Annotated in this window: 106 protein-coding genes and 12 pseudogenes (1 of these 118 running past the window's edge); 113 read left to right on the top strand and 5 right to left on the bottom strand. The window is 42.5% G+C overall.

The annotated features are described in order from the left end of the window. The 12 genes and pseudogenes from priA to LC048_RS13115 all read left to right on the top strand — a co-directional run. A protein-coding gene (gene priA, locus LC048_RS13170) for a primosomal protein N' (RefSeq protein ID WP_226600564.1) crosses the window boundary here: on the top strand, positions 1–770 show its 3' portion. 1,645 nt of this gene lie to the left of the window's left edge; only the last 770 of its 2,415 coding nucleotides appear in the window; its start codon lies off the left edge, out of view; it ends in the stop codon at positions 768–770. Positions 771–910: 140 nt separating this feature from the next. Beyond that, positions 911–1,396, top strand: coding sequence for a peptide deformylase (gene def, locus LC048_RS13165; RefSeq protein WP_226600565.1), 486 nt, complete (start codon positions 911–913; stop codon positions 1,394–1,396). Then, positions 1,393–2,346, top strand: coding sequence for a methionyl-tRNA formyltransferase (gene fmt / locus LC048_RS13160; RefSeq protein WP_226600566.1), 954 nt, complete (start codon positions 1,393–1,395; stop codon positions 2,344–2,346). Before def ends, fmt begins: the two co-directional genes overlap by 4 nt. Beyond that, positions 2,339–3,689: pseudogene (gene rsmB / locus LC048_RS13155) on the top strand (16S rRNA (cytosine(967)-C(5))-methyltransferase RsmB). The gene fmt and the pseudogene rsmB overlap by 8 nt, the downstream one beginning before the upstream one ends. A gap of 1 nt (position 3,690) precedes the next feature. Beyond that, on the top strand, positions 3,691–4,782 hold the full coding sequence (rlmN, locus tag LC048_RS13150; protein ID WP_226600568.1) for a dual-specificity RNA methyltransferase RlmN: 1,092 nt from the start codon (positions 3,691–3,693) through the stop codon (positions 4,780–4,782). Between the two features lie 4 nt (positions 4,783–4,786). Further along, positions 4,787–5,539, top strand: coding sequence for a Stp1/IreP family PP2C-type Ser/Thr phosphatase (locus LC048_RS13145; RefSeq protein WP_226600569.1), 753 nt, complete (start codon positions 4,787–4,789; stop codon positions 5,537–5,539). Positions 5,540–5,544: 5 nt separating this feature from the next. Then, entirely contained in the window at positions 5,545–7,491 is a 1,947-nt protein-coding gene (gene pknB / locus LC048_RS13140) for a Stk1 family PASTA domain-containing Ser/Thr kinase (protein ID WP_226600570.1), read from the top strand. Positions 7,492–7,509: 18 nt separating this feature from the next. Further along, positions 7,510–8,392 (top strand): annotated as a pseudogene (gene rsgA, locus LC048_RS13135) (ribosome small subunit-dependent GTPase A). Positions 8,393–8,395: 3 nt separating this feature from the next. Beyond that, positions 8,396–9,041, top strand: a pseudogene (rpe, locus tag LC048_RS13130) (ribulose-phosphate 3-epimerase). An 80-nt stretch (positions 9,042–9,121) separates the two neighbouring features. Further along, positions 9,122–9,769: a thiamine diphosphokinase gene (locus LC048_RS13125; RefSeq protein WP_226600573.1), complete on the top strand. Its 648-nt coding sequence runs from the start codon at positions 9,122–9,124 to the stop codon at positions 9,767–9,769. A gap of 137 nt (positions 9,770–9,906) precedes the next feature. Continuing rightward, the gene (gene spoVM, locus LC048_RS13120; RefSeq protein WP_023614935.1) at positions 9,907–9,987 is read left to right on the top strand and encodes a stage V sporulation protein SpoVM; all 81 of its coding nucleotides are present in this window, start codon (positions 9,907–9,909) and stop codon (positions 9,985–9,987) included. A 77-nt stretch (positions 9,988–10,064) separates the two neighbouring features. Continuing rightward, the gene (locus tag LC048_RS13115; RefSeq protein WP_264188162.1) at positions 10,065–10,190 is read left to right on the top strand and encodes a hypothetical protein; all 126 of its coding nucleotides are present in this window, start codon (positions 10,065–10,067) and stop codon (positions 10,188–10,190) included. 210 nt (positions 10,191–10,400) lie between these two features. Here LC048_RS13115 and rpmB read toward each other — a convergent pair whose 3' ends face one another. Further along, entirely contained in the window at positions 10,401–10,589 is a 189-nt protein-coding gene (gene rpmB, locus LC048_RS13110) for a 50S ribosomal protein L28 (RefSeq protein WP_213366849.1), read from the bottom strand. A 293-nt stretch (positions 10,590–10,882) separates the two neighbouring features. Between rpmB and LC048_RS13105 the strand changes: the two are divergent. The 9 genes and pseudogenes from LC048_RS13105 (at position 10,883) to rnc (ending at position 20,484) form a co-directional block, all read left to right on the top strand. After that, positions 10,883–11,246: pseudogene (locus LC048_RS13105) on the top strand (Asp23/Gls24 family envelope stress response protein). A gap of 15 nt (positions 11,247–11,261) precedes the next feature. Continuing rightward, on the top strand, positions 11,262–12,932 hold the full coding sequence (locus tag LC048_RS13100) for a DAK2 domain-containing protein (RefSeq protein ID WP_226600574.1): 1,671 nt from the start codon (positions 11,262–11,264) through the stop codon (positions 12,930–12,932). A 260-nt stretch (positions 12,933–13,192) separates the two neighbouring features. Beyond that, a pseudogene (recG, locus tag LC048_RS13095) lies at positions 13,193–15,316 on the top strand (ATP-dependent DNA helicase RecG); the annotation flags it as partial. 261 nt (positions 15,317–15,577) lie between these two features. Further along, complete coding sequence (gene fapR / locus LC048_RS13090) at positions 15,578–16,147, top strand: transcription factor FapR (protein ID WP_226600576.1); 570 nt, start codon at positions 15,578–15,580, stop codon at positions 16,145–16,147. Positions 16,148–16,160: 13 nt separating this feature from the next. Further along, complete coding sequence (gene plsX, locus LC048_RS13085; protein ID WP_226600577.1) at positions 16,161–17,144, top strand: phosphate acyltransferase PlsX; 984 nt, start codon at positions 16,161–16,163, stop codon at positions 17,142–17,144. A gap of 59 nt (positions 17,145–17,203) precedes the next feature. Further along, positions 17,204–18,151, top strand: coding sequence for an ACP S-malonyltransferase (fabD, locus tag LC048_RS13080; protein ID WP_226600578.1), 948 nt, complete (start codon positions 17,204–17,206; stop codon positions 18,149–18,151). Beyond that, on the top strand, positions 18,148–18,891 hold the full coding sequence (gene fabG, locus LC048_RS13075; protein ID WP_226600579.1) for a 3-oxoacyl-[acyl-carrier-protein] reductase: 744 nt from the start codon (positions 18,148–18,150) through the stop codon (positions 18,889–18,891). The genes fabD and fabG overlap by 4 nt, the downstream gene beginning before the upstream one ends. A 219-nt stretch (positions 18,892–19,110) precedes the next feature. Next, a complete protein-coding gene (locus tag LC048_RS13070; protein ID WP_102262165.1) occupies positions 19,111–19,344 on the top strand; it encodes an acyl carrier protein in 234 nt (77 codons plus the stop codon). Positions 19,345–19,716: 372 nt separating this feature from the next. Further along, positions 19,717–20,484 carry a ribonuclease III gene (gene rnc / locus LC048_RS13065; RefSeq protein WP_226600580.1) on the top strand — a complete coding sequence of 256 codons (768 nt, stop codon included), beginning with the start codon at positions 19,717–19,719 and terminating at the stop codon, positions 20,482–20,484. 81 nt (positions 20,485–20,565) lie between these two features. Here rnc and LC048_RS13060 read toward each other — a convergent pair whose 3' ends face one another. Then, positions 20,566–20,829, bottom strand: coding sequence for a hypothetical protein (locus tag LC048_RS13060; RefSeq protein ID WP_306047928.1), 264 nt, complete (start codon positions 20,827–20,829; stop codon positions 20,566–20,568). 111 nt (positions 20,830–20,940) lie between these two features. On the opposite strand from LC048_RS13060, the gene smc reads away from it, so the two are divergent. From smc to topA, 19 genes and pseudogenes are all read left to right on the top strand, one after another. Further along, positions 20,941–24,507, top strand: a complete 3,567-nt coding sequence (gene smc, locus LC048_RS13055; RefSeq protein ID WP_306047927.1) for a chromosome segregation protein SMC — start codon at positions 20,941–20,943, stop codon at positions 24,505–24,507. 108 nt (positions 24,508–24,615) lie between these two features. Further along, positions 24,616–25,620: a signal recognition particle-docking protein FtsY gene (gene ftsY, locus LC048_RS13050; RefSeq protein WP_226600583.1), complete on the top strand. Its 1,005-nt coding sequence runs from the start codon at positions 24,616–24,618 to the stop codon at positions 25,618–25,620. A gap of 100 nt (positions 25,621–25,720) precedes the next feature. Next, the gene (locus LC048_RS13045) at positions 25,721–26,050 is read left to right on the top strand and encodes a putative DNA-binding protein (RefSeq protein WP_226600584.1); all 330 of its coding nucleotides are present in this window, start codon (positions 25,721–25,723) and stop codon (positions 26,048–26,050) included. A 13-nt stretch (positions 26,051–26,063) separates the two neighbouring features. After that, positions 26,064–27,417, top strand: a pseudogene (gene ffh, locus LC048_RS13040) (signal recognition particle protein). A 110-nt stretch (positions 27,418–27,527) separates the two neighbouring features. After that, positions 27,528–27,800, top strand: coding sequence for a 30S ribosomal protein S16 (gene rpsP, locus LC048_RS13035; protein WP_167831772.1), 273 nt, complete (start codon positions 27,528–27,530; stop codon positions 27,798–27,800). A 14-nt stretch (positions 27,801–27,814) separates the two neighbouring features. Continuing rightward, the gene (locus tag LC048_RS13030) at positions 27,815–28,045 is read left to right on the top strand and encodes a KH domain-containing protein (protein WP_226600586.1); all 231 of its coding nucleotides are present in this window, start codon (positions 27,815–27,817) and stop codon (positions 28,043–28,045) included. Positions 28,046–28,239: 194 nt separating this feature from the next. Further along, entirely contained in the window at positions 28,240–28,632 is a 393-nt protein-coding gene (locus LC048_RS13025; protein WP_226600587.1) for a YlqD family protein, read from the top strand. Positions 28,633–28,639: 7 nt separating this feature from the next. Further along, on the top strand, positions 28,640–29,158 hold the full coding sequence (gene rimM, locus LC048_RS13020; protein ID WP_226600588.1) for a ribosome maturation factor RimM: 519 nt from the start codon (positions 28,640–28,642) through the stop codon (positions 29,156–29,158). Continuing rightward, positions 29,158–29,898: a tRNA (guanosine(37)-N1)-methyltransferase TrmD gene (gene trmD / locus LC048_RS13015; protein ID WP_306050501.1), complete on the top strand. Its 741-nt coding sequence runs from the start codon at positions 29,158–29,160 to the stop codon at positions 29,896–29,898. Before rimM ends, trmD begins: the two co-directional genes overlap by 1 nt. A gap of 130 nt (positions 29,899–30,028) precedes the next feature. Continuing rightward, a complete protein-coding gene (rplS, locus tag LC048_RS13010) occupies positions 30,029–30,373 on the top strand; it encodes a 50S ribosomal protein L19 (protein WP_102262175.1) in 345 nt (114 codons plus the stop codon). A 358-nt stretch (positions 30,374–30,731) separates the two neighbouring features. Further along, positions 30,732–31,286, top strand: coding sequence for a signal peptidase I (lepB, locus tag LC048_RS13005; RefSeq protein ID WP_306047926.1), 555 nt, complete (start codon positions 30,732–30,734; stop codon positions 31,284–31,286). Positions 31,287–31,346: 60 nt separating this feature from the next. Beyond that, a complete protein-coding gene (gene ylqF / locus LC048_RS13000) occupies positions 31,347–32,234 on the top strand; it encodes a ribosome biogenesis GTPase YlqF (protein WP_306047925.1) in 888 nt (295 codons plus the stop codon). A gap of 77 nt (positions 32,235–32,311) precedes the next feature. Then, positions 32,312–33,087, top strand: a pseudogene (locus LC048_RS12995) (ribonuclease HII). Positions 33,088–33,108: 21 nt separating this feature from the next. Continuing rightward, positions 33,109–34,965, top strand: coding sequence for a hypothetical protein (locus LC048_RS12990; protein WP_306047924.1), 1,857 nt, complete (start codon positions 33,109–33,111; stop codon positions 34,963–34,965). Beyond that, positions 34,962–35,246 (top strand): EscU/YscU/HrcU family type III secretion system export apparatus switch protein, encoded by a 285-nt coding sequence (locus LC048_RS12985; protein ID WP_226600593.1) that lies wholly within the window; start codon positions 34,962–34,964, stop codon positions 35,244–35,246. Before LC048_RS12990 ends, LC048_RS12985 begins: the two co-directional genes overlap by 4 nt. Positions 35,247–35,545: 299 nt before the next feature. Next, positions 35,546–36,706: an ADP-forming succinate--CoA ligase subunit beta gene (sucC, locus tag LC048_RS12980; protein WP_306047923.1), complete on the top strand. Its 1,161-nt coding sequence runs from the start codon at positions 35,546–35,548 to the stop codon at positions 36,704–36,706. Positions 36,707–36,728: 22 nt separating this feature from the next. After that, entirely contained in the window at positions 36,729–37,631 is a 903-nt protein-coding gene (gene sucD, locus LC048_RS12975) for a succinate--CoA ligase subunit alpha (protein WP_226600595.1), read from the top strand. Positions 37,632–37,698: 67 nt separating this feature from the next. After that, positions 37,699–38,553 (top strand): DNA-processing protein DprA, encoded by an 855-nt coding sequence (gene dprA, locus LC048_RS12970; protein ID WP_306047922.1) that lies wholly within the window; start codon positions 37,699–37,701, stop codon positions 38,551–38,553. 466 nt (positions 38,554–39,019) lie between these two features. Beyond that, a complete protein-coding gene (gene topA, locus LC048_RS12965) occupies positions 39,020–41,095 on the top strand; it encodes a type I DNA topoisomerase (protein WP_306047921.1) in 2,076 nt (691 codons plus the stop codon). A gap of 296 nt (positions 41,096–41,391) precedes the next feature. Here the strand turns inward: topA and LC048_RS12960 are convergent, their stop codons facing one another. Genes LC048_RS12960 through LC048_RS12950 form a run of 3 tightly spaced genes read right to left on the bottom strand, consistent with a single transcriptional unit; the run spans position 41,392 to position 41,773 of the window. Then, positions 41,392–41,529, bottom strand: coding sequence for a hypothetical protein (locus LC048_RS12960; protein WP_306047920.1), 138 nt, complete (start codon positions 41,527–41,529; stop codon positions 41,392–41,394). Further along, a complete protein-coding gene (locus LC048_RS12955; RefSeq protein ID WP_264188164.1) occupies positions 41,526–41,651 on the bottom strand; it encodes a hypothetical protein in 126 nt (41 codons plus the stop codon). Before LC048_RS12955 ends, LC048_RS12960 begins: the two co-directional genes overlap by 4 nt. Beyond that, complete coding sequence (locus tag LC048_RS12950) at positions 41,648–41,773, bottom strand: hypothetical protein (protein WP_264188164.1); 126 nt, start codon at positions 41,771–41,773, stop codon at positions 41,648–41,650. The genes LC048_RS12955 and LC048_RS12950 overlap by 4 nt, the downstream gene beginning before the upstream one ends. 288 nt (positions 41,774–42,061) lie before the next feature. Between LC048_RS12950 and trmFO the strand changes: the two genes are divergently transcribed. From trmFO to LC048_RS12585, 73 genes and pseudogenes are all read left to right on the top strand, one after another. Further along, positions 42,062–43,369 carry an FADH(2)-oxidizing methylenetetrahydrofolate--tRNA-(uracil(54)-C(5))-methyltransferase TrmFO gene (gene trmFO / locus LC048_RS12945; protein WP_226600598.1) on the top strand — a complete coding sequence of 436 codons (1,308 nt, stop codon included), beginning with the start codon at positions 42,062–42,064 and terminating at the stop codon, positions 43,367–43,369. Between the two features lie 60 nt (positions 43,370–43,429). After that, complete coding sequence (gene xerC, locus LC048_RS12940; RefSeq protein ID WP_306047919.1) at positions 43,430–44,332, top strand: tyrosine recombinase XerC; 903 nt, start codon at positions 43,430–43,432, stop codon at positions 44,330–44,332. A 20-nt stretch (positions 44,333–44,352) separates the two neighbouring features. Beyond that, positions 44,353–44,895, top strand: coding sequence for an ATP-dependent protease subunit HslV (gene hslV / locus LC048_RS12935; RefSeq protein ID WP_226600600.1), 543 nt, complete (start codon positions 44,353–44,355; stop codon positions 44,893–44,895). A gap of 19 nt (positions 44,896–44,914) precedes the next feature. After that, positions 44,915–46,321 carry an ATP-dependent protease ATPase subunit HslU gene (gene hslU, locus LC048_RS12930; protein ID WP_306047918.1) on the top strand — a complete coding sequence of 469 codons (1,407 nt, stop codon included), beginning with the start codon at positions 44,915–44,917 and terminating at the stop codon, positions 46,319–46,321. 130 nt (positions 46,322–46,451) lie between these two features. Then, the gene (gene codY / locus LC048_RS12925; protein ID WP_214901964.1) at positions 46,452–47,231 is read left to right on the top strand and encodes a GTP-sensing pleiotropic transcriptional regulator CodY; all 780 of its coding nucleotides are present in this window, start codon (positions 46,452–46,454) and stop codon (positions 47,229–47,231) included. 482 nt (positions 47,232–47,713) lie between these two features. Beyond that, entirely contained in the window at positions 47,714–48,109 is a 396-nt protein-coding gene (gene flgB / locus LC048_RS12920) for a flagellar basal body rod protein FlgB (RefSeq protein ID WP_226600602.1), read from the top strand. A 2-nt stretch (positions 48,110–48,111) separates the two neighbouring features. After that, positions 48,112–48,561 (top strand): flagellar basal body rod protein FlgC, encoded by a 450-nt coding sequence (flgC, locus tag LC048_RS12915; RefSeq protein WP_226600603.1) that lies wholly within the window; start codon positions 48,112–48,114, stop codon positions 48,559–48,561. A gap of 45 nt (positions 48,562–48,606) precedes the next feature. Continuing rightward, a pseudogene (gene fliE / locus LC048_RS12910) lies at positions 48,607–48,886 on the top strand (flagellar hook-basal body complex protein FliE). Between the two features lie 78 nt (positions 48,887–48,964). Continuing rightward, the gene (gene fliF, locus LC048_RS12905) at positions 48,965–50,560 is read left to right on the top strand and encodes a flagellar basal-body MS-ring/collar protein FliF (RefSeq protein ID WP_226600605.1); all 1,596 of its coding nucleotides are present in this window, start codon (positions 48,965–48,967) and stop codon (positions 50,558–50,560) included. 11 nt (positions 50,561–50,571) lie between these two features. Further along, a complete protein-coding gene (gene fliG / locus LC048_RS12900; RefSeq protein WP_226600606.1) occupies positions 50,572–51,588 on the top strand; it encodes a flagellar motor switch protein FliG in 1,017 nt (338 codons plus the stop codon). After that, positions 51,572–52,342, top strand: coding sequence for a flagellar assembly protein FliH (gene fliH, locus LC048_RS12895; protein WP_226600657.1), 771 nt, complete (start codon positions 51,572–51,574; stop codon positions 52,340–52,342). Before fliG ends, fliH begins: the two co-directional genes overlap by 17 nt. Further along, positions 52,342–53,656 (top strand): annotated as a pseudogene (gene fliI, locus LC048_RS12890) (flagellar protein export ATPase FliI). Before fliH ends, fliI begins: the two are co-directional and overlap by 1 nt. 7 nt (positions 53,657–53,663) lie before the next feature. Beyond that, entirely contained in the window at positions 53,664–54,110 is a 447-nt protein-coding gene (fliJ, locus tag LC048_RS12885) for a flagellar export protein FliJ (RefSeq protein WP_226600608.1), read from the top strand. A 5-nt stretch (positions 54,111–54,115) separates the two neighbouring features. Continuing rightward, positions 54,116–54,703 (top strand): MotE family protein, encoded by a 588-nt coding sequence (locus LC048_RS12880; protein ID WP_226600609.1) that lies wholly within the window; start codon positions 54,116–54,118, stop codon positions 54,701–54,703. 21 nt (positions 54,704–54,724) lie between these two features. Further along, a complete protein-coding gene (locus LC048_RS12875; RefSeq protein ID WP_226600610.1) occupies positions 54,725–55,957 on the top strand; it encodes a flagellar hook-length control protein FliK in 1,233 nt (410 codons plus the stop codon). 10 nt (positions 55,958–55,967) lie between these two features. Beyond that, positions 55,968–56,597, top strand: a complete 630-nt coding sequence (gene flgD, locus LC048_RS12870; protein ID WP_226600611.1) for a flagellar hook assembly protein FlgD — start codon at positions 55,968–55,970, stop codon at positions 56,595–56,597. 17 nt (positions 56,598–56,614) lie between these two features. After that, positions 56,615–57,004: a TIGR02530 family flagellar biosynthesis protein gene (locus tag LC048_RS12865; RefSeq protein ID WP_226600612.1), complete on the top strand. Its 390-nt coding sequence runs from the start codon at positions 56,615–56,617 to the stop codon at positions 57,002–57,004. Between the two features lie 81 nt (positions 57,005–57,085). Continuing rightward, a complete protein-coding gene (locus LC048_RS12860) occupies positions 57,086–58,309 on the top strand; it encodes a flagellar hook protein FlgE (protein ID WP_226600613.1) in 1,224 nt (407 codons plus the stop codon). Between the two features lie 54 nt (positions 58,310–58,363). Beyond that, positions 58,364–58,585: a flagellar FlbD family protein gene (locus LC048_RS12855; RefSeq protein WP_023614886.1), complete on the top strand. Its 222-nt coding sequence runs from the start codon at positions 58,364–58,366 to the stop codon at positions 58,583–58,585. Further along, positions 58,575–59,003, top strand: a complete 429-nt coding sequence (gene fliL / locus LC048_RS12850; protein ID WP_226600614.1) for a flagellar basal body-associated protein FliL — start codon at positions 58,575–58,577, stop codon at positions 59,001–59,003. The genes LC048_RS12855 and fliL overlap by 11 nt, the downstream gene beginning before the upstream one ends. 42 nt (positions 59,004–59,045) lie before the next feature. After that, the gene (gene fliM, locus LC048_RS12845; protein WP_226600615.1) at positions 59,046–60,047 is read left to right on the top strand and encodes a flagellar motor switch protein FliM; all 1,002 of its coding nucleotides are present in this window, start codon (positions 59,046–59,048) and stop codon (positions 60,045–60,047) included. Next, positions 60,034–61,290, top strand: coding sequence for a flagellar motor switch phosphatase FliY (fliY, locus tag LC048_RS12840; protein ID WP_226600616.1), 1,257 nt, complete (start codon positions 60,034–60,036; stop codon positions 61,288–61,290). The genes fliM and fliY overlap by 14 nt, the downstream gene beginning before the upstream one ends. A gap of 18 nt (positions 61,291–61,308) precedes the next feature. Continuing rightward, complete coding sequence (locus LC048_RS12835) at positions 61,309–61,671, top strand: response regulator (RefSeq protein ID WP_079508438.1); 363 nt, start codon at positions 61,309–61,311, stop codon at positions 61,669–61,671. A 21-nt stretch (positions 61,672–61,692) separates the two neighbouring features. Further along, positions 61,693–62,355: a flagellar biosynthetic protein FliO gene (locus LC048_RS12830; protein WP_371931900.1), complete on the top strand. Its 663-nt coding sequence runs from the start codon at positions 61,693–61,695 to the stop codon at positions 62,353–62,355. Beyond that, positions 62,348–63,013, top strand: coding sequence for a flagellar type III secretion system pore protein FliP (gene fliP, locus LC048_RS12825; protein ID WP_226600618.1), 666 nt, complete (start codon positions 62,348–62,350; stop codon positions 63,011–63,013). The genes LC048_RS12830 and fliP overlap by 8 nt, the downstream gene beginning before the upstream one ends. A gap of 15 nt (positions 63,014–63,028) precedes the next feature. After that, positions 63,029–63,298: a flagellar biosynthesis protein FliQ gene (fliQ, locus tag LC048_RS12820; protein ID WP_306047917.1), complete on the top strand. Its 270-nt coding sequence runs from the start codon at positions 63,029–63,031 to the stop codon at positions 63,296–63,298. Positions 63,299–63,302: 4 nt separating this feature from the next. Beyond that, positions 63,303–64,079, top strand: coding sequence for a flagellar biosynthetic protein FliR (gene fliR / locus LC048_RS12815; protein WP_226600620.1), 777 nt, complete (start codon positions 63,303–63,305; stop codon positions 64,077–64,079). Further along, positions 64,080–65,165, top strand: coding sequence for a flagellar biosynthesis protein FlhB (flhB, locus tag LC048_RS12810; RefSeq protein ID WP_226600621.1), 1,086 nt, complete (start codon positions 64,080–64,082; stop codon positions 65,163–65,165). A 34-nt stretch (positions 65,166–65,199) separates the two neighbouring features. Beyond that, a complete protein-coding gene (flhA, locus tag LC048_RS12805; protein WP_226600622.1) occupies positions 65,200–67,236 on the top strand; it encodes a flagellar biosynthesis protein FlhA in 2,037 nt (678 codons plus the stop codon). After that, positions 67,233–68,408, top strand: coding sequence for a flagellar biosynthesis GTPase FlhF (gene flhF, locus LC048_RS12800; RefSeq protein ID WP_226600623.1), 1,176 nt, complete (start codon positions 67,233–67,235; stop codon positions 68,406–68,408). Before flhA ends, flhF begins: the two co-directional genes overlap by 4 nt. After that, a complete protein-coding gene (locus LC048_RS12795) occupies positions 68,401–69,267 on the top strand; it encodes a MinD/ParA family protein (RefSeq protein WP_226600624.1) in 867 nt (288 codons plus the stop codon). The genes flhF and LC048_RS12795 overlap by 8 nt, the downstream gene beginning before the upstream one ends. Before the next feature lie 7 nt (positions 69,268–69,274). After that, a complete protein-coding gene (locus tag LC048_RS12790; RefSeq protein ID WP_226600625.1) occupies positions 69,275–70,363 on the top strand; it encodes a protein-glutamate methylesterase/protein-glutamine glutaminase in 1,089 nt (362 codons plus the stop codon). Positions 70,364–70,382: 19 nt separating this feature from the next. Beyond that, entirely contained in the window at positions 70,383–72,407 is a 2,025-nt protein-coding gene (locus tag LC048_RS12785; protein WP_306047916.1) for a chemotaxis protein CheA, read from the top strand. Between the two features lie 45 nt (positions 72,408–72,452). Beyond that, positions 72,453–72,908, top strand: coding sequence for a chemotaxis protein CheW (locus LC048_RS12780; RefSeq protein ID WP_371931899.1), 456 nt, complete (start codon positions 72,453–72,455; stop codon positions 72,906–72,908). A 15-nt stretch (positions 72,909–72,923) separates the two neighbouring features. Beyond that, the gene (locus LC048_RS12775; RefSeq protein WP_226600628.1) at positions 72,924–73,565 is read left to right on the top strand and encodes a chemotaxis protein CheC; all 642 of its coding nucleotides are present in this window, start codon (positions 72,924–72,926) and stop codon (positions 73,563–73,565) included. Continuing rightward, positions 73,558–74,055, top strand: coding sequence for a chemotaxis protein CheD (locus LC048_RS12770; RefSeq protein WP_306047915.1), 498 nt, complete (start codon positions 73,558–73,560; stop codon positions 74,053–74,055). The genes LC048_RS12775 and LC048_RS12770 overlap by 8 nt, the downstream gene beginning before the upstream one ends. A 61-nt stretch (positions 74,056–74,116) precedes the next feature. Continuing rightward, positions 74,117–74,878, top strand: coding sequence for a FliA/WhiG family RNA polymerase sigma factor (locus tag LC048_RS12765; RefSeq protein WP_226600630.1), 762 nt, complete (start codon positions 74,117–74,119; stop codon positions 74,876–74,878). A gap of 19 nt (positions 74,879–74,897) precedes the next feature. Beyond that, a complete protein-coding gene (locus tag LC048_RS12760; RefSeq protein WP_226600631.1) occupies positions 74,898–76,280 on the top strand; it encodes a flagellar assembly protein A in 1,383 nt (460 codons plus the stop codon). A gap of 1 nt (position 76,281) precedes the next feature. Continuing rightward, positions 76,282–76,596, top strand: coding sequence for a hypothetical protein (locus LC048_RS12755; protein WP_226600632.1), 315 nt, complete (start codon positions 76,282–76,284; stop codon positions 76,594–76,596). 9 nt (positions 76,597–76,605) lie between these two features. Further along, positions 76,606–77,214 (top strand): hypothetical protein, encoded by a 609-nt coding sequence (locus LC048_RS12750; RefSeq protein ID WP_226600633.1) that lies wholly within the window; start codon positions 76,606–76,608, stop codon positions 77,212–77,214. Between the two features lie 144 nt (positions 77,215–77,358). Further along, on the top strand, positions 77,359–78,069 hold the full coding sequence (gene rpsB / locus LC048_RS12745; protein WP_041967225.1) for a 30S ribosomal protein S2: 711 nt from the start codon (positions 77,359–77,361) through the stop codon (positions 78,067–78,069). A gap of 150 nt (positions 78,070–78,219) precedes the next feature. Next, on the top strand, positions 78,220–79,104 hold the full coding sequence (gene tsf, locus LC048_RS12740; RefSeq protein ID WP_226600634.1) for a translation elongation factor Ts: 885 nt from the start codon (positions 78,220–78,222) through the stop codon (positions 79,102–79,104). A gap of 130 nt (positions 79,105–79,234) precedes the next feature. Then, the gene (pyrH, locus tag LC048_RS12735; protein ID WP_041967223.1) at positions 79,235–79,960 is read left to right on the top strand and encodes a UMP kinase; all 726 of its coding nucleotides are present in this window, start codon (positions 79,235–79,237) and stop codon (positions 79,958–79,960) included. Continuing rightward, a complete protein-coding gene (gene frr, locus LC048_RS12730) occupies positions 79,960–80,517 on the top strand; it encodes a ribosome recycling factor (RefSeq protein WP_226600635.1) in 558 nt (185 codons plus the stop codon). Before pyrH ends, frr begins: the two co-directional genes overlap by 1 nt. A gap of 420 nt (positions 80,518–80,937) precedes the next feature. Then, a pseudogene (locus LC048_RS12725) lies at positions 80,938–81,718 on the top strand (isoprenyl transferase). Positions 81,719–81,737: 19 nt separating this feature from the next. Further along, a complete protein-coding gene (locus LC048_RS12720; protein WP_306047914.1) occupies positions 81,738–82,526 on the top strand; it encodes a phosphatidate cytidylyltransferase in 789 nt (262 codons plus the stop codon). Between the two features lie 105 nt (positions 82,527–82,631). Then, positions 82,632–83,774, top strand: a complete 1,143-nt coding sequence (dxr, locus tag LC048_RS12715; protein ID WP_226600638.1) for a 1-deoxy-D-xylulose-5-phosphate reductoisomerase — start codon at positions 82,632–82,634, stop codon at positions 83,772–83,774. Positions 83,775–83,825: 51 nt separating this feature from the next. Beyond that, a complete protein-coding gene (rseP, locus tag LC048_RS12710) occupies positions 83,826–85,088 on the top strand; it encodes an RIP metalloprotease RseP (protein WP_226600639.1) in 1,263 nt (420 codons plus the stop codon). Between the two features lie 96 nt (positions 85,089–85,184). Further along, positions 85,185–86,888 carry a proline--tRNA ligase gene (locus LC048_RS12705; protein ID WP_306047913.1) on the top strand — a complete coding sequence of 568 codons (1,704 nt, stop codon included), beginning with the start codon at positions 85,185–85,187 and terminating at the stop codon, positions 86,886–86,888. Positions 86,889–87,286: 398 nt separating this feature from the next. Then, positions 87,287–91,613: pseudogene (locus LC048_RS12700) on the top strand (PolC-type DNA polymerase III). A gap of 202 nt (positions 91,614–91,815) precedes the next feature. Continuing rightward, on the top strand, positions 91,816–92,286 hold the full coding sequence (gene rimP / locus LC048_RS12695; protein WP_226600642.1) for a ribosome maturation factor RimP: 471 nt from the start codon (positions 91,816–91,818) through the stop codon (positions 92,284–92,286). Positions 92,287–92,489: 203 nt separating this feature from the next. Further along, entirely contained in the window at positions 92,490–93,599 is a 1,110-nt protein-coding gene (gene nusA, locus LC048_RS12690) for a transcription termination factor NusA (protein ID WP_226600643.1), read from the top strand. Between the two features lie 16 nt (positions 93,600–93,615). Further along, the gene (gene rnpM, locus LC048_RS12685; RefSeq protein ID WP_226600658.1) at positions 93,616–93,897 is read left to right on the top strand and encodes an RNase P modulator RnpM; all 282 of its coding nucleotides are present in this window, start codon (positions 93,616–93,618) and stop codon (positions 93,895–93,897) included. Next, the gene (locus tag LC048_RS12680) at positions 93,897–94,199 is read left to right on the top strand and encodes a YlxQ family RNA-binding protein (RefSeq protein ID WP_226600644.1); all 303 of its coding nucleotides are present in this window, start codon (positions 93,897–93,899) and stop codon (positions 94,197–94,199) included. Before rnpM ends, LC048_RS12680 begins: the two co-directional genes overlap by 1 nt. A gap of 19 nt (positions 94,200–94,218) precedes the next feature. Beyond that, positions 94,219–96,498: a translation initiation factor IF-2 gene (gene infB / locus LC048_RS12675; RefSeq protein ID WP_226600645.1), complete on the top strand. Its 2,280-nt coding sequence runs from the start codon at positions 94,219–94,221 to the stop codon at positions 96,496–96,498. Further along, on the top strand, positions 96,498–96,779 hold the full coding sequence (locus LC048_RS12670; protein ID WP_041967211.1) for a DUF503 domain-containing protein: 282 nt from the start codon (positions 96,498–96,500) through the stop codon (positions 96,777–96,779). Before infB ends, LC048_RS12670 begins: the two co-directional genes overlap by 1 nt. Positions 96,780–96,798: 19 nt before the next feature. After that, positions 96,799–97,179, top strand: a complete 381-nt coding sequence (gene rbfA / locus LC048_RS12665; RefSeq protein ID WP_041967210.1) for a 30S ribosome-binding factor RbfA — start codon at positions 96,799–96,801, stop codon at positions 97,177–97,179. Positions 97,180–97,302: 123 nt separating this feature from the next. Next, positions 97,303–98,220: a tRNA pseudouridine(55) synthase TruB gene (gene truB, locus LC048_RS12660; protein WP_226600646.1), complete on the top strand. Its 918-nt coding sequence runs from the start codon at positions 97,303–97,305 to the stop codon at positions 98,218–98,220. An 86-nt stretch (positions 98,221–98,306) separates the two neighbouring features. Further along, positions 98,307–99,260: a bifunctional riboflavin kinase/FAD synthetase gene (ribF, locus tag LC048_RS12655; protein ID WP_306047912.1), complete on the top strand. Its 954-nt coding sequence runs from the start codon at positions 98,307–98,309 to the stop codon at positions 99,258–99,260. 122 nt (positions 99,261–99,382) lie between these two features. Beyond that, complete coding sequence (gene rpsO, locus LC048_RS12650) at positions 99,383–99,652, top strand: 30S ribosomal protein S15 (protein WP_023614845.1); 270 nt, start codon at positions 99,383–99,385, stop codon at positions 99,650–99,652. Between the two features lie 119 nt (positions 99,653–99,771). After that, on the top strand, positions 99,772–100,011 hold the full coding sequence (locus LC048_RS12645; protein WP_226600648.1) for a hypothetical protein: 240 nt from the start codon (positions 99,772–99,774) through the stop codon (positions 100,009–100,011). 81 nt (positions 100,012–100,092) lie between these two features. Continuing rightward, positions 100,093–102,210 carry a polyribonucleotide nucleotidyltransferase gene (gene pnp / locus LC048_RS12640; RefSeq protein ID WP_306047911.1) on the top strand — a complete coding sequence of 706 codons (2,118 nt, stop codon included), beginning with the start codon at positions 100,093–100,095 and terminating at the stop codon, positions 102,208–102,210. Between the two features lie 255 nt (positions 102,211–102,465). Next, complete coding sequence (locus LC048_RS12635) at positions 102,466–103,431, top strand: polysaccharide deacetylase family protein (protein WP_226600650.1); 966 nt, start codon at positions 102,466–102,468, stop codon at positions 103,429–103,431. 84 nt (positions 103,432–103,515) lie between these two features. After that, positions 103,516–104,748: a M16 family metallopeptidase gene (locus LC048_RS12630; protein ID WP_226600651.1), complete on the top strand. Its 1,233-nt coding sequence runs from the start codon at positions 103,516–103,518 to the stop codon at positions 104,746–104,748. Between the two features lie 747 nt (positions 104,749–105,495). Next, a complete protein-coding gene (locus tag LC048_RS12625) occupies positions 105,496–105,741 on the top strand; it encodes a YlmC/YmxH family sporulation protein (protein ID WP_023614840.1) in 246 nt (81 codons plus the stop codon). 233 nt (positions 105,742–105,974) lie between these two features. Continuing rightward, the gene (gene dpaA, locus LC048_RS12620) at positions 105,975–106,877 is read left to right on the top strand and encodes a dipicolinic acid synthetase subunit A (RefSeq protein ID WP_226600717.1); all 903 of its coding nucleotides are present in this window, start codon (positions 105,975–105,977) and stop codon (positions 106,875–106,877) included. Next, a complete protein-coding gene (locus LC048_RS12615; RefSeq protein ID WP_226600659.1) occupies positions 106,874–107,470 on the top strand; it encodes a dipicolinate synthase subunit B in 597 nt (198 codons plus the stop codon). The genes dpaA and LC048_RS12615 overlap by 4 nt, the downstream gene beginning before the upstream one ends. A 452-nt stretch (positions 107,471–107,922) precedes the next feature. Further along, positions 107,923–108,972, top strand: coding sequence for an aspartate-semialdehyde dehydrogenase (gene asd, locus LC048_RS12610; protein ID WP_226600660.1), 1,050 nt, complete (start codon positions 107,923–107,925; stop codon positions 108,970–108,972). A 41-nt stretch (positions 108,973–109,013) separates the two neighbouring features. Then, positions 109,014–110,259 (top strand): annotated as a pseudogene (gene dapG / locus LC048_RS12605) (aspartate kinase). A gap of 58 nt (positions 110,260–110,317) precedes the next feature. Continuing rightward, positions 110,318–111,184, top strand: a complete 867-nt coding sequence (gene dapA / locus LC048_RS12600; RefSeq protein ID WP_226600662.1) for a 4-hydroxy-tetrahydrodipicolinate synthase — start codon at positions 110,318–110,320, stop codon at positions 111,182–111,184. 543 nt (positions 111,185–111,727) lie between these two features. After that, positions 111,728–113,398 carry a ribonuclease J gene (locus tag LC048_RS12595; RefSeq protein ID WP_226600663.1) on the top strand — a complete coding sequence of 557 codons (1,671 nt, stop codon included), beginning with the start codon at positions 111,728–111,730 and terminating at the stop codon, positions 113,396–113,398. 125 nt (positions 113,399–113,523) lie between these two features. Further along, positions 113,524–114,264: a ClpP family protease gene (locus tag LC048_RS12590; RefSeq protein ID WP_226600664.1), complete on the top strand. Its 741-nt coding sequence runs from the start codon at positions 113,524–113,526 to the stop codon at positions 114,262–114,264. Further along, positions 114,261–114,470 carry a YlzJ-like family protein gene (locus tag LC048_RS12585; protein WP_226600665.1) on the top strand — a complete coding sequence of 70 codons (210 nt, stop codon included), beginning with the start codon at positions 114,261–114,263 and terminating at the stop codon, positions 114,468–114,470. Before LC048_RS12590 ends, LC048_RS12585 begins: the two co-directional genes overlap by 4 nt. Positions 114,471–115,343: the final 873 nt, after the last annotated feature.

Genomic DNA, 115,343 nt, shown 5'->3' with positions numbered 1-115,343 from the left:
GCCCCGAATGCAATAGTGAGCATATCCGCTATTTCGGGACCGGGACTCAAAAGGTTGAGGAAGAATTGTTAAAACTGATTCCTGAAGCAAGAATTATCAGGATGGATGTTGATACAACCGGCAGGAAAGGATCGCATGAAAAGTTACTGACTGCTTTTCAGGAGGGTCAGGCCGACATTTTACTCGGAACGCAAATGATTGCAAAAGGGTTGGATTTTCCAAACATTACCTTAGTAGGTGTTCTTTCAGCAGATACAATGTTGAATCTGCCTGATTTCCGATCTTCGGAAAAAACATTTCAGCTTTTGACGCAGGTTAGCGGGAGGGCTGGTAGACACAAGCTTCCCGGGGAGGTAGTGATCCAGACATATACTCCGGAGCATTACAGTGTGGAGCTTGCGGGGACACAAGATTACGATCGGTTTTACCAGCAGGAGATGCTGATTCGCAAGGTCCACCAGTACCCGCCATTCTACTATCTATCCCTAGTAACAGTTAGCCATGATGAATTGATGAAAGTCGTATCAGTTACTGAAAAGATCGCAAAATTCATTTCATCAAGGCTTACGAATGAAGCAGTGGTTCTGGGTCCAGTAGCATCACCAATCCCAAGGATCAACGATAGATATCGGTATCAATGTCTGATAAAATACAAAAAGGAGCCAGAACTTAAAGGCGCCTTAAAAACAATACTGGATCATTACCAGCAGGAAACAGGTACAGGAGCGTTACAGATTTCTGTCGACCTGAATCCTTATATCCTGATGTAAAGACTTTTCAGCTTTTTTGCATCGATTGCTGCTTTCAATAGCAATAAAGTTTATGGAATGAGCTTTCAGGAAAGTTTACGATAAAAGATGATTGAACAAGCTAATACTACTATTTAAATGGATTTATTGGAGGATTTATTTTGGCAGTAAGAAAAATAGTTAATTACCCAGCAGACATTTTGGAGCAGGAATGCGATAAGGTTACAGTTTTTGATAAAAAATTGGCAAAGCTGCTGGATGATATGTATGATACAATGATTGAATTTGATGGTGTCGGCCTGGCCGCCCCTCAGATAGATATAAAGAAACAGATTGCGATTGTCGATATTGATGATGAGCACGGTACGATTGAATTGATCAACCCTGTGATTCTCGAAACTCGCGGCGAGCAGACTGGACCTGAAGGATGCTTAAGTTTTCCGGGATTATACGGAGAGGTCACTCGCCCGAACTATGTGAAGGTAAAGGCACAGGATCGTAAAGGCAAAAGCTATGAATTAGAAGCAGAGGAGTTTTTGGCAAGAGCGATTCTTCATGAAATTGACCATCTGCACGGTGTGTTATTCACCACTAAGGTGTCAAGATATATCGAAGAAGCTGATTTAGAGGAGTTGAACCAGGAATGACAAAAATCGTATTTATGGGGACTCCGGACTTTTCTGTACCGGTTTTGAGAAGATTGGTCGACGAAGGCTATGACGTCATAGGAGTTGTTACCCAGCCCGACCGCCCAGTTGGAAGAAAAAGAGTCCTGACTCCGCCTCCTGTAAAAGCAGAAGCGCTGAAAAACGGTATCCCGGTTTATCAGCCAGAGAAAATCCGCCAGCAGGAAGAGCTGGATAAAATCCTGGCTCTTGAACCAGATTTAATTGTCACTGCTGCGTTTGGACAAATCTTACCCAATCAGCTCCTTGAGGCACCGAAGTATGGCTGTATCAATGTCCATGCATCCCTTCTGCCAGAGCTTCGCGGTGGTGCACCAATTCACTATGCCATCATTGAAGGAAAAGAGAAAACAGGAATAACCATCATGTATATGGTTGAAAAACTTGATGCTGGCGATATCCTGACTCAGGTGGAAGTACCAATTACCGAAACAGATACAGTTGGATCATTGCATGATAAGATGAGCGCCGCCGGTGCAGACCTCTTGTCAGAGACGCTTCCAAAGTTGTTAAAAGGAGAAATCAATCCTGTACCTCAAAATAATGAAGAAGCAACATTTGCCTGGAACATCAAGCGCGATCAGGAAAAAATCGATTGGAACAGAACCGGCACCGATATATATAACCATATCCGCGGCATGAATCCCTGGCCGGTTGCCTATACCACTATGGATGGATTGGTAATGAAGCTATGGAGTGCCGAAAAAGCTAGCTATGAAGGAAGCGACCAACCTGGTACGATCGTCAACGTTGAAGAAGATGGTTTTGTTGTTGCAACGGGTGATGAAACGGCAATAAAAATCACCGAGCTTCAGCCAGCCGGCAAGAAAAAGATGGATGCGAAGCAATTCTTGCGTGGAGCTGGGGCAAACTTAGAGCCTGGTGTTAAGTTAGGAGACATCAATGAGTAAAAAGAAAAATGTAAGAGATACAGCATTGCAGCTCCTTGAAACAATAGAAAAGAATCAGGCGTACAGCAATCTGCTATTAAATAGCGCGATTGAAAAAAATGAAATCAATCCGATCGATGTCGGGCTGCTGACAGAATTGGTATACGGCACGCTTCAGCGCAAAATGACCATCGATTTTTACCTAAAGCCTTTTATTGAGAAAAACAAAAAGCTTCAAAGCTGGGTTATCAATCTGCTTCGCATGACAGTTTACCAGATGGTTTACCTGGATAAGATACCCGAAAGAGCTGCTATATATGAAGCGGTTGAAATTGCAAAACGCAGAGGGCACAAAGGCATTGCAAGTCTTGTAAATGGTGTGCTTAGAAGCATACAGAGAAATGGTTTGCCTTCACTTGATTCAATCACAGATCCTGCTGAAAGAATTTCAATTGAGACGAGCCATCCTTTGTGGCTTGTCACAAGGTGGGTAAATCAATTCGGTGTGGAAGTAACCAGGGAAATGTGTGAGGTCAATTTAACTGCTCCTCTTCAGACAGGCAGGGTGAATTTGACGAGAATCTCACGGGATGAGTGCCTTGATCTTCTTGAGGAGGAAGGATTTGAAGTAGAACCAAGTCCGATTCTCCCTGAAGCAATCAAGTGCCTGCGAAGGCAACCTGGCTTCATCAAAAGCATTCAAGTATGGTTTGTTAACTATCCAGGATGAGAGTTCGATGCTGGTTGCACATGCTTTGGGAATCAAAGAAGAAGAAGTGATTCTTGATGCCTGTGCAGCACCGGGTGGGAAGACTACTCATATCGCCGAGAAGCTGGCCAATAGTGGGAAAGTAATATCACTGGACCTCCATGAGCATAAGGTAAAGTTAATTTCCGACAACGCTGAACGTCTTGGCCTCGAAAATATCGAAGCCCAAAAAATGGACAGCCGCCAGGCAGCGGAACAATTTGAGAAACAGTCGATTGACCGGGTTTTGCTGGATGCTCCTTGCTCCGGGCTTGGTGTAATGAGACGTAAGCCGGATATGAAGTATACTAAAAAAGAACAAGACTTATCTCAGCTGCAGACTATACAGCTAAGCTTGCTTGAATCGGTCGCCCCTCTTTTAAAAGCTGGAGGTACACTAGTATATAGTACCTGTACAGTTGATCGTGAAGAAAACCAGGAAGTAATTGAAAGATTTTTACAGAAGCATCCCGAATTCGAAGGAGACACTTCATTTGCAGAAAGAATGCCTGAGGCAATCAGACCCTTAATAAATGGCTATGATGTGCAAGTATTTCCGCAAGATTTTGGCTCTGATGGATTTTATATTGCTTGTTTAAGAAAGAAGGTGGAATAACATGGAACAAGAAAAAACAACAAGAAATGCAGCAGCAGAAGAGACAGCTAAAAAGTCCATTTATTCCCTTCAGCTTGATGAACTGAAGGACTGGCTGAAGGATCAAGGAGAAAAACCATTCAGGGCAGAACAAGTATTTGACTGGCTTTATAAAAAAAGAGCAGTTTCTTTTGAGGATATGTCCAACCTCTCAAAGACTTTAAGGGACAAGCTTGAAGAGCATTTCGTATTGACTACACTCGATACAATTATTCAGCAGACATCATCAGATGGAACGATCAAGTTCCTATTCGAAATGCATGATGGCAAGTCCATTGAAACCGTACTTATGAGGCATGAGTATGGAAACTCTGTTTGTGTAACCACACAGGTTGGCTGCAGGATTGGCTGCACTTTTTGTGCTTCAACACTTGGCGGTTTAAAAAGGAACCTGGAAGCAGGAGAAATCGTTGCCCAGGTCGTAAAAGTACAACAGGCACTTGATGAAACAGATGAAAGAGTCAGTTCCATTGTCATCATGGGAATCGGTGAACCATTTGATAACTATGACAATATGCTTTCTTTCCTGAAGATCGTCAACCATGAAAAAGGCTTGAATATCGGCGCGCGTCATATTACGGTATCAACAAGCGGAATCATCCCGAAAATTTATCAGTTTGCTGATGAGAATATGCAAATCAACTTTGCAATTTCGCTGCACGCTCCGAATAGCGAACTGCGCAGCAGGCTGATGCCGATCAACCGAGCATATAAGCTTCCAGACCTGATGGATTCAGTCCGCTATTATGTGAACAAGACAGGACGGCGAATCAGCTTTGAATATGGTCTTTTTGGCGGAGTGAATGACCAGGTTGAGCATGCGGAGGAGCTGGCGGATCTGGTTAAGGGCATTAAGTGCCATATTAACCTTATCCCGGTCAACTATGTACCTGAACGTGATTACGTAAGGACACCAAAGAGCCAGATCTTCAAGTTTGAGCGTACACTTCGCGACCGTGGAGTGAATGTGACAATAAGAAGAGAACAAGGGCATGATATTGAAGCAGCTTGCGGACAACTTCGGGCGAAAGAAAGAAAAGAAGAGACGAGGTGACAAGATGAAAGCTGTTTTCATGACAGACAGGGGAAAAGTCCGCCTGCATAATGAAGACAATGGAGGCATCTTTGTTAATCCTCACGGTCAGCGCCTTGCCATCGTAGCAGATGGCATGGGCGGCCACCGTGCAGGGGATGTTGCCAGTGAAATGACAACCAATCATTTAAAAAATCTATGGGAAAGTTCATCACAGATACATACAGCAGAAGAAGCAGAAAAATGGATGAATGAAGCGGTTTTGCAAGTTAACAAGGAAATATTCGAGCACTCTATGAAAAACACCGAATGTGAAGGCATGGGCACGACGATCGTCGCAGCCATTTGTACGAATCTGTTCGCAACCATCGTAAATATAGGGGACAGTCGTTGTTATTTATTAAACGAATCGGGATTCAAACAGCTGACTGAGGATCACTCTCTTGTTAACGAACTCGTTCGTTCTGGTCAAATTTCCAGAGAAGATGCAGAGCATCACCCGCGGAAAAATGTCCTTCTAAGAGCGCTCGGAACTGAAGAGTCGGTTGAAATGGACGTGAAAACAATCATCTTTGAAGAGGAAGATGCATTGCTGCTTTGTTCAGATGGTCTTTCCAATAAAGTAAGCCAGGAAGAAATGGAAAGTGTCATAACTAATAAAGAAATGTCCCTTGAAGATAAGGCAGCAGAATTTATCAAAAGGGCGAACCAAAATGGCGGCGAAGATAATATTACTCTTGCAATCGTCGAATACCAGGAATTCAACGAGGGCAGGTGAAGAATATGATTATCGGAAAAAGAATCAGCGGGCGTTATAAGATCAAGGATATGATTGGCGGCGGAGGCATGGCGAATGTCTACCTTGCCCATGATATGATTCTCGACAGGGATGTAGCAGTCAAGATGCTTCGTCTCGATTTTGCCAATGATGATGAATTCATTCGCAGGTTCCACAGAGAAGCTCAATCTGCAACGAGCCTTGCCCATCCGAATATCGTCAGCATCTATGATGTCGGTGAAGAAGACGGGCTATACTATATTGTGATGGAATATGTCGGTGGACAGACGTTGAAGCAGTACATACAGCAACATGCACCTGTTCCTGTTGAAGAGGCCTTGGACATCATGAAACAGCTTACTTCAGCCATTTCAAATGCCCACCATAACCATATAGTCCACCGGGATATCAAGCCCCACAATATCTTGATCGATAGCAGCGGTACAGTGAAAATTACCGATTTCGGGATTGCGATGGCTTTGAGTGCAACCAGTATTACTCAAACGAATTCAGTGCTGGGATCTGTTCATTACCTTTCACCTGAACAAGCAAGAGGCGGCATGGCAAATAAGAAATCGGATATTTATTCGATTGGGATAGTCATGTTCGAGTTGCTCACCGGCAGGCTGCCATTTTCAGGTGAATCCGCTGTATCCATTGCTCTGAAACATTTGCAGTCTGAAACTCCTTCATTAAAAAGGTGGAATCCGCAAATTCCTCAAAGCGTTGAGAATATTGTCCTCAAGGCAACTGCGAAGGATCCATTCCATCGCTATGATAATGTCGATGAAATGGAAGATGATTTGCGGACAGCTCTTGACTCTAAACGCTTGAATGAAGGAAAGTTCGTCATACCGGAAGACCATGATGCAACAAAAGCGATACCAATCATAACGAATGACCGACCTTATCATAATCTTGATGAAACAATCGTACGGAAAGATGCTCCTGCCGCACAGGAACCAAATGGAAAGCCTGAAAAAAAGAAGAAAAAGAAATGGCCAATTATCATGACGGTTTTGTTTTTGCTGATCCTGACTGCGGGAATAGTAATGGTGACAATGGGTCCTGACATATTCGGGCCGAAGGAAAAGGAAGTGCCTGATGTTAGTGGCATGGAAGTAGAAGAAGCAGTCGCTGAGCTTAAGTCTGTTGGGTTTATCATTGGAGATAAGAAAGAAATCAGTGATGATGAAGTCGAAGAGGGTAATGTTATCCGCACTAATCCTAAAGCAGGAAAGATGATCAAAGAAGGCAATGAAATCGACTTATACATCAGTACAGGTAAAGAAGCTATGGAATTAGCTGATTATACCGGCAGGAATTACGATGATGTATACGCACTCCTGGAAGGAAAAGGTTTCAAGGATATCGTAAAAAACGAAGAGCATGACGATAGTGAAGCGGGTACCATCCTTGAGCAAAATCCATCTGATGGTGAATCCGTCATTCCTGAGGAGACAACTTTGGAGTTTACGGTTAGCAAGGGACCTGAATTGGTGACGTTGCGTGATCTAAAAGGATACAACCAAGGTAACCTCGATGTATATGAAGAAACCACTGGCCTGATCATTGAGAGAACTGAGGCTTTTCATGATACGGTGCAAGCCGGGTCGGTCATTTCCCAAAAACCTGAAGCAGGTACTCAACTGCCTCCAGGGAGTAAGGTAAGTGTTGTTATTTCGAAAGGAAAGGAACGAGTTCCTAAAGAAAAAACACTAGAAATTCTCGTACCATATCAGCCTACAGAAGAAGGAGTTCCACAGGAAATCAAGATTTACATGACCGACTTAAACCATAATGGAGAAACTCCTATAGACACTATTGAAATTACAGATGACACTACTGTAAGCCTTGAATTTTTAATCGCTCCTGATAAAAAGGCTGAATATAGAATCATGCGAGATGGAGAAATTTTTGATAGTGGCAGCGTTGATTATCCAGAAGACTAACAGACAGGGAGTGTTGCTATGCCTGAGGGCAAAATTATCAAGGCGCTGAGCGGTTTTTATTATGTTGCGAATATTGATGGCGTTGTCCAATGCCGCGGCCGCGGGGTGTTCCGCAAAAACAAGATAACACCTCTTGTAGGAGACGAGGTTGTTTTCCAGGCTGAAAATGACACGGAAGGCTACATCATGGAGGTTAAACCCCGGAAGAATGAGTTAGTACGGCCGCCAATCGCGAATGTAGACCAGGCAATCCTAGTTTTTTCAGCAGTAGAACCCGATTTCAGTACGGCCCCTGCTCGACCGGTTTTTGGTACTTGTTGAATATAATCAAATCGAGCCACTCATCTGCATTACGAAAATGGATTTGACCAGTGAAGAGCAAAAGTCCCGACTTCTGGAATATGCTGAAGATTATCGGAAAGCAGGCTATGAGGTTATTTTTACATCCTCAGAAACTTCAGAGGGCTTGGAAAAATTAAAACCGCATATTGAGGGGAAGATTTCTGTATTTGCCGGTCAGTCAGGAGTTGGCAAGTCATCGCTTCTCAATGCGATTCAGCCAGATCTGGAATTGAAAACCGATGATATTTCTTCACATCTTGGCAGAGGCAAGCATACAACAAGGCATGTCGAGTTGATCACAATCAATAATGGACTAGTTGCAGACACACCTGGTTTCAGTTCTCTCGAATTTACCGACATTGGGGCTGAAGAGTTGAATTCATGCTTCCCTGAGATTGCCGAAATTAGTGAGGATTGCAAATTCCGGGGATGCCTCCATATGGCTGAACCTAAGTGTGCAGTTAAGGAAGCAGTCGATTCTGAAAATCTTCCTGAATACAGGTATTCGCATTATAAGGACTTTTTGTTAGAAATCAAAGATAGAAAGCCGAGGTACTGAAACATGGTGAAAATAGCACCTTCAATTTTATCAGCTGACTTTGCCCGTTTGGGGGATGAAATCAAGGACGTTGAGCGTGGTGGGGCAGATTATATTCATGTGGATGTCATGGATGGTCATTTCGTGCCGAATATTACGATTGGCCCCGCTGATTGTTGAGGCAATCAGGCCAGTCACGAAACTTCCGCTTGATGTCCACCTGATGATCGAGAATCCAGACCAATATATCGAAGCATTTGCTAAAGCTGGAGCCGATTACATTACAGTCCATGTAGAAGCTAGCAGGCATCTGCACAGGACGATCCAGCTAATTAAATCGACTGGTGTAAAGGCAGGGGTTGTCCTGAATCCGGCAACTCCAGTGGATAGCCTGAAGCATATTATCGAGGAGTTGGATATGGTCCTTCTTATGTCCGTCAATCCGGGCTTTGGCGGTCAAAAATTCATTTCTTCTGTAATTCCAAAAATCAGGCAGGTAAAAGAGCTCGCAGATACACTAAACCCTGAACTCGAAATTGAAATTGATGGCGGCGTCAATGAAGAGACCGCTAAATTATGTATTCAAGCAGGAGCAAATGTGCTTGTAGCTGGTTCAGCAGTCTTTAATAAGGAAGACAGAGAAGCTGCAATCGCAAGCTTAAGACCATAAAATAAAGCCAGCCGTAACTTCGGCTGGCTTTATTTAGCATATTGTTCATTTGAATTGGATTTTAAAAGGAGATTGTCTTCATGAAAATAAACTTAGTAGCAGGAGGACCACCAAACCTGATACCCGATTTCACCTCGTATGATGGAAGTAATGTAATCTGGATTGGAATTGATAGAGGAGTATATTTTCTGTTGAAAGCAGGCGTCAAACCGACGGCAGCTTTTGGAGACTTTGATTCAGTTTCAGCAGCTGAGATGGCAGAGATAGAAGCAGTCGTAACCGATCTGAAAAAATTCAAGCCTGAAAAAGATGAGACAGATATGGAACTAGCTTTAAATTGGGCTCTTGAACAAAAGCCAGAATCCATAAAGATCTTTGGCGCAACCGGAGGAAGACTTGACCATTTAATGGCTAATATCCAGCTCCTGGTCAAGCCACTCCAGCAGGGTTCTGAAATCCACATAGAGATTATTGATGAAAAAAACATATTATATGTCAAGAATCCAGGTACCTATACCGTCACCAAGCAGGATGATTTTAAATATGTTTCCTTCCTCCCTGTAACACCAGCAGTCTCTGGCATGACGCTGGAAAATTTTAAATACCCATTAAATGACTGTCATATTCCGATGGGGTCGACACTATGTATTAGTAATGAACTTATTAGAGGTCATGGTACTTTTTCATTTTCTGAAGGCATATTATTAGTTGTAAGGAGCAAGGATTGAAGGTCTTCTTACAGAGCTCTGCTCATGAAATTGAATTCACGGATTCACTTGTAAGGAGCAATTTTTGCATACCCGCGAATATACTATACGGATGCAGAAAGAAGACTGGTTTGCGAGAGATGGTGAGGAGGGACGGTATGAGATTCTATACAATCAAACTGCCTAAGTTTTTAGGTGGCCTCGTACGGGCAATGTTAGGTGCATTTAAAAAGGATTAGAACCGATAACAAAGAATAAGCAAAGAAGGAAAGTATATCAACACTCTTTGGCACCCTGGGAACGGGGTGCTATTATTTTGCAGTCAATTGGGGAGAATGAGCATGAGGATGAAATAAAACAGGGCAGAAAAGAACAAAAAGCGCAAGCGCCTCGTTCAGCCCCGACAAGCGCTGGAGGGCCGACCAGTGAAGTCGTTCTCTGACTTCATTGGGCCGGACCGAAACGTCTCGAGGAGTTAGGAGCCGCAGCAGGACAAGCGACTCGAGGGGCTAGGCGCTAAGCTGGATTAGGAAGACTACACGTAGTTACATTTTTATAATTTCTTAAACAATAAAAAAGGCACCCTCAAGGATGCCGTGCAGTTTCCTGCCGGCCACTGGAGCCAGGCAGAAGGTCTGCAACTTTTTTTTAATTATACGCGTTCAACTTTACCTGATCTTAGAGCTCTTGTAGATACCCAAACACGCTTAGGCTTACCGTCTACAAGAATACGTACTTTTTGAAGGTTAGCACCCCATGTACGCTTGTTAGCGTTCATTGCGTGAGAGCGTGCGTTTCCAGAACGAGTTGATTTACCAGTTACTACACATTTACGTGGCATATGATTTCCCTCCTAACTGACAAAAGCTGAAACTATTTTTTGCTGCAATTATTTGCATATCGTCAGAACTGCGATTTAACAGGATAACCTTTTCTCTGACATACTTTAATAATTTATCATAGAAATTTCTCATTTGCAATAGTTCTGGTGAAAGCTATAAAGAAAAAAACCTTGACATATAGTTGAGATTCTTGCTGAATAATAAAGGGAATGGCAGAATAACTTTAAAAATTGATTGGTTTATAGTAAAATAACTGTAGCATTACGCTATTTTTCCAAAGGGGGAACGAATCATGTCCATCGAGCTAAAAACGAAGTACGGACAAATTGATATATCAAATGACGTCATTGCAACGATTGCGGGCGGCGCAGCAGTCGATTGTTATGGTATTGTCGGGATGGCTTCAAAGAATCAGATCAAGGACGGATTGACAGATATTTTGCGCAGGGAGAATTTCACTCGCGGAGTTATCGTTCGCCAGGAAAACGAAGAAGTACATATCGATATGTATATCATTGTGAGCTATGGGACGAAAATTTCCGAGGTTGCCCACAATGTCCAGTCAAAGGTTAAATACACCCTTGATAAAACTGTAGGGCTGGCTGTTGACTCGGTCAATATTTACGTTCAGGGGAGTTCGTGTAACGAACCCGTAAGAGGAGGAAAGATTTGTGTCTATTAATGTTCTAGACGGAAAACGTTTTGCGGAGATGATCATCCAGGGCGCCAACCATTTGGCGGCCAATGCCAAATATGTCGACGCGCTGAACGTCTTCCCTGTTCCTGATGGTGATACAGGAACAAATATGAATTTATCCATGACTTCCGGTGCCAAGGAAGTAAAGAACAATGTACAAGAGCATATCGGGAAGGTGGGTTCCGCGCTTGCTAAGGGCCTGCTTATGGGAGCAAGAGGAAACTCAGGTGTTATCCTTTCCCAATTATTCCGCGGTTTTGCAAAAGCAATCGAAAATAAGCCAACTGTGAACTCTGTAGAGTTTGCCGCTGCGTTGAATGCCGGTGTTGAAACAGCGTATAAGGCTGTCATGAAACCTGTGGAAGGCACGATTTTAACAGTAGCCAAGGATGCTGCCAAGCATGCTGTAGCTGTTGCCAATAACCATGAAAGCCTTATTGGTTTAATGGAAGAAGTGCTGAAAGAAGCGAAGGCGTCATTAAACCGCACACCTGACTTGCTGCCTGTCCTGAAGGAAGTAGGAGTAGTCGATAGTGGCGGACAGGGTCTTGTATTTGTTTATGAAGGCTTCCTTGCAGAATTAAAGGGCGAAAAGCTTCCAGATTCTCCAACGGCCATGCCGAACATGAATGAGCTTGTCAGCGCTGAACATCATAAGAGCGTCCAGAGCCACATGAATACTGAGGATATCGAATTCGGCTATTGTACTGAATTCATGGTTAGGCTTGAAGGGAAAGAAGCGTTTTCTGAGGAAAATTTCCGCCAGGACTTGAGCAAATATGGGGATTCTCTTCTCGTTATTTCAGATGAAGAGGTTGTAAAGGTACATATCCACTCAGAACAGCCTGGAGAGGTTTTGACATACGGACAAAGGTACGGAAACCTCATTAATATGAAAATTGAAAATATGCGCCAGCAACATACTGATATTGTCGGTGAATCTACTACCCCTCTTCGAACACAGGCAAGTGAGCCAAAGAAAGAAAAGCGGGAATACGGAATCGTTGCTGTCTCAATGGGGTCCGGAATTGCAGAGCTTTTCCGCAGCATTGGTGCCAATGCGGTGATCGAAGGCGGCCAGACAATGAATCCAAGTACAGAGGATATCATTTCGGCAATCAAAGAAGTTAATGCGCGCAAGGTAATCATCCTGCCGAACAACAAAAACATTATCATGGCTGCTGAGCAGGCTGCTGAGGTGGCGGAGGAAGAAGTGGTAGTTATTCCTTCTAAGACTGTTCCTCAGGGAATGACAGCGTTACTATCCTTTAACCCATCAGCTGAAGCTGGTGACAACAAAGAATCAATGACTGATGCCATGCAGCATGTGAAAACGGGCCAGCTAACCTATGCTGTCCGTGATACAAGCATTGACGGTCTTGAAATTTCAACAGGTGATTTCATGGGTCTTGCCGATGGGAAGATCATCTTGAAGGATCAGGATAAAGTCAAGGCTGCCAAGGATCTATTGGATCAGATGCTTGATGAAGACTCTGAAATCCTGACGATCCTCAAAGGTGAAGACGCTTCAGATGAAGAGGTTGATTCAATCGTCGAGTTTGTTGAAAGCAATTACGGCGATGTCGAAGTTGAAGTCCATAATGGAGAACAGCCATTATACGCTTTCATCTTTGCGATTGAATAATTAACTCATCAAACGAAATTCTCTCGCTGGACAAGCGAAATTGTAATATGGTACTAAGAAATAGAAGGGGTCTCCCCTTCTATTTCGTTTTGTATATAAAGAGCTTTTTATAGATTAATGCATGATCTTAGAAAAACTTATTAGCAGTTGTATTTCCCGAAAGTAAGTCACACAGCCGAAAACGGTAAAAGCAGTGATGCTGCATTGCCTGATAAGGAGCTGCGCAGTCAAATAGGGTAAAAAAAGGACTCCAGAAACAGCGTAAGGAGGGGGAGCGGCAACACCGATTGACCAGGGACTGGAGGTCGGAATATTCGGTATACCGCCTGATAATCGTGAACGAACAACTAAAGCAATCAGTAACAGCAGTTAAAGGGATTGGCAATGAAATGGCGGATACTCTGGCAGATATGCACATCAGGACTGTCGGTGACTTGCTTGAGTACTTTCCGTACCGTTACGAGGATTATCGTCTAAAGGACCTGGCGGAAGTCAAGCATGAAGAGCGAGTCACGGTGGAGGGGAAAGTTCACAGTGAACCCTCTGTTGTATATTATGGACGCAAAAAGAACCGTCTTACAGTCAGGCTGCTTGTAGGCCGGTACTTAATTATTGCCACTTTCTTTAATCAGCCGTATTTAAAGCAAAAAATAACTGTTGGAGAAACCATCACTGTTACCGGTAAATGGGATCAGCACAGGCAGACGATTACCGCTACTCAAATGACGGTGGGGGAGCAATCGAAAAGTCAGGATTTTGAACCTGTTTATGCAGTGAAAGGGAAAATGACCGTAAAAACGGTCAGAAGGCTGATTAAGCATGCATTTTCCCAATTCAGCCATGAAATAGCTGAAATCCTTCCACCCGAGCTATTGCAGAAATATAAGTTGATTAATCGTAGAGATGCATTAAGGATCATGCATTTCCCATCAACATCTGATGAAATGAAGCAGGCGAGGAGAAGATTTGTTTACGAGGAGTTTCTCTTATTTCAGCTTAAAATGCAGTCGTTGAGGAAGCTGGAACGTGAACAGAGTCCGGGAATTGCGATTTCATATGAATTAGACAACCTGAAGGCGTTCATCACAGGGCTGCCTTTTCCATTAACAGGGGCACAAAAACGAGTGGTAAATGAAATCCTTGGTGACATGAAGTCACCTTACCGAATGAATCGTCTCCTTCAAGGCGATGTGGGCTCAGGTAAAACAGTAGTTGCTGCGATCGCCCTCTATGCAGCAAAGTCCGCTGGTTATCAAGGTGCATTAATGGTCCCGACCGAAATCTTGGCTGAACAGCATTCGCAGTCACTAACACATCTGCTTGAGCCGTTTGGAATAACAGTTGCTTTGCTGACAAGCTCTGTTAAAGGTAAGCGAAGAAGAGAGATGCTCGAACAGCTAAAACTTGGTGAAATAGACGTATTGATTGGAACACATGCGTTGATTCAGGATGAAGTGGATTTTCAAAACCTCGGTCTCGTCATCACGGACGAACAACACCGTTTTGGCGTTGAACAAAGACGAGTTCTTCGGGAAAAAGGGGAAAACCCTGATGTTCTGTTCATGACTGCGACTCCAATACCAAGAACTTTGGCAATTACCGTATTCGGTGAAATGGATGTCTCTGTGATCGACGAAATGCCTGCAGGTCGTAAAACGATTGAAACATATTGGGCCAAACATGAGATGCTTGAGCGGGTACTGGCCTTCATGGAAAAAGAACTCTCAAAAGGAAGACAGGCCTATGTGATTTGTCCCCTTATTGAGGAGTCTGATAAGCTGGACGTTCAGAATGCAATCGATGTTCATAGTACACTGAGTTTTTATTTTAAAGAACGTTTCAAGGTAGGTCTTATGCACGGACGTCTTCATTCAGATGAGAAAGACCAGGTAATGAAGGCCTTCAGTGAAAATGAAGTGCAAGTCCTTGTTTCGACTACAGTTGTTGAGGTAGGAGTCAATGTCCCGAATGCTACTGTCATGCTCATTTATGACGCTGAGAGATTCGGTCTTGCACAGCTGCATCAGTTAAGAGGAAGGGTCGGCCGTGGCAGTGACCAATCGTACTGTCTATTGCTTGCAGATCCTAAAAGCGAAGTCGGTAAAGAGCGAATGAAAATAATGTCCGAAACGAATGATGGATTTGTTCTTAGTGAAAAGGATTTAGAGCTCCGAGGTCCAGGAGACTTCTTTGGTAAAAAGCAAAGCGGTCTGCCAGAATTCAAGGTAGCAGATATGGTCCATGATTACCGTGCGCTAGAAACAGCAAGGAATGACGCGACCTTGCTAGTCCAGTCAGAAGCTTTCTGGCAGGGTGAAAAATATAGAATGTTGCGGGAGTATCTAGCGGAAACGGGTGCTCTTGCCAATGAGAAACTGGATTGATCTGACTGAATCTACATTCACTATTACAAGATTCATAGCATGAACGAAAGCAGATTCAGTTTTGAATCTGCTTTCGTTCATTTAGCTGAATTAGTAAGTTTGAATTTTTTCACTTAGATGAGTGTTTAGCTGCGGGTTCTAACTGATAGAGACCAATTCTAGTGTCACCTCAGCAATGCTATTTTTTTCTTGCATTCTTTTTTTATAATATATATACTACTATTAGTACCTAGTCTTAATAGCTCGGGCGGTGTTAAATATATGAAACGCAACAAAAGAGAACGGCAGTCCATGTTGACTGAAACGATAAAAGAAAATCCTTTTATAACGGATGAAGAACTGGCCGAAAAATTTACTGTCAGCATCCAGACGATAAGGCTGGATAGACTGGAATTATCTATTCCTGAGTTAAGGGAAAGAATAAAGAACGTGGCAGAAAAACGTTTTGAAGATGAAGTCCGTTCATTACCCCTTGAAGAAGTTATTGGAGAAATCATAGATATTGAACTTGACCAAAGTGCTATATCAATACTTGATATAAAAAGTGAACATGTATTTAAACGAAATAAAATTGCCAGGGGACACCATTTGTTTGCGCAAGCGAATTCGTTGGCGGTTGCAGTTATAAATGATGAACTGGCATTGACAGCTAAAGCGAATATACAATTCACAAGATCGGTAAAAGAAGGTGAACGGGTAATAGCCAAAGCGAGAGTCGAGAAAATCGATGATGACAATGGCCGGACCCATGTTGAAGTGAAGAGTTTTGTGAACAATGAACTTGTTTTTAAAGGTGAATTTGAAATGTACCGTTCAAAAAATGAAAAGTAAGGGATGAAATGCGATGAGGCTAGCAGTAGATGCGATGGGCGGAGACAATGCACCAAAAGAAATCGTCCTCGGAGCAATGAAAGCAATAGAAAAATATAGTGACATACATATCGTGCTTATTGGCGACGAAAGTAAAATTAGAGATCATTTGACGAATGAAGAGAGGATTGAAATTCTTCATACAGAAGAAGTGATTCTCGGGACCGATGAACCTGTCAGAGCAGTGCGCCGAAAGAAAACCGCATCAATGGTGCTTGCAGCCCAACTAGTTGCAGACGGAAAAGCAGACGCATGCATTTCTGCTGGCAATACAGGAGCATTGATGGCTGCCGGTTTGTTCGTAGTCGGAAGAATAGAAGGGATTGAGAGACCAGCCCTTGCACCAACTCTTCCCACTATTGGAGGAGAAGGCTTCCTGCTGCTTGATGTCGGAGCTAACGCTGATGCTAAGCCGGAACATCTCGTCCAGTATGCAATCATGGGCTCCATTTACAGTGAGAAGGCAAGAGGAATCGCAAATCCGCGTGTTGGCCTGTTGAATATTGGCACAGAAGAGAAGAAGGGCAACGAGCTTGTAAGGAACACATATGAATTGTTGAAAGATACAGACATCAACTTCATAGGCAATGTGGAATCAAGGGACTTGCTTGATGGAGTCGCGGATGTTGTAGTGGCAGATGGCTTTACCGGAAATATGGTCCTGAAGACGATTGAAGGTACAGCGATGTCGGTGTTTAAGATGCTTAAATCGGCTTTGACATCCAGTTTTAAAAGCAAGATGGCTGCCGCTGTTCTAAAACCGGACTTGGCAGTGCTCAAAAATAAAATGGATTACACAGAATATGGGGGTGCTGGTCTTTTCGGCCTTAAGGCTCCTGTTATTAAAGCTCATGGATCTTCTGACGCAAATGCAGTGTTTAATTCGATTCGACAGGCGAGAGAAATGGTTGAAAAGGATGTTTCCGGAACAATCAAAACTGCAGTAGAAAAAAGATAAAACAAAAAGTATTTGAATGTATGATGAACATAAAATCACGAGTTAAAGGGGAATCTTTCATGGGGAAAATCGCGTTTTTGTTTCCAGGACAAGGATCACAAACAGTTGGGATGGGACAGGCTCTTGCAGATTCAGAGCAATCAGTCTCAGAAACTTTTAAAAAAGCCGACGAGGTCCTGGGTGAAAGCTTAAGCACTTTGATTTTTGAGGGACCTCAAGATAGACTGACGCTCACAACAAATACTCAGCCTGCTCTTTTGACGACTAGTATTGCGATTTTAAATTATTTTAGCCAGTTTGGGATCAAGCCGGATTTTACTGCCGGACATAGCCTAGGTGAATATTCTGCATTGGTCGCTTCGGGGGCTATTTCGTTTGAAGACGCAGTGTATGCAGTCCGCAAACGTGGCGAATTCATGGAAGAAGCAGTACCGAACGGCGAAGGAACAATGGCTGCTGTCCTTGGCATGGACCGCCAAAAGTTAATGGATGTAACCGAAACAGTATCAGCTGGCGGGAAGCCTGTTCAGCTGGCTAACTTGAACAGCCCAGGACAAATCGTGATTTCTGGGTCGAAAAGCGGAGTAGAAGAAGCCGCAGCAAAAGCAAAGGAAGCGGGAGCTAAACGGGTTATTCCTCTAGATGTCAGCGGTCCATTCCATTCATCACTAATGAAGCCGGCAGCTGAAAGATTTGAAGCTGTATTGGATAATATTGCAATAAATGATGCGGCTATCCCGGTGATTGGAAATGTAACTGCTGAACCGATGACTGAAGCTTCCGAATTCAAAAAAAGACTAGTGGAGCAGCTTTATTCTCCGGTATTATGGGAGGATTCAGTGTCCAAAATGCTGGAACTCGGCGTCGATACTTTTATCGAAATCGGCCCAGGGAAAGTTTTGTCAGGACTGGTTAAGAAAGTTGATCGATCGGCGAAGACGTACGCAATATATGACGCAGAAACTTGTAAAGCGGCAGTTACTGCTCTGAAGGAGGAGAAGGAATGAGACTAGAAGGTAAGGTGGCGCTTGTAACAGGTGCATCACGCGGGATTGGGCGTGAAATTGCTTTAGAACTTGCCAGGGAAGGCGCGTCTGTTGCTGTCAATTATGCAGGCAGTGAAGCAAAAGCGCTTGAAGTGGTTGATGAAATAAAGGCAATGGGACTGGATGCTTTTGCCATCCAGGCAGATGTCTCCAACTCTGAATCAGTGACCGATATGGTAAAAGAAACGATCGAGCGTTTTGGCATGATTGACATACTTGTAAACAATGCGGGTATAACAAAAGATAATCTATTGATGAGGATGAAAGAATCCGAATGGGATGATGTAATCAATATCAATCTAAAAGGTGTCTTCTTGTGTACAAAAGCAGTTACTAGACAAATGATGAAGCAGAGAAGCGGCAGAATCATCAATATCTCTTCTATTGTTGGCGTCAGTGGAAATCCGGGTCAGGCAAACTATGTAGCTGCAAAATCTGGAGTAATCGGGCTTACAAAAACAACCGCGAAGGAACTTTCGTCAAGGGGCATCACCGTGAATGCAGTAGCTCCGGGCTTTATTACGACAGACATGACCGATAAGTTAAACGAGGATGTAAAAACAGAAATGCTGAAGCAAATACCGTTAGCCCGTCTCGGTGAGCCAAAAGACATTGCAAAAACCGTCATCTTCCTGGCATCCGAAGATAGTGCATATATGACCGGACAAACCCTCCACGTAGATGGCGGCATGGTGATGTAGGATTTATTTAAGCTTTCCCGAAAGTGCTAAACGATAAGATCGCAAGGGTTACATCCTAGATTGGGCTCTGTTAAGCTCCCCGACTGCCCGCGGAAAGCCAAGCGCGTGGAACGAAAATCAACAGACCAGTTTAACAGAGCCCTAATATTAAAAAGTTATTACAGCCATTTATTATTTAAACAAAATCAACTATAATGGCTTGAGGGGAGGTGAACAAGCATGGCAGACGTTTTAGAACGCGTAACAAAAATTATTGTTGACCGTTTGGGAGTAGAAGAATCTCAAGTAACTTTAGAGGCATCTTTTAAAGATGATCTTGGTGCTGATTCCCTTGATGTCGTTGAATTGGTTATGGAATTAGAGGACGAGTTCGACATGGAAATTTCTGATGATGATGCTGAAAAAATCGGTACAGTTGGTGACGCTGTTAACTACATAAATAGCCAAATGTAATTGTTCGATTTACAAAGAAGCTCCGTTTTTATAAACGGGGCTTTCTTCTGTAAATGGTCTTCTCATACTTAGTTGCCTGGATAAGGATGTGTGTAAGGCTATGGAGGTGTTAAAAGAAGAAGGCACTTTATGTCCTTTTACTATTTTTATACGAAAAGCGATCATCCCCGCGAAAATAGCTTCTGTATAAAAAGCTCCCATGTTTTCCTTATAATTAAGTAATCTACTGGAATTAAGCCAAGTTTTTTTGCTTTATAGACGTTAATTTTTGTAAACTGTAATTAGTCTGTATTGTTTTGTAAAATGCATAGTCATTTTAAACAGCAATTCATGCAATCACAGCTTTAAATTATGAGCAAGGTGGAATAAATCATGCGCAACAATGGAAGAGAAAGAGAAAAAAAGAATATCCGCGCTAAGGAGCAGAAATTTAAAGAATTCCAGGATCATATTAGTATTCATTTTGATAGTGATAAGCTTTTAAAGCAGGCTTTTACCCATTCATCCTATGTGAATGAGCATCGCAGGAAGCCTCATGAAGATAATGAGAGGCTGGAGTTTCTTGGTGACGCTGTTTTGGAATTGACTGTGTCCCAATTCTTGTATAAAAAGTATCCAATGATGAGTGAAGGAGAGCTTACGAAGCTGCGCGCAGCTGTAGTTTGCGAGCCATCGCTGGTGGCGTTTGCCAACGAGCTGTCCTTTGGTGAACTCGTATTGCTTGGCAAGGGAGAGGAAATGACAGGCGGCAGAACCAGGCCAGCTCTCTTGGCTGATGTCTTCGAGGCCTTCATCGGTGCCTTATACTTGGACAAGGGAATTGAAACAGTCACTAACTTCCTGGAAGAAATTGTGTTTCCAAAAATTAATGCTGGTGCTTTTTCTCATGTGATGGATTTTAAGAGCCAGCTTCAGGAGCTCGTTCAAAGAGATGGTGCAGGGTCGCTAGAATACAGGATTATGAAGGAAATTGGTCCTGCACACAGCCGTGAATTCGAATCCCGTGTCTTCCTAAATGGGCAAGAACTAGGAACAGGGACAGGACGTTCGAAAAAGGAAGCAGAACAGCATGCTGCCCAGATGGCACTCGAAAAATTGAAGTCCCATATGGAAGCAAATATGGAAACGGACGATAAATAAATAGAACGATTTTTACAAAAGAAGATGCATCTAAAATTCAAAATTGTCTAGCTCCAGCGCCTAGCCCCTCGAGTCGCTTGTCTAGCTGCGGCTCCTAACTCCTCGAGACGCTTCGGTCCTGCCAATGAAGTCAAAGAACGACTTCACTGTCAGGGCCCTCCAACGCTTGTCGGAGTTGGGCAGTCGCCTCCGCTTTTCGAATTGTCTAGTTTCGCCTCCTAGAAACTCCGAAACTTCAACTCCGCCGGCAGAAGCCAAAAGCGCTTCTTTGTCGGAGTCTCCAGTTTCTGCGTTTCTGGGCAGTCGGCTATACTTTTCGATTTCGGTCCGCTCAGGTGAAGTCAAAGAACGACTTCACTGGTCGGCCCTCCAGCGCTTGTCGGGGCTGGACAAGGCGCTTGCGCTTTTCGAATGACAACTTAGAGAAATAGTATAACTGGAAAGGGGAGAGCCATATTGTTTTTAAAACGATTAGATGTGGTCGGCTTTAAATCGTTTGCTGAGAGGATTTCAGTAGAATTCGTTCCTGGTGTGACCGCTGTTGTAGGTCCTAATGGAAGCGGGAAAAGCAATATCACTGATTCCATCCGCTGGGTTTTGGGAGAACAATCGGCCAAGTCGCTCCGCGGTGCAAAAATGGAAGATATCATCTTTGCCGGAAGTGATTCGCGGAAACCGCTGAATTTTGCGGAAGTAACATTGACCCTCGATAACGAAGATCAATCATTGCCACTCGATTACAATGAAGTGAGTGTAACAAGGCGTGTTTTTCGGTCTGGTGACAGTGAATATTTAATCAATAATCAGAATTGCAGACTAAAAGATATTATTGAATTATTTATGGACTCCGGACTTGGCCGTGAAGCCTTCTCCATTATCAGCCAGGGCAGGGTGGAGGAAATCCTTAACAGCAAGCCTGAGGATCGCAGGACGATATTTGAAGAAGCTGCTGGTGTCCTAAAATATAAATCCCGCAAGAAAAAGGCAGAAAGTAAGCTTTTTGAAACTCAGGAGAACTTAAATCGCGTAACTGACATCATACACGAACTAGAAGTCCAGGTAGAGCCGCTGAAGATTCAAGCTTCGATTGCAAAGGATTACATGCAGCAAAAGGAAGAGCTTGAACAGATTGAAGTTGCGCTGACTGCATATGAAATCGAGGACCTGCATGGACGATGGAAACAGTTGTCCATCCAGCTTGAACAGCATAAAGAAGATGAAATAAAGCAGTCTGCTGTCCTTCAGAAAAAAGAAGCACAAATCGAAAAAATGAGAGACCAGCTTGCTGCACTTGATGAATCGGTAAGCGACTTGCAGAACGTGCTTTTGCATGCCAGTGAGGAGCTTGAAAAGCTGGAAGGCCGAAGAGAAGTTCTCAAGGAACGAAAGAAGAACGCTTCACAAAATAGGGGACAACTCGAAAAGAATATCGAGGAACTGACTTCTTCTGTGGCCTTTTTGAAAAAACAGAAGGACGAATACGAAGAATCTGTCATTGCATTATCGGCTGAAGCTTCTTCACTTCAAAAAGAACTTCAGGAAAAACAGGAGCAACTAAAGCTTTACAGTGAAGATGTCGAACTGAAAATCGATTCAATCAAGAGCGACTACATCGAGGTGCTGAACGAACAGGCCGGCGCTAAAAATGAAAAAATCTATATTGAACAGCAACTGCAGCAGCAAGCAGCAAAAGGGTCAAAGCTTGACAGTGAAAATGATCGCTTTGTCTCGATTCGCGATGAAATCAATGGTAAGAAAGCAGAAATAGAAAAAAAGGTCGTTTCTTCGCAGCAGGAATTGGAGGAACAGGCAAAGATCTATTTTGAAGAACAGAAGAAGCTTGAGTCTTTAAGAAATAGTTATGATAAGCAAGAGAAAACCCTCTATCAGGCATATCAGTATCTTCAGCAGGCTAAATCAAAGAAGGAAATGCTTGAAGAAATGGAAGAAGACTATTCTGGATTTTTCCAGGGTGTTAAAGAAGTGCTAAAAGCCAGGGACAATCGTCTGCAGGGAATTGAAGGGGCGATTGCTGAATTAATCCATGTTCCAAAACAATATGAAACGGCGATTGAAACAGCTCTTGGCGGTGCAATGCAGCATATTGTTGTTCAAAACGAAGAGAATGCCAGAGCAGCAATTCAGTTTCTGAAGCAAAAATCCTTCGGCAGGGCAACCTTCTTACCTCTCAGCATCATAAAAGGCAAGTATCTCGCTTCATCACAGCTCGCGGTTCTGTCAGGGAATAGTGAGTATATTGGAACGGCTGCTGATTTGATACAATTCGATCAAAAATACGCTGAAGCCGTAAAAAGCTTGCTTGGCAATGTTGTGATTGCCAGAGATTTAAAGGGTGCCAATGAAATTGCCAAAATGCTGCAGTATCGCAGCAGAATTGTCACGCTTGATGGAGATGTGGTCAACCCCGGTGGTTCTATGACTGGAGGGGCGGTAAAACAAAAATCGAGTTCATTGCTTAGCCGTAAGGGTGAATTAGAAGAACTAACAAGTAAGCTAACTGATATGGAAGAAAAGACAAACTTGCTTGAATCGAAAGTGAAATCATTAAAGGCTGAAACACAAGTCAGTGAAACAAGGTTGGAAGTGCTGCGAAAAACAGGAGAAGAGCTTCGTTTTAAGCAGCAAAGCTTGAAGGGTGACTTGCGGGAAGTGGAGCTGGAACAGAAGAATATTAATGAACGCTTATCGGTATACGATTCCGAAAAGACCCAGCTCGACTCAGACAAGGAAAAGCTAGAATCCAGATTGGTTGAACTCGATGGTTTATTAGCTCAGTATCGGCAGGATCTTGTTCAATTTGATAAAGAAATAGAGCGTTTAACAGAGCTGAAGAACTCGAATTCTACTTCAAAGGATACTCTTGTTTCAGAAATCAGTGAGTTGAAAATCAGTCTGGCATCCAAGAAAGCTCAGCTTTCCCATGTGAAGGAAAAGCTGGATTCTGCAGTTATCCAGGCAGAGGATCACACCCGGAAACTCGATATTTTAAAAGAAGACTTATCCCTTCTTTCCTCTGAAATGACCGATAGCTCCTCCGGGGAAACGCAACTGGAAGAAGCAGCAAAAAGAAAACTCCAGGACAAAAATGAAACGCTTAAGTTGATTTCTTCACGGAGACATGAACGGCTTGAGCTTCAGAATAAGCTTGAAGATCAGGAGCTTGAATCCAAGGAGCTTAGGAGATTGCTAAAGGGCATCAATGAAGTCCTTAAAGATGAAGAAGTGAAGCTGAACAGGCTTGATGTAGAATTGGATAATAAGCTTGCCCATCTTCGTGAGGAATACCTGCTCTCATATGAAGCTGCAAAGGATCAGTATCCATTAACAATTCCTGCTGATGAGGCTAGAAGAAAAGTAAAGCTCATCAAAATGGCAATAGAGGAACTAGGTACGGTAAATCTTGGTGCAATTGAAGAATACGAGCGTGTCTCAGAGCGTTATGAATTCTTGTTGGAGCAGAGGAATGATCTCCAGGAAGCAAAGGACACATTGTTCCTTGTCATCGAGGAAATGGACCACGAGATGAAAAAACGATTTGAGCATACATTCACTGCCATCCGCTCACACTTTGAGTCTGTGTTCCAGGCGTTGTTCGGTGGTGGAAGAGCGGACCTGCGGCTGACACAGCCTGAAGACCTGCTGAACACAGGGGTCGAAATTGTCGCCCAGCCTCCCGGAAAGAAACTGCAAAACCTAGGGCTATTATCTGGTGGCGAACGGGCGTTGACTGCGATTGCTTTATTGTTTTCAATCCTGAAAGTTCGTCCAGTGCCATTCTGCATTCTTGATGAGGTTGAAGCAGCATTGGATGAAGCCAATGTGTACCGCTTTGCTCAATATCTGAAGAAATACCGAGATGAAACTCAATTTATCGTCATTACACACCGTAAGGGCACAATGGAGGAAGCGGATGTCCTATATGGTGTAACCATGCAGGAGTCAGGAGTATCCAAGCTGGTATCCGTCCGGCTTGAAGATTCGAATGAACTTGTGAAAGCATAAGAAACGTGTAATACCCTTGTTCCGTCTCGAGAAATCAGAAGTCATAACTGGTCCATTCTCGAAGCGGAATGAGATATTTTTGAATTTAAGTAGAAAGGCGATGGGACTGTGAGTTTTTTTAAGAAATTAAAAGATAAGTTTACGACACAGACTGAGAGTGTCACAGAGAAATTCCGAGATGGCTTGACGAAAACCAGGGATAATTTCTCGAGCAAAGTGAATGATCTTGTATCACGTTACCGGAAAGTGGATGAAGAATTCTTCGAAGAACTTGAGGAAATCTTAATCCAGGCTGATGTTGGCTTTGATACAGTAATGGAGCTTGTCGAGGAGCTGAAGAAAGAGGTTAAGCGCCGTAACATCCAGGACACAAGGGAAGTTCAGTCTGTTATTTCCGAAAAGCTAGTCGAAATTTACGAGTCTGGTGCTGAAGACGACTCTTTCCAGTTGAACATCCAGGAGGATGAGTTGACAGTCATTTTATTCGTCGGTGTCAATGGTGTCGGCAAAACAACGACAATCGGCAAATTAGCCCATAAATTCAAAAGTGAAGGGAAAAAGGTCCTTCTTGCGGCGGGAGATACATTCCGGGCTGGTGCAATCGAACAGCTTGAAGTATGGGGTGATCGCGTTGGTGTCGACGTCATCAAGCAGGCAGAGGGTTCTGACCCCGCTGCCGTCATGTATGATGCTGTACAATCTGCTAAGTCACGAAAGGCAGATATTCTGATTTGCGATACTGCCGGACGTCTGCAAAACAAGGTCAATCTCATGAAAGAACTTGAAAAGGTTAAGCGTGTCATTGAGCGCGAGGTTCCGGGAGCACCACATGAAGTCTTGCTTGTGCTTGATGCAACAACAGGACAGAACGCCCTGATCCAGGCTAAAACCTTCAAAGAAGCTACTGATGTGAGCGGCATCGTACTGACTAAACTTGATGGAACCGCGAAGGGCGGAATTGTTCTGGCAATCCGAAATGAGCTGAACATTCCTGTGAAATTTGTAGGACTAGGCGAAAAAATGGATGATTTACAGGAATTCGATGCTGAAAGATATGTTTATGGACTGTTCGCCGACCTGGTGGAGGAAGAAGGAGCAGCGGAAGAATCTTGATATACCAGCAAAACGCTGTAAAGAACTTTTCTTGACAGGGAAGATGATCGTGTGTAAACTCTTAATGTAAAGGTATTTCACTTAACATGGGGGAATCGAAATGCTTGAGAAAACGAACCGCATGAATTATTTGTATGATTTTTATCAAGCATTGCTTACTCCTAAACAAAGCAGTTATATGGCTCTTTACTATCTTGATGACTATTCGCTCGGAGAAATTGCTGAAGAGTATGATGTTAGCCGGCAGGCTGTATACGACAACATCAAACGGACGGAAGCGATGCTCGAGGAATACGAAGAGAAGCTGTCGTTGTTTGAGAAATTCCAAAAAAGAAATAAGCTTATTTCAAAAATGAAAGAACTTATTGACAATGGAGAAAACAACCAAGATTTAAATGAAATGATAGCCGAGCTTGAGAAATTAGACTAGGGAGGCACATGATATGGCATTTGAGGGATTGGCCGACCGACTGCAAAATACGATGCAAAAAATCCGCGGAAAAGGCAAGGTATCTGAAGCGGATGTAAAAGAAATGATGCGAGAGGTCCGTCTAGCTCTTCTTGAGGCTGACGTTAACTTTAAAGTTGTAAAAGATTTCGTTAAGAAAGTCACTGAAAGGGCAGTTGGCCAGGAGGTTGTAAAAAGCCTGACACCAGGCCAGCAGGTCATCAAGGTTGTTAAAGAAGAACTCACCGAGCTGATGGGCGGAGAGCAAAGCAAGATTGCTGCCTCAAATCGTCCGCCGACAGTCATTATGATGGTCGGTCTTCAAGGTGCAGGTAAAACGACTACAACCGGAAAACTTGCGAATCTCCTGCGAAAAAAAATACAACCGTAAACCATTGCTTGTAGCTGCCGATATCTATCGTCCAGCTGCCATCAAGCAGCTCGAGACGCTCGGCAAGCAATTGAGCATGCCGGTTTTCTCACTGGGAGACCAGGTCAGTCCTGTAGAAATCGCAAAGCAGGCAATTGCCAAAGCGAAGGAAGACCATAATGACTATGTCCTGATTGATACTGCGGGCCGTCTTCATGTTGACGAAAACTTGATGGATGAGCTTAAGCAGATCAAGGAGCTCTCAAAACCTGATGAGATTTTCCTAGTCGTCGATGCGATGACTGGACAGGATGCTGTCAATGTTGCCCAGAGCTTCAATGAACAGCTTGGTTTGACCGGTGTCGTTCTGACAAAGCTCGATGGTGATACACGAGGCGGGGCCGCGCTGTCAATTCGCGCTGTTACCAATACGCCGATAAAATTTGTCGGTCTCGGTGAAAAGCTGGACGCACTTGAGGCGTTCCACCCTGAAAGAATGGCTTCTAGGATCCTTGGTATGGGTGATGTCCTCACGCTAATTGAGAAGGCTCAGGCAAACGTCGATGAAGAAAAAGCGAAAGAGCTCGAGAAAAAAATGCGTACAGCATCATTTACCCTTGAAGATTTCCTGGATCAGCTTGGCCAGGTAAAGAAGATGGGACCATTGGATGAAATCCTGAAAATGATGCCAGGAGCGAACAAAATCAAGGGCATGAACAATCTTCAAATCGATGAGAAGCAAATCTCACATGTCGAGGCAATCATCCAGTCGATGACGGCCAACGAAAAAACACATCCTGAAATCATCAACGCCAACAGGCGAAAGCGGATTGCAAAGGGAAGCGGTACATCCATACAGGAAGTCAACCGTCTGCTCAAGCAGTTCGAGGATATGAAAAAAATGATGAAGCAAATGACAAATATGCAGCAAAAAGGCAAGAAAAAAGGCGGCTTCAAAATGCCGTTCAACCCGTTTTAACTTGTAAATTCAGGTATTTTCAGTCTGTAAAGAAAAAAACACTTTACAAGCTGTTTTCAATTTGGTATTATTCTATCTTGTGTGAAACTATTCGGAGGTGCTTATTTAAAATGGCAGTAAAAATTCGTTTAAAGCGTATGGGAGCAAAAAAGTCTCCTTTCTATCGTATTGTAGTAGCTGATTCCCGTTCACCACGTGACGGTCGTTTCATCGAGTCTGTAGGAACTTACAACCCAGTTGCTCAACCAGCAAAGGTTGAACTTAATGAAGAGTTGGTTCTTAAGTGGTTGAATGACGGTGCTAAACCATCTGATACAGTGCGCAACTTGTTCTCTAAGCAAGGTATCATGGAAAAATTCCACAACTCAAAGCTTAGCAAGTAATTGTGGACACGCCCATGAAAGAGTTAATTGAGACGATCGTGAAACCACTTGTTGATTTCCCTGAAGATGTCCATGTAAATGAACATGAAGAGGATCAGCGCGTTACCTATAAGCTTGCCGTCAACAAAAGTGATATGGGCAAAGTAATTGGTAAGCAGGGACGCGTTGCAAAGGCGATTCGAACAGTAGTCTATGCAGCAGGCTCATCACAGCAAAAGAAGATTTTCTTGGAAATCGTCGAATAACAATCAAGCGATAATACAATATGATTGTTTGAAAAGGGAGGGGTAACCCTCCTTTTTTCTATTTGTAGAAATTAAGGTATAATAGATACTTGGAATAATGATTAGTATTGATATGAAAAGGTGAACAGGAACATTCCTTGCAAAAGGTCTGGAAAATATTTCTTTAATAAGGTTGGCTTTAAGGGGGAAATGCTTTGAAGGTACTGCAAACAATCATTGTCAAACAGGTACTGACAGAAGAAAGCAAGGAGAAAATCCACCAAAAATATCACTCCAGAAAGCTTCAGCTGCAGAAGGAATGCGATCAACTGAGATTTGAATTGAAGAAGCTTGAAAAATCCAGGAAGTTTCCGCCCGAAACATTGAAGAAGCATTTTGAACAAGAAATCAAAGTCCATAAAGAAAAAATCAAGCTCCTGGATTTCCAAATAGAACAACTACATATTCTTCCGCTAGGGAGTGAAATTAAAGAAACAGAGTTGCAAGGTGTCGTCGATATCAGTGTAGGTGACCAATGGGATGAGTTTCTTTCTGGAAAGACTATTATTGTGAAAGATGGCATCGTTGCCGAAATTCGCGAGAGGTGATTGAGCAATGGAAAAGTATTTTAATGTCGGGAAAATTGTAAATACACATGGGATACGCGGGGAAGTTAGGGTCATATCAAGAACTGACTTTCCTGAGGAACGCTACAAGATAGGGAATTCTTTACTCTTATTCATGCCTGGTTCAAAGGAACCTGAGGAATTGATTGTGAAAAGCCATAGGACTCACAAGAATTTTAACCTGCTGACCTTTGAACGTTTCGAAAATGTCAATGAGGTAGAAAGAATGAAGGGCGGCATCCTCAAGGTTCCAGAAACGCAGCGAGGTGAGCTTGAGGAAGGCGAGTTCTATTTCCAGGATATTATCGGTTGCAACATGGTAACAACTGAAGGTGAAGAACTCGGAAAGGTAATTGAAATTCTCACTCCAGGCGCCAACGATGTCTGGGTTGTCAAAGGACCAGCTGGAAAGGAACTTTTGATTCCTTATATTGAGGACATAGTAAAGAAAGTAGACGTCAAGGAAAAGCTTATTGTAATTGAGCCGATGGAAGGGCTTCTTTCATGATGAATATCCATGTCCTGTCTATTTTTCCCGAGATGTTTGAGGGTGTATTGGGCCATTCAATCCTGAAAAAGGCTGCTGAAAAAGGCGCAGTCGGGTACAATGTCGTCAACTTCCGGGACTTTGCCGATAACAAACACCAGACGGTGGATGATTATCCATATGGCGGCGGTGCGGGCATGGTGTTAAAGCCTCAGCCGATTTTCGATGCCGTGTCTGATTTAAAGGAGAATGCAAAGAGTACTTCCCCAAGAGTGATTCTTATGTGTCCTCAGGGAGAACGTTATACACAGAAGAAAGCGGAAGAGCTGGCCAAGGAAGAGCATTTGATTTTTATCTGCGGTCATTATGAGGGATATGATGAACGGATCCGTGAACATGTCATCACCGATGAGATTTCAATTGGAGATTATGTACTGACTGGTGGAGAGCTTGGTGCGATGGTCGTCATTGACAGTGTCGTGCGCCTGCTTCCTGGAGTGCTGGGCAGCGAAGAGTCACATATCCAGGATTCCTTCAGCACTGGCCTCCTCGAGCATCCTCACTATACAAGGCCGGCTGATTTCCGCGGATTAAAGGTCCCTGATGTTTTGGTCTCGGGGAATCATAAACTGATCGAGGAGTGGCGAATGAAAGAAAGCCTTAAAAGGACTGTGCAGCGGAGGTCAGATCTTCTCGAAGATGCAGAGCTGACAGAGCAGCAGAAAAAATGGCTGGATGAACTGATAAAACTTAATGAATAATATTGCAGTCAGGCTTTGTTTATGTTAAGATACTTCTTGTGGCTAAAAGCAACCGTGCTGAATGCCGCTTATAACAATGTTCCGCTGCAATGAAAGTGTGCAAGAGCATTCGTGGGAGGAGTTGAATACGATGCAACAATTAATCGAAGAAATCACAAAAGCACAACTTCGCACTGATCTTCCGTCTTTCCGTCCTGGTGACACAGTACGTGTACACGTTAAGGTTGTTGAAGGAACTCGCGAACGTATCCAGTTGTTTGAAGGTGTAGTGATTAAGCGTCGTGGTGGTGGAATCAGCGAAACTTTTACAGTTCGTAAGATTTCTTACGGAGTAGGCGTTGAGCGTGCTTTCCCTGTTCACACACCAAAAATCGCGAAGCTTGAAGTTATCCGTCGCGGTAAAGTACGCCGTGCGAAACTTTACTACCTACGTAACCTACGTGGTAAGAAAGCGCGTATTAAAGAAATTCGATAAGAATGAATGTCAAAAAGGAGCTTGCCTAGCCAAGCTCCTTTTTCATTGAATAGGGAAATAAGAAAAGCGCAAGCGCCTTGGTCAGCCCCGACAAGCGCAGGAGGGCCTGACAGTGAAGTCGTTCTTTGACTTCATTGGCTGAAGCGACTCGAGGGGCTAGGCGCTGGAGCTGGACACTAATCTAAGTACAAAAATTTTATTCTTTTCCTCTCGAAATGCTAATAATGTTATCTTTTATTGAAATGAGGATTATTAAATTTATTTTAAAAATCATTACCCATCGTGTTTATCTTGTCTGACTTATGTAAAATAAAGTTATGTACTCAAACAACATATATTTTGGAATGGTGGGAAGAGAATGGCCGAGAAAAAGAAGAATGAACTATGGGAATGGACGAAGGCACTTCTGATTGCGGTCGTGCTGGCAGCATTTATTCGATATTTTTTATTTGCACCAATTGTGGTGGATGGTTTATCGATGATGCCTACACTCCATGACCAGGACCGCATGATCGTGAATAAGCTTAGCTATAAAGTTGGGGAGCCAGAAAGATTTGATATTATCGTCTTTCATGCACCCGAAAATAAAGATTACATAAAAAGAGTAATCAGCCTTCCCGGTGATAAAGTGGAATATAAGAATGACACATTATATGTGAATGGGAAAGCATACGAAGAACCATACTTGGAAGAATATAAAAAACAGGTGATCGATGGGCCGCTGACAGATCCTTTCACACTGGAAGAGAAAATCGGCAGGGAGACTGTACCTGAAGGTCATCTTTTCGTCATGGGTGATAACCGCCGTTTCAGCAAGGATAGCCGCCACATTGGCACTGTACCTTTTGAAGAGGTGCTGGGAAAGACCAGTATCATCTATTGGCCTATTGAAGATATTCGTACAATAGACTAGGACAAGACAAGATCCCGGGAGGTATACGGGAGATTGCTAATCAGATAGGAGGTGGCTGCTTTGACGATCCAATGGTTTCCAGGCCATATGGCTAAGGCTCGCAGAGAGGTCACGGAAAAATTAAAGCTTGTGGATGTTATTTTTGAATTGGTGGATGCACGGATTCCTTATTCGTCCAGAAATCCAATGATAGATGAAATCATTCAGCACAAACCAAGAATCGTTTTACTGAATAAAGCGGATATGGCCGATAAAGCTGTAACAGAAAAATGGCTGCGATACTACCGTGACAAAGGAATCACTGCTCTGGCTATCAACTCTCAGGACGGTACAGGCTTAAAGCAAATAGTCCAGGAGTCGAAGGTTCTCCTGAAAGACAAGTTCGACCGCTTGAAGTCAAAAGGGGTCAAACCAAGGGTCATCCGAGCGATGATTGTCGGAATTCCAAACGCCGGGAAATCAACACTAATCAACAGGCTTGCCGGCAAAAATATTGCACAGACCGGGAACCGGCCCGGCGTCACAAAATCACAGCAATGGATCAAGGTCGGCAAAGAACTGGAATTGCTAGATACTCCGGGAATCCTTTGGTCAAAGTTTGAGGACCAGCAAGTAGGTACAAAGCTTGCAGTTACCGGGGCAATCAAAGATACGATTCTCAATCTTCAGGATCTGGCCGTATATGCTTTGAGGTTCCTCGAAAAGCATTATCCAGAACGCCTGCAGGAGAGATACAAGCTTTCCGAACTCCCAGAGGAAATTGTAGAGCTATTTGATCAGATTGGCGATTTCCGAGGCTGCAGAATGCCTGGTGGATACGTTGATTATGATAAAGTCGCAGAGCTTGTGATCAGGGAGATACGGACAGAAAAACTAGGTCCGCTATCCTTTGAACGACCTAAGGACTTGACATCTGTAGAAGAAATAGAACATGACACTCAAAAATAAAGGTCCTGAGTCCAGGGCCTTTATTTTTGGTTTAAAATGCCGATACATAATAAAGAAGTAATCCTAGGAGACTTTTTATGGAGAAATTTACAATTGGTGAAATTGAACAGCAGCTTTTCGGGAATGTGGAAGTAAACAAAGAGTTCCTGAATAGCTTAAGAAATGACAGCCGTAAAGGCGTGCAAAAACTTGTCTTGAAATGGGAAAGGCAAGAAGAGTTGAAAAAACAAGTACATGAGCAATTTGTCAACATGACTTGCTTTGAAAGGGAATGCCGGTCTGAAGGCTTTCAGAATATTGCCGGGATTGATGAGGCCGGGCCGGCCGGGGACCGCTGGCTGGGCCGGTTGTAGCAGGAGCCGTCATCCTGCCGGAGAATTTTTATCTTCCTGGACTCAATGATTCTAAAAAGCTGACAGAATCAAAAAGGAATGAATATTTTGAGATTATCACGGCTGAAGCCCTTGCTGTCGGAGTCGGAATAATCAGTGCTGCAGAGATAGATGAAATCAATATTCTCCAGGCCAGCAAAAAAGCGATGCTTACTGCTGTTACGCAGTTGGGAATCACTCCCGATTTTCTATTGATAGATGCTGTCAAGCTGGATACGCCTTACCCGTTTGAAGCGCTGATAAAAGGGGATTCCAGAAGCATATCAATCGCGGCGGCTTCTATTATTGCTAAAGTAACGAGAGATAGACTGATGAAAGAACTTAGTTTGGAATACCCCCAATATGGATTCGGGGCAAATATGGGGTATGGAACCGCTGAACACTTGAATGCCCTCAGAGAGTACGGTGTGACAAAGCACCACAGGAAGACATTCGCTCCTGTAAGAGATTGCATTCAGTAAAACTTGCAAAGCAGGTGGACCGTGGAAACAGGAGCTCTTCAACATTTATTTAACCAGAAAACAACACAGCAAATTAAAACAGCTGAGTACAGTCCAGGACAAATAATCAATGGCAAAATCCTGAAGTTGTACCCTGATCAGGTAGCTGAAGTACAAATCGGAAACCAAAAAATGATTGCCCAATTAGAAGCACCATTATCAGCAAATGAACGCTATTGGTTCCAGGTGCAGCCTGGTGAGGGAAAGGTCCATTTAAAGGTGATCGGTTCAGGTGCTGAGGAAAAGAGCCAGACGGGTGGCTTGGCGAAGATTCTTAATGAATTTTCAATGCAGCCGACAAAGGAAAATATTGAGCTCGTCCGTTTTTTTATCAAAGAGCAGCTTCCGGTAAACCGTGAACTTCTAAAGCAGGCATCTGAGTGGCTGAGTATGGTTGAGTCGCGCAGCGCCGGACAGGATGCACTGAAGATGATCTTGACCAGGGGCATTCCGTTGACACAGGCGACGTTTGAGGCGCTCTATACCACTACAAAAGAACAATCCTTGGTTCAGCTGATGGAAAACCTTATTAAGGCTTTAGATTCTGTCGAGAATTCAGCTGCAGGTGAAAGCCTAAAAAAGCTTATGAATGAGATGCTGCCTGTTAATAAAACGGCTGGCTCCGAAATTGCTCTGAATCACCTGGCAGGAATTTGGCTGAAAAAGGACGGCAAGGAAAGCCTTGCTGCCTTGGAGCTTTTAAAACATTTCGGTGCAATTGCATCAAAAGGAAGTGAAAGCATCCTATTGCAGCAGATGCTGACAAAGCTGCTGCACACCAGTACAAGCGGAGAAAATTTGCCTGAAGGGCTGCGTGTCGTCCAAAATGTTATAACAAACATTGGCAGCGGCGACAGTACCGCGGCGAGACAGTTGATCACGACCTTTATTCCGGAAATTAGTTTTTCTGTTAATGAGCTTGTAGAATCACTAGAATCGCTAATCTACCGTGCCTCAGGAAAAGAATCGGAGCTGCAGAAAGGACTGCAGGCATTCAAACAGTTACTGGCAATGGCGGGTGAAGGAGAGTCCTTGTCCGTCCTGCTTGGCGGGAAGGAGACATGGCAACAAGCTGGTGAGAACCTCTTCAAAGCTGTGGGTCAGTCAAATACAGGAGTTTTAACAGATGTTCATGCCCGACTGCTGTCAGACGCTGTTGACAAAGCGGAGCAACCAGCACCGCTGGAAGATGCAGGCACCGCTCTGATAGCTGATATACGGATAAAAAAATTCCTTTCAGCTCTTGGCCTGTCTTACGAACACCAGCTAGGTGAGTTTTTGAAAGATGGAGAGACTGGCAGGCCGCAAGTGACAGAAACAATTAAATCCTTGGTGCTGCGCCTATTGAACGAGAATCCTCCAGCAGCTGTCAAAGAAGCGGCAGAGCTGCTTTTGAACAAACTGACCGGATTCCAGCTGCTATCCCAGGAAACGGGCCCGATCCAGCAGCTTGTCTTGCAAATACCGTTCGTGATAGCCGGAAAAACAAATGAGCTGACAATGCAATGGAGCGGAAAGAAAACCGAAGATGGAAAAATAGATGCTGACTTTTGCCGCGTGCTCTTTTACCTGAAACTCGAAAATTTAAATGATCTGATTGTTGATATGCAGGTTCAGAATCGGGTATTGAGTGTCCAGATTTTTAACGAAAATCCAGCTCTGAAAAAAATGGCAGAACAACTGACTCCGGTATTGAAAACGAAATTGGCGGATATTAATTATCAGCTTTCTTCGGTTCACTACCATCTCCCGGGGCAATCTCAGCCAGGAAAAAACCAGCGCAGTTTGACGGATTTTTATAGCCAAAAAGAATATAGCGGGGTGGATATTAAAATATGAAACCACCAAAGCATGCGAGGAAATCAGCTGTTGCCTTGGGGTATAATGCAGGAAGTATGGACGCTCCTAAGGTGATGGCGAAGGGGAGAGGGCTCCTGGCTGAACAAATCATTGAAAAAGCGAAGGATCATGATATTCCCATCCAGGAAGACCCATCTCTTGTTGAAGTGTTAAGTCAGCTTGAATTAAATGAGCGGATTCCAGAAGAGTTATATCAAGCAGTAGCCGAAGTCTTTTCCTTTATCTATCATTTGGACAAGCAAGCAGGAAAACAAAAATAATATTTTCACAAACCACAAGATTGAATATAGTTATTTTAGCATGGTTTTTTCATGGTAAAAGCCAGGAAATGCAGTCATCCTGGCTTTTTGTCATGGTGAGTAACAGTTTAGATATTTTTTTACAATATTTAAAAAGGGGAAATATTTAAATCATAATGGTAGACAATCAATATTTCATTCTATAAAATGAAAGCGCAGTCTATTTTTTAAAAATTTAAATGAATTATATTTCTACTTAGGAAAGTGTATCTTCAGGAATCTGAAGGTAGTATTTTTCCTAATGGATAGGAGGATGGGAAATGAATGTCCATGAGTATCAAGGAAAAGAAATCCTCAGAAAATATGGGGTAAAAGTACCGAATGGGAAGGTTGCTTTTACAGTCGACGAAGCTGTCGAAGCAGCTAAAGAGCTTGGTTCTTCAGTAGTTGTCGTTAAAGCTCAAATCCATGCTGGCGGAAGGGGTAAAGCTGGCGGTGTCAAGGTGGCAAAAAACCTTGATGACGTACGTACATATGCATCTGAGATTCTGGGCAAAACACTGGTTACTCACCAGACTGGCCCGGAAGGCAAAGAAGTAAAACGCCTGTTGATTGAAGAAGGCTGCGACATCAAGAAGGAGTACTATGTGGTCCTTGTGCTTGACCGTGCTACTTCACGTGTTGTCCTTATGGCTTCTGAAGAAGGCGGAACAGAGATTGAAGAAGTGGCTGAAGCGACTCCTGAAAAAATCTTCAAAGAAGAAATCGATCCTGTAGTAGGGCTTATGCCATACCAGGCTCGCCGTATCGCATTCAATATCAACATCCCTAAGGAACTGGTCAACCAGGCTGTAAAGTTCATGATGGGCTTATATAACGCTTATGTCGAAAAGGATTGCTCAATCGCTGAAATCAACCCACTGGTTGTAACGGGTGACGGTCAGGTTATGGCACTTGATGCTAAATTGAACTTTGATTCAAACGCGCTATACCGCCAAAAGGATATTGTTGAGTACCGCGACCTTGAAGAAGAGGATCCAAAGGAAATCGAAGCATCGAAGTATGATCTGAGCTATATTTCTTTAGATGGAAATATTGGCTGCATGGTTAACGGTGCGGGTCTTGCGATGGCAACAATGGACATCGTGAAGCATTATGGCGGCGACCCTGCAAACTTCCTGGATGTTGGGGGCGGTGCTACTGCTGAGAAAGTAACGGAAGCATTCAAAATCATCCTTTCAGATCCTAACGTAAAAGGAATCTTTGTTAATATCTTCGGCGGCATCATGAAGTGTGATGTAATTGCTACCGGTGTTGTAGAAGCTGCCAAGCAGGTTGGACTTGAAGTTCCGCTTGTCGTTCGCCTTGAAGGTACGAACGTTGATCTTGGAAAACAGATTCTTAATGAGTCTGGCTTGAATATCATTGCTGCTGAATCAATGGCAGACGGCGCTGAAAAAATCGTTTCATTAGTTAAGTAGGATCGAAAGGAGAGAATTTGACGTGAGCGTATTCATTAATAAAGATACAAAGGTCATTGTTCAAGGAATTACGGGTTCTACAGCCCTTTTCCATACAAAACAAATGCTTGAATATGGTACAAAAATTGTTGGAGGAACATCTCCAGGCAAGGGCGGTACAGAAGTAGAAGGCGTTCCTGTATTCAATACAGTGCAGGAAGCTGTTGATGCAACAGGCGCAAATGCGACAGTAATCTATGTACCAGCACCGTTTGCTGCAGATGCGATTGTCGAAGCTGTTGATGCAGATCTTGATTTGGCAATCTGTATTACGGAGCATATCCCGGTATTGGATATGGTCAAGGTTAAGCGCTACATGGAAGGAAAGAAGACTCGCCTTGTTGGACCTAACTGCCCAGGCGTTATTACTCCTGATGAGTGCAAGATCGGCATCATGCCTGGATATATCCATACTAAAGGTCATGTTGGTGTCGTATCCCGTTCTGGAACGCTGACATATGAAGCGGTACACCAGTTGACTCAAGCTGGTCTCGGCCAGACTACAGCTGTGGGTATCGGCGGAGACCCAGTTAATGGAACAAACTTCATCGATGTCCTGAAGGCATTCAATGAAGATCCTGAAACTTACGCTGTCATCATGATCGGTGAAATCGGCGGTACAGCTGAAGAAGAAGCAGCTGAGTGGGTAAAGGCAAACATGACTAAACCAGTTGTAGGTTTCATCGGAGGAAGAACTGCACCTCCAGGGAAGCGTATGGGCCATGCTGGTGCGATTATTTCTGGCGGAAAAGGTACAGCAGACGAAAAGATCCGCGTAATGAACGAGTGCGGCATCCAGGTTGCTGAGACTCCATCTGTTATGGGCGAAACGCTGATCCGCGTTTTGAAGGAGCAAGACCTGTTCGACAAGTGCAAAACACACTAATACATTCCATCAGACAGTCCCTCTTAACAGAGGGGCTGTTTATTAATCCCAGGGGGAAGTAAAACATATGGATGAATTAAAAAAGAAACTGATCCGGCTTGTCCATAGCAAACATGCCAGTTGGAAAACAATTTACTTAATACTCAAAGAACATGCATCAATTAGAAAGAAAGATGCCGCAATGTATTCCTCTTTTACTCCTCGAGCAGAACTACTCAAAAAAGACCATCAATTAATATCCATCGATAAACTACTCACTGACTATGCCTCACAGAAAATACACCTTATCACCATATTCGATGACGACTATCCTGTCAGGCTTAAGAGTATCTATCAACCTCCATGGATCCTGTTTGCTAAAGGAGATCTATCTTTATTGAAGGATAAAAAAAGCCTTGCTGTGGTTGGCTCCAGGAATGCCACAACATATGGCATTGGAGCGATTGATTATTTATTTCCTTCATTAATAGAGAAAAAGATACTGATTGTCAGTGGTTTAGCAAGGGGAATCGATGCCCATGCCCATAAAGCGGTCATTATGATGGGCGGGAAAACAATTGGAGTCATTGCTGGAGGATTTCATAATCTATATCCTAGGGAAAATATTAAGTTGGCAGAATTCATGATGGAAAAACAACTGGTGTTATCAGAGTATCCACCAGCAACGATGCCAGCGAAATGGCAATTCCCGATGAGAAACAGGATTATCAGCGGGCTTTCAGAGGGTACCCTTGTTATTGAAGCAAGGAAAAAAAGCGGTTCACTGATCACCGCAGATTTTGCATTGAATGAAGGCAGGGATGTATTTGCTGTCCCTGGCAGCATTTTGAGCCAGGATTCTGATGGTGTACACTATTTAATCCAGCAAGGAGCCAAACTGGTCAAAAGTTCAGAGGATATTTTAGAGGAACTTGGTATGTAATGCGGAATGTTCGTGTAAAATGCAAGAAAGATAATTTATTCGAAGTGAGATTTTTTAAAACTGGTCTTAGACTGGTTTTATTTGATAAAATGCAAAGAAAAAAGTAGGGGCTATTTCGGAAATATCCTTTTTTAGCAAGTTATTTTTATGTTTGAAGGAAAATTTACATCAAAAAGGTTGAAATAATTTTCAATCTGTTATACATTTTGCATCAGGTATTTTAAAATATTTTGCTATGTTAACCCTCAATGTTATTTAAAGCCTGTTGATTGTAGCGGATGGTGCGTAGACTCCTCAAAAATTATAAGCATTTCCTTCGTGCTGCTAAGAGTCTGGCGCGAAAATCAACAGCGGAGTTTAACAGAACCATCTAGATGAAACCGTTTACTTTAATGGTCGATTTGACAACATTATGATATGTTGATAATAATTAATGTAATTTTATACCTCTAAGGAGGACAATTGGATGTCAGAGTTTTTAGTCATCGTCGAATCGCCTGCAAAGGCTAAGACGATTGAACGTTATCTTGGAAAAAAATATAAAGTGAAAGCCTCTATGGGGCATTTGATAGATTTGCCTAAGAGCCAGATGGGAATCGATACGAAAAATAACTATAACCCTAAGTACATTACAATCCGGGGTAAGGGACCTGTTCTGAAGGAATTGAAATCTGCAGCCAAAAAAGCAAAAAAAGTCTATCTCGCGGCTGACCCCGACAGAGAAGGGGAAGCAATAGCATGGCATTTGGTCAAGAGTCTTGACGTTGATGTACATTCTGATTGCAGAGTTGTATTTAATGAGATAACTAAGGATGCCATAAAGGAATCTTTCAAACATCCTCGGGCGATCAATATGGACCTCGTAGATGCCCAGCAGGCACGTCGTGCATTGGACAGACTAGTAGGTTATAATATCAGCCCGCTCCTTTGGAAGAAGGTCAAGAAGGGGCTGAGCGCAGGGCGTGTACAATCTGTTGCCTTAAGGATGATCATTGATCGTGAGAAAGAAATCGCTGCGTTTAACCCAGAAGAATATTGGACAATCGGTGCGGAATTCCTGAAGGGCAAAAGTGCTTTTGAAGCTTCTTTTTACGGAATTGGCAAACAAAAAACTGAGTTGAAATCAGAAGATGATGTCAAGAACATCCTTAAACAATTAAAGGGGAATAAATTCACTGTTGAATCGGTGACGAAGAAAGAACGTAAACGTAATCCTGCACCACCATTCATTACTTCTTCATTGCAGCAGGAAGCAGCACGAAAGCTCAACTTCCGTGCCAAAAAGACAATGATGCTTGCACAGCAGCTTTATGAAGGTATTGATCTTGGCAAAGAAGGCACAGTCGGTTTAATCACCTATATGAGAACGGATTCTACCAGGATTTCTGAAGTGGCACAAGGTGAAGCTAAGGAGTATATCACTGGTCAGTATGGAGAAGAGTTCATCCAGACAGAGTCCAGGAAAGAGAAGAAACAGTCCAATGCTCAAGATGCCCACGAAGCGATCAGGCCAACAAGTACATTGAAGGTACCTGAGACAATCAAGGAATTCCTTTCTAGGGATCAATACAGACTTTACAAACTTATTTGGGAACGGTTTGTCGCGAGCCAGATGGCTTCAGCGATAATGGATACGATGAGTGTTGATTTAAAGAACGGCGAAGTTACATTCCGTGCGACAGGCTCCAAGGTTAAATTCCCGGGCTTCATGAAGGTTTATGTAGAAGGTTCAGATGACCAGGAAGAAGAGAAGGATAAATTCCTCCCAGACCTAAAGCAAGGGGACGAAGTAACGAAGAAAGAAATCGAACCGAAGCAGCACTTCACACAGCCACCTCCAAGATATACAGAGGCAAGGCTCGTCAGGACGCTTGAGGAAATGGGGATCGGGAGGCCATCAACATACGCACCAACCCTGGATACCATCCAGAAGAGAGGCTATGTATCTCTAGATAACAAGCGATTTGTGCCTACAGAACTTGGCGAAGTGATCCATGAATTAATGTTGGAATTTTTCCCGGAAATACTTGACCTTGAGTTCACTGCTAAAATGGAACAGAACCTCGATAATGTCGAAGAAGGAAAAATCAATTGGGTAAAAGTCATCGACGAATTCTACCGTGATTTTGAAAAGAATCTTGAAGTAGCAGAAAAAGAAATGCAGGAAATTGAAATCAAGGATGAACCCGCGGGAGAAGATTGTGATCAGTGCGGTTCCCCGATGGTATTTAAAATGGGCCGCTATGGCAAATTCATGGCCTGCAGCAATTTCCCGGATTGCAGGAACACGAAGGCAATCGTCAAGGAAATTGGGGTTAAATGCCCTAAATGTGAAGAAGGCAATATCATTGAGCGGAAGAGCAAGAAACGCCGGATCTTTTACGGATGTGACCGTTTCCCAGAATGCGACTTCCTTTCGTGGGATAAACCCCTTGCGCGAAAATGCCCAAAATGCGAAAATATGCTAGTTGAAAAGAAGCTGAAAAAGGGCGTTCAGGTTCAGTGTACAGAATGTGATTTTAAAGAAGAACCCCAAAGCTAGAGTGAGCCCTTAGGCTCACTCTTTATTATTGTAAGGAAGACCAAGGCGTTTGCGCTTTTCGTTGTCCAGCTCCAACGCCTAGCCAGTTTTCATCCCTGCGACTGCTACCTCGAGTATCTTGCGAGAAGCGTTAGCTTTGAGCAGCTCGAGCCGCTTGTCTAGCTGCGGCTCCTAACTCCTCGAGACGTTTCGGTACTGCCAATGAAGTCAAAGAGCGACTTCACTGGCAGTCCCTCCAACGCTTGTCGGAGTTGGGCAGTCGCCTACGCTTTTCGAGTTCGGTCCGCCCAATGAAGTCAAAAAACGACTTCACTGGTCGGCCCTCCAGCGCTTGTCGGGGCTGACCAAGGCGTTTCCGCTTTTCTTTGTCCAGCTCCAACGCCTAGCCCCTCGAGACGCTTCGGTCCGCCCAATGAAGTCAAAAACGACTTCACTGGTCGGCCCTCCAGCGCTTGTCGGGGCTGACTAAGGCGTTTCCGCTTTTCTTTGTCCAGCTCCAACGCCTAGCCCTTCGAGACGCTTCGGTCCGCCCAATGAAGTCAAAAAACGACTTCACTGGTCGGCCCTCCAGCGCTTGTCGGGGCTGACCAAGGCGTTTCCGCTTTTCTTTGTCCAGCTCCAACGCCTAGCCCTTCGAGACGCTTCGGTCCGCCCAATGAAGTCAAAAAACGACTTCACTGGTCAGCCCTCCAGCGCTTGTCGGGGCTGACCAAGGCGTTTCCGCTTTTCTTTTTTTGAAACTTTTTTCTTTCTTTTTCGTGAAGGAAAGTGCAAAATGGTACTGAATCAGGGTAAAGTAAGGAAGATTGAGTATATAATAGAAGCATTATGTCAAGGCAGATGTTATAATGATTCTTTTGGAAAGGAAGTTGCTTATTTTTTGTCTTTCGAAATTCTTAGAGACTGGGCAACTTGGATTAGATTAAGCAAACGCGTAATTTTTAATAGCTACTGGAGGAAATGGAAATGACTGAAGCTACAGTAAATGTCGTTGGCGCCGGATTAGCCGGAAGTGAAGCTGCATGGCAGCTTGCCGAAAGAGGCATCAAAGTGAACTTATATGAGATGAGACCGGTAAAGCAGACACCTGCTCACCATACAGATAAATTTGCTGAACTGGTATGCAGCAACTCCTTGCGTGCAAATACGTTAACAAATGCAGTTGGTGTATTAAAAGAAGAGATGAGAAAGCTTGACTCTGTCATCATTGGTGCGGCAGACGCATGTGCTGTACCGGCAGGAGGGGCTTTGGCAGTGGACCGCCATGAGTTTGCGGCCCATGTTACGAGCCGAGTGAAGGAACATCCGAATGTTACGGTATTTAATGAAGAAATTACTGAGATTCCACAGGGGCCAACCATCATCGCTACGGGACCTTTGACAAGCCAGGCGTTATCCCAACAACTGAAGGAGCTTACAGGGGAAGAATATTTATATTTTTATGACGCTGCCGCTCCTATTATTGAAAAAGACAGCATCGACATGGATAAGGTCTATCTGAAATCCCGATATGACAAAGGGGAAGCAGCATACCTTAACTGTCCGATGACAGAGGAAGAATTCGATCGTTTTTATGAAGCTTTGATCTCTGCTGAAACAGTTCCGTTGAAGGAATTTGAAAAAGAAATCTTTTTTGAAGGCTGTATGCCAATTGAGGTTATGGGCCAAAGAGGAAGGAAAACGATGCTATTCGGTCCGATGAAGCCGGTTGGCCTGGAGGATCCTAGAACTGGAAAACGCCCTTATGCGGTAGTGCAGCTTCGGCAGGATGATGCTGCGGGGACACTTTACAATATTGTAGGCTTCCAGACTCATCTGAAATGGGGACCGCAAAAGGAAGTCCTTCAACTGATTCCTGGTTTGGAGAACGCTGAAATTGTACGATACGGTGTCATGCATCGTAATACCTTCATCAACTCCCCTAAAGTCTTAAAAGCAACATATCAATTCAGGAATAGAGAAGATTTATTCTTTGCCGGACAAATGACTGGGGTGGAAGGATATGTGGAATCAGCTGCAAGCGGAATGATTGCTGGAATTAATGCGGCACGTCTTGTAAAAGGTGATGAGCCGGTCGAATTCCCACATGAAACAGCAATGGGGAGCATGGCCAGGTATATTACAACAACGAACGCTAAAAACTTCCAGCCTATGAATGCCAACTTCGGGCTTTTCCCTGATCTACCAGAAAAAATCAAAGGCAAGCAGGAACGTAATGAGAAGCATGCTTCCAGAGCATTGGAAACAATTCAGAAATTTGCGAAAAATTTGTAATTTATATTGCGAGGGCTATACAAATATGATACTATTTAGTAGCCCTTGTGAGGTGACGAGATGGAAGGAAATGTGAACAATTCTTTAAACTTATTTATTGAATATTTACAAATCGAAAAAAATTACTCACAATATACAATTGAACATTACCAACATGATATTAGGGAATTTTTTTTGTTCATGTCTGAACAAGGCCTGACTGGACTTGATGATGTTGAGTATGCTGATACAAGGATTTACCTCACGAAATTATTTGACCAGCAGCTCTCAAGAAAGTCTGTTGCCCGCAGGATTTCATGTATGCGTAGCTTTTATAAGTTTTTGCTTCGCGAAAAAATGGTAGGAGATAACCCTTTTTCCCTCGTATCGATACCGAAACTTGAAAAGAGATTGCCGGATTTTTTTTATGAAGAGGAGCTTTCTCAGCTATTTAACGCCTGTGAAACCGAAACAGCGATTGGGAAAAGGAACAAGGCCCTTTTGGAACTGCTATACGCTACGGGGATCCGTGTAGGTGAGTGCTGTAAAATCCAGCTGAAGGATATAGACTTATCTACATCTACAGTTTTAATTCATGGAAAAAGGAAAAAGGATAGATATGTGCCTTTCGGAAGTTTTGCTCAGGATGCGATTGAAGACTACATAAAAAATGGAAGACCAGAACTTCTGAAGACTAAAGATGATCATAGCCACATGTTCCTGAATTTTCGGGGTGGTCCACTGACAGACAGAGGAATCAGGGAGATCCTGAATAAGCTGATTGAAAAGTCTGCCCTTACTGGGAAAATCCATCCTCATAAACTGCGCCATTCCTTTGCCACGCATATGATGAGCAATGGAGCAGATATGAGAACTGTCCAGGAGCTGATGGTCCATGCGTTCCTGTCTTCAACGCAAGTATATACCCATGTTACGAAAGAGCACTTGCGCAATATTTATATGTCACATCATCCGAGGGCTTAAGCCAAAAGGAGGACGAAGGAATGTCAGAATTCCATGCCACAACGATATTTGCTGTTCAACATAAAGGTCAATGTGCAATGTCAGGCGATGGGCAGGTGACCTTTGGGAATGCTGTAGTGATGAAACACACAGCAAAGAAAGTCCGAAAGTTGTTTAATGGTAAAGTGATTGCTGGATTTGCCGGTTCTGTCGCAGATGCGTTCACCCTGTTTGAGATGTTCGAAGCAAAGCTTGAGGAATACAATGGTAATCTTCAAAGAGCCGCAGTTGAACTTGCAAAGCAATGGAGAAGTGATAAAGTCCTAAGGAAACTCGAGGCAATGCTCATTGTATTGAATGAGACTGATATGCTTCTTATCTCCGGAACAGGAGAAGTCATTGAACCTGATGATGGCATTTTGGCGATCGGTTCAGGAGGTAATTATGCCTTGTCTGCTGGCCGTGCATTAAAGCAATATGCTGGAGACCATTTAACAGCAAAAGAAATCGCGAAGTCTTCATTGGAAATTGCCGCTGACATTTGTGTTTACACAAACCACAATATTATCGTGGAAGAACTGTAACGGAAAAGGAGTGTTGAGTGTGAAACAAACGACAAATTTAACTCCAAGGCAGATCGTGGAAAAGCTAGACCAGTATATTATCGGTCAAAAGGATGCTAAAAAAGCTGTTGCAGTTGCTCTCAGAAATAGATATCGCCGCGGCTTGCTCGCTGAAAATATCCGGGATGAAATCATACCTAAGAATATCCTGATGATTGGACCTACTGGTGTAGGTAAAACAGAAATTGCCAGAAGGATGGCTAAGTTAGTTGGCGCTCCTTTCATCAAGGTGGAAGCAACAAAGTTCACTGAAGTCGGTTATGTTGGCCGTGATGTCGAATCCATGGTTCGAGATCTTGTTGAAACCTCAATCAGGCTTGTAAAAGAGGAAAAAATGGAGCGTGTTAAGGAACCGGCAGAAGAAAATGCAAACCGCCGTCTGATCGAGCTGTTAGTCCCTTCGGCGAAAAAATCAGTGAATTACAAAAATCCACTTGAAATGTTGTTCGGTGGAAGCCAGCAGCAGCCTGAACAAGAGCAAAACCAAACAGAAGACTTAGGCTTATTCGAAAAGCGTAAAGTCATTAAGGAAAAGCTCGCAAAAGGCGAACTTGAGGAGGAGCTTGTGACCGTCGAAGTCGAGGAGCAGACGCCTTCCATGTTTGATATGCTCCAGGGTTCTGGGATGGAACAAATGGGAATGAATATGCAAGATGCTTTAAGTGGCCTGGTGCCTAAGAAACGCAAGAAACGAAAGCTGCCTGTACGTGAGGCCAGACAGGTATTAATCAATGAAGAAGCCCAAAAGCTGATTGATATGGATGAAGTAACCCAAGAAGCTACATACCGTGCTGAGCAGGCAGGCATCATTTTCATTGATGAAATTGATAAGATTGCCAGCAAGAATTCCGGTGGCTCCAGTGCAGATGTTTCGCGTGAGGGTGTTCAAAGAGACATTCTTCCGATTGTGGAAGGGTCGACGGTTAACACGAAGTACGGGACTGTTAAAACAGATCATATCTTGTTCGTCGCTGCAGGTGCGTTCCACATGGCAAAACCTTCCGATCTGATACCCGAATTGCAAGGGCGTTTCCCAATCAGGGTAGAGCTTACGAAGCTGACAGTTGAGGACTTTTACAGGATTCTTATTGAACCTGACAATGCACTTACAAAGCAATATGAAGCTTTATTGGAAACAGAAGGTATACAAATTGAATTTTCTGACGATGCTATTCGTAAGATAGCTGAAGTCGCGTATGAAGTAAACCAGAATACAGACAACATCGGAGCGAGAAGGCTGCAGACAATCCTTGAGAAGCTGCTTGAAGACCTGAGCTTTGAAGCACCAGATATCAATCTGGAGAAGGTCGCGATCACTCCGCAATATGTAGAAGAAAAACTTGGCGCTATCTCAAGAAACAAAGATTTAAGCCAGTTCATATTATAATGGTTAATCGTTTAATGCATACTCAATAGGGTAGACAAATATAGACTGCTTACTGTGCTAAAGTTTTGAAACTAGCCTGGAAAATTAAAATAAATGATTTTTTGTTTAAAGCAAATAGGAGGAAGAAACAATGGACTTACTATCAAAAACTAGAAAAATTAACGCTCTGCTCCAAAAAGCTGCCGGCAAACCGGTAAACTTTAAAGAAATGTCAGAAACTCTAAGCGAAGTGATCGAGGCTAATATCTTTGTTGTCAGTCGCAGAGGAAAGCTTTTAGGCTTAGGAATTAATCAGCAAATTGAAAACGAGCGCATGGTAAAAATGCTCGAAGATCGCCAATTCCCTGAAGAGTATACGAAGAATCTATTCAATATCCAGGAGACATCACCGAACCTGGATGTTGAGAGTGAGTATACAGCATTCCCTGTTGAAAACAAAGAGCTATTCAAAAACGGCTTAACAACGATTGTGCCAATCATCGGGGGCGGCGAGCGTCTTGGAACATTGATCCTTGCTCGTCTTGAAGAACAATTCCATGACGATGACCTAATTCTAGGGGAATATGGCGCGACTGTGGTAGGAATGGAAATCCTTCGTGAAAAGGCAGAAGAGATTGAGGATGAAGCACGCAGCAAAGCTGTAGTCCAAATGGCAATTAGTTCACTATCATACAGTGAACTTGAAGCGATCGAGCATATTTTTGAAGAACTTAACGGAAAAGAAGGTCTGCTCGTTGCTTCCAAAATCGCTGACAGAGTCGGCATCACTCGTTCCGTAATCGTCAACGCACTACGCAAGCTAGAAAGCGCAGGGGTTATCGAATCACGTTCCCTAGGAATGAAAGGAACTTATATCAAAGTATTAAATGACAAGTTTCTATTCGAACTTGAAAAGCTAAAAAACAACTAAATTAAAGAATGAAAAAATCCGCTGAACTTCAGCGGATTTTTTTGGTCCTATTAAAAAGCAGTTTTAGTTAGCCCTGGTACTATTTTATGTTACAAAAATATTGCGGTTTTTTTACACTGATCAAAATAACAAATTAAAAACAATGGGTTCTTTAAGGGATTAATGGCAAAATCAATACTAATGAATAGGTAATTGAACCTTTAATTCAGTGGAAAATAACACGGATAATCATTCTTTATTCCTATTTATTTTAAAAAACTTTACAAAAAAATAGAGATAATTATTAAAAATATAATGATAACTAAACTAATAGTTCTTTTAGCCTATTTTGAAAAATGAGCATTATGCATGATAAAAATTAACTGAAAGTACATAGACAGATTATTTCAGATTCTTTACAATTAGGAATATAATGACGAAATTCAGCATGGAACTACAAAATTCAGCAAAATAATCTGTGTGGCTATTGCGAGGTGCAAAAATTGAAGTTGTTTTCAAACACTGTATCAACCCTCGAACATGCGTTGAACTATTCTTCTGCGAAGCAAAAAGTCATTTCGCAGAATATCGCGAATGTTGATACACCGAACTATAAAGCAAAGAACATGTCCTTCAAAGCGGTATTTCAGGATGTGATGGGCAATTCCTTTCAAGCGAATAGATCAGATGCCCGCCATTATGAATTCAGCAGTAAAATGAGTCATTTGCCTGGAGTCGTTACTAATCCAAACGTCAATTATAACGAGAATGGCAACAGCGTTGATATGGATAAAGAAATGGCCGATCTGGCTGCGAACCAAATTTACTATAATGCTCTGACTGAGAGGATCAATGGGAAATTCAACTCTCTCCAAACAGTTATCAGGGGAGGTAAGTAAGCATGACCATGTTTCATAGCATGAGCACGACTGCATCTGCGTTAACTGCCCAGCGCCTCAGAATGGATGTCATTTCTTCCAATATGGCGAATGTAGATTCGACAAGAGGTGTAAATGGCGAGCCGTATCGGAGGAAAATGGTTGTCCTACAACCTAATGAAGGAAACTTTTCTTCATTCCTTAATAAAGCAATGGGGAAAACAGACGGAGCAGGGGCGGGAAATGGAGTTAAAGTATCAAGGATAATTGAGGACAGGGAAAATCCACTTAAAATGGTTTTTGATCCAGAACACCCAGATGCAAATCAAGAAGGATATGTTGCATATCCCAATGTCGATCCTTTAAGGGAAATGGTCGATTTAATAAGCGCGACACGATCTTATGAAGCAAATGTCACAGTTTTCAACGCCTCCAAGGGCATGATGATGAAAGCACTTGAAATAGGAAAGTAAGGTGAGAACTAAATGAACTCAGCTGGAATTAATTCTGTTAGCCAAATGGTCAGACCATTTGATTCAAAAGTGTCTACTCCCACACCTACACCATACGAAGCGCAAAAGAGTTTTTCGTCCGTACTTAAGCAATCTATTGAGAATTTAAATAAAACTCAGATTCAATCAGATGCAATGACGGAAAAACTAGCTCGGGGGGGAAAACGTTGACCTCCACCAGGTTATGATTGCGAGCCAAAAGGCGAGCATTACACTGCAGGCCACAATGGAAGTCAGAAACAAAGTGGTTGAAGCATATCAGGAAATGATGAGAATGCAAGTTTAATAGTAAGAGCTAAAAACTAAGATTATATCGGTTATTAGCTGTATAAAAAGAAGAGACTTAATAACCGGGGGGATTGAAATGAAAGAAACCATTCAAAAGTATATACATACAATGAAGGATTTCTGGCAAGGGCGCACCAGAAAGCAAAAAATCAGTCTTGGTGCGTCTGTTTTCTTTGTATTGACAGTAGCCGTCCTTACAGCTTTTTTTACCTCGAGGACGTCCCTAGAGCCGCTTTATAGCAATCTTTCTCCAGCCGAGACTGGAAGTATTAAAGAAAGCCTTGATGCAAGGGGCATTAAATCTGAAATTGCAGATGGCGGCAATACCATCCTTGTTCCGAAAGAATCGGTTGATAGCTTGAAAGTTGAGCTGGCAGCCGAAGGGATTCCTAAATCAGGGAGTATAGATTATTCATTTTTTAGCCAAAATGCCGGTCTTGGTATGACGGATAATGAATTCTTTGTTTTAAAATTGGATGCAATGCAAACAGAACTTGCTGATTTGATGAAAGGAATAGATGGTGTCAATGATGCGAAGGTAATGATCAACCTGCCTGAGAAAGGGATTTTTGTTAGCGATAATGAACAGCCAGCATCAGCATCCATTGTGCTAAACACAAGCCCGGGCTATCAATTTAAGGAAGATCAAATCAATGCACTCTATCACTTAGTGGCTAAAAGTGTTCCGAACCTTCCTACAGATAATATCGTCATCATGAATCAATATTTTGAGTATTTTGATTTAAAAAATGAAAATAATTCCAGTGGAGCATCATTTGCTTCTCAGCATCAAATCAAACAGCAAATTGAGAGAGATGTCCAAAGACAGGTCCAAAATTTGCTTGGTACTTTGATGGGGCATGATAAAGTAGTTGTTTCCGTTACCGCCGATATAGACTTTACCCAGGAAAACAGAGAAGAAAACATTGTAGACCCTGTTGATAAAGAAAATATGGAAGGCATCGCAATCAGTGCGCAGCGAATTACTGAAACCTTCACTGGAAATGCAGATCAAGCTGGCGGAATTCCAGAAGGAGGAAACCCTGGTGAAACTACAGGGGCTCAATATCTTGAGGGAACAAATGGCAACGGAGATTATGAGAGAGTCGAAGAAACAATTAATAATGAAGTCAGCAGAATTCGCAAGGAAATTACCGAGAGTCCATACAAGGTAAGAGATCTTGGGATTCAGGTCATGGTCGAACCGCCAACTCCAGATGACCGAAATTCATTGCCGCAGGAACGGGTAGAGGATATTACAAAAATTCTAGGTACTATCGTCAGAACGACCATTGATAAAGAGTCGTTAGGCACAGAACTAACGGATGAAGTCATCGAAGATAAGGTCGTTGTATCCGTGCAGCCGTTTAACGGTAAAGTTACCTTCGATAACAATAATACTGTAGAGAAACTGCCTTGGTGGGTATACCTAGTTGGCGGATTATTGCTAGCAGGTATTGTAGTCTTATTACTTTTATTTATGAGATCGAGGAAGAAAGAAGTAGAAGAAGAATATGTAATGGAAGAAGAATATGAGCAAATTCGTGTTCCTGATGTGAACAAGGAATTTGAGACAGAAGGCACAATGAAGAAAAAACAGCTGGAAAAAATGGCGAAAGAAAAGCCGGAGGATTTCGCAAAGCTATTGCGAACCTGGATTTCTGAGGATTAGGAGGAGGACCAATGGTGAGGAAAGACCAAAAGGAATTAACAGGAAAACAGAAGGCAGCAATCCTCCTGATTTCGCTTGGTCCAGATGTTTCTGCTTCGGTTTATAAGCATTTAAGTGAAGAGGAAATTGAAAAGTTAACACTTGAAATATCAGGTGTGAAGAAAGTGGACTCGCTGGCAAAGGAAGGGATTTTGGAAGAATTTCACAGCATTGCGCTTGCTCAGGATTATATCACTCAAGGTGGAATCGGTTATGCGAAGACGGTGTTAGAGAAAGCATTAGGGACCGATCAGGCCGCTGTGATCATCAATAGATTGACCTCGTCACTGCAAGTGAGGCCGTTTGATTTTGCTCGAAAAGCGGATGCTGGGCAAATTCTCAATTTCATTCAAAACGAGCATCCACAAACAATCGCACTTATACTTTCTTATTTGGATTCCGCACAAGCAGGCCAGATTTTATCTGAACTGCCCCAAGACGTCCAGGCGGATATTGCACGTCGTATTGCAGTGATGGACAGCACATCGCCAGAAATTATCAATGAGGTCGAGCAAATCCTGGAAAGAAAGCTTTCAGCCACTGTAACTCAGGACTATACGCAAACTGGCGGAATTGAGGCTGTAGTTGATGTATTGAACGGAGTGGACCGCGCAACCGAACGCACTATTTTAGATGCACTGGAAATCCAGGATCCTGAACTGGCAGAGGAAATTAAAAAGAGGATGTTCGTATTCGAAGATATTGTCACACTTGATAACCGTGCTATCCAGCGTGTTATCAGAGATTGTGAAAACGAAGATCTCATGCTTGCTCTTAAAGTTTCAAGTGATGAAGTCAAAGAAATTGTCTTTAAAAATATGTCTAAGCGTATGGTCGAAACCTTCCAGGATGAAATGGAATTCATGGGTCCTGTAAGGCTTCGTGATGTAGAAGAAGCACAATCCAGGATTGTCGCTATTATCCGCCGTCTGGAAGAATCTGGTGAAATCGTCATTGCCCGTGGCGGAGGAGATGATATTATTGTCTAGGCTTATCAAATCTCAATACACTAGCGCTATGCCCGCAGAAAAGAAGGTCATCTCTATCAGGGTGTTAGAATCATCACAACAACAAGAAGTCCCACAGATCTTCACTCATACAGAAGATGAAAGAAGGCGGATCCTCGAGGGTGCTCTAGCTCAGGCGGATAATATTGTGTTGAAGGCCAGTGAGGAAGCTGAACAGATTCGTCAGCAAATCCAACTGGAACAACGAGAATGGGATCAGCAAAAATCTTTATTGGCCGAAGAATCCAGGCAGCAGGGCTTTGAAATAGGCTATCAGGAAGGTAGAACCCAGGGGTATGAAGAGTACCGTCAAACAATCATGTTTGCCCAAGAAACGGTTGATGCGTCAAAAAAAGATTACGAGAATCATATTGAATCATCAGAAAAGGTGATTCTTGATCTCGGGGTGAAAATAGCCGGGAAGATAATCGGGAAAAAACTAGCTGAAGATGAAGCTTTCCTTCCCCTTGTAAAGAGAGCGTTAAAAAACTCCAGGGAGTACATGGATATTCAGTTGCACGTAAATCCGAAATACTTCCAGGAATTGCTTATTCAAAAAGATGAACTGATTGCCATCTTTCCGAAGGATATTGATTTCTATATTTACCCAGATGACGATCTTGAGGAAACATCATGCATCATCGAATCTGAAAATGGCAGAGTTGACGCAAGTGTAGATAGCCAATTGGAAGAAATCAAAAATAAGCTGTTTGAAATGCTGGAGAGTGAACAATAGTGAAGGCCAAGGATTTATTGGAACATGTCGACTTTCTGGATAGTTTTAAACGTTATGGACGAGTTAAAAGAGTTGTTGGCTTAATGATTGAGTCCCAGGGTCCTGAAAGTTCAATAGGCGATGTCTGCTTTATACATGTGGGCACAAAGAAAAAGCGGAAAATCCAAGCGGAGGTTGTCGGCTTTAAAGAGGAAAACGTCATTTTGATGCCGTATACATCTCTTCACGATATATCACCTGGAAGTCTCGTTGAAACGACGATGAAACCACTTGAAATTAAAGCAGGGACGGGATTGATTGGCAAAGTCGTTGATTCGCTGGGTGTGCCATTGGATCAGTCCAGCCTTCCAAAAGGATTGGCGTCAGTTCCTACAGAACAAGACCCTCCCAACCCTTTGAGCAGACCGCCAATCTCGGAACCGATAGAAGTCGGAGTCAGGATGATTGATAGCCTGCTGACCGTTGGGAGCAGCCAGCGTGTTGGGATATTTGCCGGTAGTGGTGTAGGGAAAAGTACATTGCTTGGAATGATTGCCAGAAATACTACAGCAGACCTGAATGTCATTGGGCTGATTGGTGAACGGGGTCGAGAAGTCAGGGAGTTCATCGAACGTGATTTAGGACCGGAAGGACTAAAGCGTTCGATAGTAGTTGTTGCCACTTCAGACCAGCCTGCATTAATGCGGATCAAAGGAGCTTATACAGCAACAGCGATTGCAGAGTACTTCCGAGATAAAGGACTGAACGTCATGCTGATGATGGATTCAGTTACACGAGTGGCAATGGCGCAGCGTGAAGTAGGTCTAGCAGTTGGAGAACCTCCTACCACTAAAGGCTATACTCCTTCAGTATTTGCCATCCTTTCAAGACTTCTTGAAAGAACCGGGACGAATGAATTTGGATCGATAACAGGTTTTTATACCGTCCTTGTCGATGGTGATGACATGAACGAACCTATTGCTGACACAGTAAGGGGAATCCTGGATGGCCATTTTGTATTAGACAGGGATTTAGCCAATAAAGGGCCAGTACCCTGCAGTGAACGTATTGAAAAGCATTAGCCGAATCATGAACAATATTGTCGCCGATGAACATGTCAAAGCGGCTGAAAGATTAAGGGAATTACTAAGTACCTATATCAACGCTGAGGATTTAATTAATATCGGGGCATATAAAAAAGGTACTTCTGCCGAGATAGATGAAGCGATTATGAAGTATCCACAAATTCTAAATTTTTTAAAACAAGGTACTAATGACAAAGTCTCAATAAATGAGAGTGTCCAGGCTTTATTGCAGCTAGTAAGGAAAGGTTGATGGATCAATGCGGTATCAATTCAAGTTTGATAAGATCCTTTCACTCAAGTCGAGAGAAGTGGACGAAGCACAAGTCGTGTACCAGGATTCAGTCAAAAAGTTCGAAGAGGCGGCTGACAGACTCTATCATCTTCTGAAGAAAAAAGAAGATCTTGAGAGCTTCCAATCAGACAGGCTTCTGGACGGTTTGCCTGTCCAGGAAATACGGCACCATCAACAGTTTATCGGCAATCTTGAAAAATCGATTGCCCACTATCAGAAAGTTGTGATGAATGCGAGAAACATCATGAATTATCAACAAGTGCAGCTGATGGAGAAAAATCAGGAAGTAAAAAAGTTTGAAAAAATCAAAGAAAAAGACCATCTTCGATTTCTGGCAGATGCAAAGTATGCAGAAAGCAGGATGATGGATGAAGTCTCGATTCAGCAATATATGAACCGGGAAATTAGGTGATCAGTGTGGAGGAAAAAGAAAATCAGGATGGAAACAAGCTTCAATGGTTTTTATATGTGATCGCGATTCCAACCTTGTTCGCGATTGTTATTGCGTTATTTGCGCTTTCGATTCTAGGGATCAATATTTTCGATACAGCGAAGGACATCGGAGGGAAAGTACCTTTCATATCTCAGTTTGTAAAGGAAGAAAAGCCGCTATCCATTGAAGAATTTGAAAAAGATATCATCAGCCTTGAAGCAGAAATTAAAGACCGCGAAGCAAAAATGGATCAACTGAAGTCTAAAATCGATAGCAAGGATACACAGCTAAAACGAATGGAATTGGAAAAAGCACAGCTTCAGGCACAAATAGAGGAATTAACCGCGATCCAGGAGGAAAACAAGCGGGCCTTCCGGGAAATCGTCAAAACCTATGAAACAATGTCAGCGAAGAGTGCTGCTCCAATTATTTCTAAAATGGACACAGATGAAGCCGTGAAGATTCTGACAAACATTAAGCCAGAAACACTTGCGTCCATAATGGAAAAGCTTCCCGCCGAAGAAGCAGCGAAGTATACAGAGATATTGACGAACGAAGCTAACAGTAATTAGCTGACGTGAATTCGAGAGGAGGTGAAAACATTGGAAATAGGAGGTCTTGGTTTTTTTAATTCTATTGCTGCTGGAAAACAGACACTGTCCGTAAATAGTGGTGCTGCTGGAAGCTTCGCAGAGTTAGTGTCAACAGTATTATCCGGAAAAGCAGAGTTAATCCCCTCATCTGAAGCGGCGCAGAGTGAAAACCTTGAAAGTCTGGGTGCCTTGGCAGAAATGATTAACATAAACGATCTTTTAGACTTAGAAGATGGACTGAAGTTGCTGGATGTATTGAAATCAGACACTGGAAATCTATTACCTAAGGCACTGGCGCATTTTGGGATAAACAAAGAAGATTTGAAGCTGTTTATTCAAAAATGGACAGGAAACAGTGAAAATGATATCGAGAGTATCTCTGAAGATGAGCTCTTGTCATCCTTAGCGGTTATCATAACAGGAATCGCCAATCAAAATGGAAATCAAATACTCGGAAAGATCGAACAAAATGATTTACACACATTAAAGGCACTTAAACTTTTAGAATTAATGACTAAATATGCTGATGGGAATGAATATAAAAGCTATGATTCTGTGAAAGAATCCCTGAAGAATCTTGGTGAGGAATTAAAGAACCTTTTTGAAACGAGTAAACCAAATCCTCATACGGATTATTTTCAAAAAAGATTTACCCTGTTAGCGAGTGATTTAAACCTTGTAAACTCAAAAAAAATGACTTTAACAGAGGGCAGCTCAGCATTAAAGACGGATAGTCCAGCAGGAACTGTTGCTTACCTTCCCCAGATGACAAAGGTTGAACAATTGATGCTAACAATGAATAGCCCAGAAAGACCGGTCTCACCTGAACAATTAATGAAACAATTTGAATCGATTCTTTCGAAATCGCATTTCATGAATAGTGGGGGAACTCAAAAACTATTCATAAAATTATTCCCTGAGCACCTTGGGAGCATCCGTATAGAGCTTTTTCAAAAGGATCAAACGATGATGGCGAGAATAATAACTACATCTGGAACGGCAAAAGAAACGCTGGAGTCACACATTAATGGTCTTAAACAGGCCTTTGCAGCACAAAACCTTTCAGTGGAAAGGATTGAAGTGACTCAGCAGCAAAGCCAGCAAGAACGATTCCTGAATAGAGATTCCCAGCAACAGGAGCGGCAGCCAAACAGAGGACAGCGGGAAACAAAAGAAGAAACAGGGGATTTTAACCTTTCTTTTGAAGAAGCACTGCTAAATACTGAAGTTTAGGAGATAGACAATGGTAAATTCAATCAATTCTACTTATCTGCTTTCCAATCTTCAAAAGGACAGGAAAGCTGGTTCGGATATACTTGGAAAAGATGATTTTTTGAAAATCCTGATGACTCAGCTTCAGAACCAGGATCCCATGAATCCAATGCAAGATAAGGATTTCATAGCTCAAATGGCAACATTTTCAACACTTGAGCAAATCACAAATATGGGAAAATCAATCGATCGTTTTGTACAGGCTGAACAGCAAAATAAAATGATATCCTACAGCCAGTTTGTCGGAAAAGATGTCACATGGCATAAAATTGAAACCGCAAATGGCGAAGAAACCATTCAACAGGGAAATGGAAAGGTAGCCTCTGTGCAGTTCAAGGAAGATACGGTTTCTTTTATTCTTGAAGATGGGAAGATCCTGGAGCCAGCGAATATTTCACAGATCAACGAGTTATCAAGTGAAAATCATATGCTGCAGGCAAGTATGTTGATTGGAAAAACAATTACCTATCTTGATGAAAATAAACAAGAAAAATCAGCTAATGTCCTTTCCGTTTCATTTAAAAATGGGAAAACATCCTATTTACTAGATGATGAGAATAAAACAAGCATCATTTCTTCACAGATCACCAAAATTCAATAACGTAAGGAAGTGATGTAATGGATAAAACAAATTTTAATCCAATTCATTCACTGCCTGTTAACAGGACACACCTTAAACCTGTAAAAGCCAACCAATTAACACAAACATCTTTTTCCTTGCAATTGCAAAATGCAATTCAATCAAAGAATCAACTGACTATAAGCAAGCATGCAACTGAACGACTGGAGCAGAGGGGAATCAATATCTCCCAGGAGCGCTGGAACAGGATCGAGGAAAAAGTTAGTCAGGCTAAGGCCAAGGGCGTGAGTGATTCACTCGTTCTGCTAAAGGACGCTGCACTGATTGTCAGTGCAAAAAACAACACTGTCATTACAGCGATGGGAAGGCAGGAAGCAGCCGAACAAATATTCACCAATATAAATGGAACAATTGTTATGGAAAATTAAAAATCAAAAGGCTGGACCTTTACGGAGGCCTGGGCTGTGGACCGATTGAAGCAGCCCCAAAATCGAAAGGAGTTTTGAATAATGCTTCGTTCAATGTATTCAGGAATCAGTGGAATGAAAAACTTCCAAACAAAACTTGATGTAATCGGAAACAATATTGCCAATGTAAATACATACGGCTTCAAAAAGGGCCGTGTTACTTTTAAGGATACTATGAATCAAACGATTTCAGGTGCAAGTGCTGCTACCGACAATAAGGGCGGTAAAAACCCGATGCAGGTGGGGCTGGGCTCCACGATTGCGACCATCGATATGATCGACACTCAATCAAGCTTGCAAACAACAGGACGCGCCCTTGACCTTGCAATTTCAGGCGATGGGTATTTTGTTGTAAAACAGGGTCAATCACAGATGTATACACGTGCCGGGAACTTCTACTTGGATGATAATGGGACATTGGTTACTGGTGAGGGTCTGAAAGTTCAATCCTATAATCAAATAGGACAGTTAGAAGATATAACTGTTAACGTTAATGCGCTTTTACCCGCTAAGCAGACTACTGAATTAGTCATGAAGGGTAATCTTCCAAAGGACGCGAAGGGCAATTCGGAATTACTTCAGCAAATCAAGGTTGTGGATGATAAAGGAATTGAGCATGTGATTGATTTGAAAATCTCGCCTGTGGATGCTTCTACAGGATCTTGGAAGTTATCCTTTATTGATAAATCAATCACCGTCGATCCTAACAATCCAAACGCAAATGTTGTTGAGCAACCGATCACTATTCCTGATTTTAATCCTGCAAATCCACCTGCAGATTTGTCTATTACCCTGAAGGTTAATGACGGAAATAATGGAGTTAGAAACCTGACTGTACAAATGCCGGTTAAGGATTTGACAAAAGAAGGCGGCAGCATGGACGCCAATGCCTATCCAGACGGCAACACGCAAGGCGCCCTTGAAAGCTTCAATATCGGTTCAACTGGTGAAATCAACGGAGTCTTCTCAAATGGTCTCGTATTAACGCTTGGACAGCTTGCACTGGCTAAATTCAGCAATCCATCAGGACTATCAAAGGTCGGAAACAACACATTCCAGGAATCAGTCAACTCTGGGACTGCTAATATCAATGTTCCTGGTGAAGGCAGGGGCTCCATTGCAGCGGGAGCACTTGAAATGTCCAATGTGGACCTTTCGGAAGAGTTTACCGAAATGATCACGGCTCAGCGGGGTTTCCAGGCAAATACAAGAATCATAACAACATCTGATGAAATCCTCCAGGAGCTCGTAAACTTAAAACGATAGACTAGGAGAGGAGCAGGGCTGAAAGGGCAATCCTTTTAGCCCCTGTGGATAATTGTGATTAAAGTAACTAAATTAAACGGTAAATCATTTAGAATTAATTCATTATTTATTGAAGTGGTTGAAGCTTTTCCGGACACGACGATTACATTAACCAATGGGCGAAAGTATGTCGTACGGGAAAGTGAAGATGAAGTAAGCAAATTAATCCGGGAATTTTATCAGAGTGTCGGTCTTCTTGGAGGGCGAGTGTTGGAGGAACTGAATCATGAAGAATAATAAGCTGGTAATGATTATGTCGGTCATGCTGGTAGCCATATTACTCGTAGGAACTATAGCAGTTGTAGCGGTTATGAAGCTTACGGCAGAGGATGGCGAAAAAGAGCCAAGCATCGATGAGGTGCTGGAAGCTTCCGTAGATATTCCCGAGGTAACTACAAACCTGGCATCAAATGATTTTATAAAGATTTCATTCAAAATCGAAACAGACGGCAAAAAAGCAAAAGAAGAGTTGGAAAAGAGAGATTTTCAGGTGAAAAACCTAATTATTTATGAACTATCCGAGAAAAAGGCAGAAGAGCTGCAAGGCAAGGAAGGCAAGATGAACCTTGAAGAAACTCTCAAAACAAAGTTGAATGACCTGATGCTTGATGGGAAAATCAAAAAGGTCTACATAACAGGTTCTCTCCTCCAATAACAGATTGAATGAAACTACCGTAACCATATGGAGGTGAAGAGAATGTCGGGAGAGGTATTATCGCAAAGCGAAATTGATGCTTTGTTATCGGCTTTATCAACAGGGGAAATGGATGCGGATGAATTAAAGAAGGAACAAGTAGAGAAAAGGGTTAAAGTTTATGATTTTAGAAGAGCTTTGCGTTTCTCGAAGGATCAAATCCGCAGCCTTACCCGAATTCATGAAAACTTTGCCAGGCTATTGACTACCTTTTTCTCCGCGCAGTTAAGGACGTATGTCAATATTAGTGTCGCTTCAGCAGACCAGATCCCTTATGAGGAATTCATCCGGTCGATTCCGAAGATGACAATATTGAATGTATTTGATGTAGAACCACTAGAGGGAAGGATCCTGATGGAGGTTAACCCAAACATTGCATACGCAATGATGGACAGGCTGCTTGGAGGAAAAGGGGCAAGCCATAATAAAGTCGATAGTTTGACTGAAATTGAAACTAGGATCATGTCTAATATGTTTGAGAAAGCTTTTGAAAACTTCAGGGAGGCCTGGGGTTCAATATCAGATATCGATCCGCAGTTATCCGAATTCGAGATTAATCCTCAATTTTTACAAATGGTTTCGCCTAATGAGACCGTCGTGGTGATTTCGTTGAACACTACTATAGGAGAAGCAAGCGGAATGATCAATATATGCATCCCGCATGTAGTTCTGGAGCCGATCATTCCTAAATTGTCAGTAAAGTATTGGATGCAATCGGATAAGAAACAAAGCTTGCCTATCGAAAATTCAGTATTGCAAAGTGAAATTCAAAAGGCTGATGTTTCAATTACAGCAGAAATAGGATCCTCCGAAATCTCAATCCAGGATTTCCTGATGCTTGATATCGGTGATGTAATTGAATTAAATCAGCAAATTGACCAGCCTTTACTGATAAAAGTCGGAGATATCCCTAAATTTGTAGGACAGCCAGGGAAATTGAACAAAAAGTTAGCCATTCAAGTGTTTGATACATTTAAGGGGGGAGACGTTGATGGTGAGCGATGACATGTTATCTCAAGATGAAATTGATGCGCTTCTTAGAGGAACCTCTGATGAAGCGGAAGAAACAGAAAGTACAATTAACGTAGATGACTATTTTTCTTTCATGGAAAGAGATGCTTTAGGAGAAATCGGCAACATATCGTTTGGCAGTTCAGCTACCGCATTATCAACTTTATTGAACCAGAAGGTGGAAATTAATACCCCTACGGTTACAGCTGTGCACAGGTCAAAACTTGAAGATGCTTTTCCTGATCCTTATGTGGCCGTGCAGGTATACTATACAGAAGGATTTACCGGCAGTAATATGCTTGTTATCCAACAAAATGATGCAGCGATTATCGCGGATTTAATGCTTGGTGGCGATGGATTGAACCCAAGGGAATTACTTGATGAGATTCAGCTGAGTGCCGTTCAAGAGGCAATGAACCAAATGATGGGATCTGCTGCAACCTCCATGTCGACAGTGTTTAGCAAAAGAGTCGATATTTCACCTCCGAATATCAATCTGTTGAATGTAGTGGAAGGTGAAGGAACTGATTCGATTCCTGAGGATGATATTTTGGTAAAAGTATCATTCTCGTTAAAGATTGGCAATTTAATAGATTCTAATATTATGCAACTTTTGCCAGTAAGTTTCGCTAAAAGTTTGGTTGATGAATTATTGAATCCCGGTGGTGCACAGGCACCTGAAACTCAAGCTTCACCTATACCGCAAAGTAATCAGGTTGAATTAAGTCAATCTAATACTGCGCAAGAACAGGCCAACTACGCTCAAACTCAGGCGATGCAGCAAGAATATCAGGTGCAACATGAACCCGCTTTTTATCAGCCACAAACCAATCAGGGAGTTCCACAAGGACATGGCTATTCTCAGCCAATGCCATCGGCGCCACAGCATATAGGCCATGTGATGCCAGGAGCACAGCCAACGGTTCAACCTGCTGTATTCTCAAGTTTTGAGACAGTGCAGACACAACAGGCGGAGACAAAGAACCTGGATATGCTGCTTGATATTCCGCTGCAGGTCACAGTTGAACTGGGCAGAACGAAACGTTCGGTTAGAGACATCCTCGAATTGGGATCGGGTTCAATCATCGAGCTAGACAAACTAGCCGGAGAACCTGTCGATATTCTAGTCAACAATCGCTTGATTGCTCAAGGTGAAGTAGTTGTTATTGATGAGAATTTTGGTGTCCGTGTTACGGATATAATCAGCCAGAGCGATCGCATTAAAAAATTGAAATAATCTACAGGGGGAATTCCAATGGCAAACAAGATTTTAGTCGTAGACGATGCGGCTTTCATGAGAATGATGATTAAGGATATTTTGACAAAAAACGGCTTCGAAGTCGTCGCAGAGGCAGCTGACGGTGCACAGGCACTTGAAAAATATAAAGAATTCCAGCCTGACCTTGTGACAATGGATATTACAATGCCAGAAATGGATGGCATCACTTCCTTAAAGGAAATCAAAAAAATCAACCCGAACGCAAAGGTTATCATGTGTTCAGCAATGGGCCAGCAAGCGATGGTCATTGATGCAATCCAGGCTGGTGCAAAAGATTTCATCGTAAAACCTTTCCAAGCAGACCGTGTTATCGAAGCGATTTCAAAAACATTAGGTTAGTGAACTTTTATCATTTAGAGGGTGCGGCAATTGTTAAGATTATTCCGAACTGCCTCGACAATTCTTTTCTTATTAGCTGCTTTGTTAAGTCCGCTGAGCTTCCCGAGCGCAGAGCAGCTAAATAAGAGTGTAAAGGATTGCTTGAAAGATCCATCGTGTGAAGATGAACAGGCAGATAAAAATACAAACATATCAAACGATGAAGATTCCCAGGTTGGAGTAAGTTTCCTGGATTTCGTCAGGATGATCCTTGCTACCGCCTTTGTGGCAGCATTAATCTACTTTCTCCTTAAGTTCATTAATAAAAAGAGTATGGTATATAAAAGCTCGCAGCTTGTAGAAAATCTCGGAGGCGCAAGCCTTGGCGCTAACAGATCAGTCCAGATTGTTAAAGCGGGCAATAAGCTGCTCATCGTTGGTGTAGGAGAAAATATACAACTACTAAAAGAAATAGACGACCCGGAAGAGTATAGCCAAGTCATTCAGGAGTATAACAATAAAATGGAGCAGCTTGTACAGCCAAGCGATATTGTGACAAAGTTGCTTAAAAGAGCGAAGAAAGATGGCGGCAATCAGCGTTCCGATTTTTCCGCACTACTAAAGAATCAACTGAGTGATATGGCGAGCGGAAGAAAGAAAATGTTTGAGGAGATTCAGAAGAAAGGGTCAGAAAAAAATGAATGAGTTTATGGAGTTTTTCAACAGCAGTGCTCCTGAGAGTGTCTCGACATCCGTTAAGCTGATGCTCCTTCTGACCGTGCTTTCCATTGCGCCAGGCATCTTGATTTTAATGACAAGTTTTACAAGGATCATCATCGTTCTTTCCTTTGTCAGAACGGCGCTTGCAACACAGCAAATGCCGCCCAACCAAGTGTTGGTCGGTCTTGCAATGTTCCTGTCATTCTTCATCATGGCACCTACTTTCCAGGAAGTGAATGAACAAGCTCTGACTCCTTTATTCAATGAAGAAATCAATTTGGAGCAAGCCTACGACCGGGCATCCATCCCTTTCAAGGAATTCATGAGTGCTCATACCAGACAGAAGGATTTAACGTTGTTCCTTGAATATTCTAAAGCTGACACACCTGAATCCATTCAAGATATCCCTCTGACAGCTCTTGTTCCTGCATTTGCCATCAGTGAAATCAAAACAGCATTCCAAATCGGGTTCATGATATTCATCCCTTTTCTAGTAATAGATATGGTTGTGGCAAGTGTCTTGATGTCGATGGGGATGATGATGCTTCCGCCAGTCATGATTTCACTTCCATTTAAAATTTTGCTTTTTGTCATGGTAGACGGATGGTATTTAGTCGTGAAATCATTATTACAAAGTTTTTAAGCAGGTGAATGAAAAATGACATCAGAAGCGGTTATTTCGATAGCTGAAAGAGGAATTTATACAGTTTTAATGATTTCAGGGCCTTTGCTGATACTAGCGCTGGTAGTTGGTTTGATCGTCAGTATTTTTCAGGCTACAACGCAAATACAGGAACAGACACTGGCTTTTGTGCCGAAAATTGTTGCCGTCCTGGTCGGCGTCATTTTCTTTGGGACGTGGATGCTCAGTTATATGCTGAGCTATGCGACGGAGATATTTTCAAATCTTACAAGGTTCGTAGGCTGATGAGATGCTAGATTTCATTCCATCGTTTCCGGCATTCCTGCTGATTTTTGTAAGGGTGACGTCCTTTTTCTTGATGATGCCTTTATTTTCATATCGGACGATACCCGCATCACATAAAGTAGGGCTGGGATCCATGCTTTCTATCATCATGTTTACCGCAATAGGATCTCCAGAAATAACAGTAGATAGCACGTATTTCATGCTGGTCATCAAAGAAGCAATGGTTGGGTTATTCATAGGCTTCATTGCGGCTTTAATGATGGCTGCCATCCAGATTGCAGGGGGATTCATCGATTTTCAAATGGGCTTTGCAATCGCGAATGTCATTGATCCACAAACAGGCGCACAAAGCCCACTGATGGGGCAGTATTTATATACAATTGCTCTTTTGTTTCTGCTGACAGTCAATGGGCATCATTTGTTGATGGATGGAATATTTTACAGTTATGATTTTATCCAAATCGATCAGCTGATGATTCCCTTTGGGAATGAAAATATTGCCGAATTCATTATCCTGGCTTTTAACAAAATGTTCATTATTGCCTTCCAAATGTCCCTGCCGGTTGTTGGCAGTTTGTTCCTGGTCGATGTCGCGCTGGGGATTGTGGCAAGAACTGTGCCGCAATTAAATATATTTGTAGTCGGACTGCCAGTCAAAATTGCTGTCAGCTTTCTCGTCCTTATTGCGGTAATGGGCGTGCTGATAATGGTAATATCGGATCTATTCTCAACCACTCTTGCGACAATGCGAGGATTGATGGAATTGATCGGAGGAGCTTAAATGGATTTTTTAAGATTAGACCTGCAATTTTTTGCAGGTGAGAAAACTGAAAGAGCGACTCCTAAAAAGAGGCAGGACGCACGAAAAAAAGGACAGGTTGCCAAAAGCCAGGATGTCAATACAGCCATTGTCCTCCTTGCTGTGTTTTTGTTTTTAATGTTTTTTGGCAGTGTGATGCTGGAGCGACTCATCGGAATTCTTCGCCATTCACTGCAAAATTATATGCTGATGGATTTGACAGCGAACAATATTGAATCAATTGTAATCGAGATATTGGGTGAACTGCTCATTTTCCTCGGACCGGTCATGATTGTTGCGTTGATCGCAGGAGTGGCTGCCAACTACATTCAAGTCGGCTTTATGTTTTCTACTGAGGCAATACAAATGAAACTTGAAAAGATTAATCCAATTAGCGGCTTCAAAAGGATTTTTTCCATGAGGGCTATCGTTGAATTGTTAAAATCAATCCTCAAAATTACCTTTGTAGGAGTGATTGCTTTCTCAGTTCTGTGGCTGCGATTGGACGAAGTCTTGCTGCTTGCTAATAAGAGTGTTGGTGCTGCACTTACTACCATTGCGGGGCTGACGCTTCAGATGGGTCTTTTTGCTTCCGGAGCATTGCTATCTTTATCATTATTGGATTATCTGTACCAAAAATATGATTATGAGAAAAGTATCCGTATGTCAAAGCAAGACTTGAAAGATGAGTATAAAAATATCGAGGGTGACCCTCTGATCAAGTCGAAAATCAAGCAGAAGCAAAGAGAGATGGCAATGCGGCGGATGATGCAAGAAGTCCCAAAAGCGGATGTGGTCATAACAAACCCGACTCATTTTGCGATTGCGTTAAAATATGACGAGCAGAAGTCAGATGCGCCGATTGTTGTAGCAAAAGGTGTCGATTTTGTTGCACAGAAGATTAAATTGATTGCCAAGGAAAATGACATCATTTCTGTCGAGAACCGTCCTCTGGCAAGGGCTTTATACAGCCAGTCTGAAATAGGGGATGCCATTCCTGAGGAATTTTTCAAAGCGGTGGCAGAAATCCTGGCCTATGTATATCAAACAAAAAATAAAGTGCTGTAATTCTTAGGTATGCAGTGTTTAGGAGAGAAGTACTATGTCAGCAAGAGACCTATCCGTCCTGCTTAGTGTCATATTAATCGTAGCCATGTTGATCATTCCTTTTCCGTCATGGCTATTAAGTGTACTAATCATGGTAAACATCTCAATTGCACTACTGGTGCTATTGAACACAATGAATATGACCGAGCCGCTGCAGTTTTCTGTTTTTCCTTCACTGCTGCTGTTGTTAACATTATTCAGGCTTGGGCTGAATGTATCGACAACACGTTCAATTCTGTCAAAAGGTGAAGCAGGCGGAGTGGTTGAGACGTTCGGAACCTTCGTTGTCGGAGGGAATGTTGTTGTCGGGATGGTCGTTTTCCTGATACTGATCATAATCCAATTCGTCGTCATCACCAAAGGTTCAGAGCGTGTTTCAGAGGTGGCAGCACGATTTACACTGGATGCGATGCCTGGTAAGCAAATGAGTATCGATGCTGATTTAAATGCCGGGATGATTTCTGAACAGCAGGCGCGTGAACGACGCGAAAAAGTAAGCCGTGAAGCCGACTTTTACGGTGCGATGGACGGTGCTAGTAAATTCGTAAAAGGAGATGCGATCGCGGGAATTATCATCGTTCTGATCAACTTGATCTTCGGGATTGTCATAGGTATGACTCAATTAGGGTTAAGCATTGGAGAATCAGCTGAAAAATTCTCATTATTGACAGTTGGAGATGGGATTGTCAGTCAAATTCCGGCACTGCTGATTTCAACAGCGACTGGTATAGTGGTTACTCGTGCTGCGTCTGACGGAAATCTTGGAATTGATATTACTTCACAGTTACTGGCTTATCCTAAAATGCTGTATGTCGGGGCAGCAACGATTTTCCTTTTAGGGCTGTTTACACCAATCCACGATATGCTTACGATTCCAATCGCAGCACTGATGGCTTTTGGTGGGTACTCCTTCTCCCGTGTTCCAGAGCCGGATAAGCAGCAGCTGCAGGAAATGGAAGAAGACATCCAGATGGACGAGATGAAGAGTCCAGAAAGTGTTGTTAATCTACTAAATGTTGATCCAATTGAGTTTGAATTTGGGTATGGGTTAATTCCCCTAGCAGACGCTAACCAGGGAGGAGACCTTTTAGACCGGATTGTCATGATAAGAAGGCAGCTGGCCATTGAGCTGGGATTAGTCATTCCGGTGGTCAGGATCCGGGACAATATTCAGCTCCAACCGAATGAATACAGACTGAAAATTAAAGGAAATGAAATGGCCAGGGGTGAATTGCTCCTCGATCATTATCTGGCAATGAGTCCTGGTATAGATGATGATTCAATTGAAGGAATCGATACAATCGAACCAAGTTTTGGCTTGCCTGCTAAATGGATCACGGAAGAAATGAAGGAACAGGCTGAAATCTTCGGCTACACCGTTGTCGATCCGCCTTCAGTGGTGTCGACACATATTACAGAAGTGATCAAGGCTAATGCACATGAGTTGCTCGGAAGACAGGAAACAAAGCAGCTGATCGATCATCTTCGTGAAAGCTATCCAATCCTTGTCGAGGAAGCAACTCCTAATCCATTATCTGTTGGAGAAATTCAAAAAGTACTTGGCAAGCTGCTTAAGGAGAATGTATCAATCAGGAATTTACCGATTATCTTCGAAACACTTGCAGATTACGGAAAAGTAACATCAGATACAGACATTCTTGCTGAATATGTTCGTCAGGCACTTGCAAGGCAAATTACGAACCAGTATTCACGGAATGGAGAAACCTTAAAGGTGATTACACTGTCAGGAAGGGTAGAAAAGGTGATTGCGGAAGGTGTCCAGCAAACTGAGCACGGTAACTTCTTATCTCTTGATCCGGCCCTTTCGCAAGGGGTTTTGGAATCTGTGGCAAACCAGGTAGAGCAATTGAGCATAATGGAACAAACCCCGATTATCTTATGCTCACCTGCAGTCAGGATGTATGTGCGCCAGTTGACTGAAAGGTATTTTGCACAGATTCCTGTATTGTCTTATAACGAACTCGAAGCAAATGTTGAAGTCCAAAGTGTCGGAGTGGTGAATGTAGAATGAAAGTGAAAAAGTATACAGCTTCATCCATGCCGGAAGCAATGAAACTAGTCAGAGGGGAATTGGGAAGTGATGCAGTAATCTTGAATTCTCGTGTTGTCCAGACAGGAGGGTTCATGGGCTTTTTTAAGAAAAATAGTATTGAGGTAATTGCCGCCATTGACCCAGACACTGAAGCAAGTCCAAAGCCTGCCAGTACGGATAAGCCAAATAAATTCAAGCCGTACGTAAAAGATGATGAATCTAAAAAAGGCTTACAAACTGTAAAGATGAACCCTTTAACAGAAATTCAGCGAAAAGCCGACAAGGACCTTTTAAAAGAAATTTCTCAGCTTAAGGAAATGTTAAAGGGAACGGGTAAATCTGAAGGTGTTCCTTTGCCAGAACCATTGAGCAGGCAAATCCAATACTTGAGAGATCAGGAAGTAGATCATGAAATTATTGATGAATTGGCTGCAGCTATTCTTGAAAAGTGGTACCTTGGTGGAGCGAAAGCAAGTGATAAGGAAATTACCGACTGGATTGGCTCAGCTATTGGAGACAAGCTTTCTCCACTTTCATTTGAAGGAGTTTCTTTTAAAAGGAAGTTTGTCAATGTCATTGGACCGACGGGAGTAGGGAAAACGACAACTTTGGCAAAGGTTGCTGCTGAATGTGTATTGAAGCATCAGAAGAAGGTGGCTTTTATTACGACAGACACCTATCGAGTTGCGGCAATTGAGCAGTTGAAAACTTATGCGAAAATCCTCGATGTTCCTATCGAAGTTTGCTACAACTTGGATGATTTTAAAGCTGCCACAGATAAATTCGCTGAGTATGATCTTGTTTTTATTGATACTGCTGGACGGAATTTCAGAAATCAAAAATATGTAAACGATTTGAAAAATGTAATTGATTTCGGTAAGAACATGGAAACCTACCTTGTCCTCGCTTTGACGGCAAAACAAAAAGATATGGAAGAAATTACAAAGCAATTTTCGCTGATTCATATTGATCAATTTATTTTTACTAAATTGGATGAAACTGCGGTTTACGGGTCGATGCTTAATATGGCAATAAAGTTCTCGACTGGAATTGCCTATCTGACCAATGGACAAGATGTGCCAGATGACCTGATCCAGGCGAATCCTAAAATGATTGCAAATACTATTCTTGGAGCAAGCACCTATGAATGATCAGGCAGAAAAATTAAGGAATCGTCTAAAAATGGAAACTCCATCGAAGGAAGCGAAAACCCTTGCAGTGGTCAGCGGCAAGGGTGGAGTCGGCAAATCGAATTTTTCACTTAACTTCTCAATTTCCCTCGCCAAAAAAGGCTTTAAGGTATTATTATTTGACCTTGATATCGGAATGGGGAACATCGAGATACTAATGGGTAAAAATTCTTCGCTTTCCATTGCCGATTTCCTTTCAGGCAAATCTTCGATGGAAGAAGTTATTTTTGAAGGGCCGCATGGAGTTGAATACATATCAGGCGGTACAGGTTTAAGCCAGTTGGTCAGGATGGACCGTGATAGCGTCGAATATTTTACTTCCAGCTTAAGTGAAGTCCTAATGAAGTATGATTATCTAATTTTTGATATGGGAGCCGGATTGAACGAAGAAACATTATCCATCTTGCTGTCTGTCAATGAAATAATTGTCATCACTACGACTGAACCAACCTCATTGATGGATGCATACGCCACAATGAAATATATTCATCTTGCAGATTCAGAATTGCCTTTCTATTTAGTGGTCAACAGGGCGGGTTCTGCCAAGGAGGGCAATGACACGATGGTAAGGCTCGAGGATGTTCTCGTGAAATTTTTGGGCAGGACCCCTACCAAGCTTGGGATCCTGCCTGATGATAAAGCAGTCCAGGAAGCTGTGAAACGCCAAATACCCTTTACGTTGTTCAATGAAAGGTCACAAGCTTCTAAAGGATTGGCAGCGATTATTGAAAAATATATCAATAAAGAGAGCTACAATGCCGAAAAGAGAGATAACAGGAGTTTTACAGCAAGATTGAAGCAATTCCTTTTCGAAAGGTAGTGGTCGAGTGGCAAAAATTAGAGTTCTCATCGTAGATGATTCGGCTTTCATGCGCAAGCTGATCAACGACTTTCTATCAGAACACCCTGAAATTGATGTTATTGGCACGGCGCGTAACGGAGAAGATGCCATTAAGAAATGGCGGGAATTAAGTCCCGACGTTATAACACTTGATGTCGAGATGCCTAAATTTAATGGGTTAGAAGTTTTGAAGATGGTTATGAAAGAACGACCGCTTCCTGTCGTTATGCTTTCAAGCACCACGAAAGAAGGCGCAGACACGACTTTGCAGGCGATACAAGCGGGAGCTGTGGATTTTGTGGCAAAGCCATCAGGGTCCATTTCTATTGATTTACATAAAATCAAAACGGAGTTAATCCAGAAAGTTTTATCAGCCAGTAAAGCTAACTTAACCAAAATAAACTTTCTTGAAGACTCCAAATCTATTGGAAAGAACCAGAACCGTTCAATAGATTCAGAGATAAAGGTAGTAGGACATGTAACGACCAGGGGATTTACCCGTGAATCCAAAAAGATAGTCTGCATAGGGACATCTACCGGGGGTCCCCGGGCATTGCAACAGGTTTTAACTTCATTGCCAAAAGATATTGATGTACCTATACTTGTCGTCCAGCATATGCCGCCTGGTTTTACGAAGTCCCTTGCAAATCGACTAGATTCCTTGAGCCAGATCAGAGTCAAGGAAGCGGAAGATGGGGAACTTTTACAAAAAGGAACGGCCTATATAGCTCCAGGTGGATTCCATATGGAGGTTAAGAGTTTAGGGTCGACGTTGGCAGTCAGCCTTAGTCTGTCGTCCCCTCGAAATGGTCATCGACCTTCAGTGGATGTGATGTTCGAGTCCATCAGTACCGTCAAGAACTACTCTAAAATTGCTGTTATCATGACAGGAATGGGGTCAGATGGTTCTAAAGGGCTGGTTGAGATGAAAAAAAGCGGCGGAGTTAAAGCGATTGCCGAATCGCAGGATACATCAATCGTTTTCGGGATGCCGAAAGCAGCGATTGCAACGAACATGGTTGATGAGGTTGCGAATGTCGAAAACATCGCTCAAACAATCATGAATTATATTTGAGACCGGAGGTAATGAGCACATGGAATTGAATCAATATCTTGAAGTGTTTATTGAAGAAAGTAAAGAACATTTACAGGACTGCAATGAACAGTTGTTGGAATTAGAAAAGAGCCCACAGAATTTATCGATCATTAATGAAATTTTTAGGTCAGCCCATACTCTTAAAGGGATGTCCGCGACAATGGGTTATGAGGACCTGGCAAGCCTTACACATCAAATGGAAAATGTATTGGACGCAATACGGAATAACAGATTGACAACAACACCTGGAATTGTCGATATTATTTTCATGGCTGTCGACCACCTAGAAGATATGGTTCAGTCGATCGCGTCCGGGGGCGATGGCAAAAAGGATGTTACTGAAACAGTTGAAAAGTTGAAACTGATTGAAAAAGGGGAACCGCTCTCAGGATCTGCTAAGAACGAGGTTGCTGCTACAGCAGTTTTAGAGGCAAATCAACAATCCTACTATGATGAATTTGAATGGACGGTATTAAAGCAGTCCAAAGAACAAGGATTCGGTGTTTATGAAATTGCCATCGCTCTGCGAGAAGATTGTTTATTAAAGGCTGCCCGAGTTTTTATGGTGTTTGAGGTACTGGAGAAGATCGGAGAAGTAATCAAAGCAAATCCATCAGTAGAGCAGCTGGAAGAAGAGCAATTTGACCATGAATTTACTGTTACATTTGTCTCAAAAGATGATCCAGAGGATATAAAAAGCAAGATCATGAAGGTGTCTGAAGTTGTCAAAACGGACTTAAGATCTTTAGAGTTTGATAAAGATTCCAATGAAGATTTGGACAATACAAAAGTACATGAATCCAATTCTCCTGGTCTTGATCTAGTTTCTTCACCGGTGATTGATAAAAAAGGCAGTGTCAAACAGCAAAGTAATGGCAGCAAAACGATTAGGGTAAACATTGAACGTCTGGATATTTTAATGAATTTATTTGAAGAGCTTGTAATCGACCGTGGCAGACTAGAGCAAATTTCCAAAGATCTTGAAAATGGTGAGCTTACTGAAACGGTCGAAAGAATGTCCAGGATTTCAGGTGACCTACAAAATATCATTCTAAATATGCGGATGGTCCAGGTTGAAACGGTATTCAACCGCTTCCCGAGAATGATTCGTCAGTTAGCGAGAGATTTAAATAAGAAGATCAACCTTGACATCGTAGGTGCAGAAACAGAATTGGATCGCACTGTAATTGATGAGATTGGTGACCCTCTTGTACATTTATTGAGAAACTCTGTTGACCATGGGATTGAATCACCTGAAGTGCGCAGGGCAAAGGGCAAGAACGAAGAAGGTACGGTCGTGCTTCGTGCGTTCCACAGCGGAAATCATGTCTTCATTGAAATTGAAGATGATGGTGCTGGAATCAACAGGGATAAAGTTTTGAAGAAGGCAATCAGCAAGGGAATCATAACCGAGCAATCTGCTGCTGGGTTTACTGATAAACAGGTGTATGAATTAATTCTTTCTTCAGGCTTTTCCACTGCTGAGACAATATCCGACATTTCTGGCCGCGGGGTAGGATTGGATGTTGTAAAGAATACAATCGAGTCATTGGGAGGAACAATCTCTATCGATTCAAAGGAAAATGAGGGAACTATTTTCTCGATTCAGCTTCCGTTGACATTATCGATCATTTCTGTGATGTTAGTTGAAATCCAGAAGGAAAAATTCGCCATCCCTTTATCATCGATTATTGAGACAGCCATAATCAAAGAGACTGATATCATGAATGCGCATAATCAAAAGGTGATTGATTTTAGAGGCAAGGTTGTGCCGCTGCTATTCTTAAAAGATATCTTCGAGGTACCGTCTGAGCAAGTTGATGATCAATTCCATTCAGTCATTATCGTTAGAAAAGGAGATAAAATGGCAGGTTTGGTAGTAGATTCATTCATAGGCCAGCAAGAAGTAGTCCTTAAATCACTAGGGAATTATTTAACGAATGTATTTGCGATTTCAGGAGCTACGATCCTTGGAGATGGACAAGTAGCTTTGATCGTGGATTGCAATGCCTTAATTAAATAGATTCCTGTTTAATGCAATGACGATGATAATTTAGGAGTGATGAAAATGGCTGAAAATCTGGTTTCAGACTTGAAAGTAATCGTGTTCCAGCTGAATGACAAAGAGTATGGTGTTCCAGTAAGCCAGGTGAAATCTATTGAAAAAATCATGCATATCACAAGGGTTCCTCATACAAATCCTTTTGTAAAAGGGGTAATGAATCTTCGAGGAGTAGTGACTCCGCTTTTGGATTTGCGCATCAGGTTTGGTATAGAAGAACAATCATACAACGAAAGTACTCGAGTAATCATTGTTTCAGTAGAAGATAAAGAAGTTGGCTTGGTTGTTGACGGCGCAAATGACGTGATTGATATTCCGACAAACATGATTGAACCACCGCCTGAAGTCGTGGGAATAGCAGCTGAGGGATTTATTGAAGGAGTAGCTAATCTGGATAAGAGGTTATTGATTTTAATCGATTTAAACAAAATCCTTGAGTCCGATGAAGTTAAAGCTTTGTAAGAAGGGAATATAACTATGACTTTTCTAAAAAGCATTTCGGACATTCATCTTGATATATTAAAAGAGGTAGGAAATATTGGGGCAGGACATGCTGCAACGGCTTTATCAACTCTGTTGAATAAAAAAATTGATATGAAGGTGCCCAGTGTCAGGGTTGTTTCATTTGACGAAGTGATGGATCTTGCCGGGGGACCGGACAATGTGGTAGCAAGCGTTTTTCTTCGGATAGAGGGTGATGCTCCAGGGAGCATGTTTTTCATCCTTCCTCTTCCGCAGGCGGAGAAGTATATAGGACAACTTACAAAAAACCAGTCATTCTCGTTTGCCGAGGAGCAGGATAATGAACTGGCATTGTCCGCTCTTCAGGAATTAGGCAATATTTTATCTGGGTCATATTTATCATCTCTTTCTGATTTTACGAAACTGAGCCTGTACCCTTCGGTTCCGGCTTTAAGCATAGATATGGTAGGAGCAGTCATCAGTTTCGGCCTGTTGGAATTGTCTCAGGTGAGCGATTATGCAATCGTGATCGATACGGCTTTGGATGAAGAAGAAGCTCAGTTGCCTGACAGTGTGAATGGACATTTCTTTCTATTGCCAGACCCGGATTCGTTCCATATCATTTTTTCTGCATTAGGAGTAAGGATTGATGCATAAAACAGCAGAAATCATCAAAGTTGGCATTGCTGATATGAATATCGTTATGGTTCCTGATTTAATACGTACTACGGGTCTTGGTTCCTGTGTAGGTGTGGTATTGTATGATCAGGTAAGGGAAATCGCTGGTATGGCTCATATAATGCTTCCAGATTCATCATTATCCCGTGCAGAGCCGCTGAATAAGGCCAAATTCGCTAATACTGCCATTAAGGAACTTTTAAATGCCTTGGTGAAAACAGGAGCAAGACCTGCAGGAATTAAAGCGAAGATAGCTGGCGGCGCTCAAATGTTCCAGTTTGCTGGAAGCAACGATATGATGAGAATTGGGACAAGGAATGTGGAAGCAGTTTTACAAGAATTGAAGGAACTCAGGATTCCGGTAATAGCCCAGGATGTTGGTGGGAACAGCGGTAGAACAATTGAGTTCAACCCGAAAACCGGGTTGATGCAAATCAAGACGGTTAATAAAGGGAATAGTGAAATTTAATGGAAGTCAATGATTTAATTACTTCAAAGAATACTGCGTAATGCGCGTGAGGAGGATTACAATGGTACGAGGATCCACTTCGGAAGAACAGGTAACATGGGATAAATGGGTACAGTTCCGTGATCCGGATGCAGGTAATTTGCTGATAAAAAAATATATGCCACTTGTTTCCTACCATGTGCAAAGAATTTCAGTGAGTCTTCCGAAAAGTGTGTCTAGAGATGATTTGAGAAGTCTGGGAATGATTGGTTTATATGATGCTCTAGAAAAATTCGACCCAAACAGGGATCTGAAGTTTGATACATATTCTTCATTTCGAATTCGCGGGGCAATTTTAGATGGATTAAGAAAGGAAGACTGGCTGCCAAGAAGTACCCGGGAAAAAGCAAAAAAAATTGATGCAGCCATCGAGAGGCTTGAACAGCGTTTTATGAGAAATGCGACCATCGAAGAAATTGCCAGCGAACTGAACATGGATGAAACGGAAATTTACTCAACAATAAATGAACATTTTTTCGCGAATGTACTATCGATTGATGAACATCCAAGTGAAAATGATGATCGCGATAACCAATCATTCGTGATCAAGGACGTAAAAGCTGAAATTCCTGAAGATAAACTTTTAAAATCCGAAATGCTAGAAGAGATAGCAGCAAAGGTTTCTAAATTAAATGAAAAAGAACAACTTGTTTTGAGTTTGTTTTATAAAGAAGAATTAACGCTGACAGAGATTGGACAAGTCATGAATCTTTCAACCTCAAGGATCTCGCAGATTCATTCAAAAGCGATCTTTAAACTGAGAAAATGGCTGGAGACAGCCTGACAGAAGGTAGGAGTTCAACTTGGCGATAGAATATAAGGTGAAGTTATCCCATGACAGGCTTAAGGCTGAATTGTCTATTTTTATAGGAAGTAAGGAAAACGTTGTTTCCGTAGACGAAATAATGAATATTTTAAAAGAAGAAAAGGTCGTTTTCGGTGTTAAGAGGGATGTGGTAACAAAAATCGCAGAGGATCCTAATTCTATCGAGTATCCAATCACTATTGCTGCAGGAGAACCTAAAGTGGATGGTGCAGATTCATATTTGCGCAACGAACTCCAACAAAATACTCTTAATGACCAAAAAGTCTTTAATTTTCGTTCTGTTATCCATATTCCCTCGGTTAAAAAGGGTCAGTTATTGGCAACTGTAGTCCCGCCAAGGAATGGACAGAATGGGACAGATGTTACTGGGAAGACCATTCCCGCCAAGCCTGGTCGTCACCTCAGAATCAAGCCGGGAAATAATGTGGTTCTTGAATCCCAACAGTTCTTTGCAGCTTGTGATGGACAGATCAGCATTACTCAAAAATCAATCTCGGTCAATCCTGTGTTCGAAGTGAAAGGTGATCTTGATCTAAGGACAGGCAATATTGACTTTGTTGGAAATATAGTCATTAAAGGGAATGTGCCCAGCGGATATGAATTGAAAGCCGGGGGAGACATAGTAATTGATGGACTAGTTGAGGCAGCAAACCTCCATGCAGAAGGCAATATCATCATCAAGGGTGGAGTAGCCGGAGCGAACAAGGGAAAGGTTACAACGGGGGGAAGTTTACTGGCGAATTATCTGAACCAGGCAAATGTAAAAACAGGACAAGATATTATCGTGAGGTCCTCCATACTACACAGTAAACTTACAGCTGCCGGCAATGTAGAATCCCGTACTGGAACAATCATCGGGGGGACAACCTCTGCGGGACGAAATATCTTCGTCAAGGAATTAGGCAATGAGCTTTTTACCAAAACTGAATTAGCCATTGGTTGGGATCCATTGCTGGAAAAAACAGAACTTGAAACTCTTCAATCTATTGAAACAGCAAAAGCCAATATTAGAAAGCTCACTGAAATAGAAGTGAAGCTCGCTGAAATTGGCAACCGGTCAGGTGCACTTACAGCAGAACAAAAACAGATGATTGTAAAACAGCGAAATACAAGGCAGAATGTTGAAGCTGGTTTAGCTGAATTGCTGTCTGAACTCGAGTTTTTACAACTTGAAAAACAGGATAGATTACTCTCATCCTTGTTTGTTTTTGATAAAGTTTACCCGAATACAAAGGTTTTTTTCGGAAAGTATGCACTTTTGACAAACCAGCACTACAAAACAGTTAGTTTCCATCTCGAAAATAGTGAGATTTCAATCTCTCCAATTATCGACACAGAAAGTCTACTAGTTAGGAAGTGACATGATGAGCCTCAAAGCAATCGAAATGCAGATTGCGCTTCCGAGGACACATGATGCCGGCAAGATTCAGGAACAACTTCAGCAGCGGGGACAGCATCTTCAGGAGCATGCGGCACAAAGTGTGACAAGGGAAGATGATTTAAAGCGCAAGTCGGTGGTTAAAAATAACCAAAAGCAAGAAGCTCGCCTGAATCAAGAGGGCGCCGATTCAGGTCACCAGCAGCAAAATGGCAGGGGAGATAAAAGGAACAAGAATGACCAAACTGCACAGCATCACCACCCTTATAAAGGGAAGGTGATTGATTACAGCGGATAGAGGGATGTTATGACCACTTTTCTACTACTTTTAAGCCTCATTTTAAACGGTACAGCAATCTTCGCAATTATTCTATTATACCTTCGTCAAAATCGGCTTGTAGAGGCAGAGAAAAAGCAGGAGAAAATCATTAAAGAAATTGAAGAAGTATTTTCAGCTTACCTCTTTGAATTAAAAGAGGAAAATGATAAATTCCTCGAATTGATGACAAAAACAAAAGTTAAAAATCAACCTGATGATAAATATACCGTTGCGCTCGAGGCGGCAGAAAAGGAGCCGGAAATAGACTCCAATCAAATAACACATGAAAATCAGCCGGAAATAGACTCCGATCAAATAACACAAGAAAAACAGCCGGTTAGATTTGGCAAAGGCATTGCCTACCATGCTGCCAGGAAGGCGTACCAGCAAAACCATGAACCAGATATAGCTGTTAATGATTCAATTCCAGTGGATTCACAGGAGAATAACGTCGAAATAAAACAGGTAAGTTTTATTGATCAGGTTCTGAACATGAAAAAACAGGGATTAACAATTGAAGAAATTGCAAGGGAAATGGACAAAGGGAAAACAGAAATAGAACTTTTGCTTAAATTTCGGCAAAAAACGCAAGAATAACTTGAATGTCAGTTTTTTTTATGCTATATTATCTCATGGTGTTAATACACACGTTCATTGATTTGGCCAGATGGTGCTGTTTCGTCAGTTCCTGGCTAAAGATGATTTGAACGGAGGAAATCAAAACCATTAGGAGGAAACACAATGTCAGTAATTTCTATGAAGCAACTGCTTGAAGCTGGTGTACACTTCGGTCACCAGACTCGCCGTTGGAACCCTAAGATGAAGAAATATATCTTCACTGAGCGTAACGGCATCTACATCATCGACCTTCAAAAGACTGTTAAGAAGGTTGAAGAAGCATACAACTACGTGAAGGAGCTAGCTGGTAACGGCGGTACTGTTCTTTTCGTAGGTACTAAGAAACAAGCTCAAGATTCTGTTAAAGAAGAAGCAGCTCGTTCTGGTATGTACTATGTTAACCAACGTTGGTTGGGTGGTACTCTAACTAACTTCGAAACAATCCAAAAGCGTATCTCTCGTCTTAAGAACATCGAAAGAATGTCTGAAGATGGAACTTTTGAAGTGCTTCCTAAGAAAGAAGTAGTTCAATTGAAGAAAGAGCAAGAGCGTTTAGAAAAGTTCTTGGGCGGAATCAAGGACATGAAGGGTCTTCCAGATGCTCTTTTCATCATTGACCCACGCAAAGAGCGCATTGCTGTAGCTGAAGCACGCAAATTGAACATTCCTATCGTTGGAATTGTTGATACAAACTGTGATCCAGACGAAATCGACGTAGTTATCCCTGCGAACGATGACGCAATCCGCGCAGTTAAATTGCTTACTTCTAAAATGGCTGACGCTATTATCGAAGCTAAGCAAGGCGAAGAGACTACAGAAGCTGTAGAAGCTTAATTTTAAAATAAGGTGATATAGGGAAGCACCCTTTATCACCTTTTTTTAAGACTTATATTCCAGTTAAATTCCATTGGGGTTTATATTGGCGAAATCAAGTTAAAATAAAGTATAGTTACATATAACCAAGATATTAGGAGGAATTTCATTATGGCAATTACTGCACAAATGGTTAAAGAATTGCGCGAAAAAACTGGCGCTGGAATGATGGACTGCAAAAAAGCACTTCAGGAAACAAATGGTGATATGGACCAAGCAATCGATTTCCTTCGTGAAAAAGGAATCGCTAAAGCTGCTAAGAAAGCTGACCGCATCGCTGCTGAAGGTACAACTTATATCCTTACAGAAGGCAATGAAGCTGTAATCCTTGAAGTGAACTCTGAAACAGATTTCGTAGCAAAGAACGAAGGGTTCCAGGTACTGGTTAAAGAAATCGCTGAACACCTTCTTAAGAACAAGCCTGCATCTGCTGAAGAAGCTAATGCTCAGACTATGGAGAATGGTGAAACAGTTGAAGGCCGCATTCATTCAGCTATGGCTAAAATTGGTGAAAAGTTATCTCTTCGCCGTTTTGAAGTCAAGACAAAAACAGACAGCGATGCATTCGGTGCTTACCTTCACATGGGCGGACGCATTGGCGTACTTTCTGTCCTTGAAGGAACTACAGACGAAGCAGCTGCTAAAGACGTTTCTATGCACATCGCTGCATTGAACCCTAAATATGTTTCTCGTGATGAAGTTTCTCAGGAAGAAGTTGAACACGAGCGCCAAATCCTTACACAACAAGCTCTTAACGAAGGCAAGCCTGAAAATATCGTTGCTAAGATGGTTGAAGGCCGCCTAAGCAAATATTTTGAAGACGTTTGTGTTCTTGACCAGGCATTCGTAAAGAACCCTGATCAAAAAGTACGCCAGTTTGTTGAGTCAAAAGGCGGAACACTTCGTGAGTTTACTCGTTACGAAGTAGGCGAAGGCATCGAAAAGCGTGAAGATAACTTTGCTGAAGAAGTAATGAACCAAGTAAACAAGAAATAATTTTTACTAGCCTATGTAATTGCAGGGAACACTCTAGTGTTCCCTGTTTTTGGACATAGCTTTAATTAGGCTTTTTAACGCGAGTAGATTTTATAGTCGCGAAGCCTAAATTTACATATGGAGGTACCCTATGACGAGCCCTAAATACAAAAGAGTTGTTTTAAAGTTAAGTGGAGAAGCATTAGCCGGAGAACAAGGATTTGGCATCAATCCGTCGGTAATTAAAAATGTTGCAGACCAGGTGAAGGAGATTGCTGAACTGGGTGTGGAGGTCGCTGTGGTAGTTGGCGGAGGAAATATCTGGAGAGGTAAAATCGGTGAAGAAATGGGAATGGACAGAGCGACGGCAGACTATATGGGCATGCTTGCTACCGTCATGAATTCCTTATCTTTACAGGACAGCCTGGAACAAGCGGGAATCGAGACAAGGGTTCAAACTTCCATCGAAATGCGACAGGTGGCAGAGCCATACATCAGAAGAAGAGCAATCAGGCATCTGGAGAAGACGCGCGTCGTCATTTTTGCAGCAGGAACAGGAAATCCGTACTTCTCAACGGATACGACAGCTGCATTGCGTGCTGCGGAGATTGAAGCAGATGTGATCCTTATGGCGAAGAATAACGTTGATGGCGTTTATTCTGCAGACCCGCGAGTTGACAAAAATGCTACAAAGTATGAAGAATTATCATACCTGGATGTGCTGAAGGAAGGTCTAGCAGTCATGGATTCAACAGCTTCATCCCTGTGTATGGACAATGATATCCCGTTAATTGTATTCTCTATTATGGAAAAAGGTAATATTAAACGAGCAGTAATGGGTGAAACAATCGGAACAATCGTTAGGGGGAAAAACTAATGCCAAAACAAGCAATTGCTAATGCGAAAGAAAGAATGTCAAAAGCGATCCAAGCTTACACCCGCGAACTTGCCAGCATCCGTGCAGGCAGAGCAAGCGCCTCTCTTTTAGACAGAATTCAAGTGGATTATTATGGAGCGCCAACTCCAGTCAATCAACTTGCTGGTATTTCTGTACCGGAAGCACGTCTTTTGGTTATCCAGCCATATGATAAATCAATCCTTGGTGAAATTGAAAAAGCGATTTTAAAGTCTGATCTTGGACTGAATCCTTCAAACGATGGATCAATCATCAGGATCGCTATTCCTCAGCTGACTGAAGAGCGACGCAAGGAGCTTGCAAAGCAGGTTAAAAAGGAAGCTGAAGAAGCAAAAATCGCTATCCGCAATATTCGTCGCGATGGCAACGAAGATTTGAAGAAGCTAGAAAAAAATGGAGAAATCACAGAAGATGACCTCCGTGGATACTCTGACGATATTCAAAAGCTAACAGATGAACATATCGCAAAAGTCGATCAGATTACAAAAGACAAAGAAAAAGAAATCATGGAAGTGTAAGGCTTCCATTGTGGTCAACATCGAAAACCCTCTGTTTTCCAGGGGGTTTTTTCTCTATACAAATACCATGTGATTCTAAAGGTTTTCAAAAACAAAGAGTTTACGAAAACGGCTTGAATGATAGAATATAATAATGTTGGCTGTTATATTCTGATTTACTACTAAACAACATATTCTGAATATAAGGCTTCTTATGTTCAGGAGCAGGCTGGAGTTGTAGAATATTAAGGTGAGTCCAACGGTTTATAGAGATATCTTTTTTCTTTTTTGGTATGATAGTGGCATATGGAATTGAAAGAGAAAAGAAAAGGATTGTTTTAGTAAGCAGTCCGGCTTCAGCGCCAATCGAATGCCAGACTAGTCAGCGTCTGGATGTATGACTCATTGGAGCTAAAGATAATCTTTGGGGGAGCTGTCCGAATGTTAAATAAAATGAATCCGTGGAAGAAGGATCAAAATCCTTCCAGTTTCCGTAATCGCGTACTTCAAATTAAAGATCATGAAGTCCCTTCCCATGTTGCCATTATCATGGATGGTAATGGGCGTTGGGCTAAAAAACGCGCTTTGCCCCGGGTTGCTGGTCATCATGAAGGCATGAAGGTTGTCCGGAAAATAACCAAGCTGGCTAATGAGCTTGGTGTAAAGACACTTACTGTTTATGCTTTTTCGACAGAAAACTGGAAAAGGCCCAAAATGGAAGTTGATTTCCTGATGAAACTGCCAGAAGAATTCCTAGGCACCTTCCTACCTGAATTAATAGAAGAAAATGTCCGTGTCGAAATGATTGGATATATGGATAAACTTCCAGAGCATACGAAAAGGGCAGTAGGAAAAGCGATGGAAGATACGAAGGATAATACCGGCCTAGTCTTGAACTTTGCCCTTAACTATGGGAGCCGTGCTGAAATCCTTGACGGTGTTAAAAGAGTCATGGATGACGTGAAAAATGGTAAAATGACAGAAAGTGAGTTGACGGAAGAAGTCTTTTCGTCTTACTTGATGACAAAGGAATTAAATGATCCGGATTTGTTAATCAGGACAAGTGGTGAAATTCGCTTAAGCAATTTTATGCTTTGGCAGCTGGCATATACCGAGTTCTGGTTTACTGATGTACTGTGGCCAGATTTTGATGAAAAACATTTTGTCGAAGCAATTGAAGCATTCCAGACCCGCCCGGCAACGGCGTTTTGGAGGAGTATAAAAAAGGTGTGAATAAATAGATGAAGCAAAGAATCATTACAGCAGTCATAGCAGCGGCTGTTTTTCTTCCAATCGTTATTTTTGGAGGCTGGCCATTTATATCAATGGTTTACCTAATAGCTTCCGTCGCTTTATATGAAGCACTCAAGATGAAGCAAATAAAGCTATTCTCTTTTCCCGGGATTCTTTCTTTGATATTATTATGGATATTCTTGATACCCGACCAATATAGTGATTTTTTAAATGAAATTGATTATACAAAATTAGAGCTTTTCTTTCTTGGAGTGCTTTTATTTCTGACGTATACGGTCATTACTAAAAATCGCTTCACTTTTGAGGAAGTTGCTTTTTCAATCATGTCTACACTTTATGTTGGACTTGGTTTCTATTTCTTCATTGAAACTAGAGAGGCAAACCTAACCTATGTGTTTTATTCACTGTTCATCATATGGGCTACTGATTCAGGGACCTATTTCATCGGTCGGGCATTTGGCAAAAATAAACTATGGCCGGAAATCAGTCCGAACAAGACAACAGAAGGATTTTTTGGCGGAATAGTTTCTGCACTTATAGTTGCTGTGCTGTTCAGTGTGTTTGGAGAAATGAAGGTATCGATTTTGATCCTTCTTGTGTCCACTGCATTTTTGTCTGTGTTTGGCCAAGTAGGAGACCTTGTCGAGTCAGCATTAAAACGACATTACAATGTAAAGGATTCAGGGAACATTCTTCCAGGGCATGGTGGCATGCTTGACCGCTTTGACAGTCTGTTGTTTGTCTGGCCGTTAATTCATTTGTTCCATTTGCTATAATGGACCCAAGCGATTATTGATATGGATGTGAATTGAAACGAACCATTGAATTTGATTATACCGGGAAAGGATTAGTTCCCGTTGGAGATATTAGGAGTGAAATTTGTGAAGAGAATCAGCTTGTTGGGAGCTACAGGATCAATTGGAATCCAAACGCTTGATGTTATTAGGGAGCATCCTGAAGAATTTAAGCTTGTATCGTTGTCTGCTGGTAAGAACGTAGAACTAACCAGGAAGATCATATCTGAATTTCTGCCTGAACTGGTATCTGTCCAGGAGAAAGATGATGCTGAACGTTTAAAGTCCGATTTTCCACAGGTTAAGATTGTATACGGACAAGAAGGACTTGAAGAAGCTGCTGTTTTCCACAAGTCGGATATACTTGTAAATGCTGTACTCGGTAGTGTTGGTTTAAACCCAACACTAGGAGCGATCAGATCAGGTAAGACGATTGCGATAGCGAATAAGGAAACACTTGTAACTGCAGGTCATATAGTGATGGAAGAGGCAAAGCGTAATAATGTGCCCATATTACCAGTTGACAGTGAGCATTCTGCAATCTTTCAGGCCTTGCAAGGTGAAAGAGATAAAAACATCGAGAGACTAATCCTCACGGCATCCGGAGGAAGCTTCAGAGATCGTACCAGGGAAGAACTGCAGGGCGTTACAAAAGCAGATGCATTGAACCATCCTAACTGGTCGATGGGAGCAAAGATAACGATTGATTCCGCAACAATGATGAATAAAGGGTTAGAAGTCATTGAGGCACATTGGCTATTCTCACTCCCTTATGACGATATTTCTGTCATCCTCCATCGTGAAAGCATCATTCATTCGATGGTAGAATTCCATGACACGAGTATTGTGGCCCAGTTGGGAACACCGGATATGAAAGTGCCAATTCAATACGCTCTTACATACCCAGACAGGCTCCCGTTAGTATCTGGCAAAAGACTGAACCTGGCGGAAGTTGGCATGCTACACTTTAAAGAAATGGATTTCAAGCGGTTTCGCTGCCTGAAGTTTGCCTATGAAGCTGGTCGGAAGGGAGGCACAATGCCTGCGGTCATGAATGCTGCGAATGAAGCAGCAGTAGCCGCCTTTTTGGAAGACAGAATCACTTTTCTTCAAATTGAGGACTTGATAGAGAGAGCAATGGAAAATCATTGCAGCATAGAAAGCCCCGACCTTGAAACGATTCAAGAGGTTGACAAAGAGACTAGAAGGTATGTAAGTTCACTACTATAAATTTAAGTCTCAAGAGTGGATTCTTATCCTAATAAAAGGTGGTTAGAAAATTTGAATACAGTTATTGCCTTTATCGTCATTTTTGGTGCCTTGGTGTTCTTTCATGAACTCGGGCACTTGATTTTCGCCAAACGAGCAGGTATCCTCTGCCGTGAATTTGCAATTGGATTCGGTCCTAAGGTCTTTTCTTTTAAGAAAAATGAAACGACATATACCATCCGCCTCCTTCCAATCGGAGGGTTTGTTAGAATGGCCGGCGAAGATCCTGAAATGATTGAGATCAAGCCAGGGCATAGAATTGGTTTGCTTTTTAACAAGAGTGAAGAAGTTCAAAAAATCATACTAAATAATAAGGAAAAGTATCCTGATGCACGAATAGTTGAAGTGGAGAAAGCCGACATTGAACGCGAGCTTTTTATTAAAGGTTATGAAGAAGGGGAGGATGACAGCAAGCTGGCATCCTTCTCAATTAGTAAAACAGCGGTTCTTGTCGAGAACAGTGTAGAGACGCAAATTGCTCCATATGACAGGCAATTCGGTTCCAAAACGCTTGGACAAAGAACGATGGCAATCTTTGCTGGACCGATGATGAACTTTATCCTGGCAATGGTTATCTTCATCATCCTTGCTTTGTTCCAGGGAATCCCATCGAATGAACCTGAGTTGGGTAAACTTACTCCAGATGGTAGTGCGCTCAAGGCAGGACTTCAAGAAGGGGATGTTGTCAACAGCATTGAGGGGTCTGAAGTTTCCAGCTGGCAGGATGTTGTGGAAATCATTCGAAAGAATCCAGGAAATGAACTGGACTTCTCGATTGTGCGTGATGGAGAGAGTGTGGAGGTTCCGGTTACACCTGCGACACAAGATGTTGAGGGGGAGAAAATCGGATTAATCGGTGTATACAACCCTGTGGAAAAATCACCGCTAAAGTCCCTTACCTACGGTGTGAAGGAAACTTATTTCTGGACAGTAGAAATCTTTTCTATGCTAGGCAAATTGTTGACCGGCCAATTTTCAATAGATGCTCTTTCAGGACCTGTGGGCATTTATGTCTCAACTGACACGGTTGCCAAATCCGGTATCTTCTACCTTATGAAATGGGCTGCGATCCTAAGTATTAACCTGGGAATCATGAATCTCCTGCCATTCCCGGCACTTGATGGTGGAAGGTTGACCTTCTTTGCGGTAGAGGCGCTAAGAGGAAAACCAATCGACAAGCAAAAGGAAGGAATGGTCCACTTTGTTGGCTTCGCATTATTAATGCTGCTAATGCTTGTGGTAACTTGGAATGATATTCAAAGGTTCTTCCTGTAAGTTAGCTAATCAATAACACATTTAACTTCCTGCCCGGACTCCACCGGGCAGGAACATTTTTTAATAAACATGAATTAATTCTATGAGGTGTAATCAATGAAGCAAAGCATGTCGCTTATTCCTACATTAAGAGAAGTTCCATCAGATGCAGAAGTCAAAAGTCATCAGCTGCTGCTCAGGGCTGGATTCATTCGCCAAAATGCTAGCGGTGTCTATACATATATGCCTTTAGGGCGCAAAGTACTGCAGAAAGTAGAAGCAATCATCAGAGAAGAAATGAACAATGCGGGTGCTGCCGAGTTATTCATGCCAGCTCTGCAGCAAGCTGAACTATGGCAGGAATCAGGCCGCTGGTATTCGTATGGACCGGAGCTTATGAGATTAAAAGACAGGCATGACCGTGAGTTTGCCCTTGGCGCAACTCATGAAGAGGTTATCACCAGCCTTGTCCGTGATGAAGTAAAATCTTATAAACGTCTTCCGTTGACACTTTATCAGATTCAGACTAAATTCCGTGACGAAAAACGACCAAGATTTGGTCTCCTTCGCGGTCGTGAATTTATCATGAAGGACGCATACTCTTTCCATGCTACACAAGAGAGTCTGGATGATGTTTATGAACGTCTATTCCAGGCATACTCCAATGTGTTTAGACGTTGTGGCTTGAACTTCCGTGCCGTTATCGCTGATTCTGGTGCAATGGGAGGGAAGGATACTCATGAATTCATGGTCCTTTCAGATGTCGGTGAAGATACGATTGCATATTCCGATTGTTCTGAATACGCGGCGAATATCGAAATGGCACCAGTAACTGCTGTTTATGAGACGAGCAGTGAACCTGTTGAGGAACTTGAAAAAATACAGACTGAAAACAAGAAGACCATTGAAGAAGTCTCTTCCTACCTTAATGTGGAGTCTAAAGATTGCATCAAATCTTTGCTTTTCAAAGTGGATGATCGCTATGTACTTGTCTTAGTGCGGGGAGATCATGATGTGAACGATATTAAATTGAAGAATCACTTTGAGGCTTCAGTTGTTGAACTAGCAGATACAGCGACAACTAAAGATGTTCTTGGGTGCTCAGTAGGTTCTCTTGGGACTGTCGGAGTAGAAGCTGTTGAGGTTATTGCAGACAATGCTGTACAAGCAGTAGTCAATGGAGTCTGCGGAGCAAATGAAGAGGATTACCATTATAAGAATGTAAACCCTGAGCGTGATTTCAAGGTTACTTCTTATACAGACCTGCGCTTCATCAAAGAAGGTGATCCTTCTCCAGATGGGCAGGGAACAATCGTCTTCGCAAAAGGCATTGAAGTTGGACATGTTTTCAAGCTTGGTACTAGATACAGCGAGGCAATGAATGCCGAAATCCTTGATGAAAATGGAAGAACAAAACCAATGATTATGGGTTGCTACGGAATCGGCGTTTCCCGTACGATGGCTGCTGTAGCAGAACAATTCAATGATGAAAATGGACTAGTATGGTCAACCACCATTTCACCATTCGATGTCCATCTCATTGCGGTTAACATGAAAGACAGCGCACAGGCAGAATTGGCAGAAGAGCTATACTCAAGCCTGCAGGCAGCAGGAATGGAAGTGCTCATGGATGACCGACAGGAAAGACCAGGTGTGAAATTCGCAGATTCAGACCTGATTGGTTTGCCTGTAAGAGTTACAGTCGGCAAGAAAGCCGGCGATGGTATCGTCGAAGTTAAAATCCGTAAAAATGGCGAAATGCAAGAAGTACAGAAAGATGAATTGGCAGATGCGTTGAAAAATATATTGAAAGAACTATAATCAGTCAGCGAATCCTTTCGTAGGATTCGCTTTTTTGGCGGTTTTGAAATTCTCCAGATTAATCGTCACTTTAAGAGTGATAAAGTGCGGATAACCGAGCGTCTTCCAGGATTATCGTCACATTAAAAATCATCACGCAGTATACTAGTAAAATGTTGCGGTCGCCTGTGTATCGTGGAGGTTAGTTGGGCTCTCGAGCTGAGCTGAAAGTGGCTGACACCAGAAGAATTATATTCCTAATAGAACACCAAAATGGTAATATCAAACACAGGCAACGGGACATGGATTTTATGTTATAATAACCTTTGCTATTAAACACATATTAGTACGATTAGACATACGGGCAATTTACGCCCTATAGATATAATTAAAGCTTTTCAGATGGGAGAGAAATAACCATGGGTGATCTTTCTTCAGGGAAAAAAGAAAGATTTCAGCTCCTGCTGCAACAGCTGCAGCTAACAGAAGATGCAATTGTCACTCATTTTCAAAATGCTGAAATTGACAGGGTAGTGATAGAAAAACAAGCAAGGAAATGGCACTTCTTTTTCCAGTTTGAGAGAATCATTCCTTGTCAGCTCTATAATACATTCATAGGGAAACTGGAACAAACTTTCTCACATATTGCGAAAATATCTTACTCGGTAAGAGTACTTGAACAGGCAATCGGTGACCAGGTGATCCTTGATTACTGGAAGTCTTGCATAAAAGAAATCGATGGTATCGCGCCACCATTGTTAAAGCTTCTGAATGAACAAGTTCCCCAAGTTCATGGAACAAAACTCATACTAACAGTAAGGAATGAAACTGAAGGACTTGCTCTTAAGCGTAAGTATGGCAGCGTTATTGCTGATATTTATCAGAGCTTCGGCTTTCCTTTACTGACGATTGATGCGGTCGTAAGTAAAGAAAGTTCTTCAGATGAATACGAAAAATTCATGAAGGCAAAAGAAAAAGAAGATCAGGAACGCGGTCTGATGGCAATGATCGAGATGCAGAAGAAGGAAGCTGAACAAGCCAAGGGAGATGGACCCCCCGCTGGATGGGCCTGTTAATATTGGGCTCACGATTAAAGACGATGCTGATTTCCGCAAGCTTGAAGACATCGTTGATGAAGAGCGCCGCGTAGCTGTTGAGGGATATGTATTCTTTGCAGAAACGAAAGAACTTCGCAGCGGCAGGACGCTTTTGACATTTAAAATCACTGATTACACAAGCTCCATCATGGTAAAAATGTTCTCGCGCGATAAAGAAGACGCAGCTATTTACCAGCGTGTATCAAAAGGAATGTGGCTAAAGGTAAGAGGAAGCATCCAGAATGACACATTTGTCCGCGATCTTGTCATGATTGGAAATGACGTAAATGAAATTAAACCTAAGGGAAGAATTGATTCAGCACCTGAGGGAGAAAAAAGAGTAGAGCTTCACCTTCATTCACCAATGAGCCAGATGGACGCGGTGACTCCTGTTAGCGCACTGGTTGCCCAGGCGGCAAAGTGGGGTCATAAAGCTGTGGTCATCACGGACCATGCAGTCGTGCAATCCTATCCGGAAGCCTTTGGGGCAGGAAAGAAAAATGATATCAAGATCCTGTACGGTGTGGAAATAAACCTTGTTGATGATGGAGTACCGATTGCTTATAATAGCGCTCACAGATTGCTGGCAGAGGATACGTATGTCGTATTTGACGTCGAAACAACAGGTCTGTCAGCAGTATACGATACCATCATTGAACTGGCAGCTGTTAAAATACGCGGCGGTGAAATCATCGACCGCTTTGAGTCTTTCGCAAATCCGCATCACCGTTTATCAGCAACGACAATCAATCTTACCGGGATTACGGATGATATGGTCCGAAGTGCTCCCGAGATTAGTGAAGTGCTGCAAAAGTTTCATGATTGGACAGGCGATTCTGTCCTTGTTGCTCACAACGCGTCATTCGATATGGGATTCTTGAATGTTGGCTATAAAAAAATCGGGATCGGCAAAGCGCCAAATCCAGTAATCGATACACTAGAACTTGGCCGTTTCCTCTATCCAGATATGAAGAACCACCGATTGAATACTTTGGTCAAAAAATTCGATATTGAATTGACCCAGCATCACCGTGCGATATATGATGCCGAGGCTACTGGCTATCTATTGCTCCGCATGTTAAAGGATGCTGCTGAAAAAGGGCTTGAATACCATGACCAGCTGAATGACAATATGGTCCAGGGTAAAGCCTTCCAGCGTGCACGTCCTCACCATGCAACATTGCTGGCCCAGAATGAAGTGGGCATGAAAAATATTTTTAAATTAGTATCAATAGCACATATTGATTATTTTTACCGTGTGCCCAGGATTCCACGATCAATTTTGAATAAGCATCGTGAAGGGATCTTGATTGGTTCCGCATGTGACAAAGGTGAAGTTTTTGAGGGCATGATGCAAAAAGGGCCAGAAGAGGTCGAAGAAGCAGCACAGTTCTATGACTACCTCGAAGTCCATCCCAAGGCTGTTTATGCACACTTGCTGGAGTTGGAACTAGTACGGGACCAGAAGGCACTTGAGGATATCATTAACAATATCGTCAAGCTTGGGGAGAAGCTGGACTTGCCTGTTGTTGCAACAGGCAATGTTCACTACCTGAATGAAAATGATAAAATTTACCGCAAAATCCTGGTCAACTCCCAGGGCGGAGCCAACCCGCTCAACCGACACGAACTTCCTGACGTTCATTTCAGGACAACGAATGAGATGCTTGATGCCTTTAAATTTCTGGGAGAAGAAAAGGCAAAAGAGATTGTTGTCGAAAATACAAACAAGATTGCTGACATGATCGATGTCATAAAGCCGATCAAGGATGATCTTTACACACCGAAAATTGAAGGCGCAGACGAAGAAATGCGCAGCATGAGCTATGGTATAGCCCGCAGTATCTATGGGGACGACCTTCCTGAAATTGTTGAGGCGCGTCTCGAAAAAGAGTTGAAAAGTATCATAGACAACGGATTTGCGGTTATCTACCTGATTTCCCATAAACTCGTTAAAAAGTCGCTGGACGATGGCTATCTAGTTGGTTCACGTGGATCGGTAGGATCTTCATTTGTAGCGACGATGACGGAAATCACCGAGGTAAATCCGCTTCCGCCGCATTATGTATGCCCGAAATGCAAAAAATCGGAGTTCTTTAACGATGGATCAGTCGGTTCAGGGTTTGACCTTCCTGACAAGGACTGTCCAGATTGCGGCATTAAATATAAAAAAGACGGACATGATATACCGTTTGAGACATTCCTTGGTTTCAAAGGGGACAAGGTTCCCGATATCGATTTGAACTTTTCCGGTGAATATCAGCCTCGTGCCCATAACTATACAAAAGTATTGTTCGGAGAGGAATATGTATACCGTGCGGGAACAATAGGTACAGTTGCGGATAAGACGGCCTATGGTTACGTAAAAGGCTACCAGGGGGACAATAACCTGCAGCTTCGCGGTGCGGAAATTGACCGTCTGGCATCCGGCTGCACCGGCGTAAAACGTACCACCGGCCAGCACCCTGGCGGAATCATCGTTGTACCGGACTACATGGATATTTTTGATTTTTCACCAATTCAGTTCCCGGCAGACAGCAGTACATCTGAATGGAAAACAACCCATTTTGATTTCCACTCGATTCACGATAACTTGTTGAAGCTGGATATTCTTGGGCACGATGACCCAACCGTGATCAGAATGCTTCAGGATTTAAGCGGGATTGATCCAAAGACTATACCGACTGACGACCCTGAAGTCATGAAAATTTTCAGCGGAACAGAATCTATCGGTGTGACTGAAGAACAAATCATATCAAAGACTGGATCATTGGGTATACCTGAATTCGGAACGCGTTTTGTTCGCCAGATGCTCGAGGATACGAAGCCGACGACATTCTCTGAACTTGTACAGATTTCCGGACTTTCCCATGGAACGGACGTATGGCTCGGAAATGCACAGGAATTGATCCATAACAATATCTGTAACCTTAGCGAAGTAATTGGCTGCCGTGATGATATCATGGTATACCTGATCTACCAGGGACTTGAGCCAGCATTTGCTTTTAAAATCATGGAATCGGTCCGTAAGGGTAAAGGACTTACAGATGAAATGGAAGAGGAAATGCGCAAAAATAAGGTGCCGGAATGGTACATCGATTCTTGCAAGAAAATCAAGTACATGTTCCCTAAAGCCCACGCGGCTGCCTATGTTTTGATGGCAGTGAGGATTGCGTATTTCAAAGTGCACCATCCTCTCATGTATTATGCAGCTTACTTCACAGTAAGGGCAGATGACTTCGATGTAGACGCAATGGTCCGTGGTTCAGAGAGCATCCGTGCGGTGATTGAGGAAATCAGCGCTAAGGGGCTTGAAGCGTCGACAAAAGAAAAGAATTTGATGACCGTCATGGAACTTGCTCTTGAAATGTGCGAGCGTGGATTTGGATTCGCGAAAGTCGATCTTTACAAATCGAGTGCTTCAGAGTTCATCATTGAAGGCGATAAGCTGATCCCGCCGTTTAATGCGATACCTGGACTTGGGACGAACGCGGCGATAAATATCGTTAAAGCTCGCGGAGAAGGAGAATTCCTGTCTAAGGAAGATCTTCAGCAACGCGGTAAGATCTCCAAAACCATTCTTGAATACCTGGACAACCATGGCTGCCTTGAAGGCATGCCAGACCAGAACCAGTTATCATTATTCTAATTTAGCTTTTGGTAAGGCAAGCTATAACTGTCGTTTGTTTGCAATAAATATCTGGTTATGTTATATTTTTATTGGAAATACTAAGGATATCTCTGGCAGATGAGAGTGGGGCAACCCGCTCTTTCTTGTTTGTTAGGCACTTTTACGGGGATAAAAACCAAATAGTGATTAAGTAAAGAGGTTGTGTCAAAGGAGGGATTTAATGAGCAAGGTTACCGAAGTTGTGGAAGAGCTAGTAACTCCCATCTTAAATGAAAACGAACTAGAATTGGTAGACATCGAATATGTCAAAGAAGGAAAGAACTGGTTCCTGCGCGTATACATTGATAAGGACAACGGAATTGATATCGAAGAATGCGGCATCGTCAGTGAGCGCCTTAGCGAAAAGCTCGATGCCATGGATCCAATCCCGCATAACTACTTTTTGGAAGTCTCCTCACCAGGTGCAGAACGTCCGCTGAAAAAGGAGAAAGATTATCAAAAAGCAATCGGCAAGAATGTCTTCATTAAGACTTATGAACCAATCGATGGGGAAAAGGCTTTTGAAGGGGTCTTAACGGAGTACAATGGGGAAACTGTCACTGTTGATGTGAAGATAAAAACTCGCAAGAAAACAGTCGTTATTCCATTTGATAAGATTGCCAGCGCAAGACTAGCTGTCACTTTTTCATAATCTGTCCAGAAAATATCTTCAGTTAATTAATCAAAGGATCGTTTCGGACCTGTTATTATTAGGCAAAAGCTCAAGCATGCTTAAGCATCATCCTTCCCTTGGTGGCAGATGAAAACGTTTAAGGTTTGAGCTGGTGGACAGAGGGCAGGGTTTCGAAAAGAGCCTTACCAAGTAGGGTAGTAAAAAAGGGGGATTTATATCTCATGAGCAGCGAATTGATGGATGCTCTTACGATTCTTGAAAAAGAAAAAGGAATTTCCAGAGACATCTTAATTGATGCAATCGAGGCAGCGCTTATTTCAGCGTATCGCCGTAACTTTAACCAGGCGCAAAATGTCCGTATTGATTTAAACCTTGGCAATGGTTCCATGCGCGTTTTTGCGAGGAAAGAAGTTGTCGATGAAGTTTTCGATCCGCGTTTGGAAATTTCTTTAGAAGAAGCACAGAAAATTAATCCGAATTACGTGGTTGAAGACGTCGTTGAACTTGAAGTCACGCCTAAGGATTTCGGAAGAATCGCTGCGCAGACTGCCAAGCAGGTAGTTACTCAGCGTGTCCGTGAAGCAGAAAGAGGAATCATCTATTCTGAGTTTATTGATCGTGAAGAAGATATCATGACAGGTATCGTTCAGCGCCAGGATCCTAAGTTCATCTATGTAAGCCTTGGGAAAATTGAGGCGATCCTGCCAGCGAATGAACAGATGCCGAACGAACACTATAAGCCTCACGACCGCATCAAAGTATTTATCACCAAGGTTGAAAAAACCACTAAAGGTCCACAAATCTTCGTTTCCAGAACTCATCCGGGACTGTTAAAGAGACTTTTCGAGATTGAAGTTCCTGAGATTTATGATGGAACTGTTGAAATTAAATCAGTGGCGCGTGAAGCAGGGGACCGCTCTAAGATCTCTGTTCACTCAGACAATCAAGAAGTGGATCCAGTTGGTTCTTGTGTAGGACCTCGTGGAAACCGTGTCCAGGCTGTCGTCAACGAGCTTAAGGGTGAAAAAATCGATATCGTGAAATGGTCTGAAGACCCAGTCGTATTTGTTGCCAACGCGTTGAGCCCATCCAAGGTTCTTGATGTCATTGTCAACGAAGAAGAAAAAGCGACTACGGTTATTGTTCCTGATTACCAGCTATCGCTTGCAATTGGAAAACGCGGGCAAAATGCGCGACTTGCTGCTAAATTGACTGGTTGGAAGATTGACATCAAAGCAGAAACTGAGGCAAGGGATTCCGGGATTTATCCTCGTGACAATGAGCCGCTCTTAACTGCAGATGACAATTTTGAAGATGAAGACATCGATTAAGGTGAGGTGAATGATCGTGAACAGCCGCAAAAAGGTTCCTATGCGAAAATGTGTCGCTACCGGTGAAATGAGACCGAAAAAAGAACTAGTTCGCATCGTTCGCTCCAAGGAAGGAGAAGTCTCCATCGACCTGACAGGCAAAAAATCAGGACGGGGCGCTTATCTTTCTAAAGATAAAGAAGCAGTGCAATTAGCAAAGAAACGAAACATATTGTCCAAGCAGCTTGAAACTCAAGTGGACGATGCATTATACGATGAGTTGAATGACCTCATCGAAAAGGAGAGCAGACAATCCTGATGAACTCAAATCAATGGATGTCATTGCTTGGCTTAGCCAATCGAGCACGGAAAATTATTTCAGGGGAAGAGCTTTCCGTCAAAGAAATCAGAAGCGGGAAGGCGAAACTCATTTTGCTTTCTGCGGATGCATCCGCAAATACTACAAAAAAGATTACCGACAAGTGCAAATCCTATAATGTGCCTTACAAAGTGGTCCCGGACCGGTTTCAGCTTGGCCAGGCGATCGGCAAGGAAGCACGTGTTGTAGTAGCCCTGTTGGACGAGGGTTTTGCAAAAAAACTGTTGACGTTGCTCGATTAATTCTAGCGGGGGTGAAGATATGAGTAAAACACGCGTTTATGAATATGCAAAGAAGCATAATTTATCGAGTAAAGACGTGATTATAAAATTAAAAGAAATGAACATAGAGGTTTCTAACCACATGACTGCCATGGAAGATGATACCGTGAAGAAGCTTGACACTGTTTTTATTAAAAAAGAAGAGAAGCCGCAACAGCAAAACCAGCAAAAGGCTTCGCAGGGACAGAAACAATCCCAGAACCGCAACCAAGGCCAAAAGCCTAACCAGGGACAGAATCGCAATCAATCCCAAAACCAGCAAAATAACAACCAGGCACAGCCAAAAGCTCAGCTTAAGACAACAGCTAGTGCTTTTTCAGACGACGAGCGTCGTGCAACAACTCCTGAGAAGGTGAAAACTTCAGCTGCTGCTAAAAAGCCTGGGAACTCCCAGCCTTTCAACAAAAACAACAAGAATAAACAAAACAAGAATAGAAACCAGCAAAACCAGAATAAGGGCAGACAGAATCAGCAACAGGCTCCACAACAGCCTAAGAAGGTTAAGGAGCTTCCTTCAAAGATCACTTTCAGCGAATCATTGACAGTAGCTGAATTAGCCAAGAAGCTTAATCGTGAGCCTTCTGAAATCATCAAAAAGCTATTTATGCTTGGTGTCATGGCTACGATCAACCAGGACCTTGATAAGGATGCAATTGAACTGATTGCAACTGATTACGGTGTAGAAGTTGAAGAAGAAATCAAGATTGACACAACTGACCTTGAAGTTTATTTCACAGAAGATGATGAAGCATCCATGATTGAAAGACCATCAGTTGTAACGATTATGGGTCACGTTGACCATGGTAAAACAACCTTGCTTGATTCAATCCGCAACACGAAAGTGACTGCAGGAGAAGCAGGCGGCATCACGCAGCACATTGGTGCATACCAGGTTGAAGAGAACGGCAAAAAAATCACATTCCTTGATACACCTGGTCACGCAGCTTTCACTACAATGCGTGCTCGTGGGGCAAAGATTACTGATATCACTATCCTGGTTGTAGCTGCTGATGATGGTGTAAAGCCTCAGACTGTAGAAGCATTGAACCATGCGAAAGCTGCCAATGTTCCTATTATCGTAGCTGTTAATAAAATGGATAAACCGACTGCAAATCCGGATCGTGTTATGCAAGAGCTGACTGAATACGGTCTTGTTCCTGAGGCATGGGGCGGCGAAACAGTTTTTGTTCCGATTTCTGCCTTGACAGGAGAAGGATTAGATAACCTGCTGGAAATGATTTTGCTAGTTGGTGAAGTTGAAGAATATAAGGCAAACCCTGATCGCAATGCTATCGGTACTGTAATCGAAGCCCAGCTTGATAAAGGCCGCGGCTCTGTTGCTACATTGCTTGTCCAAAACGGTACACTGAAAATAGGTGATCCTATAGTAGTGGGCAATACCTATGGACGTGTTCGTGCAATGGTAAATGATTTAGGCCGCCGTGTTAAAGATGCAGGTCCTTCAGCTCCAGTAGAAATCACAGGTTTGAACGATGTTCCCCAAGCAGGCGATCGTTTTGTCGTATTCGATGATGAAAAAACTGCCCGCCAGGTTGGAGAAATCCGTTCACAGCAGGCTGTTCAGGCACAAAGAAGCGAAAAAGCCCGCGTAAGCCTTGATACTTTGTTTGAACACATGAAACAAGGGGAAATGAAAGACCTAAATCTAATTATCAAAGCCGACGTCCAAGGTTCAGTTGAAGCACTTGCAGCAGCATTGCAAAAACTGGATGTGGAAGGTGTAAATGTAAGAATTATTCACACTGGTGTTGGTGCGATCAATGAGTCTGACATCACACTTGCAGCAGCTTCTAACGGTATCGTTATCGGCTTCAACGTCCGTCCGGACAATAATGCCAAGCGCGCTGCAGAATCAGAGAGCGTCGATATCCGACTTCACCGCATTATCTACAAAGTGATCGAAGAAATCGAATCAGCGATGAAGGGCATGCTTGATCCAGTTTATGCTGAAAAGATCATTGGCCAGGCTGAAGTCCGCCAGACCTTTAAAGTATCAAAGATTGGAACAATTGCCGGTTCATATGTGACGGATGGGAAAATCACCCGTGACAGCGGCGTTCGTTTGATCCGTGACGGAGTCGTCATCTTTGAAGGGGAAGTTGATGCATTAAAACGCTTCAAGGATGATGCTAAAGAAGTAGCTCAGGGGTATGAATGCGGTATTACCATTAAAAACTTTAAAGACGTCAAGGAAGGCGACGTTATTGAAGCATATATCATGGAAGAAGTGGAACGTTAATGGTAGTAGGCTTAGCAGCCTGTGAGTGCATCATCTATGATGCTCATTCTCTAAAAGAAAAGAGAGCTGTATTGCAACGGATTATTACAAGGCTGAAGCAGAAGTACAATATTTCGGTTTCTGAAGTTGATCATCACGATGTTTGGCAGCGGACAACAATTGCAGTTGCAGCCGTATCGGCATCAAAGGTGTCAACGGAAAGAGAGCTTCAAAATGCCTTGAAAATGATTGATTCTTTTCCAGAGATCGAACGTACCATCACCGAAATAGAATGGCTTTGATAGAACGAGGTGATTGAAAATGGGTCATAGAGTAAATCGTGTTGGCGAACAAATGAAGAAAGAAATAGGCGATATCATCAGCCGTAAAATCAAGGATCCGCGAGTAGGTTTCGTAACAGTAACAGATGTCGAGGTTACCGGCGACCTTCAGCAGGCCAAGGTGTATATCTCTGTTTTAGGCGACGAACAACAGAGGGAAGACACTCTTAAAGGATTGGCCAAGGCCAAAGGCTTCATCAGGACAGAAATTGGTCAGCGAATCCGCTTGAGAAAGACTCCTGAACTGATCTTTGAATTTGATGAAACGATGGCTTATGGTAATCGTATCAATTCGCTAATCCATGAGCTGCACAGAGATGAACAGCCTGGAGAAGAAGAGCAAGAAAAGGACAATGATTAACCGGATAGACATAATGCCTTGATCGTTGATCTTGATATGAAAATGGATAGACACTTTTGTCTATCCATTTTTTTCGATAATCGTCGAAAACGAATAATACATAAAAGAATCGAGGTAAAGGTAATGGAAGGGATTCTGCCTCTATTTAAACCAGCGGGAATGACTTCTCATGATTGTGTGTTTAAGCTCAGGAAACTTTTAAAAACAAGAAAGGTAGGACATACAGGGACACTTGATCCTGATGTGACTGGAGTATTGCCAATTTGTGTTGGCAAGGCGACAAAAATTGCTGAATACATTACAGATGCAGGAAAGGCGTATGAGGGTGAAGTCACGCTTGGATTCACGACCACTACCGAAGATGCTTCAGGTGAGAAGGTCGAAGAAAAAATAGTGGACAGGCTCATAACGAGAGGCGAAATCCTACAGGTCCTGCAGTCGCTGGAGGGCGTAATTGAGCAAACCCCTCCGATGTATTCAGCTGTAAAAGTAAACGGGAAAAAATTATACGAATACGCGAGACAAGGGATTGAAGTTGAAAGACCGACCAGGAAGGTCACGATCTATGGCATAGAGCTTCTTGATGACAGGGATTCATTTACTGGTGAACATGTAAGCTTTAAATTCCGGGTATCATGCAGCAAGGGGACATACATTCGAACATTGGCAGTGACGATAGGGGAAAAATTGGGTTATCCCGCTCATATGTCTGCCCTTGTTAGAATACAATCCGCTGACTTCACTATTGAGGATTGCTATACTTTTGGACAGCTTGAAAAATTAGCCGAAGAAAGCGATCTTGAAGCTGCTCTGCACCCATTAGAAGCTGGTATTTCTTATTTGCCGAAATATCGCATTAATGATAAAGTAGCAGAGAAAGTGAAAAATGGGGCATTGCTTACGATCCCGGAGGGTTTTAAGGGAGTTGATGGCCCTATCGTAGTAGAAACAGAAGACGGAAAAGCGCTCGCAATCTACAGGGCACACCCCACCAAACCTGGGGTGATGAAGCCTGATAAAGTTCTAAGAAATGAGCAGTAGACTATTAATGCTTATTTTTACAGATAAGAGGATAATCGAATAATTTTTATAAGTGAGCAGCTGGGTCAGAAAAGGTGAGTAATATCGTGAAATTGATTAATCTAAACCATCCTAATGAATATAGAAGAGAAGGATTTCCGGCGATGGTCATGGCATTGGGCTATTTTGACGGAGTGCACTTAGGGCATCAGCAAGTCATCAAAGAAGCAAAAAAAATGGCTGAAACAAAAGGTCTGAAGAGTGCGGTGATGACATTTGATCCTCATCCTTCTGTAGTTCTTGGAAAAAGCGTTCAACATATGGAATACATAACACCCTTAGATGATAAAACTCGCATAATCGGGGATATGGGTGTGGATTATTTGTTTGTTGTCAACTTCTCAATTGAATTCTCAAGTCTTTTGCCCCAGGAATTTGTTGATCAATATATCATCGGGTTGAATGTGCACCATGTCGTTGCAGGATTCGACTATTCTTATGGGAAAATGGGGAAAGGGAATATGGAGACAATCCAGTTCCATTCGAGAGGTCAATTCGATTTTACAGTAGTATCAAAGCTGTCCACTCAAGAAGAAGACAAGGTTAGCTCTACTTTGATCCGGACTTTTTTAAGAGATGGGAAAGTGGAAGAGATGCCAGCATTGCTTGGGAGATTTTATACCACAAAGGGAACGGTTATAAATGGAGAACGCCGCGGGCGCACAATTGGTTTTCCGACGGCTAATGTCCAGATGGAAGACCAGTACATTCTTCCGCCTACAGGAGTGTACGCCGTTAAGATCCAGGTTGAAGGCGCATGGCATGAAGGTGTCTGCAATGTCGGCTACAAACCAACCTTCCACAGAGAGAAAAAGGACAAACCATCAGTCGAAGTCCACATCTTCGATTTTAATAAAGAGATCTACGGGGAATCATCATTGATAGAATGGCACCTCCGCCTTAGAAGTGAGCGGAAATTCGAGGGAATACAGCAACTTGTCGCCCAAATCGAAAAAGATAAGCAAGAAGCATTGCTCTACTTTGAAAAAAACAAGGGTTAGACTTGCTTTTTGTCGTAAAAAGATGTATTCTTATTAACGTATCAAAAAAGAACCTTTGCTTGGCAAGTCGAGTCACCGACGCTTGCTCGGTAACAGGGGATAACTAATTGGAGGTGAAACGGATGGCAATCACAAAAGAACGTAAAAACGAACTTATCAATGAATTCAAGACTCACGAAAGTGATACTGGATCTCCAGAAGTTCAAATCGCTGTCCTTACTGCAGAAATCAACACTTTGAACGATCACTTGCGCGTTCACAAGAAGGACCACCACTCACGTCGCGGTCTATTGAAAATGGTAGGTAAGCGTCGTAATCTTTTGACGTACCTTCGTAACAAGGATGTTGCTCGTTACCGCGAGTTAATCAACAAGCTTGGTCTACGTAGATAGTCTGTAAAAGCGGGATTTATCCCGCTTTTTTATTAGGCAATTTTTTTGTTGCGTACATACATTTGATTGATATTAAGCGCTCCTTTTTGGAGCATAATATAACATAAAAGACTTTTTATATGAAAGCCGTTGCTTGCCTTAATGGACAACCTTATCCAATTAGGCAGGATTGGCTAGTTCATGTTTTTATCATTCATTATAAAGGTATATTTGATATAAGATATGCTTTTAAAGAAAAGCGCAAGCGCAATGGTCAGCCCGGACAAGAGCTGCTCAAAGCGACCGTTTCCCGCAAGATGCTCGAGGAGCGATTTCGGGGAGAAAAACTGGCTAAGCGTTGGAGCTGGACACTAATCTAAGTGTAATAGTTAATACTTATGAAGTTATAAATTCCCAGGCAAAGCCGGGGTGTATTTAGTGTTAGAGAGGGGCTAAAAAGCATGGAACAAGAAAAACAAATTTTTTCCTTTGACTGGGCAGGACGCAAGTTAACTGTTGAAATTGGACAGCTTGCAAAGCAGGCAAATGGTGCAGTCCTTGTCCGTTATGGAGATACCGCTGTATTGAGTACAGCGACTGCGTCAAAAGAACCGAAGAATTTAGATTTCTTCCCTTTGACTGTTAACTATGAAGAAAGACTATATGCTGTCGGAAAAATTCCTGGGGGCTTTATTAAGCGTGAAGGACGGCCAAGCGAAAAAGCTATTCTTGCAAGCCGTCTAATCGACCGTCCAATCCGTCCTCTATTTGCAGATGGATTCCGTAATGATGTCCAGGTTATCAGCATCGTTATGAGTGTGGATCAGAATTGCTCATCTGAAATGGCTGCAATGTTCGGATCATCACTGGCTTTATGTGTTTCCGATATTCCGTTTGAAGGCCCAATTGCTGGGGTTACAGTAGGAAGGATTGATGGGAAGTTCGTTATCAATCCATCTGTTGAAGAAACGGAAAAGAGCGATATGCATCTTGTCGTTGCAGGTACAATGGATGCGATCAACATGGTTGAAGCAGGGGCTGATGAAGTTCCTGAAGAAGTAATGCTTGAAGCGATCATGTTCGGACATGACGAAATCAAGCGCCTGATTGCTTTCCAACAGGAAATCGTAGCACAGGTAGGTAAAGAGAAGCGCGAAATTACGCTCTTTGAAATTGATAAAGAATTAGAAGCTGAAGTGCGCGGAATTTGTGAACAAGACATGCTGGCTGCAATCCAGGTACAAGAAAAGCATGCACGCGAAGACGCAATCAAAGAAGTGAAAAATACCGTTGTTGGTCGATATGAAGAGCAGGAAGCGGATGCAGATCAGCTTAAAATGGTGAAACAGATTCTTGATAAAATCGTCAAAGGTGAAGTCCGCCGCTTGATTACAGAAGAAAAGGTACGTCCAGACGGCCGTGGAGTCGACGAAATCCGCCCACTTTCTTCAGAAGTAGGGTTGCTTCCGCGAACTCATGGTTCAGGGTTATTCACAAGGGGACAAACACAGGCTCTAAGCATCTGTACACTTGGAGCAATGGGTGATGTCCAAATCCTTGATGGTCTTGGAATCGAAGAAGAAAAACGTTTTATGCACCATTACAATTTCCCTTTATTCTCTGTAGGTGAAACTGGACCGATTCGCGGACCAGTCCGACGCGAAATTGGGCACGGTGCTCTCGGTGAACGTGCACTTGAACCTGTTATCCCTAATGAAAAAGACTTTCCATATACAGTCCGCCTAGTATCTGAAGTTCTTGAATCAAATGGATCTACTTCACAGGCTAGTATTTGTGCAAGTACATTAGCTTTGATGGATGCTGGTGTGCCTATTAAAGCACCGGTAGCTGGTATCGCAATGGGTCTAATCAAATCAGGAGAACACTACTCTATTCTTTCTGATATCCAGGGTATGGAAGACCACCTTGGTGACATGGACTTCAAAGTAGCCGGAACTGCAAAAGGTGTTACAGCCCTGCAGATGGATATTAAAATTGATGGATTGTCCCGTGAGATTCTTGAGGAAGCTTTACAACAGGCGAAAAAAGGCCGTATGCATATTCTTGAATCAATGCTTGCAACTATTAAAGAACCACGTGAACAACTATCACAATATGCTCCGAAAATCATTACGATGTGGATCAAGCCGGATAAAATCCGCGACGTCATTGGACCAAGCGGAAAACAAATCAATAAAATCATTGAAGAAACTGGCGTAAAGATTGATATCGAACAAGATGGTACGGTGTTTATTGGTTCAGTAGACGAAGAAATGATCCAAAAAGCCAAGAAAATCATTGAAGATATCGTCCGTGAAGTCGAAGTTGGAGAGATGTATCTTGGTAAAGTCCGCCGCATTGAAAAGTTTGGTGCGTTCGTGGAAATCTTCCCTGGAAAAGACGGTTTAGTACACATTTCCGAGCTTGCTGAAGAGCGGGTAGGAAAAGTTGAAGATGTCCTTAAGCTGGGAGATGAGCTTCTGGTTAAGGTCACTGAAATCGATAAGCAAGGAAGAGTTAATCTTTCACGCAAGGCAGTATTAAAAGAACAGCGTGAAAAAGCTGAAAAACAATCTTAATATTGTAAAGGTCGGGGGCAGCCCCGGCCTTTTTTTGATTTTTTCACAAATTATTTTTTACAACCCAGGCCCATCCGCAGCATCTCATTAGTCATTCCTATCTCTTTTCTTTGGTGGCTCACAATAGTCTTCCGTTCTACCTTGTCCTTCTGTTTCATAAACTTAAAATAAGACCCTTTTTGTGCTTACAATAGAAATTATTATTGACCAAAGCCGATTATACAAAGAGGCCTAACAGAAGAGGAGGCACATTAAATGAGAAAATTCCAATTAATTTCTGTCATGTTGATCGCAGGCTGGATCATGGTGAATAATCCATTCTCTAATACATATGTTACGGGGCTAAAAGCAGGGACAGTTGCGGTGACAGGGATTGAGAACTCATTGATGTCAGAAATAGAAATGAAAGCAAAAGAATATGAAATTGAACCATCTGATGCGAGGAAGGATCCGGTCTGGAAGGTAATCCCCGGCTACAACGGTCTTAAAGTAGATGTAAAAAAATCATATAGCAAGATGGAGAAGGAAGGGGAATTTGATCCGGAAAAGCTAGTCTTTAAACAGGTTCCCCCTGAAATCCATCTGAGTGATTTGCCGCCTATGGCAATTTATAAAGGACATCCAGAAAAGCCAATGGTGAGTTTTATTGTCAATGTAGCCTGGGGAAATGAGTATTTAACGGGGATGCTGGCAACATTAAAGAAGCATAATGTGACCGCAAGCTTTTTTCTTGAAGGACGATGGGTGAAGAATAATCCGGGTATGGCAAAAATGATCGCTGATGCAGGACACGAGATAGGAAATCATTCATATACGCATCCAAACATGAAAGAGCTTTCTGCTCCTAAAATCAACGAAGAGATCAAGAGGACAAATGAAGTTATTGAAGCGGTGACCGGCGTGAAAACCAAATGGTTCGCTCCACCCAGCGGGTATTACAAGGACGAGGTAGTTGAGATTGCCGCAGCCCATAGATTAGGCACTGTCATGTGGAGCGTAGATACAATCGATTGGCAAAAACCCTCTCAGGATCAACTGATCAACAGGGTGATGGGGAAGGTTCACAATGGAGCAATGATTTTAATGCATCCAACAGAGTCGACGGCTGCTTCACTCGACGAATTGATCACACAAATAAAAGATATAGACCTGCAAATTGGAACAGTATCAAATATGTTGAGTGAAAATCGGATAGTATCGGCAAAAAAAATGAAAGAATAACATTGTATTTGGAAAAAGTAAGTTAAATGGACTATACTAAGTAAATGCAGATGTTTTAGCAGCAGGTTCCAGAGGAGGAATATAATGATAAAGAAATATACATGCCAAAACGGTGTAAGAATCGTACTAGAACAAATTCCAACTGTCCGTTCTGTCGCAATCGGAGTATGGATTGGAACGGGCTCCCGTAATGAAAACCCAGAGAATAATGGGATTTCCCATTTCCTTGAGCATATGTTTTTCAAGGGCACGAAAACCAGATCTGCCAGAGAAATCGCTGAGTCCTTTGACAGCATTGGCGGACAGGTGAATGCATTCACTTCGAAGGAATATACCTGCTACTACGCAAAGGTGTTAGATAACCATGCACAATATGCTCTAGAAGTATTAGCGGATATGTTCTTCAATTCTACCTTTGATTCAGAGGAGCTTAATAAAGAGAAGAACGTTGTAAATGAAGAAATCAAGATGTATGAAGATACACCTGATGATATCGTGCATGATTTGCTTAGTCAGGCTGTATATGGTGACCATCCACTGGGATACCCAATCCTTGGTACGGAAGGCACGCTCCAAACTTTTACAGGAGAAAAATTGGAGCAGTATATGCATGATACTTACAGACCGGACAACGTGGTCATTTCCATTGCTGGGAATGTTCCGGAATCTTTCATTAAGAATGCTGAAAAATTCTTTGGCTCATATGAAGCGAGCAAAGAGGAAATAGAGTATGAGAAACCAGCGTTCCACGCAACACAGGCGTCCCGGAAAAAAGAAACTGAACAAGCGCATCTTTGCCTTGGTTTCGAAGGATTGCAAATTGGTCATTCAGACGTCTATAGCCTGATTGTGTTGAACAATGTACTTGGAGGCAGCATGAGCAGCAGATTGTTCCAGGAGGTACGTGAGCAACGAGGCCTGGCTTATTCAGTATTTTCCTATCACTCGGCTTATCGAGACAGCGGAATGGTGACTATTTATGGCGGGACAGGTGCAAATCAGCTGGGCGTTTTATATGAAACAATCCAAGACACACTCTCAAAGCTGCGCGCAGAAGGAATTACGGAGAAAGAACTCAACAATAGCAAAGAGCAGCTTAAAGGCAGCCTGATGCTAAGCCTTGAAAGCACAAACAGCCGTATGAGCAGAAACGGAAAAAATGAACTTCTGCTGAAAAGACACCGCTCCCTTGATGAAATCGTCGAACAAATCGACCAGGTGACCAAGGACAGCGTTGACGGCATGGCTAATAGTATCTTCACAGACAAATACTCTGTTTCGTTAATCAGTCCAAATGGTGAACTGCCAAACTTATAATATCGGACCCATCGACAGCAGCTTCCATGTGAAGCTGCTGTTTTTAAACCACTCCTTAACAGGCTCCGAGGAAAGTAGAATAACAGGTTGATTCTTGACAGCTTTATGATCTTCTCCTGAGAAGCTGTTAAGAAAATGAAGGAATCGTGACAGGTTTGGTCTCAGCTACTGAAAAGCTGTCAAGAAAACGAAGGAATCGTGACAGGTTTGGTCTCAGCTACTGAAAAGCTGTCAAGAAAACGAAGGAATCGTGACAGGTTTGGTCTCAGCTACTGAAAAGCTGTCAAGAAAACGAAGGAATCGTGACAGGTTTGGTCTCAGCTACTGAAAAGCTGTCAAGAAAACGAAGGAATCGTGACAGGTTTGGTCTCAGCTACTGAAAAGCTGTCAAGAAAACGAAGGAATCGTGACAGGTTTGGTCTCAGCTACTGAAAAGCTGTCAAGAAAACGAAGGAATCGTGACAGGTTTGGTCTACCTACTGAAAAGCTGTCAAGAAAACGAAGGAATCATGACAGGTTTGTTACTGATACTGAAAAGCTGTCAAGAAAACGAAGGAATCGTGACAGGTTTGGTCCCTGATACTGAAAAGCTGTCAAGAAAACGAAGGAATCATGACATTTCTTGGCCTCTACACCTATAACAGCAAATTCTTGTAAACAATACCCCTTTTTAACGGATATGTATTCTAAAAAACTTCCCGGATTGATACATATAGAATAAGGACAAAGTGACAGGGGGAGGGCACCATGAAATTAAGTGAACTTGGTGGAAAAGAAATCGTCGATGTTAAGAGGGCAGAAAGATTGGGTGTACTTGGACAGACAGATTTGGAAATCAATGAACGGACCGGTCAAATAGAGGCTTTAATCATTCCGTCTTTAAAATGGTTTGGCCTCCGCAAGCAATCAGGAGAAGTAAGGGTCCCATGGAAGCATATTAAAAAAATAGGTTCAGATATGATTATCATTGACATCCCAGATGACGAAGAGTAAAAGCGGGCCTAAAGCCGGCTTTATTTTTTTGCCTTTGTATTTAGGTATTATTGATTTGAGAACAACAGAATAATCCTTAGCTTATATTCAATTTTCAGCGCTGGTCATATGGCTGGCGCTTTTCTTTTATGGAAAACTCACCTATTCCCGGTTTGATACATATGATGTTGAAGTAGTTCAGATTGAATGAAATATGTATTCCAGGATTAATGGAAAAGAAGGTGATTGTTCTCATGCTGACAGGAATGCAAATCGCGGTTATCGGCGGTGATGCGAGACAGCTGGAGATTATTCGCAAGCTGACAGAGCTTGATGCAAAGCTTTCTTTAATAGGCTTCGAGCAGTTGGATCATGCTTTTACAGGTGCCTCAAAAGAAAAGATAGATGAAGTTGATTTTTCCGTACAAGATGCTTTAATCCTGCCTGTGCCAGGCACGAGTATGGAGGGTCAGGTCGAGACCATTTTTTCGAATGAAAAAGTAGTCCTAATAAAAGAAATGCTTGAAAAGACTCCTGAACATTGCACAGTTTATTCAGGCATTAGTAATTCTTATTTAACCGGGATTACAAATCAAGCAAACAGGAAACTTGTACAGTTATTCGCTCGTGATGATGTTGCAATATATAATTCGATCCCGACGGTCGAAGGAACGATCATGATGGCAATTCAACATACGGATTTCACCATTCATGGTTCGAAGGTAGCTGTTCTCGGGCTGGGAAGAGTTGGGATGAGTGTTGCGAGAACCTTTCACGCCCTCGGAGCAAAGGTGAAGGTGGGAGCCCGAAAAAGTGAACACATTGCAAGGATTACGGAAATGGGATTTGAGCCGTTCCTTTTATCCGATATAGGCAAGGCGGTTACGGATACCGATATTTGCATCAATACGATTCCACATCAAATCGTTAATGCTTCCGTCATTTCGAGGATGCCTGCTCATACTTTGATCATCGACCTTGCATCCAAACCAGGTGGAACGGATTTTCGCTATGCAGAAAAACGTGGAATCAAAGCATTGCTTGCACCTGGATTGCCAGGAATCGTTGCCCCGAAAACAGCGGGACAAATTTTGGCGAATGTTCTTTCTCAGCTGCTTATGGAAGACTTTTTAAACCGAAAGGAGAAAGAAGTATGAGTTTAAAAGGCAAGAAGATTGGTTTTGGATTGACAGGTTCACATTGTACGTACGACGCTGTTTTTCCAGAAATTGAAAAATTAGTGAATGCAGGTGCTGAAGTTTTACCTGTCGTCACATCCACTGTTAAAAATACAGAAACACGTTTTGGCAAAGGTGAAGATTGGGTACAGCGGATTGAAGAGCTAACAGGTAATAAAGTGATTGATTCGATTGTAAAGGCAGAACCTCTAGGTCCCAAAATCCCTCTTGATTGCATGGTCATTGCGCCGCTTACAGGTAACTCCATGAGCAAGTTCGCCAATGCCATGACGGATTCACCAGTTTTGATGGCTGCGAAAGCAACACTAAGGAACCAAAAGCCAGTGGTCCTTGGAATCTCCACTAACGATGCATTAGGGCTGAATGGCATTAACCTTATGAGGCTTATGGCGACCAAGAATATTTACATGATTCCATTTGGCCAGGATGACCCTGAGAAAAAGCCAAATTCGATGGTAGCAAGAATGGGTATGCTTTCTGATACCATAATTGAAGCAATGAATGGCAAGCAACTGCAGCCAGTTTTAGTCGAACGCTATAAGGATAATTAAAGCTTATCTCCAGACTCTTTTCTAAACCTTGTTGCTCTGAGGTTATAATGATCTATAATATTCTATCAGGTTTGAAGAAAAGAGTCTGGAATTTAAATAAAAGCCAGGAACAAGAGTTGATCCGGAATGCAACAATCAAAGGAAAACCAGTCACGAACACATCAAAATCAATTTGGAAGTGCTTTTCTCCGGCAGTGAAGCAAAATGTTTCTTTTCTTAATGTTTGATTATGATAAAATATAGGATAATATACTAGGCGGTCATTTTAACTCTAAAAAAAAAATATTAACTTTTTTACTAAGAGTAGTGTATAGTCCCTAAAGTCGCTTTTTGGGTCTGTTCAGGGTGCTTAAGCTGTTCGAATAAACCGCCGTTTTATACTTATGGTTCAAACAACCTCAGCAAATATGCTAGGGATAAAAACGATAATAGTAGTGGAAGGGGAAACAGCAATGTCAGAGAGAAAAGGTTACCGAGTAGCAGTAGTTGGAGCAACAGGAGCAGTTGGACAGCAGATGATCCAGACGCTTGAAAGCAGGGACTTCCCTGTTTCTGAGCTATTATTGCTGTCATCATCAAGATCGGCTGGTACAAAGGTTCAATATAAAGACAAAGAGCTGACGGTTCAGGAAGCCAAGCCCGAAAGTTTTGAAGGCGTAGATATCGCCCTGTTCAGCGCTGGTGGAAGTGTTTCAAAGGAACTGGCACCAGAGGCAGTCAAACGCGGAGCGATCGTGGTTGATAACACAAGTGCATTCCGCATGGATGAGAACACACCGTTAGTCGTTCCTGAAGTAAATGAAGAGGATTTGCACTCACACAATGGAATCATAGCTAACCCGAATTGCTCCACGATCCAGATGGTCGTAGCCTTGGAGCCACTACGGAAAAAGCACGGTCTGGAAAAGATTATCGTATCCACATACCAGGCAGTATCTGGTGCAGGTGCAGCAGCTGTCGAGGAGCTGGAGGAGCAGACTCAGGCAATCTTGAATGGAGAAGAATATGAACCAAAGATCCTCCCGGTAAAATCAGCAGATAAGCATTACCAGATTGCATTCAATGCGATCCCGCAGATCGATACATTCGTAGATAATGGTTTTACGTATGAAGAAATGAAAATGATCAATGAAACGAAGAAAATCATGCACATGCCTGGACTGCAGGTTGCGGCAACTTGCGTACGTCTGCCGGTTGGCACGGGTCACTCAGAGTCAGTGTACATTGAAATTGGCCAGGACGGTGTTTCAGCAGCTGATGTAAAAGAACTTTTGTCTGATGCACCAGGAGTTGTCCTGCAAGACGATCCTCATCAGCAGCTGTATCCAATGCCTGCTTTCTGCGTTGGCAAAAATGACGTTTTCGTTGGCAGAATAAGAAAAGATCTGGACAACGAAAAGGGCTTCCATATGTGGGTTGTTTCTGACAACCTGTTAAAAGGTGCTGCATGGAACTCAGTCCAGATTGCTGAGAGTCTAGTAAAGCTTGGAATAGTAAAGTAAACACATAATTGATTTAATGACAGAAATTCTGAGGTGTTACGATGAAAATAATTGTTCAAAAATTTGGCGGTACATCTGTCCGAGATGAACAAAGCCGGATCCAAGCGCTGAGTCACATTAAGAAGGCAATCGCAGATGGGTACAAAGGGGTGGTAGTCGTTTCTGCGATGGGCAGAAAGGGAGATCCGTACGCTACTGACACACTCCTCAGCCTGCTAGGTGGAAGTGACAGCAAGATCAGCAAGCGGGAGCATGATCTCCTGCTATCTTGCGGTGAAACCATTTCCAGTGTCGTTTTTACCAATATGCTGCTTGATAATGGTATCAATGCGACTGCGCTTACTGGTGCCCAGGCGGGATTCAGGACAAATAGCGAGCATACCAACGCAAGGATACTTGATATGAAGTGCGATCGTTTGCTGAGAGAACTGGAACAGGTTGACGTTGTCGTCGTGGCAGGGTTCCAGGGAGCTGCAAAAAATGGGGACGTGACAACAATCGGCAGGGGCGGCAGTGATACATCGGCTGCAGCACTTGGCGCAGCGTTAAACGCAGAGTGGATTGACATTTTTACCGATGTAGAGGGAATCATGACAGCGGATCCTAGAATTGCAGAAAACGCACGGCCACTTTCCGTGGTAACATATACCGAAGTATGCAATATGGCCTACCAGGGAGCAAAGGTAATCCACCCCCCGTGCCGTTGAGATTGCTATGCAGGCAAAGGTTCCAATCAGAATCAGGTCCACTTATTCAGAAGGGCTTGGCACACTGGTCACTACCTTTAATAGGGAAAATAAAGGAACCGATATAAAGGAACGTCCTGTAACAGGAATTGCGCATGTTTCAAATGTTAGCCAAATAAAGGTTTTTGCTAAAAAAGACCAGTACAATCTCCAATCTGAGGTTTTCAAGGCGATGGCCAATGAAAATATCAGTGTAGATTTTATTAATATTTCACCAAATGGAGTGGTCTACACCGTCCTGGATGAAATGACTGACCGGGCTGTAAAATTATTAGAAGGATTGGGACACACTCCGCAAATTGAGAGACATTGCGCTAAGGTTTCGGTTGTCGGAGCAGGAATGGCAGGAGTCCCGGGTGTAACTTCAAAAATTGTAACAGCTTTATCTGAAAAAGGCATTCGCATCCTTCAGTCCGCTGACAGCCATACAACCATCTGGGTTTTGGTTAAACAAGAGGACCTAGGAAAAGCAGTAAATGCGTTGCATGATGCTTTTCAGCTCGAAGAGGAAACAGCAGATTTCGAGCGTCAAGATATTTAATAAGATTTTGCTTTCAGCCTCTGAAGCCGGAAGCCTTTCAGAAGAGGAGTGAACAGGAATGGTTCAATTCGGAAGAGTATCTACAGCAATGGTGACCCCATTTGATCATAAAGGTCACATTGATTTCAATAAAACAACCCAGCTAGTAAACCATTTGATCGATAACGGGACAGATTCGCTTGTTGTTGCAGGGACTACAGGTGAATCCCCGACTCTATCTAAAGAAGAGAAAGTCGCATTATTCAAGCACGTCGTGAAGGTTGTTGACAAGAGGGTTCCTGTCATTGCCGGAACAGGCAGCAACAACACTTATGCTACCATCGAACTGACAAAAAAAGCAGAAGAAATCGGCGTGGACGCGATCATGATCGTAGCGCCATACTATAATAAGCCAAACCAGGAGGGACTATACCAGCATTTTAAGGCTGCTGCTGAAGCTACCTCACTGCCAGTAATGGTATATAACATTCCTGGAAGGTCAGTAGTCAATATCCAGCCAGAAACGATTATCAAACTTGCTGGGATTCCAAACATTGTGGCTGTAAAGGAAGCTAGCGGCAACCTGAATGCCATGACGAAAATCATCGCAAACACACCGGATGACTTTCTGCTGTACAGTGGAGATGACGGATTGACTCTGCCAGTCCTTGCAATCGGCGGTACTGGTATTGTATCTGTAGCTTCACATGTAATTGGAAATGAAATGCAAGCTATGGTCGATGCATTCTTCAGCGGAAGGAATGCTGATGCAGCAAACCTGCACCAGCGACTGCTGCCAATCATGCAAGGACTTTTCGCGGCTCCAAGCCCGGCACCAGTTAAAACGGCATTACAACTAAAAGGGCTTGATGTAGGATCTGTACGTTTGCCAATGGTGCCATTGACTGAACAGGAAAGATCCGCAGTAGCAAAACTATTCCAATAAACTGTGTTAGGCCAACCTTTTAGGGTTGGCCTTTTATATAAAAAAAACAAATTTTGACCTTCAGAAATTCTGGAATTTCATATGACTTACTTATTCCGCTTAAGAAATGAGCCCATGCTTGAAAATGTCTAATGATACAGTTTCCAGGACACTTTGAATGCGCACAAGCTCCAAAATGTCTAATAAAACCAGTTTCCTGGAATTCTGAATGCGCACAAGCTTCGAAATGTCTAATAAAACCAGTCTCCAGGACATTTTGAAAGTGCACAGACTCAAATGTCTATTAAGTTCAGTTATTTAGACATTTTGCCACCTTACTGACCAATTGACGTCTCCGCTCTGGTCTACATCCACTACTGATCTCTAAATGTCCATTAATCACTAACCTAGGTTCAAAATGATAAAGGCAGATTAATAAAAAGTCGAGCTCCTCTCAGGCCAATAAATAGCTAAGGTATTAAGTTGTCAAGATTTTCTGTCATCAAGTATAATGTTATTAATTGGTCACGGTCGGAGCCATAACAACATAGGAGGAGCGTAGACTTGAATACGAAAAAAAATGAAAATATAAAAATCATTGCTCTCGGTGGAGTAGGGGAAATTGGTAAGAATATGTACATCACCGAAGTGGACGGTGATATTTTTGTGGTTGACGCGGGATTAATGTTTCCCGAAGATGAGATGCTGGGGATCGATATAGTTATTCCCGATTTTTCTTATTTAACTTCTAATAGAGAAAAGGTAAAGGCAATTCTTCTGACACATGGGCATGAAGACCATATTGGCGCATTAACTTATGTTTTGCGAAAAATCAATGTCCCTGTCTATGGAACTAAGCTAACAATAGCGCTGGCGAAGGAGAAAATGAAAGAACAGGAATTTTCTGGTTCAGTTGACTTTCACGAAATAACTGAAGATACTATAGTGAATTTCGACAGTGTTTCTATCTCTTTTTTTAAAACCAATCACAGTATTCCAGATTCAGTTGGCATCAGCATTAATACTTCAGAAGGCGCGATTGTACATACAGGGGATTTTAAATTCGATCAGGCTGCTGCCCCACTATACAAGCCTGAAATAGGCAAGATGGCCGCAATCGGTGAAAAAGGAGTGCTCTGCCTGCTTTCTGACAGTACAGAGGCTGAAAGACCAGGATATACTCCATCTGAATCAACCGTGGTTTCCGAGCTTTCTGATGTTTTTTATAATGCACAGGGCAGAATCATTGCTGCTTGTTTTGCTTCTGACCTAAACAGGATCCAGCACCTCTTTGACAGTGCGTCGGCAAATGGCCGCAAAGTAGCGGTAGTAGGGCAAAGTCTGAAACGCGTATATGATATAGCATTACAACTAGGCTATTTACACGTTGAAGATGACTTAATTATTCTGGTAAATGAATTAAAGAATTACAATGATAATCAGATAGTTATTTTAACTACGGGAAGCCAGGGCGAGCCGATTGAAGCTTTGCAAAAGATGGCCAAACAAGTGCATCCTCAGGTGAATATCCAGGCTGGGGACACAGTCTTGATTGCTGCTTCTCCATTGCGGGGAAGTGAAGTCTTTATTTATAAGACAATGGATTTGCTATACCGAGCTGGAGCAAATGTAGTATCAAGCAAAAAAAGTGTTCAAGTTTCAAGCCATGGGAGTCAGGAAGAATTAAAATTTATGATCAATTTGATGAGTCCTAAATTTTTCATTCCTGTTCACGGTGAATACAAAATGCTCAAAGCCCACAAAAAGTTAGCGCAGTCATGCGGGATACCTGAAGAGAATATCTTCATCCCAGACCGCGGTGACGTGATTGACATTTCTGGAGGTAAATTAAAGTCTACAGAGAAAGTACAGGCAGGGAATACATTGATTGACGGAATCGGCGTAGGAGATGTGGGCAATATTGTTCTCCGTGACCGCAGGCTGCTCTCGCAGGACGGTGTCTTAATTTTAGTCATCACACTGAATAAAGCAGACAGAAAAATTGCTGCCGGACCGGAAATTATCTCCCGAGGCTTCGTCTATGTCCGTGAATCCGAAAAGCTGATGAAGGATTCAACTACGCTCGTAAAAGAAATTGTGGAGAAAAATACAAATAAAGAATCATTTGATTGGAACAGTTTAAAACAGGATATCCGGGATTCACTGAGCCAATACTTATATGAAAAAACAAAACGCCGCCCAATGATCATGCCAATAATTATGGAAGTTAAATGAACACGAAAAGCACTGGCCAATCCCAGTGCTTTTTATTTTAAATGCGTATAGCACTCTTCGCTCTGGAATGAAATTGATGATGATGTTCATACTAAAATTATCATGCCTGAAGGGAGCATAAGGATATGAATAAATTCAGATCAGAAAACCAGGAAGACCAGCAAGGGGATAAGGAGAACAAACCATCTGGTCTTCTTGAGAAAATCCAACAGCTAGGTCAGACAAATGTACCTCAGCTGTCTCAGGATTCAAAAATTCATTGTTTGACGATAGTCGGTCAAATCGAAGGGCATATGCAGCTTCCACCTCATAATAAAACGACAAAGTATGAGCATTTGATCCCTCAAATTGTTGCGATTGAACAAAATCAGAATATTGAAGGGTTACTTGTCATCTTGAATACAGTAGGAGGGGATGTGGAGGCAGGATTGGCTATATCCGAGATGCTGGCTTCACTCTCGAAGCCGACGGTTTCAATTGTTCTGGGCGGCGGACATTCCATCGGAGTGCCAATAGCGGTTTCATGTGATTACTCTTTCATTGCGGGGACAGCCACAATGACAATTCATCCGATAAGGTTGACCGGACTCGTCATTGGTGTTCCGCAAACTTTTGAATATCTCGATAAAATGCAGGAAAGAGTAGTTAACTTTGTTACCAAGCATTCCAATATCGCTGAAGAAACATTCAAAGAGTTGATGTTCGCCAAAGGAAACCTTACACGGGATATCGGAACGAACGTTGTCGGACATGATGCAGTTGAGACTGGTCTGATCCATGAAGTCGGCGGTATAGGACAGGCGATGAAAAAGTTAAATGAATTAATTGATATGAATAAACAAAAGTCTGAAGTGATTGTACAATGATCCTTTATACGATGATGCCGCATGAGCAGGTTTTCCCTCCAGAAGAGGGAGCTTTAAACCAGGTTATGGTAAGCTATAATGGAATCCCTATTATGGCTGAATTGACTGATAATCACGAGTATCGGGTAGTAAGGGTAATGAGTACCGATCCAAACCATTACATGGAACCTACATGTTTACCAGGTTCGACAATTACACTTTCCTAGATAAGTTGCCTTCTCAACCTATTGTTAAATTAACACATGCATTAATACGGAGGTTAAAAAGTAAAAACGATTAATGGCTTCCTCGAAAACTGCTCCATCCCAGCTAATTAATAAACGATTGTGCCAGTTCTACTGGCAGATATGATATAATATGGATACACTAAAGCATTGGCAGCCGAATAAGGCTGCTTTTCTTCTTAACTAAAGTTTGAGGACAGGACTCATTGATAATGCTGATAGTGAAGCTAAAAATATTCAGGTGATAAAATGGTCAAAAAGAAAAGACGGCAATCGAGAAAGAAGAGTACATTGAAATCAACAGTTCAATATGAACTTGCCGGGTTAGCACTGCTCGCATTGGTCATCATAGCGATGGCGGATTTGGGTGCCGTAGGACGGGCGGTCGTAATGTTTTTCCGCTTTTTCTTCGGGGAATGGTATATGCTCAGTCTGGTAGGACTGGTCGTGTTCAGTATTTATATTATGTGGAAACGAAGTCTCCCATTTATTTTCCATATCAAATTAATTGGTACATACCTCATAGTTGGTGCAATCTTATTATTAAGCCACGTAACGTTATTTGAACTGTTATCCAATGGAGGCAAGTTCGAGGAACCAAGTGTCATTAAGAATACTTTTGATTTATTTGTAATGGAGGCCAAAGGTGAGACAAGCACGACAGACCTTGGAGGCGGGATGATTGGGGCTGTAATGTTTGCGTTGTTTTACTTTTTGTTTGATGCGGCAGGATCTCAATTAATTGCATTTCTTCTGATCATCATTGGAGCGATTCTGGTAACAGGAAAGACCTTTAGTGAAGTTGCAGGGAAAGTAATTACACCAGTTGGCAGTTTTATTAAAGGCCAATGGGTT

Source organism: Mesobacillus subterraneus (assembly GCF_020524355.2).
Taxonomy (GTDB): Bacteria; Bacillota; Bacilli; order Bacillales; family Cytobacillaceae; genus Mesobacillus; species Mesobacillus subterraneus_C.
The sequence above is the reverse complement of the archived record's forward strand: the minus strand, read 5'-3'. Positions and strand labels throughout refer to the sequence as shown.

Bases quoted from the DNA above. Each gene is read 5' to 3' on its own strand.
- fmt (WP_226600566.1), top strand. From the start codon at position 1,393: ATGACAAAAATCGTATTTATGGGGACTCCGGACTTTTCTGTACCGGTT.
- rlmN (WP_226600568.1), top strand. From the start codon at position 3,691: ATGGAACAAGAAAAAACAACAAGAAATGCAGCAGCAGAAGAGACAGCT.
- LC048_RS13145 (WP_226600569.1), top strand. From the start codon at position 4,787: ATGAAAGCTGTTTTCATGACAGACAGGGGAAAAGTCCGCCTGCATAAT.
- pknB (WP_226600570.1), top strand. From the start codon at position 5,545: ATGATTATCGGAAAAAGAATCAGCGGGCGTTATAAGATCAAGGATATG.
- LC048_RS13125 (WP_226600573.1), top strand. From the start codon at position 9,122: ATGAAAATAAACTTAGTAGCAGGAGGACCACCAAACCTGATACCCGAT.
- spoVM (WP_023614935.1), top strand. From the start codon at position 9,907: ATGAGATTCTATACAATCAAACTGCCTAAGTTTTTAGGTGGCCTCGTA.
- rpmB (WP_213366849.1), bottom strand. From the start codon at position 10,589: ATGCCACGTAAATGTGTAGTAACTGGTAAATCAACTCGTTCTGGAAAC.
- fapR (WP_226600576.1), top strand. From the start codon at position 15,578: ATGAAACGCAACAAAAGAGAACGGCAGTCCATGTTGACTGAAACGATA.
- plsX (WP_226600577.1), top strand. From the start codon at position 16,161: ATGAGGCTAGCAGTAGATGCGATGGGCGGAGACAATGCACCAAAAGAA.
- fabD (WP_226600578.1), top strand. From the start codon at position 17,204: ATGGGGAAAATCGCGTTTTTGTTTCCAGGACAAGGATCACAAACAGTT.
- fabG (WP_226600579.1), top strand. From the start codon at position 18,148: ATGAGACTAGAAGGTAAGGTGGCGCTTGTAACAGGTGCATCACGCGGG.
- LC048_RS13070 (WP_102262165.1), top strand. From the start codon at position 19,111: ATGGCAGACGTTTTAGAACGCGTAACAAAAATTATTGTTGACCGTTTG.
- rnc (WP_226600580.1), top strand. From the start codon at position 19,717: ATGCGCAACAATGGAAGAGAAAGAGAAAAAAAGAATATCCGCGCTAAG.
- LC048_RS13045 (WP_226600584.1), top strand. From the start codon at position 25,721: ATGCTTGAGAAAACGAACCGCATGAATTATTTGTATGATTTTTATCAA.
- rpsP (WP_167831772.1), top strand. From the start codon at position 27,528: ATGGCAGTAAAAATTCGTTTAAAGCGTATGGGAGCAAAAAAGTCTCCT.
- LC048_RS13030 (WP_226600586.1), top strand. From the start codon at position 27,815: ATGAAAGAGTTAATTGAGACGATCGTGAAACCACTTGTTGATTTCCCT.
- rimM (WP_226600588.1), top strand. From the start codon at position 28,640: ATGGAAAAGTATTTTAATGTCGGGAAAATTGTAAATACACATGGGATA.
- trmD (WP_306050501.1), top strand. From the start codon at position 29,158: ATGAATATCCATGTCCTGTCTATTTTTCCCGAGATGTTTGAGGGTGTA.
- rplS (WP_102262175.1), top strand. From the start codon at position 30,029: ATGCAACAATTAATCGAAGAAATCACAAAAGCACAACTTCGCACTGAT.
- lepB (WP_306047926.1), top strand. From the start codon at position 30,732: ATGGCCGAGAAAAAGAAGAATGAACTATGGGAATGGACGAAGGCACTT.
- LC048_RS12985 (WP_226600593.1), top strand. From the start codon at position 34,962: ATGAAACCACCAAAGCATGCGAGGAAATCAGCTGTTGCCTTGGGGTAT.
- sucC (WP_306047923.1), top strand. From the start codon at position 35,546: ATGAATGTCCATGAGTATCAAGGAAAAGAAATCCTCAGAAAATATGGG.
- dprA (WP_306047922.1), top strand. From the start codon at position 37,699: ATGGATGAATTAAAAAAGAAACTGATCCGGCTTGTCCATAGCAAACAT.
- topA (WP_306047921.1), top strand. From the start codon at position 39,020: ATGTCAGAGTTTTTAGTCATCGTCGAATCGCCTGCAAAGGCTAAGACG.
- trmFO (WP_226600598.1), top strand. From the start codon at position 42,062: ATGACTGAAGCTACAGTAAATGTCGTTGGCGCCGGATTAGCCGGAAGT.
- xerC (WP_306047919.1), top strand. From the start codon at position 43,430: ATGGAAGGAAATGTGAACAATTCTTTAAACTTATTTATTGAATATTTA.
- hslV (WP_226600600.1), top strand. From the start codon at position 44,353: ATGTCAGAATTCCATGCCACAACGATATTTGCTGTTCAACATAAAGGT.
- codY (WP_214901964.1), top strand. From the start codon at position 46,452: ATGGACTTACTATCAAAAACTAGAAAAATTAACGCTCTGCTCCAAAAA.
- flgC (WP_226600603.1), top strand. From the start codon at position 48,112: ATGACCATGTTTCATAGCATGAGCACGACTGCATCTGCGTTAACTGCC.
- fliF (WP_226600605.1), top strand. From the start codon at position 48,965: ATGAAAGAAACCATTCAAAAGTATATACATACAATGAAGGATTTCTGG.
- fliG (WP_226600606.1), top strand. From the start codon at position 50,572: ATGGTGAGGAAAGACCAAAAGGAATTAACAGGAAAACAGAAGGCAGCA.
- fliH (WP_226600657.1), top strand. From the start codon at position 51,572: ATGATATTATTGTCTAGGCTTATCAAATCTCAATACACTAGCGCTATG.
- fliJ (WP_226600608.1), top strand. From the start codon at position 53,664: ATGCGGTATCAATTCAAGTTTGATAAGATCCTTTCACTCAAGTCGAGA.
- flgD (WP_226600611.1), top strand. From the start codon at position 55,968: ATGGTAAATTCAATCAATTCTACTTATCTGCTTTCCAATCTTCAAAAG.
- LC048_RS12865 (WP_226600612.1), top strand. From the start codon at position 56,615: ATGGATAAAACAAATTTTAATCCAATTCATTCACTGCCTGTTAACAGG.
- LC048_RS12860 (WP_226600613.1), top strand. From the start codon at position 57,086: ATGCTTCGTTCAATGTATTCAGGAATCAGTGGAATGAAAAACTTCCAA.
- fliL (WP_226600614.1), top strand. From the start codon at position 58,575: ATGAAGAATAATAAGCTGGTAATGATTATGTCGGTCATGCTGGTAGCC.
- fliM (WP_226600615.1), top strand. From the start codon at position 59,046: ATGTCGGGAGAGGTATTATCGCAAAGCGAAATTGATGCTTTGTTATCG.
- fliY (WP_226600616.1), top strand. From the start codon at position 60,034: ATGGTGAGCGATGACATGTTATCTCAAGATGAAATTGATGCGCTTCTT.
- LC048_RS12835 (WP_079508438.1), top strand. From the start codon at position 61,309: ATGGCAAACAAGATTTTAGTCGTAGACGATGCGGCTTTCATGAGAATG.
- fliP (WP_226600618.1), top strand. From the start codon at position 62,348: ATGAATGAGTTTATGGAGTTTTTCAACAGCAGTGCTCCTGAGAGTGTC.
- fliQ (WP_306047917.1), top strand. From the start codon at position 63,029: ATGACATCAGAAGCGGTTATTTCGATAGCTGAAAGAGGAATTTATACA.
- fliR (WP_226600620.1), top strand. From the start codon at position 63,303: ATGCTAGATTTCATTCCATCGTTTCCGGCATTCCTGCTGATTTTTGTA.
- flhB (WP_226600621.1), top strand. From the start codon at position 64,080: ATGGATTTTTTAAGATTAGACCTGCAATTTTTTGCAGGTGAGAAAACT.
- flhA (WP_226600622.1), top strand. From the start codon at position 65,200: ATGTCAGCAAGAGACCTATCCGTCCTGCTTAGTGTCATATTAATCGTA.
- flhF (WP_226600623.1), top strand. From the start codon at position 67,233: ATGAAAGTGAAAAAGTATACAGCTTCATCCATGCCGGAAGCAATGAAA.
- LC048_RS12795 (WP_226600624.1), top strand. From the start codon at position 68,401: ATGAATGATCAGGCAGAAAAATTAAGGAATCGTCTAAAAATGGAAACT.
- LC048_RS12785 (WP_306047916.1), top strand. From the start codon at position 70,383: ATGGAATTGAATCAATATCTTGAAGTGTTTATTGAAGAAAGTAAAGAA.
- LC048_RS12780 (WP_371931899.1), top strand. From the start codon at position 72,453: ATGGCTGAAAATCTGGTTTCAGACTTGAAAGTAATCGTGTTCCAGCTG.
- LC048_RS12775 (WP_226600628.1), top strand. From the start codon at position 72,924: ATGACTTTTCTAAAAAGCATTTCGGACATTCATCTTGATATATTAAAA.
- LC048_RS12770 (WP_306047915.1), top strand. From the start codon at position 73,558: ATGCATAAAACAGCAGAAATCATCAAAGTTGGCATTGCTGATATGAAT.
- LC048_RS12765 (WP_226600630.1), top strand. From the start codon at position 74,117: ATGGTACGAGGATCCACTTCGGAAGAACAGGTAACATGGGATAAATGG.
- LC048_RS12755 (WP_226600632.1), top strand. From the start codon at position 76,282: ATGATGAGCCTCAAAGCAATCGAAATGCAGATTGCGCTTCCGAGGACA.
- LC048_RS12750 (WP_226600633.1), top strand. From the start codon at position 76,606: ATGACCACTTTTCTACTACTTTTAAGCCTCATTTTAAACGGTACAGCA.
- rpsB (WP_041967225.1), top strand. From the start codon at position 77,359: ATGTCAGTAATTTCTATGAAGCAACTGCTTGAAGCTGGTGTACACTTC.
- tsf (WP_226600634.1), top strand. From the start codon at position 78,220: ATGGCAATTACTGCACAAATGGTTAAAGAATTGCGCGAAAAAACTGGC.
- pyrH (WP_041967223.1), top strand. From the start codon at position 79,235: ATGACGAGCCCTAAATACAAAAGAGTTGTTTTAAAGTTAAGTGGAGAA.
- frr (WP_226600635.1), top strand. From the start codon at position 79,960: ATGCCAAAACAAGCAATTGCTAATGCGAAAGAAAGAATGTCAAAAGCG.
- LC048_RS12720 (WP_306047914.1), top strand. From the start codon at position 81,738: ATGAAGCAAAGAATCATTACAGCAGTCATAGCAGCGGCTGTTTTTCTT.
- LC048_RS12705 (WP_306047913.1), top strand. From the start codon at position 85,185: ATGAAGCAAAGCATGTCGCTTATTCCTACATTAAGAGAAGTTCCATCA.
- rimP (WP_226600642.1), top strand. From the start codon at position 91,816: ATGAGCAAGGTTACCGAAGTTGTGGAAGAGCTAGTAACTCCCATCTTA.
- nusA (WP_226600643.1), top strand. From the start codon at position 92,490: ATGAGCAGCGAATTGATGGATGCTCTTACGATTCTTGAAAAAGAAAAA.
- LC048_RS12680 (WP_226600644.1), top strand. From the start codon at position 93,897: ATGAACTCAAATCAATGGATGTCATTGCTTGGCTTAGCCAATCGAGCA.
- infB (WP_226600645.1), top strand. From the start codon at position 94,219: ATGAGTAAAACACGCGTTTATGAATATGCAAAGAAGCATAATTTATCG.
- LC048_RS12670 (WP_041967211.1), top strand. From the start codon at position 96,498: ATGGTAGTAGGCTTAGCAGCCTGTGAGTGCATCATCTATGATGCTCAT.
- rbfA (WP_041967210.1), top strand. From the start codon at position 96,799: ATGGGTCATAGAGTAAATCGTGTTGGCGAACAAATGAAGAAAGAAATA.
- truB (WP_226600646.1), top strand. From the start codon at position 97,303: ATGGAAGGGATTCTGCCTCTATTTAAACCAGCGGGAATGACTTCTCAT.
- rpsO (WP_023614845.1), top strand. From the start codon at position 99,383: ATGGCAATCACAAAAGAACGTAAAAACGAACTTATCAATGAATTCAAG.
- LC048_RS12645 (WP_226600648.1), top strand. From the start codon at position 99,772: ATGAAAGCCGTTGCTTGCCTTAATGGACAACCTTATCCAATTAGGCAG.
- pnp (WP_306047911.1), top strand. From the start codon at position 100,093: ATGGAACAAGAAAAACAAATTTTTTCCTTTGACTGGGCAGGACGCAAG.
- LC048_RS12635 (WP_226600650.1), top strand. From the start codon at position 102,466: ATGAGAAAATTCCAATTAATTTCTGTCATGTTGATCGCAGGCTGGATC.
- LC048_RS12630 (WP_226600651.1), top strand. From the start codon at position 103,516: ATGATAAAGAAATATACATGCCAAAACGGTGTAAGAATCGTACTAGAA.
- LC048_RS12625 (WP_023614840.1), top strand. From the start codon at position 105,496: ATGAAATTAAGTGAACTTGGTGGAAAAGAAATCGTCGATGTTAAGAGG.
- dpaA (WP_226600717.1), top strand. From the start codon at position 105,975: ATGCTGACAGGAATGCAAATCGCGGTTATCGGCGGTGATGCGAGACAG.
- LC048_RS12615 (WP_226600659.1), top strand. From the start codon at position 106,874: ATGAGTTTAAAAGGCAAGAAGATTGGTTTTGGATTGACAGGTTCACAT.
- asd (WP_226600660.1), top strand. From the start codon at position 107,923: ATGTCAGAGAGAAAAGGTTACCGAGTAGCAGTAGTTGGAGCAACAGGA.
- dapA (WP_226600662.1), top strand. From the start codon at position 110,318: ATGGTTCAATTCGGAAGAGTATCTACAGCAATGGTGACCCCATTTGAT.
- LC048_RS12590 (WP_226600664.1), top strand. From the start codon at position 113,524: ATGAATAAATTCAGATCAGAAAACCAGGAAGACCAGCAAGGGGATAAG.
- LC048_RS12585 (WP_226600665.1), top strand. From the start codon at position 114,261: ATGATCCTTTATACGATGATGCCGCATGAGCAGGTTTTCCCTCCAGAA.